Origin of the sequence: Paenibacillus rhizophilus (assembly GCF_003854965.1) — a bacterium.
GTDB classification, from domain to species: Bacteria; Bacillota; Bacilli; order Paenibacillales; family Paenibacillaceae; genus Paenibacillus_AQ; species Paenibacillus_AQ rhizophilus.
The window spans coordinates 56,266-163,859 of sequence record NZ_RQPI01000010.1 but is presented as its reverse complement, the minus strand read 5'-3'; the positions used below and the strand labels follow the sequence as shown (position 1 = coordinate 163,859).

Sequence of the window (107,594 nt, the reverse complement as noted above, 5' to 3'; positions counted from 1 at the left end):
GTCTGGGCCGTGTCTCAGTCCCAGTGTGGCCGTTCACCCTCTCAGGTCGGCTACGCATCGTCGCCTTGGTGAGCCGTTACCCCACCAACTAGCTAATGCGCCGCAGGCCCATCCCCTGGTAGCAGATCGCTCCGCCTTTCCGCCTTCCGGTATGCACCAGAAGGTCTTATCCGGTATTAGCTACCGTTTCCGGTAGTTATCCCAGTCCAAGGGGCAGGTTACCTACGTGTTACTCACCCGTCCGCCGCTAAGTATTTTAAAGAGCAAGCTCTTCAAAATACTCCGCTCGACTTGCATGTATTAGGCACGCCGCCAGCGTTCGTCCTGAGCCAGGATCAAACTCTCCAATAAAGTATTGAAAGAGCGATTCGCTCATTTTGAAACTGACGATTCATTGATATGAATCTTAAAAATTAACGTGTTCCATTTGTTCAGTTTTCAAAGAACTTGTACCTTGCATTTGAATATTTCGTCTCATGCACAGGAATTATAGATTAACATATTCATTTCTGTTCGTCAACTCTTTTTTTCAATCGTGATTTTCAACTTCATCACAACCTCGCGAGCGACAAGAAATAATATATCATGCCTGCAGAAAATGTGCAACCCTTTTTTTAAAAAGCAAATCGTTTCTTTTTCTTGCAGTGGTGTTAAGCGGTCAATCTCTCATCTTTCCTGGAATGTTCATTGCGGTAAAGCAGCAAAAAGAGTTATCTTAATCCATATCGATTGCCCGGTTTAATATGGAAAGGAGCTGTTATGAGAAATCAATCTTCGTCTACATTAGCCCCGTCAAAATTGGCGGCCGGAGAGCAGCGGAATCTTCAGCAGGCCACAATCTACCGAATACTCCTTGCCGTCAGCTTCGTCCACTTGTTCAATGATTCCATTCAGGCGGTGATACCGGCGATTTTTCCGATCCTCAAGAGCAATATGCTGCTTTCGTACGCCCAGGTCGGATGGATATCATTCGCGCTCAACGTCACTTCTTCGGTTATACAACCGGTCATCGGCTACGCCGCGGACCGCCATCCGCGTCCAATCCTTCTTCCGCTCGGGATGGGCAGCACCTTAACAGGTGTTCTGCTGCTGGGTTATGCCAATAATTATGTGCTGGTGCTCCTCTCCGTTATTCTGATCGGCTTCGGCTCCGCCGCTTTCCATCCCGAAGGCATGCGTGTTGCGCATATGGCTGCAGGACTGAAAAAGGGGTTGTCCCAATCTATTTTCCAGGTCGGAGGCAATGCGGGACAGTCTCTGGGTCCGCTGCTGACCAAATGGGTGTTTATCCCGTTCGGACAGATTGGCGCACTGGGCTTTACGGTTATCGCCGCCGCCGGTGTGTTGGTGCAGACCTATGTGGCCCGGTGGTACCGGGAGATGCTGGATGCCGGCTATACGTTCCGCAAAAAAACCGTCTCCCGCGCAATAGACCCGGCCAGGAGTAAAAGTATTCTGAAGGCAACCGTCATTCTGGTCATAATCGTGTTTGTGCGTTCGTGGTACGGTCAAGCCATCGGCAGTTACTATACGTTCTATTTAATGGAGAAATACGGTTTGGTGCTGGACAATGCTCAGAACTATATTTTCATGTACTTGGCTGCCGGCGCCGTCGGCACGCTCTTCGGAGGTCCGCTTGCCGACCGGTTCGGACGGCGGAATCTGATCCTTCTTTCCATGGTCGGAACCGTGCCGTTCGCGCTTGCACTTCCGTTCGCAAGCCAGTTTTGGGCAGGCGTGCTGCTGCTGATCGGCGGATTCGTTCTTTTATCCAGCTTCTCGGTCACGGTTATTTATGCTCAAATGCTGTATCCGGGTAATATCGGCACCGTCTCCGGTCTTATTACCGGACTGGCTTTCGGACTCGGCGGGATCGGCTCGCTGTTCATTGGCCATTTGATTGATGCAATCGGCATCACGCGCGTCTTCATCGCCTGTGGCTTTCTGCCGCTTCTCGGACTTCTTGCCCTGCTTCTTCCGGGAGACGGCAAGCTGGAGGAATGGGCGGCAGAGTAACGTTTGAGGGTGTATTGCTTTTTCGGTAAAGGCTCATCTACCTCCCTTAGAAGAGGACGATGAGTCTTTTTGCTGTCGGCTTGCTGCATTTCAATAGCGTATTATTCAACACTCGCTTTTTGCGTTACAATTAATTAAAACTTGAATTATCGACTGGTCTTTCAGAAAGGGGGAGATGCAATGGCAAACAAGGCGCTTGCTCGCATCCGGAAAGGTTATGGAAAAAAGCTTGTCTCCATTCATGCATGGAACGCCTGGCTAGTGCTGTTCTTGGCTGTTAGCGGTTTGATGCTGCTGGGCGCATTTTGGAGGGAATGGCTTGGGGAAGGCAGAGTCTGGCTGAAATGGGGGCATATTCTTGCCGGGTTGGCCCTGCTCGTTCCGGTTGCCTATTACCTGCTGCTGGCGGCCAAGCATTGGAAACTGCTAAAGGGAAAGACTTCGCAAAAAGCCAATGTCATCACGGTTCTTACGCTGCTGCTCGGCTGGATCATATCGGGAATCATACTTTGGCTGTTCAAAGTCTTCGGCCCGCGGGCGGCCAATGCCGCGCTGCTGGCGCATGATCTCTTCACCTGGATCGGCTTACCGATCATCATTTATCATTCGATTACCCGCACCCGCTGGCTTAAAGAACCGGATAAGCGGTCGATTCGGCCGGAACCAGAAACCAACGACTCAGCAGTTTCTAATAGAGTGGAAAAAGGGCTCCAGCATCCCCAGCCTATTTATACGCGGCGCGGATTTTTAAAAGTCGCCGTCGGCGCAGGGCTGGCGGTCACGCTCGGACCTACTTTTGTCCGCTGGATGGGCCGGTCGCTGCAGCTGCCTTCGACTGGAGAGTCTGCGACGGCCAATGCCAACCGGCTCTTGCCCGACCCCGTTCCGCTGCCGCAGTCTTCCCCGCCTATCGGCGGAGGCGCTGAAGGGCATTTCCGTATCTATACGGTGACGGACATCCCCTCCTTCGATAATTCCAACTGGTCTTTTAAGGTCGACGGTCTGGTGGACAACAAGCTGAACTGGAACTGGGAGCAATTCGTCAAGCTCCAGCGGGAGGTGCAGGTGAGCGATTTCCACTGCATCACAGGCTGGTCGGTCTATAAAAATACATGGGAAGGCATCCCGCTTGCCAAGCTGATGGAGATGGCCGGTGTGCAGAGTACAGCCACTAGCGTCAAATTTTATTCCGGAGACGGTGTTTACACTGATTCGCTAACCCTGGAGCAAGCGCGGATGGACGATGTACTTGTCGCCGTTATGCACGATGGCAAGCCGATTTCCAATGAACTGGGCGGTCCCGTTCGGCTTGTCGTTCCGCAAATGTACGCTTACAAATCGGTGAAATGGCTCAATCGCATTGAACTGATCGAAGGCGACCATGTCGGCTACTGGGAACAGCGGGGCTACGGTATCGATGCATGGCTGCCGGGGAAGGAGAAGATATAATAAAAAGGCTTGTCCGTAAGAAAGATATCTCTCCCCGGATAAGCCTCCAAATTTAAACTAGTGCTACTCCTTAATTTCCTCAAAGGATGCATCGTACAGCCGAAACATCGTCTTGTATCCCGACTCATCGATCTTAATCCCCACCTCAAGCCGTCCCGTCACCTGCAGCGGACCCGATTTATGCCTCAGCTTAACATCGTCCGGCACAAATACAATCATGATCTTGTTCCAGTACGTTTCGTCCCCGTTGTCAAAAGGACATTCGGCTCCAGGCTGAGGGATCAGCAGAAACCAGTGCTTTTCAAAAGAAAGCACTTCGCCCATAAAGCCTTTGATGGTCACTTTACTTTTGCTCTCGCTGAGGTCCCAGAAACGCTCCGACGGCCGGGTCTGGTCGCCCCCGTCAAAAAATTCCGACCAACCGATCGTTTCCGCGCCTGCCCTGTTCCCGTCATTTGAACTCTTAGCCGCCGTCTCTTCTCCGGCATTGCGCGGAGCAGCGGAGGCTGCCGCTTCCTTCTTGCTGCTGTTATCCGCATAAGCGGACGGCGAAGGCGAAGCCGGCTCCCGGGTAGGGGAAGGGGCAGCGGCGGCAGACGCTTTCCGGTTAGAACCGGACGGCTTGGAGGCAGCGCTTGGGGTGGGAAGAGCCGCAGGCTTGGAGCTGGCAATTGCCTTCTGTCCTCCGGAGGAAGGCATTCCTTCGGCCGATTGCTTCTTTGACGCCGAATCTGATGCCTCTGCCTCTGTCTTGTTCACCGGCGTTTGCTTCGCATCCGGCGAAGAAGCCAAGGCTGACGGCACCGGAGAGGGTGCGGCAGAGCCGATAACAGCGGTCGCTGAACCCGGGGATGGTGCGGCGTCCGGTGAAACCTCCGGAGAAGCGGAATTCCCGGCGGCAGCGAAGTCTCCCGCTGCCTTCCTTTCCTCATTCACCTGGGAATTATCTTGTTCTTCAGTGGACACAGAGGTGTTCTGAACCGACGAAAACGAAGACGCCGACGTCTCTTGCCCATCCTTGCCGCATGCGGACAGCAGTAGGGTGAAGCACACAGCCGCGGCGGTCAGAAACTTTTGTCTTGTCTTCATAAGCGTAGCTTACCTCCTAAGATTTAAACAAAGCGAGCGGCTGGAGCCGGTACATTCGGAAAGCGGGAATCAGCGAGGCTAGCATCCCGATCGCAATCGTCCCCGCAGCAATCCAGCCGTGATCGGCGTTCCATAGATAAGGGTTTAGTCTAACTCCCGCTTTGGCATAGAGCATTTCTTTAAAGATCAGTGCGGCCAAGTGTCCCGCAAGGAAGCCAGCGGCGAGCCCGGTTAGCGTCAGAATCAAGCCTTCACTAATAAGCGACATCCATACATAACTCTTCGGCTTGCCCAGCAGCCGCAGCAGACCGGCATCTTTGGTCCGCTCTCCGGCGGCGGCGATCAAGGACAATAGAATCGTGATCGCGGCGAGGAGTACACACAGTCCGGCCAATAAGCTGACAAGACGAGAACCTTGGTCCACCGCATCAACTACATCCGACACCGCCTTGCTTGTGTAGGCTGCCTGGACTCCACCGCTTCCATCAAGCGTCTGCTTCAGATTATGCGCGCCAAGCAGGGTTGACGGCTTCACCAGAACGGCCGTAATCTCCCGGTCCTCCCCTTGAAGCTCATGAACCGCCCAGGCATAATCGACGGTGGTGAATACCGCTCTGTCATCCGGTGTGTTAAGCGTGGGTAGAATACCGGCAACCGTATATGAAAAGCTTTCATGCGAATGCTCTTCCGCATCTCCTTCACCGGCATGATTCTCGGCCCCCTCTTCATCCACAAGTCCATGGGCGCCCGTGAACGTATCACCCACATGCAGACCGAGAGTTTGGGCGACATGCGATCCGACAACCGCTTCTCCCGTCTTGGAATACAGCGCCCCTTCTTTCATCTTTCGGTCGCCGTACCTTGTCAGAAAATACTCCGGATCGATGCCGACTACCGGAAATCCATTGTAATTATCCCCTGTCGTCATAGCATACGCCTTGTCCACGCCCGAATCGCGCTGCGCCTGCTCCAGCACGTTCACCGGAATGTTCCCGGTAGGCGCGCCAATATGATAGAACGTGTTCAGCACTAGCTGCGTTTCGCTGCCTTGTGCGCCAACGACAAGGTCGAATGGACCGTATCCCTTTTCCGCCCCCTGTTCGACGCTGTCCCGGAAAAGCGAGAACAGGACGATAAAAGCGACGGTAGCCCCGATCGCGCAGACGGTAAGAAAAGAGAGAAAAAGCCGATGGCGGATATTCCGCAGCGACAATGAAAAAAGATTCATCCGTTGCTTACCTCCAATGCGCCGCCCCTTCCGGCTTGATGCTCAGTATGCTTCCGAACACGGTTCAGCTCCCTTATATCCAAACATTTCGGAAAGCGCTCCGCCATGTTCAAGTCGTGTGTGACGACAATCAGGTTCTGCTGCCCGGAAGAGCTCAGATCCAGCAAAAGCCGCGAAATTTCATCGGCGGTCTCCCAGTCCAGACTGCCGGTAGGCTCATCCGCTAGCAAGAGCGGCGGATTGTTCACAAGTGCGCGGACAATCGCCACCCGTTGCTGCTGGCCCCGGGATAGCTGGGAAGGCATATGCTTCGCCCGGTCCGGAAGGCCTACCCTCTCAAGCCACTCGGAGATGAGCGTCTTCCTCTGTTTCGCAGGAATGCCGGTGTTTATTGCGATTTCGATATTCTGACTGGCAGTAAGGGATGGAATCAGATGGAAATCCTGCAGCACATAACCGATGTTCTGTGAACGAAGCCGATCCCGCTGCGCCTCCGTCATGGTGTGCAGCGGCTGACCCTCCAAGTGAATCTCACCCTTGTCCGGTACCGCGATTCCGCTGATTAAGTGGAGCAACGTGCTTTTACCGGACCCACTGGGTCCGGTAATCGCCACTTTTTCACCTTTTTCCACCTGCCAAGAGGGAATATCCAGAATCGGCAGACTGCGTCCGTCAATTCGGAAGCTTTTGTTCAGGCCGGAAATTTGAAGCATGTTTGCTCCCCCTTAGCGCAGGACAATCCGTTCGGAGAGCGAATCCCATTTCAGATTTTTGCCGGTCAACTGGCTGAAAGCGGACAGCGGGAGATACACGGTGCCGTTATCGTTATCTACCGTGAAAGACACAGCCTTGCCGTTCAGAGTAGCTGTCAGAGCCGACATGTTGATATTCAGCGTGTTTTTGCCAAAAGCGACCTTCGAGACGGATGATCCGCTGCTGTAGCTTCCTCCAAGGGCCTTAATCAGCGATGCTACAGGATACAGCACTTCATTCTCGCGATTGATTTTGAATTTCGGATACACATATTTCGATTGAAGCTCAGAAGATCTCTTGTCCAGATTGACCCCTACAATGGCTGCCGAAGCTCTGGCGATCTGGGTATTATCCACTTGGCCTTTCACTTTATTGGCGATTGGACCGTATGCCCATATTCCGACATCAACGGCGGAATGTCCGTGTCCGGACCAGCCAACGAGCAGTCTTTTGGAGATAACGGCATTGTAGGCGCCCTCTTGTTTGTAAGAGGAACCATCGCCTGCCAGGATTGCTTGCACCTCTTCGTCGGTCAGATCGGTAAAGCCGGTATTTTCCGCTACAATGCTGCGGATTTCCTCTGGAGTCTTGGCCTCGGCAAGTTTACTTGCGATGGACTCCGAAGAATGTTTCTGCTTATCCCAAAGGTCGATATTGAGCTCATAGATATTGTCGCGCGACAGGGACAAACCGCCAGTTTCATGGTCCGCGGTCACGACTACGGATGTATTGCCGTCTTTCTTGGCGAACTCAATCGCAGTCTTAAAGGCGGCGTCGAAATCAAGCGTCTCCTGCACGAGTGTCGGAAAATCGTTGGCATGTCCGGCATGGTCGATCCGGCCGCCTTCGATCATCATGACAAAACCGTCCTTATCCTTGGACAAAATCTTCAACGCGGACGAAGTCATTGCCGCCAGGCTTGGAATTTCGGCTGTACGGTCCGGGGTATAGGCGACATGGGAGCTGCCGAACAGGCCCAGCGCTTTGGTTGTGGAAGCCGGAAGAGCCTTCAGTGCGCTCGTGCTCTCGACAACGGTATACCCTTTCGCTTTGAAATCGGGCAGAATATTTTTATCCGACCGCTTGCCTTTCTCATCCTTTGTCACAAAAAATTGCTTGCCCCCGCCGAAAAGCACATCCACTCCGCTCTCCAGATACTGGGAGGCAATGGCCGCTTCGTTATCGCGGTTGCGGACATGCGATGCGTATACGGCAGGCGTTGCATGGGTAATCCGCGCGGTGGTTACGAGACCCGTCGCTTTGCCGCTGCTTACCGCCGCTTCAATAACAGAGGCGAAAGGCTTGGACGCATCTTCATTAGATACGCTGATACCCGCATTGTATGTCTTATGGCCTGTGGCAAAAGCCGTTCCCGCGGAAGCGGAGTCCGTTACGACACCCGACACCACTTTGCCGCCGTCTTCGCCGCGATCCGCATAGGTAGTCGCTTGTCCAACATAGTAAGGGTCGAGGTTGAGATGCTTGACTCCTTTTTTATACTGTTCATAATAACGCGTCGCCGAGATTTGCGCGGGTCCCATGCCGTCGCCAATCAGGACGATCAGATTCTTCGACGGGGCTTTTGCAGCCGTTTGTGTCTTGGAAGAACCTTGTGACGCATAGGCAAAGCTTCCTGCAGAAAGTATCAGGCAGGCCAAGCCGCTGATTGCAACTTTTTTCAGACCTTTGTTCATTTTTTATTTACCCTCCCAGTAGTAAGTGATCAAACATAGTCTAAGGGGAGAGTATTTGCTCCATGTAAAGATATGGGCGGACTTGGGTTAAATATTGGCTGAACGCACTCAAAAAAGACCCGTTCGAAGGAATCCCCTTCGAACGGGTCTTTAACTTTCTATAGATCGTTACTGCCAGCACGGCATCGATAACCGCCTTAAGAAACGGTGGTAATCCGCACGGCATGCTACCGAAATATCAGGTAGCGTATCTTTAGTCTTCGCTTGAATCCTGCAGCGCGGGATGGCCCCTGCACTTTAGGACGGCGTTCCGCCCTCCAGCAGCCGGAGCAATTCTTCCTCATCCTCGATGACCGGGATGCCGAGAGTTTGCGCTTTGGCCAGCTTGCTGCCCGCCTTCTCTCCGGCAATCACGAGGTCGGTCTTCTTCGAGACGCTGCCGGTCACTTTGGCGCCCAGCGCTTCCAGCTTCTCCGCCGCTTCCTCGCGGGTCAACCGGTGTAGCGTTCCGGTCAGGACTACCGTTTTGCCGCTGAAGAAGGAATCGCTTGCGACCGGAGCCGGAGCTTCCGGCGCCTTGGCCTGGACGCCCAAATCAAGCAGGCGGCGGATGCCTGTGACCACGAACGGATCGGCAAAAAAGGAAACGATGCTCTCGGCCACAATGCCGCCGATATCGGGCAGCGCCGACAGATCCTCCGCGCTCGCCGTCATAACGGCGTTCAAATTGCGGAAGTGATCGGCCAGCATTTTGGTCGTCGCCTTGCCGGTATTCGGGATGCCCAGCGCGTACAGGAAGGAAGCGAGATCCCGTCCCTTGCTCTCTTCGAGCGCCTGAAGAAGATTGCTTGCCTTCTTCTCGCCGAACCGTTCCAGCTTCACCAGCTGCTCCAGCGTCAACTCATAGAGATCCGCGGGCTCGCGGACCTTCAACTCCTCGTACAGCTGCCCCGCCGTCTTGTCGCTGAAGGTCTCGATGTCCATCGCGTCCCTCGATGCAAAATGGGTAATTCTCGCAACGATCTGCGGCTTGCAGTTCAGCTTGTTGTTGCAGAATAGATGTGCTCCCCGCATTTCAAGTGGAAACCCGCAGGCCGGACAGTGGTCGGGAAAAATGATCTCCCCGCCATCATTCTCTTCCGTCACCTTCCCCAGAATTTCCGGTATGACGTCATTGGATCGGCGGATGAAGACGCGCGTCCCGAGCGCATGTTTCAGGTTCTTCCGCTCAATGTCGCCGACATTGTTAAGCGTGCAGTTCTGTACAGTAACGCCGGCCAGCTCCACCGGCTCGACCCGTGCCAGCGGCGTCACTTTGCCGGTCCGGCCCACATTCCAGATTACCGATTCCAGAACGGTGGTCGTCTCCTCCGCCTCGAATTTGTAGGCGACCGCCCAGCGGGGGAACTTGTCCGTATAACCCAGCACTTCGCGAATACGGAAATCGGTAATTTTGATGACCGCGCCGTCGATCAGGTAATCCAGCTTGGAGCGGCCCTCCTCAATTTCAGCCAACTGCTCCGTCACTTCGTCGAAGTTGTCAAAATAGGTCAAATAAGGATTAACCTTGAACCGGTTGTCGCGTAAAAACTGCATCATTTCCCGATGATCATGGAACTCTATGCCTTCCGAGTAGCCAACATTGTAGAAATAGGCATTCAGCCTCCGCTCCGCCGTCAGCTTCGGATTCAGGTTGCGCAGCGCTCCGGCCGCACCGTTGCGCGCATTCTTCAGCGGCTCCGCCGCCGCCCGGTTATAGTCGGCAAGCACCGACAAATTCATGATGCCCTCGCCCTGAACCTCAATGACGCCTTCCTTGAAGGGAATCGTCAGCGGAACGGATTTGATCGTCTTCACCTGCGCCAAAATGCCTTCACCCGTAACGCCGTTGCCCCGTGTGGAAGCCTGAACCAGCCTACCGTCACGATAGGTCAGGTTCAGCGTCAGACCGTCGAATTTCAACTCCACGGCATAGCAGGGCTCCGAAAGAGGCTGTTCGGGATTCTTGCTGTTATAGTCGTTCACCAGCCGAAGAACCCGGGCGTTCCAGCTGCGGAGCTGTTCAATGTTCTGCGCCTTATCGAGACTCCAGAGCGGAGCAAGATGCCGATGCGGCACAAAGCCCTTCAGCAGCTCGCCGCCGACGCGCTGGGTTGGCGAATCGGGCAGCACAAAGCCGCTCTCGGCCTCAAGGGAGGCGAGCTTGTCGTACAGCGCGTCGTACTCCTTGTCGCTGACGAGCGGCGCATCCAGCGTATAGTAGTGATAATTATATTTATTCAGCTCCGCCACAAGCTCTTCCATCGTATGCATTGCGTCCATGCTTGAGACATCCCTCCGCCATCCCGAATAGTTTCTTTATTGTTCAGCCTAAGCCAAAAACCGGTTCCTTAACCCAAGGCCGATGGCCCGCTCCAGGTCGGAGCTTGCCATCTGCAGCCGAACTCTTACTCCACCTTAGAAATCGGCGCAAATCCGGCCAGCAGCCGTTTCACACCCACCGGCGCCGGGAAGGCGATCTGCAGCTCCATATCGTTGCCGCTGCCTTTCACGGCGACAATGGTGCCTACGCCCCATTTGCCGTGCGAGACCTTGTCGCCCGCCTTGAAATCGGCGGACGCTCCTCCTCCAGCCGGGCGGGGCGCAGCTCCGCCCGAGGTCACGGTCACGCGGCTGCGGCCCGCCGCCGCGGACGCCGAAGCGCCGCCGTAGCCTGCAGCGGCGCCCGGCGATGAAGCCGCGGCCGCTCCGCTCCGGCCGCCGCCGAAATTGCCGCGGCCGCCTGCGCCGAATCCGCGGCCGCCGTAGGCTCCGCCTACATCGCCTCCCCGGCGGAAACGGTCGGCGTTCATGACGGTGTCTTCCTTGAGTTCCTCCGGAATCTCGTCCAGGAAGCGGGACGGCGGGTTGGCCGTCGTCCGCCCGAACAGCGTACGCATCCGCGCGCAGGAGAGGAACAGCTGCTTCTCGGCCCGGGTAATACCCACATACGCCAGCCGCCGCTCTTCTTCCAGCTCATCATTGTCCTGAAAAGCTCGGCTGTGCGGGAACACCCCTTCCTCCATTCCGACGATGAACACGACCGGAAACTCCAGCCCCTTCGCGCTGTGCATTGTCATGAGCACGACGGCGTCGCTGCGGTCTTCATCCGTATCGTTCATACTGTCGATGTCGGCGATCAGAGCCAGATCGGTCAGAAAAGAAACGAGCGACTTATCCTCGTTATTCTTCTCAAATTCCATCGTCACCGATAGGAATTCGTCAATATTCTCCAAGCGGGAACGCGATTCAATCGTGTTCTCCTTCTGCATCTCCAGCTTGTACTGCGACATTTCCAGCACCTTCTCCGTCAGCTCCGTCACCGACAGGAATTCCACCATCCGGTGGAGCGCCAGAATCATGTCGTAGAACTCGACCAGCCCGTTCCGGGTCCGTCCGGCGAAGCCCAGGTCATCCACCGTTTCCAGCACACGGAAGATGGAGATGCCTCGGGATGCCGCCGCGTCGGCAAGCTTACCGACTGTCGTGTCGCCGAGCCCTCTTTTTGGAACATTGATCACCCGGGTCAGGCTGATATCGTCGTCGGGATTGGACAGCAGCCGCAGGTAAGCGAGCAGGTCCTTGATTTCTTTACGATCGTAGAACTTAATGCCCCCGACAATTTGGTAAGGAATATCCGATTTAATGAGAATTTCCTCTATGACCCGTGACTGCGCGTTGGTCCGGTACAGAATTGCATGATCCTGGTACGGCTTTCCTTTTTTCACATTCTTGCTGATTTCTCCGGATACAAAATAGCCCTCGTCATGCTCGGAATCGGCCCGGTATACCTTGATCTTCGGACCTTCCTCCGAATCCGTCCACAGCTTCTTCGGCTTGCGTCCGGTATTCAGCGCGATAACGCCGTTCGCGGCGTTCAGAATATTCGAGGTTGAACGGTAGTTCTGCTCCAGCAAAATGACCTTGGCTTCTGGGTAGTCTTCCTCAAAGTTGAGGATGTTGCTGATGTCGGCGCCGCGCCAGCGGTAGATCGACTGGTCGCTGTCGCCGACGACGCAAATATTGTGATGGCTGTCGGCCAGCATGCGGCAGAGCATGTACTGCGCCCGGTTTGTATCCTGATACTCGTCCACATGGATGTACTTAAATTTCCGCTGGTAGAAATCCAGCACCTCGGGCACGTCCTTGAACAGCTGGATCGTCGTCATGATCAGATCGTCGAAATCGAGCGAGTTGTTGCTTTTGAGTCTTTTTTGGTACATCGTATATATTTTGGCAACGAGGCCTTCAAAATAATCCCCGATCTTCATCTCATACTGCGCAGGCGTCACCAGTTCGTTCTTAGCTGTGCTGATCATCGACTGCACCGCCTTCGGCTCGAACTTCTTCGTGTCGATATTCAGTTCCTTCATGCAGCTGCGGATAACGGAGAGCTGGTCCGTGGAATCCAGAATTGAGAAATTGGACGTAAACCCGATCCGCTCAATATCCTTCCGTAAGATCCGCACGCACATGGAGTGGAACGTCGATACCCAAATATCGCGACCTTCCGGTCCGACGAGCTTGGACACCCGCTCCTGCATTTCTCTTGCCGCCTTGTTCGTGAACGTAATGGCAAGAATCGCCCAAGGCGGAGCCTTGCGGCTTGCAATCAGCCAGGCGATGCGGTGGGTCAGCACCCTTGTCTTGCCGCTTCCTGCTCCGGCCATGATGAGCAGCGGACCATCGGTCGCCTCGACCGCCTGGCGCTGGGGAGGATTGAGCCGGCTTACGGCATCTTGTATGTTAACGGATTGCATGTAGGACATGCCCCTTTCCAAGCTTAAATCGCTTATTTCATAAGTAGTTCTATATAGAACTACTATATCGCTCGCTAGATGGCGGCGTCTGCTTAACCGCGTTGACCGTCGACAGCGCCCGCCCGATATCGCTATAAATAATGTTGCCTACGACAACCGTATCGGCCAGAGAAGCCGCAAGCTTCGCCTCTTCCTGTCCGGTAACTCCTCCGCCGTAGAAAAGACGGGCACGGCCTACGGCTTCGCGCACGGCTTTCATTGTCTCCACATCTCCAAAGCTGCCGCTGTATTCCAGATAGACGATCGGCAGAGTCATAAGTTTGTCCGCAATATGCGCACATGCAGCCGCTCCGTCCGCCGACAGCCCCGTATCCGCACCGGTCAGGCGGGCCACGGCGGAATTTCCATTCAGCACAATATAACCCTCGGTCAACAGCAGCTCCCAGGGGATAAAATCACCGTAGCGCTCGACGGCTCTTCGATGGTGGCCGATAATCCATGCCGAATCGGGAGTATTCAGCACCATGGGAATCATATAGGCGTCAAAGCCGGGCACGACAGCGGATAGATCGGACACTTCCAGCGCACACGTTACACCATAATCCTGTATTCTGGACATAAGGCCGGCGGTATTATCATAGGTGATGCCTGTAGACCCACCCACCAAAATGGCATCCGTACCGGACTGGCAGACCGCCCTCAGCTCTCCTTCACCGATTTCGCGGTCCGGGTCCAGCTTGAACACATGACGCCAGTTCTCAATCATTTGTCGCACCACAGTCATGATCTTCCATCCTTACTCGGTTTAATAAGCATCAAGCTTATACTTCTTATATGTTAAAATAGCCGGCTGGACGTGTCAATTAAATACGAACATTTTTTCGCCTTTTCTGTCAATCGCTTCGGCTTCCCAACGATTACAGTCTTATGCCTATTTCGGCCACAAAGACCGGCGCAGTCCACCCGACGTCTTCACCTCGTTTTCGGAGACAAAATCGGTGTAAAATCCGTCCACCCCCAAACGATGCAGCCTCCGAATTTCCCTCATATCATTGACAGTGTGGACGTACACGCGCGCGCCGGCGTCCTTTAGCCTGCCTACAAATCCGGCATTTGCGCGATCGACAGGCATCGTAATATCGACGTTCGTTTTTTGGATGAATTCGATGACCTCCTCGTCGCTGTCCGGGGAATCATACAACGTATAGATGACATGCGGAAAAGCATAAATCTTGTTCAGCTCCTCGAGCATCGGGCGATTGTAAATCTGCGGCACAATCCGGGTGAGCAGCGCAGGGTCGCGCTCCAGGGTCTTTTCCACCAGCATTTCGAACTCCTTCGCCATCGCCTTGCCGGATTTCTTGATGTCTGTCACGATATAAGCGTCCGGATAATGCTGCAGCAGATCAAGAACAGTATCCCAATCCATCGGAGAGTAGATATCCAGAATCGGCGTATTCATGAAATCTTCGTAGCTGAGAGCCTTCCCCTGCTCATGTGCAGGCAGAGCGTCCAGTTGTCCCAGCTCCTTGCTCATATTCTTCGTCCATTCATGCCTGGCCACCAGCTTGCCGTCGCTCGTAAGCAGCAGATCGGTTTCGAACATCCTCGTGCCAGCTTCATAATTGGCTACAAAAGCTTCGAAGGCATTCGTATACTTATGACCGTTTACACTCCCCATCCCATGGGCGACAATCCGGTATGCGGCAAGCCCCGTTCCAGACTCTTCTTCATCCTTATAAGACAGCGCCAGCAGGAGGAGTAAAGCAAGCGAGAACAGGACGGCAAATGACAAGACTGTTTTTTTCTTCATATGCAGGATTCCTTTGGAAATAGTCTGTAAAAAACAATTCCCCGCCCCGCCTTCAAGCGGCGGAGCGGGGAAACGGATGTATGATGACATCATTAATAAGCGTTCTTATTGATAAAACCGTTGCGGATCGTTTTGAAAATAATCCGGATATCGAACAGAAGCGACCAGTTCTCGATATAGAAAATATCGTGCTTGATCCGGTCCTCAATCGAGGTATCGCCCCGCAGACCGTTGCTCTGCGCCCAGCCGGTAATTCCGGGACGTACATGGTGCTTGACCATGTACTTCGGAATTTCTCCTTTAAACTGCTCCACATAGTAGGGGCGTTCCGGCCGCGGACCGACTACGCTCATGTGGCCCATCAACACGTTGAAGAACTGCGGAAGCTCATCCAGGCTCGTTTTACGGATAAATGTCCCGAACCGGGTGCGCCGCGGATCCTGCTCCGTGCTCCAGCCCGTGTCCTCCTCGCCGTCCCGCTGCATTTTCATCGAGCGGAATTTATACATCGTGAACGTGCGGCGGTTGAGTCCCACCCGTTCCTGCCGAAAAATCACCGGTCCCGGCGAAGTCAGCTTCACTCCAAGCGCCACAATCAGCAAAATCGGACTCATTACCACAATGGCGAACAGCGAAAATATAATATCGAACAGCCTCTTGGCCATCCGGTTAGCCGTCATGTCCAGCGGGATATCGCGCACATTGATCATTGGCAATCCGGCAAAATTATCGAAGTACGGACGCGCAGGCAGATAATCGAAGAAATCCGGAATGATCAGCGTTCGGACCCCTGCCCTTTCGCAGGTCGCGATAATGGTGGGAAACTTGTGGTGCACATCCAGCGGCAGAGCGAGAACCACCTCGTCGATCAGCATCGTCTCCAGCATAGACGGCAGCTCATCGAGCTTGCCGAGAATCGGCTTATAGCGCTGGGAGTCGAGAGTATCCCATGTTTGGTAATCGTCCAGAAAGCCGATAATCTCGTAACCGAGCTCAGGGTACTGGGCAAGATTATCGTAAATTCTTCTGCCCAGCGTGCCCGCTCCGAGAATGAGCACAAACTGGCGGTTGAACCCTTTTTCCCGAAAAGACTTCAGCATCTTCTTCAGTACATACCGGTACAGCATGGTCGAGAGCATAATAATGCCGATATAAATGGACAAGTATTGGCGGGAAATGTCGATTTCTCTCACAAAATACATCAAACCGAGCAGGATGAAGATGCCCATCACATGCACCTGAAAAATCTTCAGGAACTCATCGGCAAACCGCTTCTTCCGTTTCGGCATATACAGCGTGAGCAGAATACCGAGCAACACGGCGATTCCACCATAAATTAAGCTCCAATACGCATACGATTCCACCGTCATATGATTCTCGTAAGGCATCCAGTCGCTCTTGAACTTCAGCCACCAGGAGAGCAGAAAGGCAGCCTGAATGATAATAAAGTCGGCGACCATATAAAGCTGCGTCAAAAACCGCTGATTGCGGCGAATCATAATCTCACCTCGGCATTCGATTCGGAACGCGTGCCGGCGTCACCCGCGGTAGAGAGGCTTGGCACAGGCACTTGCTTCCGCCGTCCAAACGTCAGGGCATTACGCAGAAGAACTGCGGCAAACTTGACGCCTACCCCGGCGTATACGGCCCCATTTACCAGAAAAGGATACTGCCTGCTGTAATGCTTACGGTGAAAGACAACCATGGCGCGGTGAAACTCATAAATGATCTTGAGCGGTCTGCGCCGCGCGCTGCCGCCCTTCAGGTGCACGATGAAAGCTTTTGGATAATAGTAAATCTTCCAGCCGGCTTCCTTGATCCGGTAACACCAATCCAGATCCTCACCGTACATAAAAAAGGTCTCGTCCAGTCCGCCAATCTGCTCAATCGTTTCCCGCCTTACCAGCATGAATGCGCCGACCAGACAATCGACTTCATACTCCTTGTCAGGGTCCAGATATCCCAATTGGTAACCGTTGAATCTCGGATTGTCGGGAAACAGCCTGCTGAACCCGAACGCATAATAGAAGGAAGCCGCAGGGGTCGGAAATCCCCGTTTGCATGCCTTATCCAGACTTCCGTCCGGCAAAATCACCTTGCACCCCGAAGCCCCGAGCTCCGGCCGCCGGTCCATCAAGGCAATCATCGTCTCCAGCGTGTCCCGCTGCACCACCGTATCCGAATTCAGCAGCAGAATGTATCTGCCTTCGGCAATATTCATTCCCTGGTTATTGGCCCGCGCAAATCCGGTGTTCTCCTGATTCTGGGTAAGCTTCACCTGCGGAAATCTCTCCCGGATGACATCTGCCGATCCGTCTGAGGAATGATTGTCTATCACAATAATTTCATAGGCATATTTCGTTTCCGAGTCATACACCGACTGCAGACAATCTACTGTCAGGCGGCACGTATTGTAATTGACAATGATGATGCTGGCATCGATATTCACTTTTGCTTACGCTCCAGACAAAAATAGTAATCTATCGACAATATTATAGCATAAAACCTCCCCAAAATACGGGAGGCTTTCAGTAAGATTCATCCATTCACTCATTTGGTCTCTGTACCGCCAATCAGTCCACCGGTCTGTTCATAATGAAGCCGCAGTTCATGTTTTTTAAAGCTCAATACGATCTCGAAGCGCCACAATCTGCCGGTCCAGCCTGTCTATATTAGCCCTTACCTCTTCGATGCTGCCGCAAGATTTCATCGCACTCATCCTTTCCCGCGCTTCGCCATCTCCTGAACCGATCTTCGCTTCTTTCTTAGTGAATCCCATCCTACAAAAAAACTCCCCCAGGCCTTGAGCACACCCGGCTCCTTCAGCAGCATATATCCGTGGGCGGCGATTTCGTATGGGAGAGACGATAGAACAGTTCTCAGCACGGTCCGAACCGGCTCATTTTTAAAAATCATCTTATAGCGGTTTATGTATGAGACCCGCCGGATAAACAGCGGCTTTCCGCTGCGGCCCGATGCTTTCCAGCCCCGTTCATGGTACCCAATCGCATCCGCGTCGTAATATGCCTTCCAGCCCAGTAGCCGCGCCCGCCACGCCACATCGACATCTTCCTTGTAGGCAAAAAAATCCGCGTCAAAAAACTCGCCGTCCACGCTGATCTCCTCAATCATCCGCCGCGAATACATCGCCGCCGCGCCCGATACCCCGAACACTTCGCCCGAGTCCATCCAATGCTCCGCCGGCTCCCCCGCTCCCCGGTCAAAAGCTCTCCGGGCCTTGTTCATCCGCAGCCCCGTACTGTCCACCTTACCCGGGTCTGCCTTGAACAGCAGTTTTCCGGTGGCGCTGCCGATCCTTGGATCAGCTTCCATTCGGGTCACCAGCCTGGACACATAATCCGGCGCCAGCGCAACGTCAGGGTTAAGCACCAGGACGTAATTGGAACCACTCGCAGCAATCGCCTGGTTGTGGGCGGGAGCGAAGCCGGTGTTGGATTTATTCGGGATAATTGGGCAGCCGTATTCGAGTCCCCCTCTTGCTCCCAGCGTATCGTCTCCTCTTGGGCTTTCGTACCACGCTTCAATACTCCGAACCGTTCCATCCGAAGAAGCGTTATCGACCACAATAATTCGTTCTACAGGATAATCCTGATTCTGTACAGCCTTCAGGCAGTCTATAATATCCGCTTCGCTGTTATACGTTACGATGTGAACACTTACCGTTTTGTTTGTCATGGTCTATTCCTTGTTATTTTAGTCATTGTCTAATTCAATAGTATATCGTAAATTTGTCACTTCCTAAACAAAAAACTCCCGGTCTGCCAGTGCAGACCGGGAGTCTTGAATTTGTTATAAAGTGTCGTTCCAGAATATCTCCTGTTGTAACCTTATTTCGGACACAAATACCTTAACTCTTTTTCTAAATATTTGTTTTTCGTAATCCTCTAGTTTAATAATCGTACTTTAACAGATCTTTATAAAACAACTGAAATATCCTAATAGAAAGGTCAATGTTAAGTTATTCATTTACGCCGATTGAATTCGGAAATGAAGCAATATCGGAATAAGCGTCCAACTTTTGTCCAATTAAGACATGAATGTATGCCCCAGAAATGTTTACTGAAGTAATTGTAACCTTTCTTCCATCTTTAAATACTAATTTATTTCCTACTCTTAATTGCTCTAAATTATTAAATGTAGCATCAAATAATAGTGTAAAGTTATCCTTTCCAATACCGTTAATCCAGTGTTCATCAGATAAATTTGATAATTTCAGCTGTAGATTAGACTCTGGATTTATAGAATAATATTTACCTTTTACATCATTATAATACAACATTTTACTTATTGACACCTTTGATTCAAACAAGAAGGATAAATTATCCACTTTGTTGTTCCACCACTTATAATCTGTACTCAAGCGAATTGCATAGCTATGTTTACCTTTGGATATATTGAATAAAAACTCCCCCAATTTATCCTTATTCTTAGAATTTAATTCGATTGCAGCACGTTGATTTGCTTCACTTTCTATTTCTAATATTATGAATAATGGTTGTTCCATGATTTTCTCTTGTGTATCGACGGAAAATTGATAGAAGTTAATTATTGGATAAATAAGAGATGAGGCCTTTAGAAATGCACCATTCCCATCCCGTTCAGCCCATAATAAAGGAATATCCCCAATGTCCCTCACCCAAACTTCAGGTTGATCTTCTATAACATTAGAAAATAATCCTTTTTCCACTAACTTATCATGATAAATATCTTTTTTTGATTTTAATACATAAAGATCAAAATTGGCCAACCTAATAAAAGGGGTGTAATTCTCGTATATATATTCAGAAAGCATATAGTACTTAAAATCAACAGAAATATTGTCAATACTACTTCCTAGCCTCCCTCCAATCGGCATCAGGACGTATGAGGGATTGTTCAATTTAATTTCTTTCAAAGCTAGTTTTTGTGTTGTATCATCACTAATCATTAGTGGAGATTGATTTGCATAGATAGGATTTTTTCGATTAACTAAAGCATGGAAATAATTAGTTGACGAGAAATCAAAATATGTCTCATCTTTCTTCAATGTAGCGTCTAATATGTCTTTAAGCTGAGTCGCATCCGAAAGTTCTCCTCTAACTCGAGATCCATTAAAGTCAAATGAATTTGTGTATTGTTGATAATAATTGGTTGATGTTATTGCTTTAGTTGTTACAGATATACTTCCTTTCAGCGTAATCATATTTATATTAATCAATGCAATAGTAATAATGGAAGTTATTAAAAAGATGACTATTTTACCTTTATAACCAAATCTAATTATCATGTACGATAAAATGGCTAATGAAAATGTTCCTAACGCATGAGTTATACTACCTTCAACTAGAGAGTGCCGCACAATCCCCCTTGAGATATTTGCCAAATAAAAAAATGAGAAATAGAAAAACATTATTAAATTCTGTTGATTTACTTTAAGTGCCTCATCTTGTAAGACTGTAAATTTCCCAATAGTAATTAATGAGATTACTAATATCAAAATAGGCAATAAGTAATAGACTACTGTATAAGCTATTAAATTATAATCTCCTACACTAATATAAGCCCAGTTTTGATTTGATTGGCATAGTTTTACAAATTCAACAACTCTGTCCGCCGGAGATACTCCCTTTATCAAACATAATACTACAAAGAGAATTATCCCCGAGAAAATAATTATCACACCCGAACCTAAAAATTTAAGTATTTTCGAATAACGTTGCCTGTAAATGAAACAACTAATTATATAGGTAATCACTCCGCTAATAATTGCTCCAACACCCAAGTCAAGTCTATAGATACATAAGAATGTTGCAGCCAGCCAGAACTTAGTATTATTAAAAATAGAACCATCTTTAACGCATCTGTAAATAAAAAAAACTATAATCCCCGAGAATAAGTATAATATGTTAAATAAATTCTCCAATAAAGGAAATGTAAAAATAAAGAAAAATGAATTAATCTCCCCAATAAGATTCTTTAATAAATAATACACAAGGAGTATATATATAACTACCACATACTTATCATACAAAAAGGCCGCCCATGGTTCATACCCATTAACAAAAGAATATAAGTAAGCAAACACTTGATTATAGAGCATATGGGCATCATAATTTTCAATTATAGGGATGCTTCCATATTTAAAGAATTGATCAATCGCTAATCCATGATTAGCCATTTCAAAATACTCTTTGCCTACACCAGCTACTCGACTTGGTTGTGCTATCATAAAAGCAACTGAAGCCAAAATAATCGGGATATAAATCTTGTACAACAATTTCTTTCTATCTATATTTAACCATTTTTCATCATTTCTGAAAAAAAAGAAGATGATCATAAATAAGATCAAACATATAGCGAATAATATACAATACATTAAAAGTGATCTATTCGTTATTATGCCGAATCTTTTATTGAATATATTTAGTACTTCAAGCATTATTGGTTGTAGGATTCCAGTTAACATAACCGGTATACCGGCTATAAACATTATATTTTTCAATCTCTCATCTTCTATATTTGTTTTATCTCTGACATGCTTAAATAACTTCTCACATACAAAAAGCAAGATTGTGCTTGATATGAAGCATACTAACATAACATATAAGACATCGATATTTAATTCTAAATTTTTTACAAGATTTATAATTAGTAAACGATCCAATAAATGAAGCTTTTTTGAAACAACCCATACGAATAAACTAAGTGGGATGGCCATGAATATATACCAAACAAACATACTTAATTCTATATTTCTGTCGTAAAAAAACCTAATATAGATCCACCCTAATAAAATGACTTCTCCAATAAAGAAAAGAGCTAAATCTTGTCCAGCAGATAAAATGCTTGTTACTACACCCACTATTCCTATAAATGAAAGATCAGTTATTAGGCGAATAAAAGGTAATGTACTATCATTACACCTGTTAATAACCATTCTATATATTACAAGGAAAAAGAAGGCTGCAATTAAAATCAAACCGGTTAAAAAGATAATATATGTATTTATGCGGCCAGCTATATCCAGATTAGCAGCCGTAGCAGAAGACATAATATGATCTGAAAAGTTCTTTATATTAGGCTTATATATTAATACGCTTTTCACACATATTAAAGCTAGTAATAATGAGAATAAAAGAGCTGAAGCTGACACGGAAACTAACATTTTTTTTGGAGATTTATATACCATTACCAATTTTTTCCTAAAAATCTCAAACAACAACAACATCCCCTTCAATTCCAGAAATAATTGGCAGTATAATATGCAAATAAAACTCCCGTATCATTATGAATGATGCGGGAGTTGAGCTCCTTACACTTTTAGCTCTAGAAGGAAACTTCTGAGACCTTCCCGCCACGGCCGTATATCCTGAAATCCGTTCGTCCGTATCGACAAATGCTCCATCACCGAATTGCGCGGACGCGGAGCGGGACGCAGAAACTGTTCCGTCGTACACGGCTCCAGCTTGGCGGTAAACTTGAGTCCCAGAATCTCCTCCGCCTCGGCAAAAATCGCCTGGGTAAACTCATACCACGTACAAGCTTCACTATTGGAGGCATGGTAAACCCCATACTTTTCCGTCCCAATCAATTCCAACAGGAAATTCGCCAAATCCACCGTATACGTCGGTGAACCCTTCTGGTCGTCCACGACCTGAAGCATCGGTTTTTCCTGGCCAAGCTTAAGCATCGTTTTCACAAAATTACTCCCGTACTTTCCATACACCCAGGAAGTGCGGACAATGAAATACTTTGAAGACAGAGTTTGCACCATAATTTCTCCGGCTCGTTTGGACTTGCCATAGATACTCTTGGGATCCGTGTTGTCGTATTCATGATACGGCTGGCTTCCTTGTCCGTCGAACACATAATCCGTACTGATATAAACCAGCTTGGCGCCGACTTTCTCCGATGCAAGCGCAACATTGCGCGTGCCCACAGCATTGATCAAGTATGCAGCGTCAATATCCGTCTCTGCGGCGTCCACTGCCGTATGCGCGGCGCAGTGTATAACGGCTTCTGGGCCGAATTCTCCAATAATCTTGCTGCACTGGTCGAGATCGGTAATATCCATCTCCTGCCGGTCGCAAGCCAGCACCTCATACCCCCGTCTCTCCAGCAGCAGCACCACATCCCGGCCGAGTTGTCCCGCCGCCCCCGTCACCAGAATCTTCTTCGCCATTACAGGGCATCTCCCAAGCGGCTGCCGTATTGCTTTTCGGCATACTTCTGGTATTCACCGGACTGGATGCGTGTCCACCATTCTTTATTGTTCAAATACCACTGGATCGTTTCTTTGATCCCCGTTTCAAAGGTATGCTTCGGCTTCCATCCAAGCTCGTTCGTAATCTTCGTTGGGTCAATGCCGTAGCGGCGGTCATGCCCCGGACGGTCCTGCACATACGTAATCAGCGATTCCGGCTTGCCGAGTTCCTGCAAAATCGTCTTGACGATATGCACGTTCGTCCGCTCATTATTTCCGCCAATGTTGTACACCTCACCCAGTACACCCTTGTGAATAACCAGATCAATCGCGCTGCAATGATCTTCCACGTAGAGCCAATCGCGAATGTTCAAGCCGTCGCCGTATACCGGCAGCGCCCCGTCAGCCAGAGCGCGGGAGATCATCAGCGGAATAAGCTTCTCCGGGAACTGGTACGGGCCATAGTTGTTCGAGCAGCGCGTAATATTAACCGGCAGGCCGAACGTTTCATGATAAGCGCGCACCAGCAAATCTCCACCCGCCTTGCTGGCGGAATAAGGACTGTTCGGCGTCAGCGGGGTCTCTTCCGTAAACAGACCGGTCGCCCCAAGCGTACCGTACACCTCATCGGTCGAAACTTGTACAAACTTGGTGACTTTATGCTTTTTGGCCGCGTCAAGCAGCACCTGAGTCCCGAGCACGTTCGTCTTCACAAACACATCCGGCTCCAAAATACTCCGGTCCACATGAGACTCCGCCGCAAAATTCACGACCACATCCACACCCTGGCCGATCAATGCGTCCATCGCTTGAACATCCGTAATATCCGCTTTTACAAACGTGTAGTTCGGATGACTCTCGACCGATTTCAAGTTCTCCAAATTCCCTGCATACGTAAGAGCATCCACATTAACGATTTGATAATCGGGATGCTGCTGCAGCATATACATAACAAAATTGCTTCCGATAAACCCGGCTCCGCCGGTGACGAGGAGTTTCATTTAGTTAACCCACCTTTGTTTCATCAGATATATTTTTTTAATATTTATCTTATACAACACTCATGTGTGATGAAATGAATTTCGTTTACTGCTGTTTATAAATAGGTTGCCACTAAAATGCATATTATGCTATTTATTTAAAGCGATTGTGCCCCTTTTTGATATTCCACATTAGACTCAGGATTATATTTTTTTAGTGCCAAATTAAACAATATTTTCATGAGCAGCATATTACCCCTTAAAGGGCTGATTTTAGTAGGGATCTTCCCTTTGGGGTAAGCTCTGGTCACAGGAATTTCTATCACTCTGAATCTTAATCTGGAACTTCTGACTGACAAATAAGCCAGCAGTTCATAAGTACTAAATATATTTCTAAACGGCTGAACTTTAGGGTCCAATAAAAAACTCCTTGAATGGGCTCTGAACCCATTGGTCGTATCTGTGTAGCGAAAACCTGCAATTAAAGAAATGACTGGTGCATGGATCAGTTTTATGGCAAGCTTCCTGGATAAAGGTGTGTTAATTTCACTGCCCCCAGGAACATATCTCGAACCCTGTACAAAATCGTAGCCTTCATCAAGTTTTTCTATAAATGACGGAATAGATTCGACACTGTCCTTATTATTGCCGTCTACAGTAATGATGCCTTCATACCCTTTTTCAAGGGCATATGCAAACCCCATTCGGAGCTGTGCACTTAATTTTCCTGTATCCTTCTTCACAAGAAGCGCTTTAACTCCTACTTCCTCTAAAAACTGCAGGTTCAACGAATTATCCGTACTTCCGCCATCTAATATAATAATGTCAATATTAGAGGATAAAGCTGCCATTTTCTTTAATTGTTTTTGTATCTTTTCCCCTTCATTAATGACCGGTATACACACACAGTATTTATTCCTCGATCTATCGATCAGCTCATTTTCCACATAATCAGGAACTTGCCAATTTTCCTTATTCATTGTTTGAAGTCCCCCTATCAGAGATACGTTGCTCCCACAAAGTCAACAGCTTTCTTAACGCTCTCAGCATTAGATGACAGTAAGCCGCTCTTCATTTCGATTGAAATAAATTTTTTATAGTGAAGATCCTTAAGCACTTTGGCAATCGATTGATGATGTTCTATAACACTGGATCCTACTAAACCTAAATAAGGTTCACTTACATGAAAATGGGCTAAATAAGGCAAGCTTTTCTCTATGGATTCATAGTAGTTCTCACCATTTAGGTTCATTGCTGCAGCGTCTAAATGTAATTTAAAGCCTGGATGATTAACTGCTTTTACAAGTTCAACACCTTGAGCTGTATCGGTAATAAAATCACACCCATATTGTGATGGATTGGGTTCGATACAAAAAACTACACCATTTTCCATAGCAACTTGCCCTAATTCATAAAAAAAGGAAATAGCAATATCAAGTCTTTTAGTAGGGCTTAAACTGCCTGCCAATCTGTTTTTAGGCGAGCCAAATACCATTGCCTTTGTCCCTAGAACCCCAGCAACTCTAATAATCTTTTTCAAATAGTCCATTAATTGGACTCGGCTATTCTCTTCACCAAATAAAATTAAATCGGGTTGGCCAAACAAAAGAGACTGCATGGCAACTGGTTCAAAACCACGCTCTACCCATTCTACTCGATAATTGTTAAGTTCTTCCTCTGTACACTCAACAGGTGATTGCCACTTTTTTGTTGGAGCAATTTCTATACCTGTAACATTACGGCTTTGTAATACCTTTATAACTTGTTCCTCATCATCTGCTTCCCAAGCTATATTCGAGATAGAAAGCTTCACAGTTTAGCCCTCTCTTTCGATATAAAGGCCGTTATTTCCGATAAGATTTCATTCTTATTTTTAAAATATCCTTCAGATTCATGATTGTTAAAAAGATAGCTATATTTGCTGCGCATATCGTAGTAAACTGGAGGATTCTCTGTAACATTATCAAATGTAATATTTAAGGCTGCCTCAGCTACCTCATGCGCACTGACCGGTTCTATAACAAAATTCACTAACGAGAGGGATTGATTTAAAGCGGTTTTAATGTCATTCCAGAGCGAGTCCATATTATAAAATTGAAATTGACTATCGCGATGAGTTAAATGCAGACAATTGGTATGAATAAGATCATAAATGAAATTTTTCTTCAAACCCTCTCCAAATAATCCGGGAAGTCTTATAACAAGATGGTTCGGAAATTTCTTTTGTATAAATTCTTCCAAATAAAATCTATGTCGCCCATACGGCGTTACTTCTTCAGGAATGATTTCGGTTTCTTCATCTACTTCAATAGGATTCTTGTAGACATCAACAGTTGAGATTAGAACAAATTTCTTTGCCGTTATTGTTTTTAAGTTTCCTATAATCTTTTCAATGTTCTGCAAATCTTCTTCAGGATTTTTATTGGCTTTCCATTTTACTGCCGGGGCGGCAGCGCAAACAACGAGGTCATAGTCTTTCCCCTTTATATCATCCACATTTTTAGAATTATACAAATCGTCAAATGCTGTACTTCTCAGCAGTGTGGATCCTACATAACCCGTATAGCCTATCAGACAACTTGTCAAAGTAAAACCTCTCCTTTAAACGGATAAATTATCTTTGTTGCGTTCTACTAATTGGAGATGCTGTCTTTTCTCTTTATACATCTCAACCGAGCTAGTGCTGTAGAATGGTCGATTTTGAATTTCTGTAAGAATTCTGGAAATATACTCTCCAATTACACCGAATATAAAGAACAAACCGGCAAAACCGAAAGAAATTAGAATCATTAATGTTGTCCAGCCTTCAACAACTGATTGATTAAAGAAATAATTATAGAGCGCGTAGGCCCCCATAAAAATAGAGAATCCAAAGAAAGCAAATGTTAAATAATGGGCGGCCTTTAAGCCAGCATTGGAGAAAGAAACCAGAGCATCAATGGCCAGTGATATATTCTCCCTGTTCAGCTTCTTTCCTTTAGGTTTGGAAAGGGATTGATACGTTACGATACTTTTGGAATATCCAGTAAGTTCATATAGAGCCTTGCGGTATCTTACCTTTTCTTTGAGATTCAGCATGGAATTGAGTGCTCTACGAGTTACGAGTCTGATGGTTTCGGTTTGTAGAGATAATTTCATGTAGGATAGATTATTAAGCATTTTGTAAAAGAGTCTGGACTTCCAACTTGTTGAACCTGCTGTTGCAGCTACAATATCGAATCCCTTTTTGGTTGCTATCTGGAAAAGCTCATAGAGCAGTTCAACAGGATAGTCTATTGTCGCAGTCTCAATCTCGAACACAAAATCTCCCATAGATTTATTTAAACCAGCCATCATCGCATGTTCAATACCATGTTTTCTTGATAAGTTAATTATGGTGGTATCGCCATGGATTTGTTTGATAGCTTCCCTTGCTTTAATAACTGTTTCATCCTGGCTGTAGTCGTTTACTAATATAATTTCATAACTTTTGAAATTTTTATCGAACAGTTGATCAAGCGTAGTCAGTGTATGACCCACCGTTGACTCATTATTATGAGCATAAACAACGACAGAAACAAAAACCTGCTCTTTCATAGCACTTCCTCCAAATCATAAATTGTGTTAAATTTCCCCGAAAATACTGAAATAAAAGACGGTGAATTGGAAAACTCCTTAATTACAGTAGGTCTAGAATCATCCAGCTCTGAAGCGCTTATCAACGCTTTAACGGCGAATAATGAGCTTTCATAGGCTACAGCAATATCTGGCATCAAATATTTCTTAGCTAACTGGTGCATTCTGTTCCACGCTGACTCTGGCTTAACAAAGCAAGTATTGCAGTTCTGGAGCTGATCCTTTGAACAATCCTCCCGATAATTCTGACATGTGAATTCCGGTAATGGATTGAAAGATGATTCATGTGGAGTATGACCTACCGAAGTCAATGAATGGTACCCGCTTACGCCGAATGGCATCAACGAGAAGAATGGACCATCCATAACGGTTATCCCTACATTTTTCATGCTTTGCGATACCTTAGTCATTATAACTTCACATATTTCATATTTTGTAGTAAACAAATCATAATCAAAAATCTTTAATATTTGGTTGATACTTGCATAAGTAGCGTTAAGTATTTTGGGTGTAGTTATAACATCGCCATCTTTAAAAAACAGGCTGAAATCAGTTTCTTCTTTAAAGCTCCGATCTAGATGTTTATTATAATAAATTGTTACATTTTTGAAACTCCCCAGCTCTTCCACATACCAGTTGCGTATAATATTTGCATCATAGCTAAACTCTACAGTTTCATACGTCGCCTCTACCAAGCCGGGATTAAAATAAGGCTTGCTGCTGACTTCATAGGCTGGAATATTGACATACTCACAGAAATTCAAAAATTGTTCCGCGTTTGTCAACGAGTCATTGGCAGATATAGCATAAATCTTTTTAAAACTATCATTGATAGAAAACGAAAAATCCCTGGAAAACCGCTCATAATAGCTTGCCGATTTTGCAGCCGTGGATACACTCCTAGGATAATGATAGCCATTATGCACCCTGGCTTGGTTAATATAACTAGCTCGCTGTAAAGGTTTATCATCGAATTCTATAATAGCCACTTTCAAGTCCTTCTTAGCAAGCAAATGCGCTGCATAAAGCCCATAAATGCCCGCACCAAATATCACATAATCGAACTTCAAAACTTGTCATCCCTTTCAGATCAGTCCATTACTTTTGTAAGCATAAATTCTTTTAATATAAACTTATTATTGAAAGTATATCCATCAACATCCAACCTGATTTTCTTAATATCTTTACTCTCCAGCCAGAAAGTGTTTCTTCCAACCGGTATGAAGTATGAATGTTCGCCTTTCAAGATTGAAAACTTAATGGACCTATTCTCTGAATATCCAGTTCCATCATCCCAAAACAATTGCCCTACCCCATCCTGCTGTACATTGTTTAGGGTTACCATAATCAAGTCCGCGGTTTGTACGGAATGAGCATTGTTTAAGGATACAGCAAGGAAAGGGTCATTGCCAATAATTTTTAACTTATTCGAACTCTCTAAACTAATGTTATTAAACTGATATGTTTCAGGATAAAATATATTTGAATAGCCCAGCTTTACAACGTTATTTTTTTTCAGTAATGAAGGGACCTCCTTCAAATTCTGAGTGTTTAATAGTGGATCGTATATCTTTTGTTGATAATTCGATAATGAAATCCTTCGTTCAAGAACATTTGTTTTGATCAATGTGGCGAAATTCTGCTTTGACTGAGCTATATCAAACATAAAATTAATAGTTAAAAAACAAACTAAAGCAAGTAAAATTAATCCAAATAAATGATGATACTTTTTAACAATTACTTTTTGAGTCAGTATGACTGTCAGTATAATAAATGAAATTGAATTCATATATACATATCTACCAATCATTATATCAACGTCTTGTGAAATAGTCCCATAACACAGAACAATTATATTCAATAAAATACTGGAGGTAAGGAGAGTTATAAGTTGAGATTTACTTTCCTTAAGAATTTTCCAAGACTTTACTGCATACATAGTTGCTATGATAAGTGTCCCTATCAGTACCCATGACAATAGGTTCGTGATCGTGAAGTAAGGCTCCCTTATTGCCGGAAACCCACTCTCTTGTGGATTCCAAAAAGATCCTAGGAAAAGGTTGGTCTTTTGCAAGATATAATAGGGTGATAATTGAATATTATTAGGATTTACTATACCTTTCACAAAAGCTACATGCAGGCTATTAGCGGTCAATTCTTTATAATGGTACATATTAAAGATAAACCATGGTGATATAAGAACCCCAGTGGATATAACATAACTAAAAGCCTGCTTAATCTCTTTATTCAGTAAGTAAAATAGAACAATGATTCCAATAATGTATATGGAGGTGAATTTAGTCAAAATCATTCCTGCGCTTATCAAGGAAAGAAACGTTAAGTGTTTAAAAGAATGTTTTTGACCCAATGTTTTTACAACATAATAAGTTAATACGGTCATTAAAAACACAACTAATTGTTCATTACTAATAGTGGTCATTCTTGTTAGAAAGCCCGGATTTAAAAAAAATAAAAGAGTAAAGGCATAGAACAAGTTATCGCATTTTTGGATTAAATCTTTCCGCCATAATTCCTTATAAGTTTTTTGGACAAAAAAGTAAGTGAGAACAATAAGTAAAACGCCGAATACACGAAGTATTATTACGGATAGTACTAAGTTTTTTTGTAAAAGAGCTACTATTACAGAGGAAATTAAATAATAAAGTGGAGGCTGTACAGCTTCATATTGAGTGTTGCTAGGTACTGACCATTCAGTAATTTTATAAAGCTCATTTGTATTAATTATATCGTAAAGAGTAGGCAGTTTGTGCTGTTGAATAATATGCAATATATAGTCAAAATGGGCTCCCTCATCAATAGGCGAGAAAAAAGGGAGAAATAGTATATAGTATAGGCCCAGCAAAATAAGCATGATATAGGTAAATTCTTTGTGTTTAATCTGCCTAAGAAGCAGTATGACAAGCCCATAAAATAAGACTGAGGCAATTAAATAATGTGGAAAGGCTATTCTTTCGGTATAACTAGTATAATAGTTTATTAAGATCCAACTTACATATCCGAAGAATAAAATTATGACTAACCACAAACTGTATTTGTGTTTTGTATTTCTAAGATTCTCTTCCAACTTCAATTTCCCCCAGCCTCCCAAAGCTGAATATCAGTGAAAAATAACTATAGCACCTGCTACTAATAGGATAGTGCCAATCGTTTTGGATACTGTTATACCTTCATGAAAGAAGACTATGGAAACCAGTACAAGACCTACAATAGTTAGCGCCTGCGCAATGGGCGATAACCTTCCAATTTCTCCTTTTGACAAAGCAAACAAATAAACAAAAAAACTTCCACCATAAAGCAAAGCGCCAAACCATATGTTTGGCGTAGAAATGATTTTGACTATACTCTCAGAATTTATAGTATCCAACTGCAGTTTGTTTAATCCAAACTTTAGAATTGTCTGAGCAGAGACGTTGAGTATAATTGAAACAAATAAGTATATCCACATTTTTCATTCCTCGCTAACTTAAATAGAACTAATATAGCTAATTTCTAAAATACCTGATTTCTAAAATTATAAGTTTAAATATTTACTTTATTTGAATGTACGTTCTCTTTTTTACATCTCATTATATTAAGATTGTTTTCATAAATTTCAGAGGGGATGCCTATTGAAAAATCTTCTCTGTCTTTAGATAGATTAGGATTATAAGCTGGATCATTGTTCAAAATCTTAGACCAACGATTTTTTACCCATTCGATCTCCCCAGCAAATCGAAGTTGTTTTTCCGGGGTGTCTTCATATCCTCTACTTTTTGATTCATAATGATATAATTTCACATGCGGTAGCCATAAATTGTTATATCCTAAGCTCCAAACTTTCAAACAGAAATCAACATCATTAAAAGCAACTTGCAGCTCCTCTTCTAGACCGTTCACTTCAAAAAATATTTCTTTACGTATCATTAAGCATGCAGCTGTTACAGCTGTATAATTTGATACAATTTTTAATCTTCGGTAATACCCAGAACTATCCGAAGCAAAATGTTTATGGCTATGCCCGGCCACTCCTCCAAGACCTAGTACAACTCCTCCATGTTGCAATGTTTTATCAGGGTAATATAAACATGCACCTACAGCTCCTATTTCTGGACGAATTGCTTGTCCAGCCATTTCCTGCAACCAATCTTCGGAGATAACTTCGGTATCGTTATTCAACAATAGTAATAAGTCTCCACTCGCCTTTTCTGCGCCAAAATTATTTAACTTTGAGTAATTAAAAGGAATGTCCAACACATAGACTTTAAATCTCTCTTTTTCATTTTTTTCCCAATATTTATACAATTTAAAAATTTCAGGCTCTGTACTTCCGTTATCAATTATAATAACTTCATAATTAAAATATTTAGTTTTTGTAAAAATGGAATCCAAACATGTTTTTAGTACAGAGGCCATATTTTTCGTTGGAATAATAATAGAAATCTTAGGGTTACTGGTAGGCCTAAACCTAGTTAAGTATATATTTGAATGACCTTCTACTGATACAACAGTTGCAGGCAATTTTCTTCTAGCTAAAGCATCCTCTACCGCTTTCAAACCAGCAATATGTGTATAATCTTTAGACGATCCGCTAGAAGCGGTAGAGTTCTGAATTGCCCTCCAGTGGTAAAGGATTTTGGGAATATGATAAATATTATCGGTTAATTCAGTAACCCTTAACATTAGGTCAAAATCCTGACTTCCCTCATACCCTTCGCGGAACCCTTCAACTTGATCAATCAGGCATTTACGACACACTGTCAGGTGACAAATATACATTTGAGAGAGTAACAAATCAGGAGACCAATCCGGCTTGAAGAAGGGAGAGAATCGCTCCCCTTCGATTGAGATCTTATCTTCATCGCTATAAATAATATCTGCATCACGAAATCTGTTAAGCAGTAAAACATTTTCATAAAGAGCATCTGGAGTTAATTCGTCATCATGATCGAGCAGTGCGATAAATTCACCGGTAGCAATCGCCAAAGCAGAATTTGATGATTTAGAAATATGTCCATTTTCACTTCTATATACTACCTTTATCCTACTATCACGAGCTTTATAATTTTCTAGCACCTTCGCGATATGTAATTTAGTAGAAGCATCATCGGAAATGCATAATTCCCAATTAGAATAATACTGCGCCAATACGGAATCGATGCATTTCCTCAGCCAAACCTCTTCTATATTATAAACAGGAAGAATAATAGATATTAATGGCTTATATTCAAAAGCTTCAATTTCATCATTTATTTGAGAAATTTCTTTTTCCAAAATTATGCTATTCTCAAGCCAACTACTATAATCGTTAACCAAACTATTGCTATTGTACTCCATAATTTGTTTAGCATTAGCCCATAGTGACTTTATACCACTAGTTTTGATAGCGTTCAGAACTTTCCTTATCAAACTGACAATACCTCTGTAGCCATAACCTCTTTGAAAAGAGTAGTTTCTTAAAGCTTTAACAGCAACACAGATTCTGCTAACTTTCTTCACTTTCAAATTGCTAAAACTAAAGTCAAGTTTCTTTTCACCAGGATCCAATCTGATTGCTATTGCATCGTCAGGAATATAAAGATACGTTTTAGTATTGGAATTACCTTTGCTGATTTCTCCGATAATCAGACTGCGGCCTTCGTTAAAATCTTCGCCATTATCCCAGTACATCTTTAAGGGGATACGCTCCTCAGAATTTGAACTCCATGACATTTCATTCCAACCAACACCAAATTCTCCATGTATTAAAAAACTGGGATCCGCCCCATATGAAACCCATCGGTCTCCATCTTTCTTCAAGTCATTCAAAGGAATTAATTCCAGTTTACTTTTCACCCCAAATATTCTAAGAAAGATAAAAAAAATCGATTTTATTCTTAAAAACAAAGAAGCACCTACTCTCTTAATATTATTTCCCTATGAGATTTTTAATTTTTGTTAAATAAATCCATCCTCTAGACTCATATATGGCTTTTAACTCAGCTGCGTTACTGTTATTCACTTGTTGTAATTCAAGAATAGTTTGGTGTAACTCCCCATTTGTTTGGGTTAACTGAGTATTTTTTTGGCTAATTTCATTTATAGTTTCCCTGCAAGTATCATTCGAAAATTTATGATTCTCCACTTCCATAATTAATGATTGATTTGTTTTCATCAGTTCGCTATTCTTTGCCGACAATTCTGATATTTGCTGTTTCAATTCCTCAATACTTTTTGCATGTGAAATTCCCATCAATCTCATCTTTTCACCGATAATTCCCATGTGTTCAGTGAAATAGTCAGCTATAGAAATGGAAGCATCATCTTGGGAAAGCTTAACAATGTCGAAACTCACTTCTTTTATAGCTTCTTCCATTAAAAAATTCAGAATTACATAAGGATCATCTTCAAGGAAAATAAAAGTGTTATTAAATTTCAGATTGAAATTCCCACTAATCGTATATGCTGCTTTTGGAAGGTTGTTTTGATTGTTTATAGTAACTATAATATTTTTTATTTCAAATGAGCCTTTAAAATTAGACGGGTCAATTCTTATTGATTTAAGCTTCTGAGATTCAAGATCAGCATGTATGTGCTGTCTGATACTTTTCAGGTTGAATTTAATACTTTTATCTTCAGTGAATCCTGCCCCTTCATCTTTAAAAATCTGAATAAAGTCTCCAGAAGCATCATCTTTGTTTATTTTCAAAGGCAAGTTAGCTAAGCTATAGAAGATCTTTTCCATACTGTCTAGTTTTAATAGATTTTCTTCTTTTTTAGATAAATTTATTTTTCTTAATGGTAAAGCAGATAAGTTTCTATTTTTTGATCCTACACATATTTTTCTATAAGACTCCTCCACAAAATCATTTCCAAAAAGATGTTGATTGTAAAACCTATCTATTTCATTTCTATAAACCCCCAATCGGGAGTCTTGAGCCGCAATGAAATGTATAGCCATTAGCCTTTCCCAGATACGCACATCTCCATGATTAATAATCTCAAACTGAATGTTTTGCGCTTTAAGATACTCAGACATCTTAGTCAAAACGGGCAGACCGTTCATCATATGTTCTTCTAACCAGATAAAATCTTTGCCAAAGATCGATTTGTATACCGCATTAACCCTTCTTTCAGCTTCAACCACTTCAGGAGAATGAAAAGGGGCTGTAATAACAAAAAAATCAGAACTAACTCTATTAAGTTCATTTAAAAATTTTTCACGATCTTTTTCAAAGATATGTTCGAACACGTCTAATGCAACAACGATATTATATTGATTATCAGAAAAATCCATTGAGGTTGCATCACCTATTATATATTTAGGATTATTCTGTAAATATTCAGGCAATTGTATATCTAGATAGGTTATTTGGTCAACCGGCAAGAACTTCTCTAAGTTCTGATGTTCGTTGGCACCAACCTCAAGAATATTAAAGACTTGCCCAGACATCCTCATCGAATTAATTATATCAGTAACATTTTGATACCGTTGATATTGATCAAAAAGAACATCTATCATTTTAGTACCTCCCAATTGTGCTTTATATAAACTAATCCTTCTGAAAAGTACTTATTGGTTATAGTAAAAGATACTCCGTTCTCCATATAATGTAAATTGACGATTCCCTCATTATTAAAAAGACCCACATCCAAACAAAAGGTTCCACCCAATAGGGGAAGTTGTGGAATACAATAATTCACTTTATGTCTTCCCATGCTATTAGGGATTGATATATTTTCCAAAAAAGTATTTGGACCAAAAATATAATCCCGACTCGGCGTATAAATAGCTGCGCCTAAAAGTAGATCCTCAATGGACTCTTCATATACTTCATATTCTATTTCTACAATTAACTCTTCAAATGTTCGAAATGACGTTTTATTAATTTGAACATTTGTAATAAGAGCTAGCACATCAGGATTGGAAGGGAGAACAAAATCCGGCTCTATAGAAGAAATCTCTTTGCTTGCTCTCGGCTTAGTTCCCTCCGTTAACTGTTCTGTATCGTTTCTCATATAATCCTCGTACAAATCTACGATCTCACTTGATTCTCCCTGCGCTTCTATTTTCCCATTCTTTATCCAAACCGCTTTATTACAGAACCTCTTTACTTGCTCCGAAGCATGAGAGACAAAGAGGATCGTAGTGCCGTTTCTCTTTAATTCCTTCATTTTATCAATACACTTTGTCTGGAACCGTGTATCTCCAACAGCCAGAGCTTCATCAACGATCAAAATATCGGGCTCCACATTTATGGATACAGCAAAGGCAAGTCTGGCAAACATACCGCTAGAGTATACTTTGACAGGTTGATCTATAAACTTACCGATATCGGCAAATTCGATTACGGAGTCAATTTTTTCATCCATCTTTTCTCTGCTATAACCCATCATTAAACCGTTCAAGTAGATATTCTCCCGGCCCGTATATTCAGGATTAAACCCGGCCCCCAGTTCCAAAATAGCAGAAATCTTCCCATTGATTTCAACACTTCCGACGGTTGGCGACAATACTCCCGTGATTATTTTTAGGAGCGTGGATTTGCCGGAGCCGTTCTTCCCAAGTATCCCAACAGCATCTCCCTTCTCTACGGAAAGTGTAATTCCATCCAAGGCGACAAATTCCTTATGATAGATTTTATTGAAGGGATGTACCGCTTCTTTAAAACGATCGGTTGGCTTATTGTATAACTTGTATTTTTTCACCAGATTATTAATTTCTATTATCCCGCTCAATAGTCTCACTCCTATAGTACATCCGAAAAATGCGGTTTAAGTTTTTTAAAGACTTTTATGCTGAATGTGAACAATACAAGACAAAACAACCAAAAATATATCGTTTGGTACGGGCGATTTATAAATAAAATATGATCAATAAACGTATCTCTGTAACCTTGCACTATATAAAACATCGGATTTAATTTGAAAATTCTGCCCCAAAAATCGGATAGCATGCTGACCGTCCAACCAATGGGAGTGAACCAAAATCCGATCTGAAGAATAACTGCGATTATCTGATTTAAGTCTTTAAAGAAAAGAACGATTGACGAAGTGAGGAATGATACCGAAACAGCTAAGACAAACAAACATACAACATAGTAGATCAGTTGAAAGCTATAAACGGTTGGGAAACTCCCATAAAATGCATAAATAATAAATATAAAAATAATAAAAAATAACTGGACAAAAAATGCCGAAAAAATCTTAACTAAAGGAAGCAGTTCAACTTTAAAAACTACCTTTTTTACAAGATAGCTATATTCAAGATAAGCGTTAGTAGCGGTTGAAAGAGCGTCGGAGAAAAAAAACCATGGGATGATACCGGCAATAAACCAAATAATGAATGGAACATTCCCTACATCTCCGCTTCTCAGTCCAACTTGAAACACAAACCAATAGGTACCGATAGTTAGCAAAGGATTTATAAATCCCCACAAAACACCCAAGTATGACGAAGCAAATTTCGTTTTAAAATCATTCTTCGCCAAATTTAGAACAAGTTCCTTATTAGCAGAAAAATCTCTCACAAATTTCATGCTTTCTTTCACATATCTTCCTATAAAATAAAAAGCCGCAGCAGCAAACAGGCTTAAAAACAAAGATATGATTTTCAAACTCCAATTTCCGCCCTGCATAGCTTCAGTAATATATCCGCTGGCATCAAAATAAATGAACGGATCTTTGCCGCTAGCCTTCAAGAGATATTCTTCGGATTCCGTTTTTTCAATCTTTAACTGATTTAGTTTCTTATCAATTTCATTTATATCTAGTTTCACTTTTGAATTTGCGGTGATATACAAATCACGAGCAGTTACTGAGGCATTCCCGTTACCAAAATCGATTCGGATAAAAGAATACTCCGGCAAATTGAATACAAGCTCTTTCCAATCACCCGGATTAGTATAACCTATATGAATAGACTTCTCCTCACTCCACGCATCGGGATCATGCGCATAAAACAGCTGGTAGTCCATTTCTTGTCCCGACTTGACTTTGATGTGTAGAGATACGTCAGTGTTATCTTTCCAATACGAACTAATATAGTAGTAAGATAATCCCAAAACAATTAAAGAGCACATAATTAACAATAAATGCTTTGCCGCTTTCATTGATACTTCCCCTAACTATTCTTCAAGTAAAATATCTGATAGCTTTAGTAAATTTATAAAGTTTAATTACATCTTGCCTTATGCTAAAATATTGTCGTATCTACAGGAAAAGGAGATTAAAAAGTTGGCTAATCCAGTATACGGTAAAAAGGCTGCTCAGTCGAGAAATGCCGAAAAAATACCCGACTCGCTATGGGTGTTGGTAATTGGTTTTATTGTATTTTTAATTTGGGCCCCGTTTCAAGTGGGATTATTTAACGGGCAGCAGACGGATTTTGAGAAACCGATTTATGTCGCGGCTTTGCTCGGCTGTCTGATGCTCTTCTTCTGGGCCGGCCTCTATTACAAAAGGTTTAAATTGGAGGACCAGCGGGATTTGCTGGCGGTAGTCGTACTGCTGCTTCCTCTGACGTACTTTCTGTCGCTGTTTGTCGCCGTTTCGCATTATATGGCGATGAATCTGCTGTTGATTCAGAGCATGTACGCAGCGTTGTTCATTGTAAGTCTCTACCTCCTTCGACAAAAACAAGTTAATGTTATCATACAAACTGCTATTTTGACAGTAGCTTATCTGATCGTCTGGTTCGGTCTGATGAACTGGCTGGGCGCCTGGAACGTGGCCGGAGGGCTGGTCGGCTGGTTCTCGAACACGGTAAAAGGAGGCAAATATCTGGACGCGGTGATGACCGACGCCAACGGTCTGCGTCTGACATCGATTTTCCAGTATGCCAATACATATGCCGCCTTCCTGATGGCGTTCTTGTTTGTGGCGATATTTGCGCTGATTCGCTCGAAAAAAGGGTACGGTACGCTGATCAACGGCTTTATGCTCGTTCCTATCATCGTGTCGCTGCTGCTGACGCTCTCGCGGGGCGGGCTTGTCATGCTGCCGGTAGTATTCGTTCTTCTGCTGCTGTTCCTGAAACCGGCGCGGCAAATATTGTGGATCATCCATCTGATTATCGCAGGTATTGCCTCGCTGGCGGTGACGAGTCCGGTTACAACGATTGGGCAGCGTCTTAGCCTAGTCCCTGATGCGTCGGCGGCCGTTAAAGGCTGGTCCTATCTGCTGATTGCCTCAGCGGTTACGGCGGTTCTGTGCTGGGTGGTACAGCGTTTTGCGGCACCTAGGCTGGAAAAGAGTCTTGAGAGCTGGTCAAACCGGAGATTCACCAATCTGTGGCTTCCGATCGGCGCAACGGTGCTGGTGGCACTGGCCGCGTTCTTGCTGATCGGCACGAGCGTGCGCAGTATTTTGCCGGACAATATTGAAACCCGTCTGGAAAATATCAACTTCCAGCAGCACAGCGTACTGGAACGTTTCACCTTCTATAAGGATGCTCTCAAGGTGGCCAAGGATTATCCTGTACTCGGCGCCGGCGGCGGCGGTTGGGCCGCTCTCTATGAGAAGTATCAGAATAACCCGTACACGAGCCGGCAGGCGCATAACTTCTTCCTGCAGTATTTAATTGAAGTGGGTATACTTGGCTTCGTTGTATTTATGGGCTTTATCCTGTTTGTGTTCTACAAATATATTCGAGGGTTTATGAAGCACAAAGATAAGGACGATTATGAAAACGGCTTTTTCTTCCTCATCCTTGCACTGTCGATTCTGCTTCACAGCGTTCTCGACTTTAATATGAGTTACGCCTTCATGGGCCTGCTAGTGTTCATCGGGCTGGCGGGGATGGCAGCTGTTATGGATGCCAAACCGCTCGCGGTCAAATGGAACTCTTCCGGGCTGCGATTAGGCTACATGGCCCTGGCTTGTATTGGGGCGGCGGCTATTCTGTTTGTATCGCTCCGCTACATCAGTTCAGCCAATGCCGCTGCGGATGCCAAGGCGATCGCGCAGACAAGCCAGTCTTACGAAGAAATCAAGGCTCCGCTGCTTAAGGCGCTTAAGAACCGTCCCAGCCTTCCTGAATCGGTCATTATTCTATCTTCGCTGGACAACCAGGTATACCAGCAGACGAAAAATGAACAATTCGCGACCGAGTCACTCGCCGTGCTGACACGCGGATTAAAGGACGAACCGAATAATAAGCAGATGCTGAAGCAGCTGATCAATCTGTACGATGTGCAAGGGAAGACCGAAGAAGCTTACGCAGTATACCGTGACAATTCGGATAAGTATAACTGGGATATTGAATGGTACGAGCCGCTCATCAGCCGTTCGTTCGATCTTGGCAATCAGGCCTATCTCCAGAAAGACAGCGCAAAAGAACAGCAATACTTCCAAACCGGGCTTGCCGCTTACGAGCATGTGGTCGCGGGCGTCGCACATCTCAAGACGCTGCCGGCAGGACAGATGCAGGGGCGTCCGTTCTCGGTAACGCCTTTAATCGCTCTTAGCGCGGGGAAAATACAGCTCATGACGGGTAAAACGGCCGAAGCGGCCGCCACGCTGAAACAAGGGTTAAGCGACGATTATAAAGATACGACGAATCGCGAAATTGCCCGCTTCTATCTGGCCTCATTGCAGAAAGAAGGACAGCAGGACCAGGCGGTCTATGACAAGCTCATTCAGGCCGATGCTTCGGAAAAAGCGAAGATTGAGGAGGTTGCGGCGGCTCAGTATTGATAGAAAGTTGCTTGGCATAGTTTTTTTCAGTCTTTGCAGTTGAAAGGGAGAAACGGAGCGCATGCGGGAAACCGCGGCGCTCCGTTTTTTGAGTTTAGACGGTATGGACTAAATGATGAACTTGTTCAGCAGTACAGCCAGTAAAAATTGTTTATGAGAACGAACTCTTCGCTCCCAACCGGTCGGCCTCCAGCATAGCCGCCAGGACGTCTTCCGGCTTCACTTCAAAAGGCATATTACTCATCGGCTCCTGGAGGGCACAGCTAGCCTCGGCCACGATCCGCAGCTTTGATTGGTCGGTCGCATCCAAGTTCAGCTGCTGCAAGGTGGTCGGCAAGCTGACACTTTGGCAGAAAGCAAGGGCTTCTGCGATTTCGGACGTATCGGCATTCTCCAGCACAAGCTGTACAATCGTTCCGAAGGCTACTTTTTCACCGTGCAGAACCGGGCGGGTCTCTTCAAGCTGCGTCATGGCGTTATGAATCGCATGGGCGGCAGCAAGCCCGCCGCTCTCGAAGCCGATGCCGCTGAGGTAGATGTTGGCTTCGATGATATTCTCCACCGCCTCGGAGAGAATGCCGTTCTCAACATCCTGTTTGGCCTGCGCTCCATCGGCCAGCAGCGTGTCTCTGCAAGCCTGTGCGAGCGCGTAAGCTCCTATGGCGCTTTTATCCTGACCCCGACTCTCGGCGGATCGCCGGCAAGCCCGCGCCTCATAGAATGTCGACAACGCGTCGCCCATGCCGGCGACCAGCAGGCGGACAGGCGCCCCCGCCACAAGCTCCGTATCGACAACCACTCTGTCCGGATTGCTCCGCAGATACAAATACTTCTCCAGCCGGCCATCTTCAGTATAGAGGACGGACAGAGCGCTGCACGGGGCGTCGGTCGAAGCAACGGTTGGAGCGACGATCAGCGGCAGACGGCTGTAGAAGCCGACCGCTTTTGCTACGTCCAGTGTCTTGCCTCCGCCGATTCCAATGATCACATCCGCTTCCGCCTTTTCGGCCGCTTGGGCGATCTTTTCCACTTCCTTCAGGCTGCATTCTCCCGCAAACGACTGCAGGATAAATGAAGCGGTCCCTTCCTGGAAGCCTCCAGTGATTTCTTTCTCATAATGCGAAAGAACAAACGAATCAGCGATGATATAAGCTTTCCCGGCACCCAGATCGGTGCAATACCGATGAAGACGACGGATTTCTCCTCTGCCTTGAATATACTTGGCCGGTGACATGATACTTCTGTTCAATGCTCCCACTCCTACTCATTAAAGGTTGTAAACAAATAAACGATCAGCCGAAGAACAGCCACAACTTTAGCTATATAACGTTAAAATGGCAGCTCCGAGCCAATTCCCGGACTGCCATTTCTATGCTGTAGTGCGGACGCGCTTAAACAGCACACCGTCATTATTTTGTTATCCGATATTATTTCGACACTGTCTTTGATGCTTCGTTTTCAATCAGACTCTTGAGATAAACGAGCAGATCTTCCTTGAGTTCTTCATGCTGCAGCGCATAATGAATCGTGGTTTGGATAAAGCCCATCTTCTCGCCAACGTCATGCCGGTGTCCCTCGAAGTGGAAGGCCAGAATTCGCTCCACCTCGCTGAGACGGGCAATAGCGTCCGTCAGCTGAATTTCGCCGCCTACTCCCGCCTGCTGCTCGCCCAGCATATCAAAGATGCGCGGAGTCAAAATGTATCGTCCAAGGATGGCCAGATTGGAAGGCGCTTCTTCTTTTTTCGGCTTCTCGACAAGCCGGTTCGCTTTATAGACACGCTCAGCCAGCTCCGTACCGTCGACAACGCCATAACGGGAAACCTCATCCCACGGCACCGGCTGTACGCCTACAATGGATGATTTATATTGGTCATAGACTTCGATCATCTGCTTCAGGCAGGGTTTATCAGACTCGACGATATCGTCGCCGAGCAGTACGGCGAACGGCTCGTTGCCGATAAATTTGCGCGCACACCAGATGGCATGTCCGAGACCTTTGGGCTCTTTTTGCCGGATATAGTGAATATCTGCCATTTCGGACGATTTGCGGACGGAATCCAGTAATTCCCATTTCTGTTTCTCAGCCAGATTGAATTCCAGCTCGAACGAATTGTCGAAATGATCCTCGATCGCCCGCTTGCCCTTGCCTGTCACGATAATAATATCTTCAATGCCGGAAGCGACGGCCTCTTCCACAATGTACTGGATGGTGGGTTTGTCCACAATCGGCAGCATCTCCTTGGGCATCGCCTTGGTGGCGGGCAGGAAGCGGGTTCCGAGGCCGGCGGCCGGAATAATAGCTTTGCGAATTTTAGTCATATTATGGCTCCTTTAGTTAAAGTTAGGTCATGTTATGTAGAACTGCATTCGTTAGAATGAAAGATCGTCTTTTACACTATTATATCAGCTTCAGAGAGATATTGTCAGATTAGTCATACAAAAGAATGGTAAACCATTTGAAAAACACACAAACAAAAACCCCCGCCGGAAGGCGGGAGCTGGAGAGTACTGCTGGGTATCATATGTCATTGGATCATCCGTTACGGTTACTTGACGAGCTGCCCCCGGGTAACGCCGAGCTGGTTGGTCGCTTTGAGCGTCTTCCACACCTGGGTTCCGGAAATTTCGCCGCGCAGCGCCTTGCCGTACAGATTGATAACCTCGGCTACCTGATCGGGCGTTTCTTCCAGAAACTCCACGCGGAAAGTCGATACGCCGAGTTCACGGAAGTTGTTCAGATATTCCGCGCCGGACTGCTCGATCGCGTTGTAAACGGTGTTGCGGCAGCCTTCATCCACACGGACGGGATGGGACATGCCGATCCGGTCCTGCAGGGAAGCCCGATGGCTCTCGCAGGGACGACCGCAGTTTGTAAAGTCGGTCCCTTCGCTCATAAAGGTGCAGTAGACACAGTGCTCCGTATGATACATCGGCAAATGCTGGTGAATGACCACTTCAAGCTGTGAAGTGCGGCTGCGCCCCAGCAGATCGACCATCTGCTGGATATTCAGATCATACGATGGCGTTACCAGATCGCAGCCGGCTTCGAGGAACAGGTCAACCGCTTTGTGGTTGGCGATATTCAACGAGAAATCGCCGATAAGCTGCGGATGCACGGCATCCGGCTCTTCCCGCCGGCGGCGCAGGTAATAATACAGCGCGCCGGTATTGCGCACCAGCACCGCATCCGGCTGGAGGCGCAGGATGTTGGCATGGTAGCCGTTCTCGCCGGGCATATGGATGCGCGGCGTCGCCAGCGCGATTCTCGCGCCCGCAGCCCGAACGGCCTCCACCGCTGCCGGGAACTGCTTGATGAATTCGAAGTCGGCGTAGATGAACGTTACGCCGGCCTTCAAGGCAGCCTGCACCTGCGGCAGGCTGCGGCACAGCGCGGTGAGCTGCGCATCGCCGCCGCTTGTGAAGGCGCCGCCCGCTCCGCGCGGGGCGGACGTTCCCACGCCGTCCGGCCGTGCCGGGACGGCGCTTCCGGCGCCGCGCGAAGCACCGTCGCCGTAGAGCTCTACCGCCCGTTTCACGTATACGGGCGGCTTCGGACGCTCGCCGGCGAGCAGTTCCACCGCGCGGCGGCGGATGCCGTTCAGCTCGCGCATCGGCACGATGACGCCGCCTTCCAGTTCGGCGTCCAGCCGCTCAAGCTGGAAGACGGTTCCGCCGAGGCGTCCGAACTGCTCTTCCAGCAGCGCGGTGTCCATCGGGCGCTTGTTCGCCGTCTCAAGCATAAGCTCGGAGTCGACGCGAACGGTAACGCCCTTCTGCACGTCGGTCCACCAGGTTGCCAGCGGCTCGCCCGCGCGGCCCGCCGCCTTTACATGCACCGGGAACACCCGGTACGGCTTCTCCGTCTCGTACGTCTGGCGCAGCGCCTTATCCAGCGCCGGATCGTTCGTCTTCCAGATCCGGTCGCCGACATGCAGACGGTCAAGGTTGACATCGCTGCGTCCGGGGACAATGTCGACAATCCAGCCTTCCTGCGCTTCGCCTTCCAGCTTCACGCCTTTGCGGCGCAAATCGTAAATGCGGCCGCCTTCCTCTTTTTTCGTGGGATCACCCGCATCGAATACAATCCCGTCGCCGCGTTTCACCGGCGCTTCGATCCGGCAGACGACGCCGTCGCGCAGGATCTGCTCCACGGTGCCAAGGTAGACGCCCCGGCTTTTGGGGAAGGTGCCGTCCACCAGCTTTTTATTATTCGTACCTTCCAGAAAGCCGTGCGTGAAGCCGCGGGAGAAGCTTTGCTGCAGCTCCCGCATTTCTTCCTTGGAAGGCGCCGTCCATTTCCCTTCAAAATAGCGATGGATCGCCTTGCTGTACTTGCCGACCACATTCGCCACATATTCGGGACTCTTCATTCGTCCTTCGATTTTGAAGGAAGTCACGCCCGCTTCAATCAGCTCCGGTATAAGTTCGATGGCCGCCAAATCCTTCGGCGACAGCAGATAGGCGATATCGCCCATCGGCTTCACCTCGCCGTCCACAACCAGATCGTACGGAAGCCGACAGGCCTGCGCGCATTCGCCCCGGTTGGCGGAACGGCCGCCCCACATCTCCGAGGTCAGGCATTGGCCCGAATACGAGACGCACAGCGCGCCGTGCACGAACACCTCCATCGGCAGGCGCGCCTGATCGCCTATCGTGCGGATCTGCTTGAGATTATTTTCCCGGCCCAGCACTACGCGTTCCAGTTCAAACGGCTTGGTGAATTCCACCGCCTCCGGCGAAGTAATCGTCATCTGCGTCGAGCCGTGAATCGGAAAATCCGGCGAAATCTCGCGGATCAGCTTCACCAGCCCGAGATCCTGCACAATGACCGCGTCCACGCCCGCGTCGATACAGGCCTCGATTAATTCCCGGGCATCCTCCAATTCGTTCTCGAACACCAGAATATTGAAGGTCAAAAACCCTTTAACCCCATAGCTGTGCAGAAAAGCCATAATTTCCGGCAGCTCGTCCATCCGAAAATTATTCGCTCTTGCCCGGGCATTGAACTTCTCTACGCCGAAATAGACGGCGTCCGCCCCGTTCGCCACCGCCGCGCGCATACAGTCCCAGTCGCCCGCCGGAGCGAGCAGCTCCACGTCTTCCCTGCGTATATCCCGTTCTTTCATCTATATCCTCCCAAACCGTCCAAGGGGACGGGTCTATTAATATGAAAAAGCCTATGTGATCCGGACTACCATGGATTTAAAACAGATTTATGTCCGGTTAACCTATCTATTGTATCAAATATCACACTTGTATGCTATAGTCCTGAAGCGAAGCAGCAAGGAACTGGAATGGATTTCTTGAAGCAAATGGAAAAGAGAAATAGACAGCAATCTAGCGTTGAGCGTAAAATATACATAGCCATGATTATTTAATTATATGTAGTAGGGAGAGCTGACCCAGAAAATGAAAGGCATTATTCTAGCAGGCGGCAGCGGCACGCGCCTATATCCTTTGACGATGGTTACAAGCAAGCAGCTGCTGCCGGTTTATGACAAACCGATGATTTACTATCCTTTATCCACCCTGATGCTGGCGGGAATCAACGACATTCTGATTATTTCGACTCCCGAGGACACACCGAGATTCGAGAGTCTGCTGGGCGACGGCTCCCAGTTCGGCATTTCGCTGCAGTATAAAGTCCAGCCGAGTCCCGACGGGTTAGCGCAGGCCTTTATCCTTGGCGAAGACTTTATCGGCGGCGAATCGGTCGCCATGGTTCTCGGAGACAATATTTATTATGGAGCCGGTATGCGTCAAATCCTGAAACGCGCTTCGGACAAACCGCAGGGCGCTACGGTATTCGGCTATCACGTTAACGATCCGGAACGCTTTGGGGTTGTGGAATTCAACCAGGACGGCAAAGTCCTTAGCATCGAAGAAAAGCCTGAACAGCCCAAGTCGAACTATGCGGTCACGGGACTGTATTTTTACGATAACCGGGTCGTCTCCATTGCGAAAAATGTAAAGCCTTCGCATCGGGGCGAACTGGAAATCACTTCGGTCAACGAGGAGTATCTGCGGCTTGGCGAACTGGATGTGGAGCTTCTGGGACGCGGCTTTACGTGGCTGGATACCGGCACGCACCAGAGTCTGGTGGACGCGACGAATTTTGTCAGAACGATCGAGGACCATCAGGGCATCAAAATCGCCGCCCCCGAGGAAATTGCATATATTAACGGGTGGATTACGGAAGAGCAGCTGCTGAGCTGCGGCGAGAAGCTGAGCAAAACCGGCTACGGTCAGTATTTGATCAAGGTGGCCACCGGCAAAATCAAATATTAACGCGGAAAGAGTGAAATAGATGAAATTCACGAAAACAAATCTGGAAGGCGTGTTTATCGTAGAGCCCGCCGTCTTCGGCGACCATCGCGGATGGTTCATGGAAACCTACAGCCAGGCGAAATTCCTGGAACAAGGGATCGACCTGGATTTTGTACAGGATAACCAGTCCTACTCGGCGGTTAAAGGGACGCTGCGCGGACTCCATTACCAGTTGAACCCCAAAGCGCAGACGAAGCTCGTCCGGTGCACGCGCGGTGTTATTTATGATGTCGCTGTCGATATCCGGAAAGGAAGCCCTTCTTACGGCCAATGGTTCGGAATCGAACTGAGCGCGGACAACAAGAAGCAGCTGCTTATCCCCAAAGGCTTCGCCCACGGCTTCATGACGCTTACCGAGGACGTGGAGGTTCAGTATAAGTGCGACGAGCTGTACGCGCCGGAATGCGACGGAGGCATTCTGTGGAACGACCCGGACATCGGCGTGAAGTGGCCTATCGATGTGGTGCCGGTGCTGTCGGCCAAAGACGAGAAGGCGCCGCTCCTCAAGGATGCGAATCTCAATTTCGTGTATAACGCTTAAGTCCCTGCCCTGCGGTAGACGGAATGCCAAATCAAGCTTTTCTATTTAAAAATAGAACCTCCATTCCGCTTAAAAAAGAACCTCCATTCCGCCTCAGTGCGGTTTGGAGGTTCTTGCTATTTGGTAGAGCTGGCTTATGTCCGAGACCGCTTGCCCCCGTTATTACTTCCCTCCGTCCGTGAACCAGAACGACTGGAGCGTCCGATCCAGCGCCGCCTGCTGCGCTTCCGTCGCGTTCGCATCGCCCAGCGTGGCCGTTAGGGTATAAACGGCATCCTCGCGGCTGAAGACGATGACACGGATGCGCGAAGGGATGCCATTCTTTTTTTGCTGCACAGTCATTTCCACCGCCGGTTCTCCGGCAAAGGTTATATCCTGCACGCTTTCGACGAACGGCCCCTGCGGATCGCCGCCCGCATTACGGTAGAATTCGTTAAGCTGATTAACTGTATAATCCAAGGAACCATCGGGAAGAACAGCGATCTGGAATCTGCCGCCGGTGAACCGATAATCGACGGCCTGCATTTCGAATCCCCCCTGATACGAAGTCCACAGCCTCGGCATGTCGATGGCATAGCCGTACATTTTCGATGTTTTGGTGACGGTCTTATTTTTCAACGAGGGATAGTCATTCTGCTCCAGGCGGCCGAAGTTCTCTTTGACGGTCTCAAAATCAATCTTCAGCGAGTCGAGAACCGCCGTGAACTTCGCCTTATCCTCGTCCTGTCCCGCCGCAGCGCCATATTCCGCATAATAGCGGTAGCCGTTCTTCAGCAGCAGCGTCTGGTACTCCGTCACCCACCCACCGCCGTAATTATAGCGGACTTCCCGCACCCGCGCCGGAGCACCGGATATCTCCATCGCCGTAACCCCCTGCTCACGGTAAGCCTCCGGCACAAAAAGATCCGCATCCTTGAGGCGAAGCTCCTCTTCCCAGCTATCCAGAGTCGATGCCGGCGGCGCCGAGCTGATATTCAGCTTCAAATAACTGCCGTCTTTGCTCCCATAGACGAGATGCCGGTTGTCAATGCTCCATGCGGCGGGTACCTGCAGAGAAATGCCGAAATCGTCGCTGCCGGCAGAGCGCAGGCCGTTTCGAACGGTCGACAGATCGCGAATCGAGCTGTCCTTATCGTCAAAAAAGGGACGAAATGAATCGAGCAGCACAGCGTACTTGGCAAAGTCTTTATAGTTAACGGCGTTGTCATCCGTCAAATACAGCTGATACAACCGCCCATTGGCATAATATCCGCGGCCTTCCCACAAGGCTCCGGCGGGGTCCTTGCTGACAATGCGTGCATAGGGAACGGCTGCCTGCGGGAAAATTTCCCGGTCCAGCACGACCTCTCCGCTGTCCTCGGAGCTCCTCACGAGCTGCTCCAGCAGTTCGTCGGCGTCCGGGGCAGCACCCTGCGGCGCCACATGAACCTCCAGATAATAACCATTATCGGCGCTCATGAAGCTGGACACGCCCTCTTCTCCGCCGCTGTCACCGATGATGAGCCCGGCCGGGTAAAGCATGCTCCACTCATAATAGCTGTTTCCGACCTTCGTCTTGCCCGCTTCGCTGTCGATGCCGCTCTCCAGCAGGCTGTCACCCCCCGAATTTGCGGCAGACAGCGCCACAACGATGCTCCCGCCGCTGCCAACCGAAATCTCCGCTCCGATGACCCCGGCTACAAAGCGCAGCGGAACCATAAGCACCCCGTTCACCATCCGCGGCGGAGCAGCCAGCTTCACTTTCTGTCCGTCCTTCCAGGCGATCGTTCCGCCGATGGTCATTGCGCCCGTATGAGGACCGTAGGTTACTTTGACAACATCGTCATTTCCCAGCGAGACGCCGCTGCCGAACGCTTTTTTGAACACCCCGAGCGGGACCATGACACTGCCGTTTTCGGAGAAAGGCGCGGCGATGACCATAACTTGTCCATTCGCTTTTGCCTGCTTGCTGCCTAACTTGAGCGTCAGCAGTAGGGTCTCTCTCTCCGCTGCCCCCGCACCGTTCATCGGCAGCATGGCCAGGATAATCAGCGCGGCCAGCGCGACATGCAGGACTCTTAGGCACATCTTGTTCATATCCAGCTCTCCCCGCTTTCGCTTCTTGTTACTCTTCCGGTCCTTCATCTTCGCTGCCGCCATCCCCCTTATTAACCATAGGATCTCCTTCTCCCAGCACCAGCTTGCGCTGAACGATATCTCCTCCGCTCTGCATGAGCAGCTCGACGGTCTGTCCCGGACGATAGCTTTTGAACAGCTCATTGATATCGACCGCAGAGGTTACACGGTGACCGTCGATGCTGTACAGCTCGTCGCCTTCGGCTATACCGGCTTTGCGGGCTTCCGCCGAGACCGCCTTCGTAACGGTTAGAGGATCTTCCGCCGGCAGTCCGACAATAGCGGACCAGCTCTCCTGAAGCTCGAGTCCAAGACTTGGTCGTCTTACTTCACCGTAAGCAAGCAGCTGCTTGATGATATAGCGGACCGTCTCCGCAGGAATCGCAAATCCCGTATTTTCCACGCCGACAGCCGAGTATTTCATGCTGACGATGCCAATAACCTTTCCGCTCATATTAACGAGGGGACCGCCGCTGTTGCCCGGATTGATGGCGGCATCGCTCTGCAGAAGCCGGTACGAGGCATCGACCACCCGTCCCGAGCCGCTGACAACACCGACGGTGGCGGAGTTGCGGAGCGCAAAAGACAAGGGCGAGCCGATGGCAATGACCTTCTCGCCCACTTTCACATTCGATGCTTCGGCGAAGGAGGCAGGCTTTAGATAGGCCGCGTTGATCTTGAGCAGCGCAATATCGCTGACTTCATCCGCATAGTAATCCTTGATGCCGTACGATTTGCCGTCCGATGTCACGACCGTGGCATTTTGCATAGACTCGATGACATGCGCATTGGTGACGATCCAGCCGCCGCTTGTGATGATCACGCCCGAGCCATGCACCAGATTGTAACGGTTGTCCAGACCCGTATTTTTTCCGCCCTGGCCTTTGCCGATAATGCCGACGACCGATGGGGACAGTCTTTTATAAATTTGCGGAATCGGGTCCGCAGCGAATACACCTGCTTCTGTGGAGGAAGGATGCGTGGCAGCCGTTTCTCCTTTCCGCGCCGCTTCGGACACGGGTACGCTCCAGCTTAGAGCCAGTCCCAGTGCAATGCTGCACAGCAGCAAGCGCAGGCCTTTGTTTCGCATCATACCATCTTTTTCCATATGTTGTCCCCTTTATTAAATCTGTATTATCTTTGTGCCGCCCCGCTTGAAAAAAAGAAAAAAAGACACCTTGATTCCCGCAGGCGGCAAAGGTGTCTTCGTCGATAAACAAACGATTCTTCTGTAATCATTCCATGAAAACGCCGGCTCTTCAGCTTAGCCAATATTTGACCATGGCATAGTCGGAAACGAGAAAGACCAGCAGACTGACGATTCCGAAGGCAATCGCAAACTTGTTCTTCTGCGGGGCTCTGAGCAGCCGGACAACCCCGGTCGCTATGAGCACCGTGAACAAAATCATAAACACATCAAAGGTATGAAATCTGGACGCAGTTGCCGTGGCGGCTTCCGCAAGCAGCATAGCCCTACCTCCTCCTAATGGTTGTCGAGCAGACATGCCCATCAGCGGCACCGTCTACTCTCTGCTTATGCATTTTCACTTCTATGTTACCGTTACCAAAGACGGCGCGCAATAGGATTTTTACAAAAAACTATGTACTTGTGACAACCTTCATTGACACCTAATGCGAATATTTAATTTTCAATGTGCCTGAGACGGAAAATCTCTTTTACATCCTACTAATAACTATATTAACGGGATTGTCCCTGTTTGAATCTTACGCGCTGCGGGCCGAGCATATGCCTTGTATTTATCAACGGAACCTGGAGGTTCCATAAACAATTGTTATACGAGCTATACCTTACTTCACATACGGGAGGCCGGATTATTTGATACCATCAAACTAATATCATAGCGACCTCGTCGGATTTATATTAGAAATGAGCGCGAAACCGGCGCAAACCGTCAAGGATTCTGAAGGAGGCAACATCAATGGCATATGAGCCGATTTGGACCAAAGATCCGGACAAGCTGTCTAAATTCGAATTAGTCAAACTGGAAAAAGACGGACTGGACGTTATTCGCACTATTATTGAAAAATATGCGCTGGAGGGTTACGACTCCATTCCGGCCGATGATCTGGACCTCTTCAAATGGGCGGGCGTGTATCAGCAGAAACCGAAGAACGGTCATTTTATGATGCGTGTCCGCATCAACACCGGCATCATGACATCCGCGCAGGCGCGGACCTTAGCCGATATCTCCCGGCTTTACGGTAGAGAACTCGTCGATATTACAACCCGGCAGGCGATCCAGTTCCACTGGCTGACTGTGGACAATTTCCCGGACATTTTCAAACGCCTGGAAGAGGTCGGCCTATATTCGTTCGAGGCGTGCGGCGACTGCCCGCGCACCATTGTCGGAAATCCGCTCGCCGGGATCGACAAGGACGAACTGCTGGATACCAAAGCCCTTGTCGACGAAGTGAATGGCTTCTTCATGCTGAACCGCGATTTCTCCAACCTTCCGCGCAAGCTGAAAATGTCGATTTCCGCCAACCCTTATAACAACGCCCATGCGGAGATCAACGATTTGGCATTTACACCTGCCGTTAAGGAAATTGACGGTCAAGAAACCGTCGGCTTCCATGTCATGGTCGGCGGCGGACTGTCCGCCAAGCCGCACCTGGCGCAGAAGCTCGATATCTTTGTCCGCCCGGACGAGGTATTGAAGGTGGCGACGGGAGTGGCGACGATCTTCCGCGACTATGGATACCGCGAGAAGCGGCACCATGCCCGGCTGAAATTTCTGCTGGCCGATTGGGGCACGGAGAAATTCAAGGACAAGCTGGTTGAAGTGATCGGGGAGCTGCCTGCACGGGGCGAGGACAAAACGGCCGGCTGGCAGGCCGCCTATTTCGACGGCGTGCATCCGCAGCCGCAGCAGGGGCTGAATTATGTCGGCCTGAACGTACCCGTAGGACGGCTTAACGCCGACGAGCTGACGCAGTTGGCCGATCTGGCCGACGCTTATGGCGACGGCAACATCCGCACGACGATGTCGCAGAACGCGATTCTCAGCGGCGTGCCGAACGACAAGGTCGATGAGCTGCTGGCCGCGCCTGTGCTGAAGCGCCTGTCGTCTGCGCCGAAGCACTTTATCAGCCGTACAGTAGCCTGCACCGGCAACGAGTTCTGCAGTCTGGCTCTGGTGGAGACCAAAAAAAGGGCCGTAGCCATTGCCGAATTTCTGGACGAGCGCCTGACGCTTGAAGAGAAGGTGCGCATTCATCTGATCGGCTGCCCGAATGCCTGCGGGCAGAAGCAGATCGCAGACATCGGACTGCAGGGCGCTTTGGTGAAGACCCCCGAAGGCATGGTTGAAGCCTATGATATCGCCATCGGCGGTACGCTTGGCGGCGGAGCTCAGGGCCCGGCCGCAAAGTTTGCGCAGCCGCTTAAAGGGCGCGTCAAGGCGGACGAAGTGGCAGGCGTGGTTGAGCAGCTTCTGCTGTTCTACAAGAGCGAGCGCGCCGCGGGCGAGGGCTTCCATGCATTCGCCGAACGCGTTGGCCTGCCTGCCTTCCAGGAAAAGCTGAGCTCGATCCTGGCCGCGACCGCCTCTTGATTGAAAGATTGAAATATCGGGAAGTTGAATACGAAGGAAGGACCGCGGCAGTTTGCCGCGGTCCTTTGTTATTTTCTCTATAGAAACCTTCGCTTAGAAACCATCGCTTCTTACTTCGCCTCCACAGCCTGAAGCATCAATGCCTCCGTACGGGCCGTATCGCGAAGCAAAATCGGCTTTAAATATTTCCCTGTGTACGATTCGGATACCTCGATAATTTTCTCCGGCGTCCCGGTTGCAATGACTGTTCCGCCGCCGCTTCCGCCTTCCGGTCCCATGTCGATAATATAATCAGCCGTCTTGATAACGTCGAGGTTGTGCTCGATGACAAGCACGGATTCGCCCGATTCGACCAGGCGGTGCAGCACTTCCAGCAGACGGCCGATATCGTCTACATGCAGGCCTGTCGTCGGCTCGTCCAGAATGTACAGCGTCTTGCCCGTGCTCCGGCGGTACAGCTCCGACGCCAGCTTCACACGCTGGGCTTCCCCGCCGGAAAGGGTCGTTCCCGGCTGTCCCAGCTTGATATAGCCTAGGCCCACATCAAGCAGCGTCTGCAGCTTACGGTGAATCTTAGGTATGTTTTGGAAAAATTCCGTTCCGTCCTCTACAGTCATCCCCAGCACATCGGCAATGTTCTTGCCTTTGTACTTGACTTCCAGCGTTTCGCGGTTGTAGCGTTTGCCCTTGCAGACCTCACATGGAACATAGACGTCCGGCAGGAAGTGCATCTCAATCTTGATAATGCCGTCGCCCCGGCAAGCTTCGCAGCGGCCGCCCTTGACGTTAAAGCTGAAGCGGCCTTTCTGAAAGCCTCTGATCTTCGCTTCATTCGTCTTGGAGAACAAGTCGCGGATATCGTCGAACACTCCCGTATAGGTTGCCGGGTTGGATCGCGGCGTACGCCCGATCGGCGATTGGTCGATATCAATAACCTTGTCCAGCTGGTCAAGGCCGCGAATCTCTTTATGTTGACCTGGACGCACTTTAACCGCTTTGTTCAGCTCTCTGGCGAGACTCTTGTACAGAATTTCGTTGACGAGCGACGACTTGCCGGAACCGGACACGCCGGTTACCGCCGTGAAGACGCCGAGCGGAATTTTGACATTCACATTCTTGAGATTGTTTTCCTTGGCTCCCCGGATTTCCAGCCAGCGGTCGTCGGTCGCGCGCCGCTTGGATGTAACCGGGATGAATTTGCGTCCGCTGAGATACTCGCCGGTCAGCGAGTTGGGGTCGTTCATGATTTCCTGCGGCGTTCCCTGGGCGATAACGTTGCCGCCATGGATGCCCGCTCCCGGACCGATGTCGATGATATAATCAGACGCCAGCATCGTATCCTCATCATGCTCGACGACAATCAGGGTGTTGCCAAGATCGCGCATATGCGCGAGCGTCGAGATAAGCCGGTCATTGTCACGTTGGTGCAAGCCGATGCTCGGCTCGTCCAGGATGTACAGCACGCCCATGAGGCTTGAGCCGATCTGTGTCGCAAGCCGAATGCGCTGGGCCTCGCCGCCGGACAGCGAACCGGCCGAACGGCTGAGCGTTAAATAATCGAGACCGACATTGACGAGGAAACCGAGACGGCTGCTGATCTCCTTAAGAATGAGATTGGCGATGGCCATTTCTTTTTCGCTTAAGGAGAGGTCTCCGAAAAAGCGCTGGCCGTCCCCGATCGACAGATCGGTTACGTCGGCGATGTTCTTTCCGCCTACCGTCACGCCCAGGATTTCACGCTTCAGCCGTTTGCCTTTGCATACGGGGCATGGCTTGGCGCTCATAAAGCCTTCGATAAATTCCCGGATGCCCTCGGACGCCGTCTCGCGGTAACGGCGCTGAAGGTTCGGGATAATGCCTTCAAAGGGAACCATCGCTTCCTTGCGCTGCCCGAAGTCGTTCTCATAGCGGAAACGGATTTTCTCGCTCCCCGTGCCGTTCAGCAGCTTATTCATATGCTCCGGCGTCAATTCGCTCACCGGCACATCTTGGGGAATATGAAAATGCTGGCACACCGATTTCAGAAACTGCGGGTAATAGTTGGACGTGCTGCCGGTCCAGGCCAAAAAAGCGCCGTCTTCGATCGATTTCCCGGAGTCCGGAACGAGCAGTTCGGGATCGACCACCATTTGCGCTCCAAGACCGTCGCATTCCGGGCATGCCCCGAACGGACTGTTGAAGGAGAACATGCGCGGAGCCAGCTCTTCCATGCTGAAGCCGCATACGGGGCAGGCAAAGTTGGAGCTGAACAGCAGCTCCTCCTGTCCGATGATGTCGACGAGGATTTTTCCGCCCGACAGCTTCAGGGCCGTCTCGATTGAATCCGTCAACCGGGACTCGACCTCTTCCTTGATGACGATCCGGTCGACCACAACCTCGATCGTATGCTTCTTGTTCTTCTCAAGCTCGATGTCCTCGGATAAATCACGCAGCTCGCCGTCCACACGCACGCGGACAAAGCCCTGCTTCGAAATCTCTGCAAACAGGCTCTTGTGCTCGCCTTTGCGGCCTGAAATGACCGGCGCGAGAATCTGCAATCTCGTCTTCTCCGGGTACTGCATGATTCGGTCGACCATCTGCTCCACCGTCTGAGACGTGATCTCGATGCCGTGATCCGGGCAGTGGGGATGTCCAATCCGCGCGAACAGCAGTCGCAGATAGTCGTAAATCTCCGTCACCGTTCCCACGGTGGAACGCGGGTTGCGGCTCGTCGTCTTCTGGTCAATGGAAATGGCCGGGGACAAGCCGTCGATGGAATCGACATCCGGCTTCTCCATTTGGCCTAGGAACTGGCGTGCGTAAGCCGACAACGACTCCACATACCGACGCTGCCCTTCGGCATAGATGGTATCGAAAGCCAGCGACGACTTGCCGGAGCCGCTTAGTCCCGTCAGCACGACGAATCGGTCACGCGGTATCGTCACGTCGATATTTTTGAGATTATGCGCCCTCGCGCCTTTGATTACTATGTTTTCGTTCGCCAACGGTACATCCTCCTTAAGGTGTTGGTGCTTGCCCTCCCAAACCCTCCCAAGCCTATGCTTCCGAAACGAGTTTTCCTTCGAAAAACTTTTAGGAGGGCCCCAAGGGCTCCGCCCTCTGGACACCCGCAAATTTTGGCGGGGGAGGTAGGTTAGCTCTGTTTAGTTGCTTCCGTGCGGGAAGCCGCTTATCCCTGCGGGACCGCTCGAACGTTTGCGCTCGCGAGATGGGCGCTTAGGTGCCACCGGTCTGCTTAGAGCGCTCTCCCTGCGGGATTCGCTTTACGTTCGATTCGAGCGTTTAATGCCACTAGTCTGCAACGAGCGCTCTCCCTTACAGGATTCGCTTTACGTTCACTCCCCTACGGATTCACTTGGTACCGGTACCTCACACCGCACTCGGCAAAAAGAACGAAGAACGGCCTAAAGACAGCGCCGTTCAAATCAGTGCAAGTGCTATCGTTGATGCTTCTGCGCATGACACGTTTACTCGGCCCGCAGCTCCAGCAGGGCGTCGCGCAGTTCGGCGGCACGTTCAAACTGGAGGTTCTTCGCGGCTTCCTTCATTTCGGCCTCAAGCCGCTGCATGAGGCTTTGGCGTTCTTTCTTGCTCATCTTGCCGCCCGCGCCGGTCAAGTAGTCGGACTTGGATTCGGCGACCTTCGTCGCCTCGATGACGTCGCGAACTCTCTTGCGGATCGTTTGCGGCGTAATGCCATGCTGCTCATTGTAGGCGATCTGGATGGTCCGGCGCCGCTGAGTCTCGGTAATCGCCTTGTCCATGGAATCAGTGATGCGGTCGCCGTACATGATTACCTTGCCTTCCGAGTTGCGCGCGGCGCGGCCGATCGTCTGGATCAGCGAGCGCTCGGAGCGCAGGAAGCCTTCCTTGTCGGCATCGAGTATGGCAACCAGCGAGACTTCCGGCAGATCAAGTCCTTCTCTTAACAAGTTAATACCCACGAGAACGTGAAATGTACCGAGACGCAGGTCGCGCAGTATCGCTATCCGCTCCAGCGTCTTGATGTCGGAATGCAGATAACGCACTTTGATCCCGATTTCCTTCAGGTAATCGGTAAGGTCTTCCGACATTTTCTTTGTCAGCGTCGTAATCAGCACGCGCTCGTCGCGGTCAAGACGCTCGCGGATCTCGCCGATCAGATCGTCGATCTGCCCTTCTGTCGGACGCACTTCGATGATGGGGTCCAACAAGCCTGTCGGCCGGATAATCTGCTCCACCATCGTGTCGCATTTCTCCAGTTCATAAGGACCGGGCGTAGCCGAAACGTAGACGATCTGCTTGACCTTATCCTCGAATTCCTCGAACTTCAGCGGACGGTTGTCGAGGGCGGACGGAAGCCGGAAGCCATGTTCCACCAGCACCGTCTTACGCGCCTGGTCACCGTTATACATCGCCCGGATTTGCGGAAGCGTCACATGCGACTCGTCGATAACGATCAGCATGTCATCCGGGAAATAATCCAGCAGCGTATAAGGAGTGGCCCCGCGCTCGCGGAAGGTCAGCGGTCCGGAATAGTTCTCGATGCCGGAGCAGAAGCCAACCTCCTTCATCATTTCAATGTCGTACCGCGTCCGCTGCTCCAGCCGCTGCGCTTCAAGCAGTTTGCCGGCGCCCCTCAGCTCGGCCAGACGGTCCTCCAGCTCCCGCTCGATGTTGCCCAGAGCAACGCGCATCGTCTCTTCCTGGGTGACAAAGTGGGAAGCCGGAAAAATGGCGACATGCTCCCGCTCCCCGATCAGTTCCCCGGTAAGTACGTCGATCTCGGTAATCCGCTCGATTTCATCGCCGAACAGCTCGACGCGGATCGCATGCTCCCCTTGCGAAGCGGGGAAAATCTCAACCACATCGCCGCGCACCCGAAACGTTCCGCGTACGAAATTGATGTCGTTGCGCTGATATTGGATATCCACCAGCCGGCTCAGAATCTGATTTCGCGGCTTCTCCATTCCCACCCGAAGCGACAGCAGCAGGCTGCCGTATTCCTGCGGCGAACCGAGACCGTAAATGCAGGATACGCTTGCGACGATAATGACATCCCTGCGTTCGAACAGCGAGCTCGTCGCGGAGTGGCGGAGCTTGTCGATCTCCTCATTGATGCTGGAATCCTTCTCTATATAAGTATCCGAAGACGGGATATAGGCCTCCGGCTGGTAGTAGTCATAGTAACTCACGAAATAATCGACCGAGTTATGCGGAAAAAAATCCTTGAATTCGCTCGCCAGCTGAGCGGCCAGCGTCTTATTATGCGCAATGACCAGCGTAGGCCGGTTCACCTTGGCGATCATCTGCGCAACGGTAAACGTCTTGCCCGTACCCGTCGCTCCCAGCAGCGTCTGGTGCTTCTTGCCCCCACGCAGACCTTCCACCAATTCCCCGATGGCGCGGGGCTGATCGCCCTGGGGTGAGTACTCGGACTCCAGCTCGAAGGTCTTCGTACTGACGACAATATCATTCATTTGCCCGTCTCCCCCTTAATCGTCTAAAATATATGAATATATTAACCCATTCTTATCTTAAATGCCGTTCTTCATACGAAAGTGAAAAAAAGGAATATAAGAATACTTGTTCCCGTCAATTATACATGTCCTGCCGCATTCATGCAAACCTAATATATAGAACAATTAAGGAGTACACCCGATGGATATAACCTCAATAATCGGCATCTTTGCCGGGCTCGCCGCCCTGATCGGCGGATTTTTCTGGGAAGGCGGAAGCGTATCCGGTCTGCTGCAATGGAATGCCGCCCTGATTGTGTTCGGAGGCACGGTTGCCGCGGTCCTGATCAGCTTTCCCGCCCGCACGCTGCGCGCCATTCCGGCAGCACTGAAAATGGCCTTCGGCCGGAACCGGACCCATCTGAAGGAGCAGGCCGAAGAACTCGTGGAGATGGCGCTGCTCTCCCGCCGAAGCGGCGTTCTGTCATTGGAACCCCGGGCGGAGGCGCATCCCGATCCCTTTACACGCGAAGGCCTGCAGCTTATCGTCGACGGCACGGACCCCGGGCAGGTGCGTCAAATTCTGGAACTGGAGATGGACGCTGCCGAGCTGAAGCATGAAGGCTATGCCAAAATATTCGAGGCCGCCGGCGGCTACGCGCCCACCATGGGCATTATCGGAACCGTCATGGGACTCATCCGTGTCCTCGGCAACCTTACCGATCCTTCCCATCTCGGCCCTTCGATCGCCGTTGCTTTCACGGCGACGCTGTACGGAGTCGCCAGCGCCAATCTGCTCCTCTTGCCCATTGCCTCCAAGATCAAAGCGCGGAGCCAGCTCCGGCTGCACGGCATGGAGATGCTGCTTGTAGGCATTCTGGCGGTGCAAAACGGTGATCATCCCCAGCTCGTGCGCAAGAAGCTGGCGTCCTTCCTTCAGGACGAGAAGGATGAGAACACCGCGGCAGGAGTCCGGTCATGAGGCAGCGGGGACAGCGGGTCCGCCGGCGGGAAAGCCGCGAGAGCCGCGACCGGTGGATGATAACCTACGCCGATTTGATTACGCTGCTGCTTATCTTTTTTGTCGTTTTGTATGCCATGAGCAGTCTGGATCAGGAGAAATACGGCAATGTGATCGCTTCGCTCCAGCGCTCGTTCCAGACTGGCAGCGGCATCCTTGACGGGAGCAGCGGATTGCTGGACGGCGGAAACGGCCAGCAAAACGGAAGCGGCAAAGACAGCGAAAACGGGCAGAGCAGTTCAACCGGCAGCCCCACGGGTCAGCCGGCAGCGTCAGCGGCGCCGAGCGGCGGGGTATCCGCCGGAACGGACGGCGGGAGCGGGCAAGCCGGAGCGACACCTGGAGCGGCGGCGTCTCCTTCCCCCCGCGAGCTTGCCTTCCGCCAGCAGGAAGCGAAGCTGGCCGATCTGATGAACGTGATAACCAAATACGTGAAGGATAATCGTCTCGGCGACCAGATTTTTGTCGCGGACAAGCCGCAGGGCATCGCCATCACCCTCAGCGACCGTTTCCTCTTCGCCGTCGGCAGGGCGGATCTCAAGCCCGCAGCGCTCCCCGCGCTGCGCCAGCTGTCCGGTCTGTTCCGCGGCATCGGCGCTACGGTCAGCATCGAGGGCCATACGGACAAAACGCCGGTGCTTCCCTCCTCCCGTTATGCGGACAACTGGGAGCTCTCGGGAGCGCGCGCGCTGTCCGTTCTGCGCTTTTTCCTGGACAGAGAAAGCCTGAGCCCCGGCCAGTTCCAGTATGCAGGCTACGCTGATACGCGTCCCGCCGCGGACAATGCCACGGAGAGCGGACGGCAGAAAAACCGCCGGGTGGAGATTATCGTCCTGCGGCAGCTCCAGGAGGAGTGAACGAAGGCGCTTTGAAGTGACTGCGCTCCTCTGCCCGCTGCAAACGCAAGCTGCCGGAGGCATTAGGATTGTACTAAAGCATACCGGAATACAGCAAAACATGAATGAGCATACAAGGCGGATTTTTCGGCGGCATAACAACTTGCTGTCCGTTAAAAATCCGCTTTTTCGCGCTGCCTCCTTACACAATAGGATTTCCTGCTGAACCGGGTAGATGACAATGCCCCATTGGTTTACCCGTCTCTGAAATGCGTTAAGTATCATATAGACTGAGACTAGCCACAATATGCATATAAAATCATTAACGACTTTATTAAAAAGAGGGATTATCTTATGAACGATTCACATTCCGTCCGTCCCGATTTCGCCGACTCTTCTTTTTTGAAACTGCATATTCTGGACACGGTTCGTTTCTATGCCCCCCGCTGTATCGACCGTCTTAACGGCGGTTATATCAACTGCTTTCTGGACGATGGAACCGTATGCGATTACGAGACGAAACAGCTGGTGGGAATGACGCGGTTCGTTTATATTTTCAGCGCGGCTCTGCTGGTTGGAGGGCCTGCGGAGTACCGCGGGGCCGCCGAGCACGGACTTCGCTTTCTTCGCGAGTTTCAGTGGGACCATGAGCACGGAGGGTTCTTTTGGACGCTGAAGTGGCGAAATCCGACCGATAAAAGAAAGCTCGCCTACGGGCATGCTTTTGCCTTATTGGCGGCCTCTACCGCTTTCAAAGCGGGAATCTCCCCGGCAGGGGCGATGATCGGCGAAGTGTACGAGGTGCTCGAGAAGCATTTCTGGAATGAACAGGACGGCCTGTACGCCGATGAGGCGTCCGCCGACTGGTCTGAAGTGTCTCCCTATCGCGGACAAAATGCAAATATGCATCTGACCGAAGCGATGATGGCGGCTTATGAGGCTACCGGCGAAAGACGTTATCTTGACCGCGCAAATACGCTGGCGCATTCCGTCATGTTCAAGCTGCTTCCGCAATCGGGCAAGCTGATTTGGGAGCACTACAAGACCGACTGGGTGATCGACTGGAATTACAACAAGGGCAACACCAAGGACGAATTCCGGCCTTACGGCTATATTTTCGGCCATTCCATCGAATGGACCAAGCTGCTTCTGCTGCTCAACAGGCACTGCCCGCAAGCATGGCTTCCGCCGCAGGCGGAACGTTTGTTTCGGGAGGCTATAGACAAAGGGATGGACCGGCAGCATGGCGGTATTTTCTATGCGATGTCCCCTGAGGACGGACAAATTATCGATTCCGATAAGCGATACTGGGTAATGGCCGAGGCGATTGGCGCTTCCTCCCTGCTCTCCGCTTGTACGGGGCAGGCCGGCTACCGGAAATTTTACGACGATATTTTCAGCTACTGTTGGACCTACTTCGTCGACCATACCTTTGGAGCGTGGTATCAGCTTTTGGACGCCAGCAACCGGAAGTACAACAGCATCAAGAGTCCGCCGCCGAAGACCGACTATCATCCCATTACCAACTGCATTACGGCCCTTTCCGTTTGGGGAGCGCGGCAGGCAAGCCCTTTTGAGAAATAAGAAATGCAGACGGGAGTGGCGCCAGCCGGGATATTAACAGGAAATTAACAGAAATTCACGGGAAGTTCATGTATAACAGGCAGGAAAAAATATACATTGAGCGGAAAGAGTATGCAAAGGAGATGTTTCCCAAAATGGCTTCTCTTGTCCGCGCTTTACGCGATCCGAAGCGATGGCAGACCTTAGCGTATTCGGTAGGCCTGCCGTCGGTCAGCCTTGTTTTCCAAGCCGTTTTCTTAATGTTTCTAATGGGTTTTGGTGGCTTTATGTTGTTTTTCGGGTCCTCTCCCCGGCTGTTTTGGGATATCCCGACAGGTATGCCCACTGGCTGGAAACTGACGACGATAAGGGGCTACTTGCTGGCCTTCGGCGCTCTGTACGCGCTCGTCTGGTGCGGTTATTGGTGGGTGCTGCGCGCGTTGAACAGCAATAAGATCCGGGCGTTCCCGCTTCATGTGCTGGCTGCCTGGCTGCCTCTTCTCGCAGGGTTGTATTTTGCCGATCCGGTCAGTAATCCGAATGCCATGATTCCGACCTCCGCCGCTGAAATCACCTTTACGATGAGCACAGCCTTGATGACGGCGGCCCTGTTCCCTCTGTACTCCATAGCCGTCTACGCATTCGTACTTTCTCCCTCTATCCGGAGGACCCGCAAAATAGGGAGGCTTCTCGGACTGTGGATTCTTTTTGCGGCAGCGAGCTTGTATTTGCAGCCCGTCTTCTGGCATATCGCACCTTCGATCTACGAGGGAATCGCCGGCTTTCCCATACAGTAGCATCCTGCAGAAGGGCCGGAAGCAGCAAGGAGCAAACGTCCTCAATCACCTGCAAAAAAAACAAAAAGGCGGGCCTTGGTCCAGCGGATCAATCCGCTGTCCAAAGCCTGCCCAGTAAGACCGCGTTGATTCGGCGGATCGAACCATTGTCCAGTAGCCAGCCTGCCGAGTTTAGCCGCTTATTCGTCCGTATGCAAAATGGCCCAAAATCCGCCGCCGACAACCTTGGCAGGGCAGCATCCGATCATCTCCCCGCCATAATCAAGCAGCTGGATAGAATGAAGCGGAATTCCTCCCTTTATTTTTCAAAAAAGGAGCCTCTGACAAACTTAAACTGGAAAATCCCCCTCTAAATCGGCGTTTCAGGCAGAAATAAAGAAAAAACAGCAAATAAACAGGAGTTTTTCCCGTTAATTGGGCGAAACAGCTTTTTTTCGAAAAATTAAACGGAGTTTTTCCCGTTCATGCAAAAATCCGCTGCCGGACCAGGCACGAACGGAATCCTCCGTTTAAGCTATGACCGAGAATATTAGATATAATCGCGTTACTCGCCGACCAGTTCACGATAAGCCGCCGCATCCAGCAGTCCGTCCGTCGCAGAGGCGTAGTCGCCCTCGACCTCCACCTCGTAAATCCAGCCCTCGCCGTACGGCTGCTCGTTCAGCAGCTCGGGCTTGTCTTCAAGCGCCGCGTTGACCCGCGTCACCTTTCCCGACACCGGAGAATATAATTCGGATACGGTTTTGACCGATTCGATACTGCCTACGCTGTCGCCGGCGGTGACCGCCGTGCCGATTTCCGGAAACTCCACGAACACGATATCTCCAAGCAGATGCTGGGCATGGTCGGTGATGCCTACGCGCACGATTTGACCTTCGCCCTGCTGCGCCCATTCATGCTCTTCGCTATACCGGAGATTGTCTAGCACTTCACTCATTTTCGATAGCCGCCTCTCTTCGCCATTGGGAGTTTAAAGTTAGTTATAGACTAAGTTATGCCCTTATCCGGTGTCAATATATCTGACAGGAAAATAATTTTTGACCGGTTTTTGAATGAATATGGTTGACACCGGGAGGGGATTCCAGTATTAATGGAGTGAGAAGAATCACATACAAGCAGCGAATGATGGCATAGGGAGAGACCGTCCTCCGAAGACGGCGCCGAAGGAGTAAGCCTTGAACCAAGGGGAATCTCTCAGGCAAAAGGACCTCTGCCGGACGCATCTCTGGAGAGCACCGGGCGTTTAGCAGCGTACGGTCACCAACGGGGAAACCCGCTCAAAGCTAAAGCGCCGGGCCGTCAGGCTATTGCCGCTTATATGCTGGAATACCGGACTTTTGCAGCCCGGAGCGGGGTAACTCTCAGGTACAAGGGACAGAGCGAAAGACGAAAGTGTGCGCATATTTTGCGTAGATTCGTCTTACGCCTGTCCTTTTTTGCGCTTGCCGAAAATAAAAGTGGAATCCACGCAAAGGTTTTGGAATGTGCTGTGGAGGGCAAGCTTCATTTTGTGGAATAAACCAGCCCCGTTCGGGACCCGCTTCCCTGCCCCTTCAAAGTAAAAATCTGGCGGTGAAGCAGACCCGGATACTATAGGAGGACCCCAACAGCTATATGCGGCTTGAAGAAACGCCGGACGGCGTCCCCGCTGGACGCAACCACGTTTCTTTTGGAAATATAAGGATGTCCAAAGTCTTATTATTTAAAAAAATCACGGGGAGTGACGACATGAATGCTTTGAAGAGAACGCCTTTTTTCGCTTTTTACTCCGCTTACCCGGAGTCCAGGAGCATTGATTTCGGCGGCTGGGAGCTACCGGTGCAGTTCACCGGCATCCAGAAGGAGCATGAAGCGGTCCGCAGCCGGGCGGGATTGTTCGACGTCTCGCACATGGGCGAATTCATGGTGACCGGCAGCGGAGCGGAGGCTTACCTGCAGCACATGACGACCAACGATGTTGGCAGGCTCGCGGACGGCCAGGCGCAGTATTCGCTTCTCTGCTACCCGGACGGCGGCACGGTCGACGACCTGCTCGTATACCGCCTGGGCGAAGGGCGCTACATGCTTGTCGTGAACGCCTCCAACATCGATAAGGATTTCCAGTGGCTTCAGGACCATCTGCCGGAGAGCGGCGTGGAGCTTACGGACCGGTCGGAGGAAACGCTGCTGCTGGCGGTTCAAGGGCCGCACGCCCAACAAATCATAAGCGAGGTTTCCTCTGTGGCGCCGGCCGGTCTGAAGCCGTTCCATTTCGCGGAGCGCGCGGTCGTGTGCGGCGTGGAAGTGCTGCTGTCGCGCACAGGCTATACCGGCGAAGACGGCTTTGAGCTGTATGCTCCGGTAGACGCTGCGGAAAAGCTGTGGAACGGGCTGCTCGAAGCGGGCAGCGCCCACGGGCTTACGCCGGCGGGCCTCGGCGCGCGCGACACGCTTCGCTTCGAAGCGAAGCTGCCGCTGTACGGCCAAGAGTTGTCGAAGGACATCTCGCCGCTGGAAGCGGGACTCGGCTTCTTCGTGAAGCTGGATAAGGCCGACTTTATCGGCCGCGAAGCGCTGCTGGCCCAGAAGGAGCAGGGCGTTCCCCGCCGCCTGGTCGGAATCGAAATGATCGACCGCGGCATTCCGCGCTCGCATTATCCCGTATACACGGGGGAACAGCAGATCGGCGAGATTACGACCGGCACGCAGTCGCCGACGCTGAAGCGGAACCTGGGGCTTGCCCTGGTGGATGCCCGGTACGGCGAAATCGGCACGGAGCTGGAAGTTGAAATCCGTGGCAAGCGGCTCAAGGCAGCCGTAGTGAAAGCCCCTTTTTACAAGAAAAGCCGTTAGGGACCTGCCTGTGTAGGACATAACCTATTCATTTAATCAGCTTTATAATTAATCAGCTTCATAATTAATCAGCCAAGGAGTGAATCCGAAAATGAAGCATCGTTATCTGCCAATGACCGAGCAGGACCGCAGCGAAATGCTGGCGGAGATCGGAATTCAGTCCGTGGAGGAACTGTTCGCCGATATTCCCGAGGCCGTGCGCTACAAGGGCCGGCTGCCCATGTCGGAAGCGCTGGACGAATACGCCCTGCTGCGGCATATGAAGCGTCTGGCGGACAAGAACGCCGATTTCGACAGCCACATCAGCTTCCTGGGCGCGGGCCTTTACGATCACCATGTTCCCGTCGTCATTAACCATGTTATTTCCCGTTCGGAATTTTATACGGCTTACACGCCTTACCAGCCGGAGATCAGCCAGGGGGAACTGCAAGCGATCTTCGAATTCCAGTCGTACATCTGCGAGCTGACCGGCATGAAGGTCGCCAACGCCAGCATGTACGACGGCGCGACGGCTTTATCCGAAGCGGCGGTTCTGGCTTCAGGCGCTGCGAAGCGCAAGAAGATCATTGTAAGCACCGCCGTCCACCCCGAAGCGCGGCAGGTGCTGAAGACGTCCGCCGCCGGACTCGGCCTTGAAATCGCCGAGGTTGGCTGCACGGACGGCGTCACCGATCTTGCGCTGCTGGCGCAGGCGGTCGACGGCGAGACGGCAGCGGTGCTCGTGCAGTACCCGAACTTCTTCGGGTGCATCGAGAACCTGGCCGCCATCGAGCAGCTCACGCATGACGCCAAAGCGCTGCTCGTGGTCAGCGCCAACCCCCTTGCCCTCGGCGCACTCGAGACGCCGGGCAAGCTGGGCGCCGACATTGTCGTCGGCGACGCTCAGCCGCTCGGCATCAACGCCTCGCTAGGCGGGCCGACCTGCGGCTACTTCGCGGTCGCCGAGCATCTCATGCGGCGCATCCCCGGCCGCATCGTCGGCCAGACGGTCGACCGCAGCGGCAAACGCGGCTTCGTGCTGACGCTTCAGGCCCGGGAGCAGCATATCCGCCGCGAGAAAGCGACGTCGAACATCTGCTCCAACCAGGCGCTGCTGGCGCTCTGCGCTTCGGTCTACCTGTCCGTCATGGGCAAGGAAGGCATGCGCGAGGTCGGCGGACTGAATATCCGCAAGAGCCATTACGCCGCTGCCCGCCTCGGGGCCGTCCAAGGCGTTAAGATCGCTTTCGACTCCCCGTTCTTCAACGAATTCGTCCTGAAGCTGCCGGAGGGCAGCGATCCGGGCGCAGTTAACGCCAAACTTCTAAGGGAGGGCTTCCTTGGCGGCTACGATCTCGGCAAGGACTATCCCGAGCTTGCCGGCCACATGCTGATTGCCGTAACGGAGAAGCGGAGCAAGAGCGAAATCGACGAATTTGCAAGCGTACTGGAGGGCTGCTTATGAAACCGGAACAAAGCCTTATTTTTGAACTGAGTCGTCCCGGAAGGGCGGCCTACTCCCTGCCGGAATGCGATGTGCCCGCCGAGGAAAGCCTGGAGACGCTGATTCCCGCCGAGCTGTTGCGGAGCGAACCGGCTGCGCTTCCGGAAGTGTCCGAGGTGGATGTCATCCGCCACTACACTTCCCTGTCCCGCCGCAACTTCGGCGTCGACAACGGCTTCTATCCGCTCGGCTCCTGCACGATGAAATATAATCCGAAGATCAACGAGGATGTCGCCCGCTTCCCTGGATTTGCGAAGATTCATCCGTACCAGCCGGAAGAGAGCATCCAGGGCGCGCTGGAGCTGATGCACACGCTGCAGAGCGACCTAGCCGCGCTGACCGGCATGGACGCCGTATCGCTCCAGCCCGCCGCCGGCGCGCACGGCGAATGGACCGGACTGATGATGATCCGCGCCTATCATGAAGCCCGCGGCGAAGTCCGGACCAAGGTCATCGTTCCGGACTCCTCGCACGGCACGAATCCGGCCAGCGCCTCGGCTGCGGGCCTGACGACAGTGACCATTCCTTCCAATGAACACGGAATGGTCGATCTGGAGGCGCTGAAAAACGCAGTCGGCAGCGACACCGCTGCGCTCATGCTGACCAACCCGAGCACGCTCGGCCTGTTCGAGACGCAGATTGTCGAGATCGCCCGGATCGTGCACGAAGCGGGCGGCTTGCTCTACTATGACGGCGCGAATTCGAACGCGATCATGGGCATCACCCGCCCCGGCGACATGGGCTTCGACGTTGTGCATCTCAACCTGCACAAGACGATGAGCACGCCGCACGGCGGCGGCGGTCCGGGCGCTGGCCCGGTCGGCGTCAAGGCAAAGCTGACTCCGTTCCTGCCCGGCCCGACCGTGGCCAAGACGGAAGACGGGGGCTTCACGCTTAAAGAAGGCGGCCCGCAGTCGATCGGCCGGGTGAAGGCTTACTACGGCAACTTTGGCATTCTCGTCCGCGCTTACGCGTACATCCGCACCTACGGTCCGGACGGACTGCGCGAGGTGTCGGAGAATGCCGTGCTGAACGCCAACTATATGCTGCAACGGCTGGCGCCGTATTTTGAGGTGCCTTACCCCGGCATCTGCAAGCATGAGTTCGTTCTGTCCGGCAAAAATCTGAAAGCCTACGGCGTCCGAACACTCGATGTCGCCAAACGCCTGCTCGACTTCGGCTACCATCCGCCGACCGTCTACTTCCCGCTCAACGTGGAGGAGTGCATTATGATTGAGCCGACCGAGACGGAAAGCAAAGAAACGCTCGACGGGTTCATCGACACGATGATCCGGATTGTGCAGGAGGCGAAGGAGACGCCGGAAGTCGTCCTGAACGCGCCGCATACAACGGAAATCAGCCGGCTTGACGAGACGCAGGCGGCGCGGAAGCCCGTGCTGAACTGCTCCTGCGGATAAGCCTGCGGCAACACGGCATTAACACGATACAGTCCCTCTTGAACATCCGGCCCATTTTTTTCGCCGGATGCGTCAAGGGGGATTTTCTATGTTCGCGGAGAGGATGGTTGGTCCTGACCGTCATACTTGGCCAGCAGCTCCTTCAGCTTCGATCTCATGCACTCGATCAGCTCCGGCGGTTCCGTCACCTCGGCGTCGCTGCCAAGGCCGATGAACAGTCTGGCGAAATAAGGTATTTCGCTGTTCGGAATATCCCCGTCAATCCAACCGGTGCCGTCTTCCCGAACCCGCAGCAGCCCCCGCCGTCCCAGCTCCGCTTCGCACACCCTTACCCCCTCCTCGCTCAATTGAACGCGGCAGCGGGTATTCGGGCTTTTGTCCGAAAAAGAATCCTCCCAGTTGTCCAGATGAATGCTGCGCAAATCCAGCGGCTTCGTCACGGGGTCTCCCTCTTTCACGCTTTCGATCCGGTCGCAGCGGAACAGGCGGACGCCGCCGCGCAAAAAGCAGTACGCCGGACAGTACCACAGCCCGCTGCTGGCATAAATCCCGATCGGCTGAATGTTCCGTTCCGATAGCGTGTCCTGCGACTTATATCCGATCCGAACGGTCTGTTGCATCACAGCTGCCTCAAGCAGCACCGACAGATAGGGAGATTCCGCCTGCCTCGCCGGAACGACGAAATCCACCCGGTTCTTCATCTGGTCAATCCGGTCACGCACGTCCCCGGACATGTAATGATAAAATTTGCCCAGCGCCGAAGAAGCTTCCGTCTCAAAGGGGATGTAGGAATAATGACGAAGAGCATGGCATGCGAAAAAAAGGGCAACCGCTTCCTCCTCGGTGAAAGCGATGGGCGGCAGAATTCGTTCGTTCAGCACCTGATAGCCGCCGTGCGGCCCCACCTCCGAATACAAGGGGACACCCAGTTCGCCAAGCTCCTGCAAATCCCTTAATATGGTCCTCGATGACACACCAAACTCCAGCGCAAGCTCCTTGACGGTAAATTTTCGCTTCCGGTTAACGGTCAGCATCAGCTCCAGCAGCCGTTTTGATTTGGACATGGTGTCCCGGCTTTCGTGTTTGGACATGGGCGCTAAGCCTCCTTTCTGCCTGTGGGACGGAATCTTCCAACTATTTTATGACAATACTTGTCACTATTATAAGCTACAATAGGAACCGAATCCCAGAGCGCCGCAGCCTCAAATTGCGCTTCCTCGTTGAACGATCCGAATGCAGAACGATGCGAATGCGGGGCGCTGTCGGCCCAAATCAATGAATTCGAAGGGTGTGAGCTTATGCAAGCCGTAAGTGAAATGAAAGGTCTTCTCCTGCATGAACTGGAACATATCGTCCGAACCTCTTCCAAGCTGATTGCCAAAATCTCTCCCGAGCACTGGGGCTACCTTCCAAGGGACAATATGCGCTCCCTGCTGGAGCTGGCGCAGCATCTCGTCTCCGTTCCCTCGGTCGATCTGCTGATCCTGCAGGAAAAAGGGCAGCCGGACATCCGCCGGACGGAAGAAGAGATTAACGAAGCCGGGACTTCGGAGAATTTGTCGGCGTGGATGGACAAAGGCTTTCAGGATCTGAAAGCGTACATGGAGAACTTAAGCGAAGAGGACTTTCTTCACAAAGCCACTAAGCCCTTTTATTTGGAGCAAGGCTCGGTGCAGGCGAAATGGCTGATTGAAATTGTCACCCATGCCCAGCACCACCGGGCGCAGCTCTTTAATTACATGAAGGAACTGGGCTATGAAGTGAACATGTTCGATCTGTACTGAACCCGGATGAGGGAAGATTCCCCGGGAAGGAGGAAAACAGGATGTTTGATTATAAATCAAACTACGCTTCAGTGAGCTATACCCGGAAGTTCTTTGAAGGTCCGGATACGACCTTGTCATACATCGACTTTGGGGGCAAGGGCTTTCCGATGCTTGCCCTGCACGGCCATATGAACGAAGGCTTGTTAGCACAGGGTCTGGCCGGGGCGCTGGCCGGTGAATACCGTGTTATCACGCTGGACCAGCGGGGGCACGGAGAGTCAGGCCGCCCTTTAAGTTACGATAACGACCGCTACGTCGACGATGTTCTGGCGCTGCTTGATCATCTCGGCATCGATCATGCCGCCCTGCTTGGACACTCTCTCGGCGGCGTCGTCGCTTACCGGCTCGCGGCCGGCCGGAACGGGTGCGTGCGCTGGTTATCGAGGATATCGGCGCGGTCGTGGACGACGATCTGAGCTTTGCGGCCGAATGGCCGCGCCGCATGCCGACCAAGGAGGCGCTGATTACCGCTCTTGGACGCCTGGGTCCGGCCTTCGCCTACTCGATGCGGCAGTATGAGGACGGTTGGGGACTGCCCTTTGTTCCTGAAGATATGATTCAATCCCAGGGACAGCTGAACGGGGACCATTGGAACGACTGGCTCTCGACCGTTTGTCCTGCCCTGCTGCTTCACGGTATGCGAAGCACTTGCCTATCTTACGGGCAGGCGGAAGAAATGGCGCGCAGAAGGCAGAATACGAAGCTCGTACATCTGGACGCTGGCCATGCCATCCATTTTGACGCGCCGAATCGTTACCTTGAGGAGATTCAGCGTTTTCTTAAATCGCTCTGAATGAAGCCCCCCAATTCCGAGAAAACAAATGGAGCGATTCGCCCCGGATCAAGTCCGGAACGTCATCGCTCCATTTAACATTTATAATCGTTTGTTCCAGCGGATTGTGGACTACGCCGCTTGTTTCAGCGCTTTTCTGCGCTGCTTAGCCGACTTGCGGAAGTAGAACAGCTCGTAAATGGCCGGCACCACAATCAGCGTCAACACCGTGGCTGCGGTCAAACCGCCGACGACCACGATGGCCAGACTTTGCGAGACGATACTGCCCTGCTCGGAATGGCCGAACAGCAGCGGCAGCATCGCGCAGATGGTGGCGATGGCCGTCATCAGAATCGGCCGCATCCGCGTTCCGGCCGCTTCGAGGAGCGCTTCGCGAATACTCATATGCTCCTCGTTATGCTTGACACGGTCAATCAGCACAATAGCGTTCGTGACTACAATGCCGATCAGCATCAGCGCCCCGAATACGGCGGTGAAATCGGGGGTCACTCCCGATACCAGCAGACCGACGACGGCGCCGATGGCCGCCAGCGGCAGCGAGAACATAATGGCAAGCGGAGCGCGAAGCGTCTTGAAGGTGATGACCATGATCAGGTAGACGAGGCCGATTGAAATGAGCGCCGTCATGCCCAGGTCCTTGAAATCGCCCGCCTGGTCGGCGGAGGCGCCGCCCGAGATGATGGTTACGCCTTCCGGCAGCTTGATGCTGTCGGTTTCTTTTTTAATGGAGGCCCCGATTTCGGAAACCTTCTTCGGATCGACTTCTGCCGTGATGCGTACATAAGGCTTGCCTTCTTTACGGTACAGCATGGCCGGTTCTTCACGAACCTCCAGGCTGGCAAGCTGCGACAGCGGCTTAGGACCGGTTGAAGTCATCAGCGTAATGCCCTTCAAGTCCGCCTGAGATTTCGGCTCGGCTAAAGGAGACAAAATAACCGACGCCGGAGAGCCATTCAGTTCCATCTCGCCGAGCGGGATCGGATTCAGCATAGCGGCCAGCTGCATCGTTACTTCCTGCGCGTTGGCCTGCGCCGGATTCACGTTGAAGGCAAAGACCGGCTTCGTATCCTCCATATTGCTGGAGATTTTTTGGATGCCGTCAATTGTCTTGACCTTATCCACAACCTGACCCGCCGCCGCAGTAACCTTGGACAGATCTTCGCCGGCGATATCTATGAATTCGCTTGTCGAAGCCGAAGGCATGATGCTGGCTTCATTCGCCGTCAGGGTAGCGCCGGCAAAGGTATTTTGCAGGCCGCGGATGGTATCAATGAACGCCTGGGCGTCGGCATCTTTCTTTATAGTCGCGGTAAAGTTGACCACGGTAGCTGAGGATACATTGCCCCATTTAGCGGAATCGGCGCTGTTCCCGGATTGCATGATTACCGTCTCTGCCTGAGGTTGTTTAATCAATTCCTGTTCCAGCCGTTTCCCCTGTTCAAGAACCTCCGCGACCGGTGTATCATTCGGGTATTTCAGCTCTACCGAGACCATGCTAGCATCGGAAGCGTCAAGCGCGCCCTTAGGCATGTTCATGTACGCTGCAATTGAAGATACCAGAATAATCAGCCCCAGCGACAGCGACACCCACTTATGGTTCAGGTTCCACTTAAGGAACCGCAGGAATCCCTTGGACGGCTCATGCTCCTTCATCGATGTCTTCCGCAGCATCACGGAGCTTAGCAATGGAACGACAGTCAATGCGACCACCAGCGATGTCAGCAGCGAGTACGTTACGGTCAAGGCAAAGGGCAGCAGGAACGCCTGCAGGCTGCCCCGCAGCAGACCCATCGGCAGGAAGACGGCGACGGTCGCAACGGTCGAGGACGTAATCGCCCGGGCAACCTCTTTAGTCGCACTGATCATCATGTCAATGGAAAAGGACTCTTTCTGCAATCTGCGGTAAATGTTCTCGATAACCACGATACTGTCGTCGACCAGACGGCCAACTGCAACCGCTACCCCGCCGAGCGTAATAATGTTCAGGGTAATGCCAGAGATATCGAGCAGGTATAAAGTAACGGCCAGCGACAGCGGAATGGAAACGGCCGTCACGAGCGTCGCCCGCAGGTTGCGCAGGAATATCAAAATGACGATCGTTGCAAACAATGCGCCGAGCAGCACTTCACGCATCATGCTGTTCACGGAATCGACGACCATATCCGAGGTGCTGAATACGACGGCGGCTTCCGCGCCTTTTACGGTCGAATTAATGTTCTCTACGGCATCCTTGACTTTATTGCCGACATCAACCGCGTTGGCATTGGGTTCTTTCGTTACCACCGCGAACAGCACATCCTTGCCGTTCGAGCGGCTGACGCTTTCCTGATCGCTCTTCTCCTGAACAGACGCAATATCCTGAAGCGTTACCCCAGCCGAGACCGGCAGCTTCTTCAAAGTATCGATACTATCGATAGAGGATACGACGCTCACGCTGCCTGTCTGCCCGCCAATCGTCTGCTCCCCGATGGAAGCCGATACGTTACGGCCCTGAAGCAGGCCGGTAATTTGTGCGACGGATACTTTCTTCTCCGCCATAAGACGCGGATCCAGCTTAATCGTCACCTGCGGCGCGGTTTTGCCGTACAGCGCAACGTTCGCAACGCCATCAATCTTTTGAAGCTCGGGAATAATCACCGTCTCCGCTATCTTCAGGTTCTCTTCGGTTATTCCTGTGTCGAACGCGAGAGTAGCCTCGGAAACCGGAATCATCGAGGTATTCAGCTGCAACACGAACGGCTTCATCACCCCTTGCGGGAATTGCAGCGCGTCGACCGCCTTCTGCACCTCCTGCGCGGCATCCTTCATATTCGTCTTGGAGTCGAAACCAATGTCCACTTTAGTGAAGCTGTCTCCCGAAGTGGACGTCATGCTCGTCTTTCCTTTGACCGTGGAAACGGCGGCTTCGATCGGCTTGGTTACCTTCTCCTCCATCGAATGCGCGTCCTGTCCAGGGCCGAGCGCCGTTATCGTCACCTGCGGATTATCCGCCTCCGGCATGAACTCCATCGGCAGTGAGCTATAGCTCATCACTCCCACAACGAGCGCCATCGCAATCAGCAGCCCCGCGGCCGCCTTATTGCTGAACGCCCATTTTGTCAACCATGTCATTATTAATTTCTCCTTCCACTCCCCAGTATTGTTAATGCTCTTGTTGCTTATTTTTTATGTAGAATTGGTTTTCTCTTGATTCAGTTTAGTTTTTTTCAAGCGGGCTTAAAACAGTCGGACGGCGGGTTTGATTCTCAGCCTCTGGTCTGAGACCGTCCCCTACCAAAGGATGGGGACATATTACCCAAATAAGCGCGGCTAACCGCTCTTCATGATGGCAGTCTCCAATCCTCAACCCAAAGCCGCGCCGCCTCGATGAATCGATTGGCCGCCGGTGACGCCTGCTTCCTGGAAGGAACAACGATTCCCAGCGACCTTGAGCAGGGAATTTCCAATTCCAGCATCGAGACACGATGATTGCGGCTCTTCAGGATCATCTCGGAGATAATACTGATTCCAAGCCCGTTCTCTACCATGGCGATGATGGCGTAATCGTCGCCGGCGAGGAATTGGACGCGGGGCTGGTAAGGAAGCTTCTGAAGCACGCGCCTGACGTCCTGATCGCAGCCGGGGGTCGGCATGATAAAAGATTCCTGCTCCATCTGGGCAAACGTTATCCGCTCCATCCCGCTCAAAGGATGCTCCTTCGGCACGATACAGACCATCCGGTCCTCTCTAAGCGGGATAGTCTCGAAATTCCCCAAAGCGGGCAAGGACATGAAGCCGAAATCGATCGTGCCGTTCTTCAACCCGTCTTCGATCTCGTCAAAATCACCGTTAACCAGCTTTATCTCGATCCGGAGATGCTCCTCCCGAAAGCGGCGCATGATGCCCGGCAGCCAATTGATGGAGATGCTGGAAAAGGTGCCGATTCGGACAATCCCGGCTTCAATTCCATTAATGGCCGCAACCTCCTGCTTAAGCTGTTCGTGACAACCCAGCATATTCCGCACATGCTTCAACACGCGCTCGCCATTCGCCGTCAAACGCACCCCCGTCCGGTTCCGAATCATCAGGACACAGCCGAGCTCGTCTTCAAGGCTGCTGAGAGCATGGCTGACCGCAGACTGGGTAAGCCCAAGAGTTTCGGCGGCCCGGGCAAGGCTCCCCAGTTCAACAATGGTTTGAAAGACTTCGTATTTGATCAGGCTCACCTTCGCACCTCCGATAGATGAATATTTTTCAAGAATACCTTCACAAACATTCATTTTATTTAATCTAAATTCAGTTTTATACTAGCTTTAAAACAAGGATGCGTCCAGCGCAGATTTCTGAAGGCCGGATTTCCTTGGCAAAATCAGCTGAACCAAAAGGAGCCGGTTATGATGAAACAAAGAAACGCCGATTTACTGATGATGCTTGTCACCTTAAGTTGGGGCTCCTCCTATCTTTTTATGAAGGATGGATTGAATTCGGTCTCCCCGTTTAATCTGGTCGCCCTTCGGTTCGCCTTGGCGTTCATTCTATGCGGGGCTGTATGGTTTAAACGATTGCGTTCGACGGATAAGAAGACGCTGATCTATTCCTTCGTACTCGGATTTCTTTTGTTCGCCGTCTCCGCATCCGTAATTTTCGGCCTCAGAAGCACTTCAACGTCCCATGCCGGTTTTCTAGCCAGTCTAACGGTCATTTTCGTTCCTGCCTTGTCGGTGATTGTGCTAAAGCAAAAGCCTGCGGCGAAGCTAATAGCCGGCGCCTGCGTGACAATGATCGGCATCGGGCTGCTGACACTCAGCGGTCCGATGACCGTGAAGCCGGGGGATCTATTATGCATCCTTGCCGCGCTGCTGTACGCCGTCCATATTCTGGTGACGGGAGCGGCGGCCAAGGTTGCCGATACGCTGAATCTCGGTATCCTGCAATTGGGATTCGCCGGTGGCCTGGGCTTGTTGTTCTCCCTCTTGTTCGAATCCCCCCGGGTCCCTGCATCCATGGGAGGCTGGATCTCCGTCCTGATGCTCAGCGTTGTGTGCAGCGCGGCAGGCTACATCATTCAATCGATCGCGCAAAAGTATACGACACCGACCCATACGGGACTTATTTTTGCTTTGGAACCCGTTTTTGCCGCCGCTTTCGCCTACGTATTTGCCAACGAGCACCTCTCCGTACGAGGTTATGTTGGAGCGGCACTGATTTTATCAGGGGTATTCATTGCAGAGATGAAGTTCAAGCGCACAAGTTCAAAAAGGATTGAATGCGCTAATTAAAGCAAAGCCGCGGGGCATGACGCTCAAACCGGCAAAGAAATGGACCGGCTTCCCGAATGAACGTTGAATGTTATCCATCCTGCCCCGTCTTCACCTTCTCGCGGAATAGGGCTTTTAGCATGGGCGGCGTTACGAGCGTCGTTATGATCACGACAATAATAACAGAGGTAAAATAGGCCTGAGGCAGCAGTCCGCTCCCAAGTCCCATCGCGGCGATAATCAAGGCTACTTCCCCTCGGGAGACCATCCCGGCGCCGATGGCTATGGAGGAGTGATTGTTGAATCCGGTCAGACGCGCGCCGAGGCCGCCGCCGATCATCTTGCTCAGCACCGCCGCAATCGACAGGACAATGACAAAGCCGATCTGGCTTCCCGCGCCTTTAAGAGAAACGTTCAGCCCGATGCTGACAAAGAACACCGGAACGAACATGGCGTAAGCGATAGGCTCCAGCTTTTCCTGAACGTTGTGCTTATAGGCAGTCTGTGAGACCGCGATCCCGGCAGCGAACGCGCCGATAATGCCGGCCATTCCGGTCCATTCGGCGAACCAGGAAAAAGCAAAGCAGATCACAAGCGCGATGCTGACGGTCGCTTCCGTTACTTTGAGCGGCGCCAGCCATTTGAGCACCCGGGGAACGATCAGCCAGCCGGCAATGAGGGCAACCGCAAAGAAGAGCAGCTTCTTACCGATGAGAAGTCCCAGGGAGACCGATTCTCCCTCGCCGAACAGGCTCATGAGCACCGCAAGCATAATCACGACCAGAATATCGTCAACGACCGCTGCTCCCAGAATCGTCGAGCCCTCCCGGGAATTCAGCTTGTTCATATCCTTGAGCACCTGGGCGGAAATGCTGACGGAGGTCGCGCTTAAGATCGCGCCAAGAAACAGCGAATGCGAATAAGAAAAGCCGAACAGCTCCGCAATGCCCATGCCTCCAAAGAGCGGAAGGATGATTCCGCCCACCGCTACGGCAATGGACGACTTCCAGCTCCGCCGGAGCTGGTCCAGATCCGTTTCGAGTCCTGCGATGAACATCAGCAGAAGTACGCCGATTTCGGACATAAAGTGAATGAATTCTCCCTCCTGAATCCAGCCCAGCACCGCCGGGCCGAGCACGATTCCCACAATCAGCTTGCCGAGAACGGCAGGCTGGCCCAGGCGCACGGCCAAATCCCCGGCCAGCTTGGTGGATAGCAGAATCAGCAGCAAAGTCAAAATAAATTCCATCGATATCCCTCTCCATTTCTCTATAAGATGGGAAAAGCCATAGCACACTTCAGTAAAACACCCTGAAAACGGCAAAAAGGAGCCCTTGGTGACAGGCTCCTCCAATTAATTGCTCATTATTCAATTGCCGCTGCAATTCCTTCATTCTCTAATAGTTTACCCGAATTTAAATGGGTTGTACAGGTTACGCCGATATTCCCGCCTCGGTTGGCCGCAGAATAGCGGAACCGATCGCCAGCAGGATGGCCGCCATTAAGCCTAGAACCGCAAAGGGCAGCCATAGTTCGCTCCAGCCGCTGCCGGTCGCGGCGAGGTCTGCGGCCTGAATTGCCCATTTTTGCGGGACGAAATTCGCGGCCTTCTGCATGTAATCCGGCATGATCGAGATCGGCCAAAAGCAGCCGCCCAGCATGCAGGTCGGGGTGAGGATGAGCGCGTTCAGCATGCCTGCGTTGTTCGGGTTGCGGATGAGTCCGGCAACCGTGCTGGCCAGCCCCATCGATACGAGCATGAACGCGGCAAGCACCAGGAAATAAATATACATCGGCAGCTCATAATTATAGTTCAGCACATAACGGCCCACCAGAAGCACGACGGCAACCTGGATGATTCCAACTGTAAAGCTGCCCAGAAAGTTGCCGACTGCGATTTCATAGGAACGGACCGGCGCGCTGAATATCCGCATCATCGTCCGCTGTCTGCGGTCATCCATAATGACCGAGACGGAGCTTGTAACCATGGCCATCAGAAACATCAGCATAAATCCGGTAACAGTATCCAGACCTTGACGGGGATACAGGTTATAATCGGTCTTCAGACTTCCCACGCGGTGCTGCTCGGCCTGCTGCAGAATGGCGGTCAATTGCGCGTCGGGCGCAGCGGCCGAATTGGCGTCCGGCCCACCAACCGTGCCGCTCGTGCCGCTCATGGCGGAGGCCGTTCCGGAAGCCGAGCTGACCGCCCTGGCACCGGTCGTGCCTTCAGCCGTCCCGGCGGCTGCAATGGTTCCCGCCGAGCCTACCGCCGAGGCCAGCTCGCGCAGCCGGTCGCCGATTTCCCCGGCTTTCATTTTGAGCGTAATCGACGCTTCGGACGTCTTTAGCTCATAGATATGGATTTGCGGCGCCTGGCCGGCGAGCAGCGAAGACGTATAGCCTGCCGGAATATCCAGTCCCGCACGCCCCTCCTCGTTAAGGACTCCGGCGCGCAGCTCGCCCTCGCTCTTTTTTTCAACCAGGGCATAATCTCCTGTCTTCTTCAGTTCGGCTATGACATGCGCTCCTACGGAACCTTTATCGAGATTGCTGTACAGCACGGTCGCCTTATCATTCCCCGCACCCCCGGTCATCCAGATAATAATGGAAACAATGACGCCCGGCATGATAATATAGGCGATCAATCCTCTCCGGCTGCCGATCATCCGCTTTACCAGATTCCAGGCTATCGTCATAATATTATGCATGGTAACCCACCTTTCGGTATGAGAAGAATGCCAAACCCAGAAGAACGAGACAGATCAGCGACAGCATTGCGAGACTGCCGGAAATCTGCGATAGCGGGGACTCCAGCATCATCCGCAGAACACCCCGCAATCCCCAATGATTGATTGAAAAGGCGCCTCCCGTGTTCACCCAGGAATCAGGCAGAGGGGCCATTCCTCCGCTGATAAACGTCATCACCACCGTAAGCCCGCTTGAAATGGACCGCGCCGACGCTGCCGTCTGGGCAAACATGGCTATAGTGACCGACAACGTGAGCGAAGCAAGAATCATCAGCAGACACAACAGCGCCAGAATCCCCGGGCGGTTGCCCCAATACACGCCGAACAGAAAATGTGTGGCAAAAATAATGGCGGCGCACTGCAGGACAGACACTATGCCGATGCCGAGCATTTTCCCCCTAAAAAGTTCCGAGCCTTTCACTGGCATGGAGCCGATCCGAAACAGCGTATGGTTATCCTTTTCGCTGTACAAGCTGGTGATCACCATCTGTCCGCACAGGAGCAGGAACATCATAAGCATTGAGGCGGCGTAAAACTGGGAAGCGGTATACGATTGTCCCCCTTCATTCAACTTGCCGAGCACGACGGACGGACTGGCTTGCCCCGGCTCCAACATAGCGCTAATCGCCTGGGGTCCAAGCGTCAAGGCGGCAGCCTGCGTGTAATTGATTTTGCTCAGGAAATTATCGAACACGGTCGCTGCAACCATATTGTCACTCCGGTCCTTGCCGAGAATATATTCAAGCTTCGCTTGCTGTCCGCTCTGAACGTCCTGGTCGAATCCCGCCGGAACGATGACGGCATAGCCGTATTCTCCCGAACGCACTCCGCTTACCGCCGCTTCCCGGCTGTCTGCGATTTCCGGTGTAATGATCTCCGCGACCCCCGGCGACTTCAGGAAGCTCCCGATCATCTGCGAGCGTTCAGAAGGATTCGCTGCCGCATCGACAATGCCAACCCGGAAGGGATGGATCGTCCGGTCCTTGCCTTCGCCAATAACGCCGGAAAGCGCCGAGCCGAGCAGGAAAATCAGCAGAATCGGCAGCAGGAACAAGTTGATCAGCATCGTGCGGGAGCGGAAGAGCCGCCGCAGCTCATAAGCTGCAATCGTCCAAATATTAGTCATGGTTCTCTCCCTCCTAATCCCTTAAGGTGCGTCCGGTCAGGCTTAGGAATAACGTCTCCAGATCCGGCTCCTCGATTTGCAAAGTCTGAATCACGCCCCCATGCTTGGCGAAAATAAACAGGATATCCTGCAGCTCGCTTTGGGAGGACGGCAGGTACAGCTCCACCGTCTCGCCTTCCGCTTCGACCCGGGTGACCCGGGGATGCCGCTTCAGTTCCGTAATCAGTTCAGGAGTGATACTGCCAGCTTTGATGACGATCTTCTCTTCATGGGCGACCCGTTCCCGCAGCTCTTTTTCCGTCCCGCAGGCAATGATATGCCCCTTATCCATAATGGCCACCCTGTCGCATATGGCTTCGACCTCTTCCATGTAGTGACTCGTATAGATGACGGTGGAACCCAGCTTATTGAGCGCTTTTACCGATTCAAGGATATGATTTCGGGATTGCGGGTCGATTCCCACCGTCGGCTCATCCATAATAATCAGCTTGGGCCGGTGCATAATAGCGCAGGCGATGTTGAGCCGCCGTTTCATCCCTCCGGAAAAAGTGGACGGCTTATCCTTCGCCCGGTCGGCGAGCCCGGTGAATTCCAGCGCCTCCTGCACCCGCTCCTTCAGCAGCCCGCCGCGCAGGCCGTACAGCTTCCCGAAAAAGGATGCATTTTCCCAGGCAGTCAGATCTTCGTACAGCGCCAAGTCCTGAGGGACGAGTCCAATTCTTTTTTTGGCCTCAAGCGGCTGCTTCGCTACGGAGATGCTATCGATGACGATGCTTCCCCCGTCCATCTTCAGTAGACCGCAGAGCATGCTGATCGTCGTGCTCTTGCCCGCGCCGTTCGGGCCGAGCAGGCCGAAAATTTCACCCTCCCGAATGCTCAGATTCACATGATCCACCGTCAATTTGCTGTCATATCTTTTCACCACATCGGTTAGCTGTGCAAGCGCCATTGTTCATCTCTCCTGCCCTCGTATTCTTCATGGCTTCATTGTAGCGCAACCCCGCAGCGGCCGAAGGTACGGAAGGTCATGAAGTGAAGGTGACTTTAGTCATCTCTTCAGGAAAAGGCGGCCGATAAGCACGGCGGGTATGCACTTTTTATGATTGGGGCCCCGTACCGAAGCGCATGGGATATGCTAAGATGGAAGGGCGACCTTCTATTACTATTGAAAAGGATGACGACGTGTGAACAAGGAGCTGAAGCTGCTGAGGTACGGACTGATTGCCGTACCCGCTTTTCTCTCGATGTACGTCCAGGAATATGCCAACAATGGCCGGTTCACCCTGCATCTGCTGATCCTTCTGCTGCTGGCGACGCTTGGAGCACGTCTTCCCGCGCGCTTTACGGCAGCGATTGCCGCGGCTGAAATGCTGTACTCTTCCTGGCTGTGCTTCAGGTACGGAAGCCTCATGGCACTTCCTTCCCTGTCTGCGCTGCTCGTCTATTCCCGTCTTCGCCCCCGGCCGCTGCCTTATCTTTTTGCGGGGATTCATCTCGCCGCCCTAAACGCCGCCGTCATGGAAGCCTCTCCGCTGATCTCCGCCTGGGTTAACCTGACTTTTCTGCTGGCTGCCGTGCTGTGCGCCCAGCTGCATTCGGCGGGACGCGGCAAGGAAGAGACGCTTCATCTGTACGACGAGCTGCGCAAGAAGCATTTCGAGCTGGATGAAGCGCGCAGCCGGATACTGCAGTTCGCCTCTCAGGTGGAAAATGCAGCCCAAGCCGAGGAACGGGTGCGGATTTCCCGCCAGCTGCACGACGATATCGGCCACCGGCTGATCCGCGTCAAAATGATGATGGAGGCCGCGCTTCACACGCTTCCCTCCGCTCCCGAAGCGGGCATGACCATGATGGGGCAGGTGCGCGACCAGCTTGCCGAGTGCATGGACGACCTGCGCTTCGCTGTAAGACGCATCGGCCGGGGGCCGCAGCTTGAAGGCGCCTATGCCCTGGACCGGCTGCTGGAAGAGACGGGCCGGGATACTGGCATCGAGACCTCCTATACGGTGGAAGGCGCGCCTTATCCGCTCTATCCGAGCCTTCAGGTTGTGCTGTACAAAAATGCCCGCGAGGCGATCACCAACGGACTCCGGCACGGACATGCGACATCGGTCGGCATCAAGCTCCGCTACAGCCCGTCCGAAGTCACGATGGAAATCAGCAATAACGGAAAGACGGCAATGGAAGAGGATGGAAGCGAGATAGCGGTGAGTGATGGCGATAACCGGGACGATGGAACCCGCTCGGGACGGTTGACCGGTATGAACGAAGAGTTGCCTCTTGCCGGCGGCATGGGACTGAGAGGAATGGAGGAGCGGACCCGGCTGGTCGGCGGAACGCTCCGGATTCGGACCGCTTATCCCTTTACTGTGATTACGACGCTGCCGGTCTACAAGCAGAGCGAAATTATATAGAGCGGCAGGGAAGATCAGGTTTCTTTTGAGGAGGGGAACAGCAATCGTGATTAACGTAGTAATCGTGGACGACGATTCCTTTATACGGGAAAGTCTGAAGGTGCTCGTCGGCATGGACCCGGAAATTCAGGTATCGGGGGCCGCGGGAGACGGTGGCGAGGCGCTAAAGCTGCTGGAAAACGGGGCGGAAGCCGACGTCGTGCTGATGGATATCCGCATGCCCGGTATTGACGGCGTGGAGGGAACGCGGCTGATCAAGCGGGATTACCCGAAGGTTGCCGTGCTGATGCTGACCACCTTCGATGATGACGAATATATTATCGAGGCGCTCAAAGGGGGAGCCAGCGGCTATCTGCTAAAAAACATCCCCCCCGACCGCATTATCCAGGGCATCAAAACGGTCCATGAGGGCAACATGCTCATTCATCCCGACATTGCCCGCAAGCTGGCGAGCTTTCTTCAGCCCGCAGCCGCAGAAACGGCCCCTCGTCCGCTTGAATCATATGGGCTGACCAAAACGGAGCTGTCGATTGTCTCGGCGATCGCCGAGGGATTTTCGAACAAGGAAATTGCCGCCGAACTCTTCTTAAGCGAGGGCACGGTCAAAAACTACATAACCGAAATTCTAAGCAAGCTGGGACTGCGGGACCGGACACAGATCGCTATTTTTTATTTGAAGAATCAGCGGTGAGTCGTAGCGGTATTCATAGAGGATGCTTAAAAAACAGGTTCATCTCCAAATCAGTACTGCCATGTGATTAGCAAGAGAGGGCGGCTTGAATGGAGTTATAAGGCATACTTTACAATGATCTGAGTTTGCCTGGTGGATAAATTCGGGGCTGCCGCTTGCAGTGGGCAACGAGCGAAACATCCCCTCTAAAGGCTAAGTGGACGGCTGCGGTAGAGGTTGCTGAGAATTCCTGCATAGGCAGAGGTTGCTGAGAATTCCTGCAATTGTACATCTATCCCCCGTCAAAAATCTCTCCCCAACCCATTTCCTGCAAATGCGCAGGCATTTCGCCCCCTTCTCCCCGTTTCGGCGTGCAAGCATCAAAATACCTGCGCCCTTGCAGCTATTTCTTCTTCCCGGGTAAAATTGACCATGAAAACCTGCAGGTTTGCAGTAAAGCGCCGCATATTCCGGCTGAACACAACGGCTCTATTGAACCTTCATCCGCCTCTGCGCAGCGACGGAGGGTATGATAGCCCGCTCGGCGGGTGTTTTAGCAGTGCTCAATACACGCCGGGAGAGGCTGCGTGATGCGGTACGTATGCCGGGCGATACCGCGTTATGCAGCACGCATGCCGGGCGAGACCGGGCTATGCGGCACGCGGCACGCATGCGGGGTGAGGCCGAGCTTGGTAGTCACTGCTGCCCCGCTGCGGCGATCGACTTGATAGTGCAGCAGAGAAGCGAGGTAACAAAAGCCCGGAATTCCGACCGATCATCGGAATTCCGGGCTTGTCCGTTCTTATAGCGCAAAAAGGGCTGTCGCCGTTTTTCTTCCATGCTTATCCCTTCGCCGACTCCGCTCCGCTGGAACCGGGCAGCGCCCCGGAAGGTCCAGGCGCGGCTGCAGGAGAGAGTGGTGCGGCCGTTTCTTGCGCTGCGGCCGTCTCCCGCCCGGTCGGCAGTGCCGAGCCGTTGTCCTGCCTGCGGCGGGCGCCCGTCTTCATGAGGGCGATGCCGAAGATTCCGGCCGGCTTCTCCGGCGCCGTCGTATCTTCATCCGGCTGGGGCGCCAGAATGACGCCCAGCAGATGATGGTCGCCGTCGTATATGGCGCGCTGCAGGTACTTGCTCTCGCCCGCGGCGTTCTGCACCTCCAGCTTGCAGAACGCCGGACTCCGCCGCAGCGCCTCGTGCAGCTGCTGCGCCTTGCCGGTCAACGCTTCGCCGTTGACCTTCAGCAGGATCTCGCCCGGCAGGATGCCCAGCTCCTGCGCGGGGCTGCCGGGGAGCACGGCCAGTACCTTCAGGCCGTGCGGCGGATGCACGAAGAAGGGGCTGCTGCGGCGCTCCTCCAGAGCGCCGTACCACACCAGCCCTTCGTGCAGCAGCAGTGCCGCGAGCGCCGCGGGCAGCGTCAGCGGGCTGTACCAGGCCGCCAGCAGGGCGAGGCCCAGCAGGGCGGCGCCGTACAGCAGCAGCCAGCCCGAAGCGCGGGCGCTTTTACGCTGCGGCAGCATGCCGGTCGTCAGCTGGCTGAAGCCGATGACGACCGGCAGCGAGACGAGGCCGAAGCCGCCGCCGAGCAGCGTCTGCCACGGCAGGTCGCCTGCTCCCGCTCCTGCGGGAACGAGCAGGAAGAGCGGCAGCGGCCAGAACGCCTCCATCCGGTAGCCGCCCACGACCCGGCCGCGCTTGCCTTCCAGAAAGAGCGGCGTCGCAAGAGCCGGGCCCTGCCAGCGGGCCAGCAATGCCTCAGCAAGATGCAGGATGGCGGCCAAAGCCAGCAGCGCCGGAATATCCATTCCTCTTACCGCTGCCGCCGCCTCTCCTCCCAAGCCTCCCGGCCGGAAATCCGAAAAGAAGGAAAGGATGAACTGTACGACGCCGAGCAGGCCGATGGAATAAGCGAAGCAGAAATACCGTACCCGGAAAACGAGCAGAACGGCGCTGACCGCCCAGATGCAGACGACAGCGGCGCCCGTTACCGAGACGCCCAGCAGCACGGCTGCCAGCGAGACAAGAAGACCCGCGGCCAGTCCGCTCCAAATGACGCGCCATACTTCCCGGCCCCAGCTGTGCATTTTTACATGGATAAGCTTCCGCTCCAGCAGCGTCTGCCTGCGGTAATAAAGGGTGATGAACAGCAAAGCGATATAATAAAAGGGCTGCGTCAGCATATGCAGCGCGGCATTCCCCAAGCTTGCCAGCAGTTCCAGCATGTCATTCAAACGGATCGTCACGCTCCTTTGGGCTTCGGCACCTTTAAGTGCGGCTCTTTCTCTATTCTAATGGAATCGAGGGGTCAAAGACAGGCCTAGCGGACAGAAAAATATGGGTTCCGGCTGTCTGCCGGCAAGAAATAACCCCCTCCAAACGGGGATCTCGCTTCAAAAGCTTATAAATGAGAAAAAGAAGGCTGCAGTCAGCCTTCTTTATGATTTCGACGCCTTCGCGCCGATTTCCTTTCGGATCTCTTCAATTCCCCGGTTGCGCTGATTGTCGTTAGCCGGATTCTGGATCGCCTTGATCAAGGCGAGTTCCAGCGCTTCCGCCGTCTTGGCGTCAATAATGCCGGTAACCTTCAGCTTAGCCGCGCTCTGGAATTTCCGCACCGCTTCCCTCGTGCCGGCGTCAAAATAACCGTCTTTGCGCCCCGGCTTGTAGCCAAGGCCATCAAGCATCGTCTGCGCGCTCTTCACGTCCGAACTGTTCGTGTTAAACTGCAGCGGCCGGCTTTTGTCGATCGGCGACACCGCAAAATAATCTGGCTGGGCCACGGCGATATCCGGCTTGATGCCCTTGCCGTGAATCCAGGTGCCATTCGGTGTCAGCCATTTGGCAATCGTAATCTTCAGCAGGCTGCCGTCGCCCAGCTGCTTGTCGAAGCTGGTCTGCACCGTGCCCTTGCCGAAGGAGTTCTCGCCGATCAGCTTGGCTCCGGCGGACTGCTGCAGGGCTCCCGCCAGGATTTCCGAAGCGCTGGCGCTGCCTTTGTTCATCAGCAGGGTAACCGGATAATCCTTGCCGCTGCCCTTGGAGGTCGTCAGCTCGCGCTGCTTCTCCTTGTTCTCCACCTGCACGATCGTCTTGCCGTTCGGGACGAACTGCTCGGCAATATCGATGACAACCGGCAGCACGCCGCCGGGATCGTTGCGGACGTCGATGACAAGGCCTTTCAGTCCCTTTTTCTCCAGCTTGTCCAGTTCTTCCTTGAAGCGGTCCGCGGTGTTCAGCGAGAACTGTGTAATCTCGATAACGCCGACGCCGCCCTGTTCCATGGAGGAGTAAACCGTCTCCAGCTTCACGTCGTCCCGCATGATCTTGAAGGTCAGCGGGTTCGCTGAACCGCTGCGCTGGATGACGAGAACCGCTGTGCTGCCTTTGGGGCCGCGGATTTTGGCGACCGCGTCGTTCAGGTCCATCCCCTCCAGCGATTGTCCGTTCACGGAGACGATAATGTCCTTCGCTTGAACTCCGGCCTTCTCCGCCGGCGAGCCTTTAATTGGCGACACGACGACGACTTTGCCGTTATCCGAAGACACCTCGGCTCCGATGCCGGTGAACGAGCCTTCGATGCTCTCCTCAAATTTCTCCGCCGTTTCCTTGGCCATATAATTGGAATAAGGATCGCCGAGCGCTTCCATCATTCCGTTAACCGCGCCGTCGATCAGCTTGGTTCGGTCCACATTCTGGTAGTAATTGCTCTCGATCAGGCCGAGCGTCGTTCCAAGCTTCTTCGCCTCGCTCTGCTCTAGCCCGCCGATTGACAGGGCCGTTGCCGAGCTTTCCCCGGCAGCCTGTCCGGAAAAGAGCGAGCCTGTCACGGCCAGCGCCAGCAGGCTGCCGCACAGCAGGGCGGCGATTACCATAAAAGCCGCGGTGCTCTTTTTTATCATGAAGCCTTCACCGTCCCTTCTTGTCCATCATGCCGGTCTGTAGAGGTCCGTCCATAAGGATCGGTCTGACTTCCAGTATATGCCGTAATGCCAAATAATATTTATAATTCCGTGAAACTACAGGTAATCCATCGGCTCGACCGGCTTTCCGTCAATCCGAACCTCGAAGTGAAGATGCGGTCCGGTTACCCGACCGGTAGCACCCGATTCCGCAATGGTCTGTCCACGCTCCACCTTGTCTCCTACGCTGACCTTGATTCCGCCTTCGCGGATATGGCCGTACAGCGTCCACATGCCGCCGCCGTGGTCGATGACCACGCAGTAACCGTAGCCGCTCCACCATTCCGCGACAATGACCGTGCCCGCTTCGGCCGCATGAATGTCGGTGCCCTGCGGAACGGCGAAATCAACGCCGGTATGCAGCTTGCGCTCTCCCGTCACCGGATGAATCCGGTAGCCGTAGGGCGAAGAAATCCGCGCGCTGCCCACGGGCAGCAGCAGCGGACCGCTGCCGCTGGCGTAAGTGCTGCTCGAGTCGTCGCCGCCGTGATCGACGTCGGAATCGTCTGAGCTGTCGGCCGCTGCCGCCGCCCTTTTCGCGGCTTCCGCGGCCGCTCTTCTAGCCGCTGCTGCCTTGGCCGCCGCCGCTCTTCTCGCCGCTTCTTCGGCCTTGATCTTGTCCTTCTGGTCTTCGAGCGCGGCCCGCTGGCTCGCCAGCTGTACCAGCTTGGCATTCTGCTCCTGGCTGATATCCTCGGCGTCGTCGATAGCCTTGTCGTAATAGGCGATCAGCTGCTGCTTCTCCGCTTCCTTCTCCTTCAAGACGCTCCGCTGGGATTCCAGATCGGTGTAGAGCTGCCTGGCCTGGGCGTACTGGCCTTCCAGCTCCTTCTTCTTGACGGTCACAATCGCTTCGTCCCGCTTATGCTGATCCAGCAGATCCTGATCCTGGTCTACGATCAGCTTAAGAGAATCCGCGCGGTCCAGAAAATCCGAGAAGCTCTTGGAAGAGAGCAGCACGTCAAGATAAGACACCGCTCCATCCGTATACATGAGACGAACGCGGGATTCAATCAGCTTTTGCCGTGAATCCACCCGTTCCTGCGCGGCGTCCAGCTCGGATGCCGTCGTCTTCAGCGATTTCTCGGTGCTGTCGATTCTGGAAGAAATCCGCGTCATTTCTCCCTTGACCAGTTCGATCTGGCCGAGCACGTATTGCAGATTCTGGTTCGTTTTATTCTTATAATGCTGGGCTTGCTGACCCTGGGCAGAAGCTTTTTCCTGCTGCGTCTTGGCGTTCTTCACATCCTGCTGCAGCTCTTTAAGCTGCTTCTCGATTTCGGCGACGCTTGTCTTCTTGGCATATCCTTCAGAGGGCTGGAACATTACGGCAGACAGCAGCAGTACGGCTAATCCGGCGGCTATTTTTTTCAACTCGCGTTCCCCGTCCTTTGTTTATTAGTGTTCGGATGACCAACTCTTATATTTTCAAAAACTTGCGGATGGAAACGGTGCTTCCCCATATGCCGATCAGTATCCCAAGGCCGACCAGCAGACCGCCCAGCTGCATCCAGATATCATTAAAGGGCAACAGTCTCCACCCCATCAGCGGATCGCCCTGCATAGACGAATTCAGTCCGGTATAACCGGCATACAAAACTCCGACGGTAACCAGCGAGCCGAGCAGTCCGATCAGCGCGCCTTCCACAAAAAACGGCCATCGGATAAAAGCATTCGTCGCCCCCACCAGCTTCATAATTCCGATCTCCTTGCGGCGGGCCAGTATGGTCACCCGAATCGTATTGGAAATCAGGAACATCGACATCAAACCGAGCCCTGCGACAAAAACAAAGCCGATATTGCGGATCGTACGCGTGATCTTAAACAGCGTCTCGATAGCGCCCTGGCCATATTTCACCTTGTAAATCGGCTTCTCTGGATGCGTGTCGTTCAGCGCCTCGATCTTCTTCGCCACAAAAGGTACGGTCGTCGGCTGAATCACTTGCACCCGGAATGCGTCGTTCAGCGGATTGTTATCCTTGTCAAATCCTTCCAGGATACTGTCGGCATCCGGCCCCAAATCCTTGCGCAGCTCAGCGAGCCCCTGCTCCTTGGAGACGAATTCGACCTTGCTGACCTCGGGCATGCTGCCGATTTCGTTCTGGATCGTATCGCGCAGAGCCTCTTTCGTTTCCAGCGTCAAATGAACGGTAATCTGTACCTGGCTGTCCGCTTTGTCTGCCAACGAATTTACATTTAGTACCAATAAAATAAAAACACCCAACACGAGCAATGAGACGACAATGGATGTGATGGAGGCCACCGACATCCAGCCGTTGCGGAATACGTTCTTGAAGCCTTCCCGCACATGCCGCAAGAAGGTTTTAAAACTCATATCCGTATTCTCCTCTCAGCTGGTCTCTGACAATCTGTCCATGCTCGATGGCCAGAACGCGTTTGCGCATTTTGTTCACGATATCCCGGTTATGGGTCGCCATGACAATGGTCGTGCCGCGAAAATTGATCTCATCTAGCAGCTGCATAATGCCCCACGACGTTTCCGGGTCCAGATTGCCGGTAGGCTCGTCCGCCACAATAACCGCTGGATTGTTGACGATGGCCCGGGCGATGGCAATCCGCTGCTGCTCTCCGCCGGAGAGCTGGGAAGGCTCGCGGTTCGCTTTGGAGCGCAGACCCACGAGGTCTAGCACCTCGTTCACCCGTTTCTTGATTTGCTTTTTCGGCGCCTCGATAACCTCCATCGCAAAAGCGACATTCTCAAAAGCCGTCAGCTTTGGAAGCAGGCGAAAATCCTGAAATACCACGCCGATGTTGCGGCGCACGTAAGGAATTTTGCGAGGCTTCAGCTTGCCGATATTAAAACCGCCTACGGAAATCTGACCTTTGGTCGGCGTTTCTTCTCTATAAATCAATTTCATGAACGTGGATTTTCCCGCGCCGGACGGACCGACGATATATACGAATTCGTTGCGGTCGATTTTGACCGACACTCCTTGAAGCGCATGGGTGCCGTTGGGATACGTCTTCCAAATATCCTGCATTTCTATCAAGTTATCACTTCCCGATTCTGACATTATCCGCTCGCGCTCTTCGACAATCCTCCGCGCAAGCTTCCATAAACTGCAATATTACCGCAACGTATCTATTGTAACAAATCCGTAACTGCTTGAGTACCCGAAAGTTTTGAAGGCACCCGGCATATATCTAAAATATCACGCCCGGGCACGCGTCCCTATAACTATATCGGAATAGCGGACCGTGTTTCTAAAGAGACCGAGCGCGGCAGAACCGGCGCCTGACGGCGCAAATATCGTACCAGAGGAGACTTGCGATGAGAAAATTACATGGCGCCCTGATTGCGTTAACCGGCCTGATTTTGGCGGTTTCGCTAGTGTATGGAGGGCTGTATTTATATGCGGGGCAGCGCAGCGTGCCGAAAGGGACGGCGCTCGCGGGCTGGAATGTCGGCGGAATGGACATGGCGCAGGCGCGTGCGGAGCTGGAACGGAAACTGCAATCACTCCATGCGGTTCCGGTCACGCTGACTGCCGGCGGGGGGACAGATATCCGGCTAACCCTGAAGGAAGCGGGGATTACGTATAATGCTGACCTGTTTCTAAACGGCCTGGACCGGCTGACGAACGGAAGCCTGCTGGATCGGGTCAAGGCCCGCCGCGGCTTTAAGAAGGCCTGGGGCCTTCAGGCCGATTGGGACAGCGCTCTATTGAAACGCAGCTTGAGTCCCCAGTGGGAACGCACCGCCTTCGGCGATCCGGTGAACGCCACCCGGAGAATCACGGAAAGCGACGGGATTGTCTACACGCCGGGAAGCACAGCCCAAAGGGTGGACTGGTCCGCACTGGAGGCTTCGCTTAGAGCCGCGCTGCCGGTCAGCTTCGACCGGACGGAGGCTGCACGGGGCGAGGGAATCGTCATCGAGCTGCCCCTGAAGACGGTGCAGCCCGATGTGACGGTCGATTCGCTTCGGGAACAGGGCGTGGCACGGAAGATAGCCGAATTCAGCACCTCGCTGGGCGCAAGCGGTCCGGGAAGAAGCTACAACGTGGAATCCGCCGCGAAAGCGGTGAATGACACGCTCCTTCCCCCGGGCGGAATATTCGACTACGGCAAAGCGGTCGAAAAAGCGGTGAGCACCACCGGCTTCCGCGAAGCCCCGGTTATCGTGAACGGCAAGCTTCAGCCGGGCGTCGGCGGCGGCATCTGCCAAGTGTCCAGCACGCTGTATAATGCGGCGCTGCGCACGGGACTGGAGATCGTGGAGCGGCGCAACCATTCCCTGCCCGTAAGCTACCTGCCCAAGGGTCAGGATGCGACCTTCGCGCAAGGGTCGATCAATTTCCGCTTCCGCAATAACACCGGCAGCTATTTATTGATTCGGTCGGCGGTCCAGGGGCGTACGTTGACCGTCAAGTTCTTCGGCACCTTCCCGCAAAATGTATCGTACACGGTGGAATCGAAAACCGTGGAAATCCTGGCGCCCGGCAGACGAACCGTTCCCGATGCTTCCCTGCCGCGCGGAGCCTCGCGCACGCTCCAGAGAGGCAAAGCGGGGTATATCGTGGAGACCTATCTCGTCCGCAAGGTCGACGGAAAGGCCGTTGACCGGAAACGGCTGTCGCGCGACATTTATCGGCCGCAGCGCACTCTTGTCGCCGTCGGTCCGGGCGGAGCCGGGCTGGCCGTGCCGGAACCCTCCGAACGTCCGCTGGTGGAGGACGGAATACGGAAGGGAAATTGAAGAGGCCTTACCGTTAATGAAATCGGTCGACTGCCCCGCGTCTATCCACTTCGAACCTCCCCCTCACACCCAAAAAGGCCGAAACCGCCAAAGTGCGGTTCCGGCCTTTTTGGAGTCGTCCGTGATTAGGATGTCTTTTTAAGACTTTCTCCCATCTATTTAATCCGCGCTTTACTTAGTGAGACCGCTCTATTTACAATCGGCTGATATACTGATGATATACCGTAGATATGATTAAATTAAACATTCGGGAAAGGATGACTTCATATGATAAACACAAAGGCTGCATCAACCGCCGTCAAGCTGGCGGAAATCATGCGCCCCGTCCCGGTAGTCCTTGACCATCACACATGCCGGCAAGCGCTTCGCACCATGTTTGAGCACCCGGAATCCAAGTGTCTCGTCCTCTGCAATACCGCAGAGAAGCCGGTCGGATTGCTGATGAGCGAGAAGTTCTTTTTAGTAGCAACCGGCAGGCTCGGAACGGATACGTTCTACAGAGAACCCGCAATGAAGCTGGCTCATAAATATCCGCTGATTGTCGACATCGCATCTGAACCCCAAACGGTTCTGGCTATGGCGCTGGACCGCAATCCGATGAGTCGTAACGACTGTATTGTCGTCACTGACTGCGGCAAGCTGGCTGGAGTGGTGTATGTCTCCGATTTGCTCGCCTTCCGGTCATAGACAAACCACACTCATCACCGGCCGCCACGAATCTTTCGCTTTTATTTATCCCCGCTTCCCCTCTGCAATTAGAACAAGGTATCCGGAGACATGTCGATTCTCCAATATCCGTTAACCTTTTTCAGCTTCACCGTCACTCGCTCCGCCTCCTGCGTGTTGTTCGGATAAGGCACTGTCAGCTCGAAGACGGCAGCGGTTGCATTTTTGGAAACCATGCGGGCGGTCGCCTTCTCAAACAGCAGCAGATTCCCCAGATCGGCATTGATCTGAGCCATTCTTCCATTTTGTTCATAAAATTGCGTTTGAGCGTAAAAAGCCGCCGCATTATGCGTGTAGGCCTTTTTGACATAATGCAGCAGCTGCTGCTTGGTGCCGATGTCGGCAGACAGATACCGGTATTCCTGTCCGTTATATTGAAAAGTCTCAAGATTGACGAGATTCCCGCCCCGGTTTGTGTAGAAAAACACCTCTCTGGCATAAACCACGAGCGGGATGATACTGCTTGCCGTCAAGTTGTTGATGGCGGTCGGATTACCTATTGCAGTCTTAACCGCCGCTGCGGCCGCCACCGTCTTCATCCCACTTGAACCTGTTGACGCCGCCATCGCTCCGCTTCCCGCAGATACCAAACCCAAAGACAGCGCAAGCGATCCGATTAACCATTTTTTGTTCATTATTATTCCTCCTTTGGATTGGATTCTAAGCTATCAATACCCTTTTGGCATGAAAACGAAAACGATTTCAACATCATGTGGCGCAAAAAAATCCGGACTCCTTAAAGGAGCCGGATGCAAAGCGAAAAATGGATGGGGATGACCCGGTTATTCGCCGGTAAAGGCTGTTTGATCAGAGCCCGATTTTGTCCAGGAATTCTTGTCCTCTGCTTTATCTTTGTCCGTTTCTTCATAGTAAGCCGTGAAGGATACCGTTGCCGTTAAAATGCTATTCACGCTTTGGGCGGCATTGTTACTGCTTGATCGCTGGAAAACAAAAGAATCCACGTTAATGATGCGCGGCAAAATCTGCAGATCCTTCATCCAGTTGCGGATGCCTGTATAGTCGCCCTCGACCACGGCAGTCATTTTCAGCGCCTTAACGGTTGAATAAGCGACGGTGGAAGCGCCTGTCATTTCCTGAATGGGGTTCGTGTCTCCCACTGTAAAGCTGATGTCCTTCAATCTGGCATTCGTAACCGTACCGATGGCCCGCAGATCGAGAATTAATTGCTCGCTGTTATCTCCGCGCGGAAGCTGCGCCAGCAGCGCTTCCTCTTCCGAGTCTCCGGGTGAGGAGATTTGGAGTTTATCGATTTGGGTCTGCAGCAATTGATTTTGCTCATTGAGCTGCGCGAGCTGCGATTCCTGTTCGCTGACCTTCCGGCTCGCGGACTGCACTCCCAGCAAGTAGAAGGACAACAGCATAAGGAATAAGATCAGCACCCCTAGCACAATCGGAGAACGGTATTTATTGATTTGTTCCACTGCTGTCCACCTCCCCTTGGCTTTCCTGCCCGCTTGTATCTGTACCGCCAGCGTCTTCGTTCGGCTTCTTGGCGGTGAGGTTCACCTTGTACACCGCTGTATACGATTTGGTTAATAAAGTTGAGGCCGGACCCGCGCCGGTATCTCCTTCTGTCAGCTTCTGAATCGAAGCGTCCACGGTAAATGACATTTGCCGAAGATTGGCCAGGTAGATGGAAGCATCCTCCATCCGCGGTACTTTTACGGTCAGATCAATGGATGTGCGGTACGTATAATTAATATTGCGGAGCGCGCTGCCCTGCGGCAACCCGGACGCCAGCTCATTCAGCACGGAAACGATGTTCATCTTGTACTTCAAAATTTCGTCGACCGCCGCTTTACGGTTCAGCTGTCCTCCGCCTCCGTTCAGCTTGGCAAGCTCCACTTGAAGCATCGTCCCCCGGTCCTGCGCTCCTTGTATTTGCTCGTTGTTGTTCGAGATTTTCCCGCGTTCCGCAGCGTAATAAATGCCGGTTCCAATAACGCCAAGCAGCCAAATACCGACAAGAGCCGTGGCAAGGTAAGGGAACAGCATTGCTTCCCTGTCTTCCCGAGGGAGCAGGTCTATCGTCAAGAAGCCGCTGCTGCGAAGAGCAGCCCCAACGGCCACACGGTAATCGTTAAGCCCGGGATCGGGCAAATTGGTAGCAGCAAAAGGATCCAGCCCGATCATGGAAACTTCCAGCTCCGTCAGCGACAGATTTAATTCCTCGAACAGCTGCCGGCGGGTATCGGGCGATCCGGCGATCAGCACATTTTTAATACGGGTGCTGCCGTCATGCAAGCTGTATTGATAGAAGTTGAGCATCCGCGAAATTTCTGCGGTAATCTCCACCATCTGCTCCGGAGAGAGCTGCTTCTGCGACGCCTCTGACGAGGCCGCCGCTTCCGCCATATACTGTTCTCCGCCAGGAGCAAGGTCGGCCGATGGCACGGCCTGGTTCAAGTCGCCCCGGTTAATCGTGCGGATGAACACCGGATTCCCGCTGCGGAACATGTACACGTCCAACATGGACTGCTCCATATTGATGAGCATCGTCTCTTCAAAGCTCTCGCCCTGCCCCAGAGACAGGCTTCGCGCCAGCGCCGTCGCCGCGATCTCCACACTGCTTACCCGCAGACCCGCTTTTTCCAAAATATCGATGTATTCCTGGATCGGCTTGCGTGGAGCGGCAAAAACCAGCAGATGGCTCTGGTCCTCGTCCACTTCGGTGGTCACATAATCGTAAACGGGATTGTCGAACGGCAGATGCAGCCCCGTTTCCACTTCCAGCTTGACGAGCTGCTCCACCTGCTTGTCATTGGTGCTCGGAATGGTCATTTTTCTTACAATGATCTGCGATGGAGGAATGGACAGGGCAATCCGGGTGCCCCGCAGTCCTTCTTTCTTCACCCATTTCTTGACCCGGTCAAGCAGCGCGGCGCCTTCAGCCACCTGGTTCCCCACGATCATGCCCGGAGGGAGCGGGAGAAATCGTTTCTTGCGGACTTCCCATGACTTTTTGTTCTTTAAGCTGATATAGCGGATTCCCGTCTGCTCAATCGCAAGACCAGCCGCCGGTGTTCTGAGTCCAAGCATATGAATCGATATTCCTCCTAACGGATGAGCGAGAGATACCCGCCAATAATCTGTGATCCGTAACCGTACGCGAGCAAACCTCCGACCGCCAGCCACGGACCGAACGGAATCGGCTGTCTGCGCCCCACCACGCCCAGCAGTTGGAGCGTTCCGCCAACAACGGTTCCCAGAAGACACGCGGTAAAGAAGGCGAGCAGAACATTCGGAAACCCAATGACCCATCCCAGCAGCGCGAACAGCTTGACATCTCCCATACCCATTCCTCCGAATAAAGCGAACGGAAGAATGACGCCGCCGCCGATTGCGGCCCCGAGCAGATGCAGCCACAGCGGACCTTCCGGGAACAGCAGGGTCAACAAAAGCAGGACCGGCAGAAAAAACAGCAGCACCTTATCCGGAATCAACATGAACTTCAAATCCGAGACCGTTACAATAACAGCCAGACTGGACAGAACCATCGCTGTGATTCCGCTGCCGTTCAACCCAAACTGGAGATACGACCACAGAAACAGCAGTCCCGTCGCGAGTTCCCCCAGCGGATAGAGCGAAGACACGCGGGTTCCGCAGTATCGGCATGTTCCGCCGGCTGTAAGCCAACTGAGCACCGGAAGCAGGTCCCTTGCTTTCAGCCTTGTCCCGCAGCTTGTGCAGTGCGACGGTGGAGACTTTAGCGATTCCCCCGCCGGCACGCGCAGCGCCACGACATTATAAAAGGAGCCCAGAATCAGTCCGAGCAAGGTGATATAAACGGCTAGAAAAATCGTCATGGCGTGTTCCTATTCGCTTTCTGGATGTTTTAAAAAAGGAATCGGAATGGTCCGATTCCTGATTGAAATTGATATTCTAATAACTTATTACTTCTCTACAGCTTGAATTTTAGCAGCCGTATAAACCTTGGGTGTTGCTGCCGGAAATGATGCAGTAACGATCTCAACAGCATTAGTTGTATCTAATTCACCACTAGCATTGAAGTTAACTTCTCCACCTGTAATGGATTCTTTGTTACTTGGCAATACAATACTAGATTCCAAGTATTTTTTTGTTTTCAGATCAGTTATTAGTACAGTTTCACTAGTAAAATCCCCCTTTAATTCACTAGTAACATACATTCTTGCAGCTTCATAAATTTGACGTGCTGTGGCAACATCAGCATCTTTTTTCGTATTATCAATAATTCCGCCAATCATTGGTATAGCAATAACCGAAATAATCCCCAAAATAACGATAACCGCCAACAGCTCAATCAGCGTAAAACCCTTCTGATTCTCTTCCTTGCTCAATCTTTTCTTAATTGCATTAGCCAACATTTCAATTCTTCCCCCTTGTAATATTAATCCCTTTACCCCATATTGCTGTACAAACTGAACATCGGCAGCATGATCGCCGCTACAATGACTCCTACTACTCCCGCTAAAAAAGCGATCAGCAGCGGTTCCAGCAGCGACTTCAAACGGTCCACGGTGTTCTCGACATCCATCTCATAGAAGTCCGCCACCTTGGAGAGCATCTGGTCGAGGGCGCCGGTCTCTTCGCCGATGGCGATCATCTGCGTAACGAGCGGCGGGAAGACCCACGCTTTTTTGAGCGGATCGGACAGCGGGTTGCCGAGGCGAAGCGAATCGCCCGCACTGCGGATATACTTGCCGATAACCTTGTTCCCGGCGATCTCCTCGACAATGCTCAGCGACTGCAAGATCGGCACCGAGCTGGCATAGAGAGAAGAAAAAGTGCGCGTAAACTGTGCAATCGAACCCTTTTGGTTCAGCTTGCCGAACACCGGAACTTTCAGCTTCGCATAGTCAATGGCGTAAGCCCCTTTTTCCGTCCGCTTCGTAATTTGGAAGGCCGCTACCAGCAGAATGATGCCAAGCAGCCAATAATACCACTGGCCCTGGATGCTTTTGCTTAACGCCAGCACCAGCTTCGTAATCGCCGGAAGATCGGCGTTCATGGATTCGAACATCGTGACAAACTGCGGAACAATGGCCCAGAGCAGATAAATGACAGCCGCAACCGCCATAATGGCTACGGTGATCGGATAAGTCAGCGCGGACTTGATTTTCTCGGTTGTCGTGTGCTGTTTTTCAAAGAACAATGCCAGCCGATCCAGCGTTCCTTCCAAATCGCCAGACTCCTCGCCCGCGCGGACCATGCTGACGAACAGGGAAGGGAAAATCTTCTTGTGCTCCTGAACGGCCTGCGAGAACGCGATCCCGCGCATCAGGCTGGAATTCACGTCCTGCAGCGCTTTTCTCAGCGGCTTGCTGTCGGTCTGCTCAGCCAAAATACGGGTCGCATCGATAATCGAGACGCCTGCGCGGATCAAGGTCGCGAACTGCCGGCAATATATAATAAAATGAATCGTCTTCACCGGATTTCCGATATAAATATCCATCGACAGGATGGAATTCTTCTGCTCGTTCAGCAAAAATACGGTAAGTCCCCGTTTGCGAAGCTCTTCCATCGCCGATGGCTTATCGAGGGCTGTAAGCTTTCCCTTCAACTGTTTGCCGCCGGATGTCCGTACTTGATACTCAAATTGTGGCATCGGCTCTCACCTCCGCCAGATAAGCCTTGGCCGCCTCCGGATGGATCAACCCGTGCGATAAATAATCGCGGATGGCCATGTCAAGGGTATGCATGCCGAGCGAACGTCCGGTTTGCATAATATTTTTGATCTGGTGCGTCTTCTCGGTGCGGATCAGGTTGGAGACCGCCGGTGTGTTCATGAGAATTTCCGTCGCGCACAGACGCCCTTTGCCTTCAGCCCGCGGGAACAGCCGCTGCGAAATGACGGCAAGCAGCACAGAAGCAAGCTGCAGGCGAATCTGATTCTGCTGATGCCCCGGAAAGGCATCGATAATCCGATCAATCGTCTGCGGCGCATCGGTCGTGTGCAGCGTCGCCATGACAAGATGACCCGTCTCCGCGGCGGTAACAGCTGCCGAAATCGTCTCCAGGTCGCGCATTTCCCCGACGAGAATAACGTCCGGGTCCTGGCGCAGCGCCGCCCGCAGGCCGTTCGAGAAGCTGGCCGTATCGCTGCCGACCTCACGCTGATCGATCAGGCACGTGCCGTGGCTGTGCAAAAATTCGATCGGATCTTCCAGCGTGACGATATGCTTGCGCTCATTCCGGTTGATATGGTTTAGCATCGCCGCAAGCGTGGACGATTTCCCGCTGCCCGTCGGCCCTGTTACCAGAATCAGGCCCTGCGGCTTCAGCGCAAGGGCAGACAGCACCGGCGGAAGCGCAAGCTGTTCCAGACTCGGGATTTCAGCCGGAATGCTGCGTGCCGCAATGCTGATCCCTCCCCGCTGCCGGTAGACGTTGACACGGAACCGCACGCCGCCTTCCAGCGGATAAGAGAAGTCGAATTCGCCTGCTTCCCGAAACTCTTTTTCCTGTTCAGGCCCGAGCAGATCGAGCGCCATCTTCTCCGCCTCGGCCGGGCCGACGAGCCCGCCCTCCACGTTGTGCAGCTTGCCGTCAATGCGCAGCACCGGCGGAGCGCCGACCGAAATGTGCAGGTCCGACGCTCTGGAGGAGTACGCCATATGCAGCAGTTGTGTAATCTGTCGTGAATCGGACAGCATCGTTACTCTCCTCCTGTCATTAATGCGAGACCGTTTCCCGCAGCACTTCCTGCAGCGTTGTCAATCCCTGGGATACTTTAAGAAATCCGTCCTCCATCAATTGAACCAATCCCCGCTCCTTCGCCGCTACCCGCAATTCTTCAACCGAGGCCGAATTCGTAATCAATTGGCGGAGATGGTCATCGATCGTCAATACTTCATGAATCGCAATCCGTCCGCGGTATCCCGTCGTGTTGCAGCTTCCGCATCCGCGGCCACGGTGCAAGACTTCACGCTTCAAACCGTACTTGCCCAGCATGATTGATTCCTGCTGGGACGGAACGTAGGTTTCCTTGCAGTCTGTGCAAATCTTGCGCACCAGCCGCTGGGACACGACGCCGATCAGCGACGAAGCGATCAAATACGGCTCGACTCCCATATCGCGCAGGCGTGAAATGGTGCTGATCGCGTCATTCGTGTGCAATGTGGACAGCACCAGGTGTCCTGTAAGCGAAGCTCTGATGGCGATTGCGGCCGTCTCCGTGTCCCGGATTTCCCCGACCATGACAATGTTCGGATCTTGACGAAGAATGGAACGCAGACCCGCCGCAAAGGTTAATCCGATCGCCGGATTGACATGAACTTGGTTGATGCCCTCCAGCTGATACTCCACAGGGTCTTCAACCGTGATGATATTGACGCTCTCTTCATTCAGCTGGTTAAGCGCCGAGTACAACGTCGTCGTCTTGCCGCTGCCCGTCGGCCCCGTTATCAAGAGGATGCCGTAAGGCTTGCCGATCATTTCTTTAAAAGCCTCGACATTGCCGTCGCTAAAACCGAGAAGGTCCACCGATTTGACACCGGTGCTCAGATCGAGCAGCCGCAGAACTATTTTTTCGCCATGCATCGTCGGCAAGGACGATACACGGATATCGACCATCTTGTATTCGAACTGCATCTTGATCCGGCCGTCCTGGGGCAGCCGACGCTCAGCGATGTTCAGGCGGGCCATAATCTTCAGCCGTGCCGTAATGAAGCCCTGCATCTGCTTTGGAATCAGCCGCTCGGTCCGCAGCGTACCATCAATCCGGTAGCGGATGGCGAGATTATTTTCGCCGGGGTCCACATGAATATCCGATGCCCGTAGCTGCACCGCCTGCTGAATCATCTGGTTGACCAGACGGACAATCGGCGAGTCCTCATCGGTAATTTCCGTTTCTTCAATCTCTTCCTGCGACGGAAGCTCCCCCATCATCTGGCTCATTGAATCGCGCATGCCGTAATGCCGGGCGATCGCCCGCTGCAGCTCGTCTCTTGTGGAGATTGCGGGCTCGATCCGGAATCCGGTGCTCATGCGCAAATCTTCAATTGCAAAATAGTCCAAAGGGTCCGCCATGGCCACCATCAGCTTGCCGCCCTCTTTCATAAAAGGCAGAACTTGATAGCGCTTGGCCATGCTTTCGGGAATAATCTGCGTAATCGCAGGGTCGATCTGATATTTAAAAAGGCTTACATGCGGTATGCCTAGCTGAAATTCCAATACTTCGATCAGCTGCTGCTCGGTTATATAACCTTGCGAAATAAGCAGGTCGCCGAGCTTGCGTTTCGATTTGCGCTGTTCGACAAGCGCTTCCTCAAGCTGTTCCTGAGAGATGATCCCATTCTCTACCAGCAAGTCTCCAAGTCTTTTCTTCACAATCGCCAACGCGAACTCATCTCCATGCCGTGTAGTGTTTAATTTTTTATCGGCTGCAAGACTTTAAAATTTTAGCAAAAGGAGTGAGCACTTCCCACTACATTTTCACAAAAAGGAACCGATAAATCTCTTATGTATTCTTTATTTTCGGAGAGCCGGATAATATTGGATTACGCTAACAAAACATAGTTCTAAAGTCTCTGATTACAGGGTAATTTTACATAGTTTTTTATTGCCTATCAATGAAAATTATCCTAGAATGATATATAGCATATAATAGGTAGTTTTACAATTAAAATTGCCTGAAAGTTATCGGTTTTTAGAAAAATTTGAAATAAATTGTCGGAGTTTTGCTCTTATAATGCTCTTATATAGAATCGGGGAGAGATAGCCTTGAAGCTTACCAAATCGAAAATACTTTTAATATTGTCGGGCCTCGCTGTGTTGGGCCTGCTTGTGATGCCTATCAAAAGCCTCGTTCTGAAGGTAAATGCGGAACCCTTTGTTTACAACATCCGCATTTTGGAGGTTACAAACAGTGGGGAAAGCGATCTCAAATCGCTTACGGCGGCTAACATAATCGTTGACACCATGAGCATGAACCGGTTTGTTTCGCTGCGCGATGACTTCGACGGAAAATACGACGCCGTCTATATCGGCAAGGGTACATACAGTAAGTATGATAATTCCGGCAAATCTGATGACTCAAGCGACATCACCTCTCTAAAAGCAAAGGAAATCTCCGACTACTATATTAATAAGGGCCTTACCGTCATTTTCAACAACGCGTCTTTTGAGAGCCAAACCGGCATTCTGTATACTTCGTTCAATAAGTATCGTACAGACTCTCCGAGACAGAACGTCCGTTTTGTCAGCGACAGCGATTTAAGCACGTTCATTAATGACATCAACAGCGACAGTACCGACGTTCTCCGTATGCTGAAGCAGCGCCCGCGTCTCACCATTACCAATAAGAGTGACATTACCGATTACAGTCAAAATCCGGATTACCTTTACAGGCCCGGTGACACCCTGGACTTTAAGTTCAACGCAGCCAATGTGGAAGACTTAAACAATCACCCTATTTTGGTCAAGCTGTATGTTAGTAGGGATAAGTCCGTTCCCATGACGGAGTCGCAGGTCGCTGCCGCCACGACTTTGGATCAAAGCCCCAATGGAGAGATTACGTATACGCTTCCCAAAACGACATCCGGTTTGTTGTACTGGAAATTGGAAATCAGCGATCACTTGAGTGCCACTAAGTTAAAAGATTACGACAGCGGCGTTATCCGTTTCCGGGGGAAGCAGAAGGTTTTGAATATTTTGCAAGTATTGCCCTCCGTAGGCAACAGCGAGCGAACAAGCAGTTTGCTCGATCCAAATAACATGAATCAGAGTTATTTGAATACGGAAGATTACAGATTCAACATTACCGCCAAGCCGGTCTCTGAGTTTAATAATGATATCGCCGCTCAATATGAGCTGGATGGCACCTACGGACTTAACGGCGTATACGACATGCTAATTCTCGGATTCCGGAACAGCGGAAATACTTCCCTCACGGATCGCGCCGCACAAGCTGTTATCGATTACGCCAAGGTAACGAGACAGAGCGTTATTTTGGCAAACGATGCGGTGTATCACGGGAACAGCCCAGCGGCCAGAGCATGGGAACAATACTTTATGGATATCGCCGGACAGATTGATCCGCAGAAGAACTCCAACGTTAATGCGCCTTACGCTGCCGAATCGGTCAAGCCCGTCAACGACGGACTGCTCGCCCATTATCCGTTCTATCTCAGCGCGCTTAATGCCCATAACGAGCAAACGGATATCATTACGCCGGAAATTTCCACAGCCCATAATCCGTCCTATTCGCTAAATCTGGAGGACCCGGAAATTATCCCGTGGTATAACATCATCGGCGCAAACCGGGACAGCGACGACAGTGCGAATCATTACTATACCTATACCAAAGGGAATATAATCTATTCGGCCACCGGTCATATTTTAGGAACGCCCAGCAAGGAGCACTTCCCGGATTGGGAACAAAAGCTGTTCGTCAATATGATGTACCGGGGGTACATCGGTTCCAACCATAAACCGGAAATCACCGTCCATTTACCGCAGCAGAACGATACGGTGCCTACTTATCAGAATGGGATTACCGTCGATTACAAAGTCGAAGATCCGGACCCTGAAGATCAGGAATTATATACGACAATCCGTTTCAAATCGAATGGCGTCTACTTAACCAACACCGGAATGCCGGAAACCTCCATACTTTCGGGAAAAACAGTTCATGCAACCTTCGCCAATCCGCTTCCGGACGGCGGGCCGCTGACCATTGAAATCACTGCCCGGGACAAGCAGGGGGCGCTGACCGTGACAAGCATTGACATCACCGTCCTCAAGGCTTCCGCCAATCTGGAATTGACGCGTACGCTGTCGTCCAATGTCAACGCCAGCGGCGAGGTTGCCATGGATGAGGCGTTTACCATTACGTACTCGGTTAAGCCGAAGTCCATTCCGTTCGATCAGGCGGGGACCGCTAATCAATCCTCAGCAGCGTTGACCATCTCGGACATCAGATTCCTTGAGACGCTGCCCGCTAATCTGGAGCGAAACGGCGACTGGCCTGCGGGGATAAGTGTTTCCGGTGATGGATCAGCCGGATATACATTGAGTAAATCGCTTGGCAGTATCACCTATACGTTAAAGACCGTGGACGGAGTTAAGACTTACGTGCCCGACTCTGCCGGTCCAATCGTCTTCAGCATCAATGTGCGAGCGGCCGTCGCCAATACGTACCATTTTGACACTGCCAAGGTCAGCTTTGTCGATGTTCATCCGGTCTTGGCGGCAACGGAGACGCCTACGGCTGTGGCTACAACCAGTCCGTCGCCTACAGTGACCACGGCCAGTCCGGCTGCAACGGGGACAACCCCTGCTTCATCAAACTTCGACCCGTCGGTCTCCTCGTCCGGCTCGTCGCTGGGAATTGCGGGCGATTATAACGCCTTCGTATTCGGCCCAGCGAATGTGACAGCTTCCTTGAAAGGGAACCTGGCGGCCGGAGGCAACACGACAATCAGCGGTGCAGAAATTAATGAATCCAATGGTAGCCGCGTTCCTTATGCGATCGTCACGGGCGGAGATCTTGATTTTCAAAACGGTACCGTTTACGGCAATATTTTGCATCAAGGAAGCTACACGAAGGTAGACAGCGGCAATATCTTAAACGGAACGTACAAAAAAGGATCACTCATCGATTTCGAGGCGGCGCGCTCCTACTACCAGATTCTTTCGGATAAATTGGCGGATGTTACGCCTAACGGAACTTATGATAAGGATCTCAATTTATCGGGAACTGGCACGGGAACGGATTCCATCGTTGCTTTCAAGATTGAATCTAAAACTTTTGAAAATGCAGGCTGGCCCAATGTATCTCAGATTTCCGGCAAGAATATTATTTATACGATTACCACAAAGGATAAGGATAAAGATAAGGATGTTATTACTTTGAACAAGGCTTTCGGGCTGCCGAGCGGGGTTAGCGGGGATCATGTGATCTATAACTTCCCGGATGCCGAGACGGTCAACATTTCCGGAGTGGAAATCAACGGGTCGGTATTGGCGCCTAGGGGCGTTCTGAACTTCACCAACGGGCAGATTCACGGCAACGTTATCGCGGCAGCGCTCAATGCGTCGTCTCTGATCGACATTAAGTCCTATGCAGGCCCGCTGCCTATTGTGATGCCGACGGCAACGCCTGCTGCAACACCGACGCCAACGTCATCACCGTCGCCGGTACCGACGCCTTCGACAACGCCGTCACCGACTATCCTTTATTTTCCGAAGATGACTGTAACAGCGGTGGAAAGGATAACCAGACTCACGGTATCGGATACCACCTTACTGATCGGGGACCAGCAAAAATTGTCCCGGACGATTGAACCGACGAGCAGAGCGGCAGACCCGTTGAACTGGAGTTCCAGCAACGATTCAATTGTCAGCGTCGACTCGGGCGGCGTCGTCTATGGCAGGTCGGCAGGCACCGCCGTTATCACGGCTTCTACCACCGATGGAAGAAACCTGAACTCTTCGGCTACGGTTACGGTTCTTAATCCGCCGAGTCCGGCACCAAGTCCATCGGTTCAGCCAAGCCCATCGGTTACACCAAGTCCAACAATTTCGTCAAGCCCAACGACTTCCCCAAGTCCAACGAAGCCGGCCGATCGGACATTGAGCCTGAGGGCCGACAAAGATAGGGTAGTCATTAACGAAAGCGTGGCTTTGACCGCGGCTTATTCGAACTCGAACGAGACCGGAGTACAGTATACGTGGAGCGCTGTGGATAACATGGGGAATCCAGTTTCCATTACAAGCAGTCAGGGATCTGCCAACTTCTCCGCAGTGAAATCGGGCGTCTACACGATTACCGTCTCGGTAATCAGCGATCAGTTTAACGAAGCCATTACCCAAACCAAGGAAATTACCGTCGGACTAAACTCCCTGACAATTGGGTACCTTTCAACGGTGTTTGTCAATAATACGATTACTTTGACCGCATTGCCCGATCCAGTTGCCCCTGAGGAGGAGTATGAATGGCATCTTGTCAATAATGGAGACATAAGCTACGGCGGCTTCACCGATGATCAAGGCGTTATCAAAGCTAATGCGGCCGGTAACACTGTTGAGTTTAAAGGTATCCAGCCTAGCGGAGGCATCCAGGTGGTTGTGACAGCAGCCGGAATCACCAGCCCTCCATTCACGATCAAGGTATTATCCGAGCCGAATTTGGAATTCTCACCGGATTACGGCGTAATTAGCATTAATCAGTCACTCAATCTCTATTCGCTCCTGCATACGATCGATCCTTATGGCGATATTCCTGCAAGCCTGGCGGGAAAGCTGGTTTGGAGAATCGAAGGCAATCACGAGGCACCGGCCGTTACGCTCAACGTTACCAATAAATCCACCGTCATCATAACCGGCATTCGGGAGGGGACCGAGAGGATCAAGGTTTCCTATCCAAAAGGAACGGGAGAAACAGCAACCGCCTATTACACGATTAAGGTTGTTGATCCGGATACGGCCGATCATCGTTACTGACAAAGCCGAGCATGAATGCCAAGCCAATAGTATATCTCAATTGAAAAAGAGCAGCCGGTTGAAGCAAATGCTTCTACCGGCTGCTTTAATTCATAGCCGTTCATTCGGCTCTGTCTATGGCTGATTGCCGTCCCCGGTCTGACCGGTCTCCCCCGTTTGGGCAAGAAGCTCAATCGGATTAAGATGAATATTGACCTGGGTCACTCTCGGCAGCCCTACCCGCTGATCGGCAAAGACATCCTCATTATAGCGGATCACGAAACGGGCAGCGGCTTCTCCCTCCTGATTCTGATCCTCAAACCGAAACTCCGGCTGTCCCGGATTCGGATACACTTTGCCGACAACCGCGTTAATCGTCAGATCGCCTTTGGCGAAAAATCCGCCTTCGAGCGAGAAGATGGAGCCCACTCCGTATAACTCAGCCGTACTGTCCGTATAAAAGAAGCCTTTCAAACGAGTCGCCTCATCTCTAAATTCCTCAATACGGTTGATCAGCACGGACCCTTTGGAGATAAGCACGAGTTCCTTATCATTTTTGCCGGAAATGTTGGCGTTCACAACGTCTGTGCTCCCCAGCACGAACATCGTGGAGTCGAGCTTGACCTCTCCCTTGATGTGCAGATTGCCTGTAACCAGAATATTCGCTTGAATCGTTGAATTGTCCACGGTCAAGTCCCCATTGACAATGAGCCAGTGTGATTCTTCGGTGCCCTGCGCCTTGGCCAGATCCTTAATTTCATTATAGGTGGTGCCATCCAGGTTCAGATTCCCATCGATAATTGTGCTGGTTCCGAGACTTATAAGTTTCTGCTTGAACTCTCGAACGGCCGCATCATAAAGTTCCTGCCTCTTCCACTTCAGCTCTTCTGCGGTCAAGGTGTTGTCAACCCATTGGTCATAATCGCTCTTTACAGGCATTTTTAATGTGGTTATGTTTCCAGCAGGCTCCTGAAGCGTATCTACCAATCTTGTTCCTCTTGTCGTTGGAGTTTCTGCGCTGTTTTTACCCCCTGCACCAAAGTAAGTAACGGCGAACTCCGTCTTATTGCCAGCCGATCCCGAAGCTTCGGCGACTTTGTCCAGAAAGGAATCCTCGACGTCAATTTGCACGAAGGTTGACTGCTTCTTGACCTGGGAGTTCTCGTACACCTGCTTAACGCGGTCGTCCAACTTGGAGTATGTCTCTTTATCGGACACCGGTATGTCCTCATAAGCCGTTCCGTCCGTTGAATACCGCATATCCTTGAGCGACTGCACCTGCGCTTCTCCGTCAATCCGGGGATACAAGGTCGTCTTGGTCGATTCGGTAAAATATTTATATTTTGCCACCGGGCTCAGCATTAGCTGGATACCCGCATATAGCTTCCCCTCGATATACGGCGCGCCGTTCAAATAGACGATTCCCTCGGAACCGAGGGAATAATTCAAAAAGTCTGGAAATGTTGAAACTTCCACTTTCTGCTGCAGCGTCCGAACGACGCCGTTGACCGTTGCATTCGCCCGGATCACGATGACATATTTGCTGTTCGTAGAGGCGCCCTTGTCCAGTGTAATGCTTGTAATCCCGTTAGCTGCGCCATTCAGGCTTGTGCTGGAGACGAAGCCGTTTTTCTCATTGTTAAGGGACACCAAAAAGTTTTGAATCGAAAGGTCCAGATCCGCCTGCGG

The 107,594-nt window shown here is 51.4% G+C and carries 77 protein-coding genes, 1 rRNA gene and 1 riboswitch (1 of these 79 running past the window's edge); of the genes, 22 read left to right on the top strand and 56 right to left on the bottom strand.

Annotation, left to right across the window (positions count from 1 at the left end; all coding sequences use genetic code 11):
* Nucleotides 1-351, bottom strand: a 16S ribosomal RNA gene (locus EH198_RS17090); the annotation flags it as partial.
* Between the two features lie 408 nt (nucleotides 352-759).
* Here EH198_RS17090 and EH198_RS17085 point away from each other — a divergent pair.
* Both EH198_RS17085 and EH198_RS17080 read left to right on the top strand, forming a co-directional pair.
* Nucleotides 760-2,016: an MFS transporter gene (locus EH198_RS17085; RefSeq protein WP_124696728.1), complete on the top strand. Its 1,257-nt coding sequence runs from the start codon at nucleotides 760-762 to the stop codon at nucleotides 2,014-2,016.
* A 180-nt stretch (nucleotides 2,017-2,196) separates the two neighbouring features.
* Nucleotides 2,197-3,465: a molybdopterin-dependent oxidoreductase gene (locus tag EH198_RS17080; RefSeq protein WP_124696727.1), complete on the top strand. Its 1,269-nt coding sequence runs from the start codon at nucleotides 2,197-2,199 to the stop codon at nucleotides 3,463-3,465.
* A 63-nt stretch (nucleotides 3,466-3,528) separates the two neighbouring features.
* On the opposite strand, the gene EH198_RS17075 is transcribed toward EH198_RS17080, so the two are convergent.
* The 25 genes from EH198_RS17075 to EH198_RS16955 all read right to left on the bottom strand — a co-directional run bounded on the left by EH198_RS17075 (nucleotide 3,529) and on the right by EH198_RS16955 (nucleotide 37,727).
* Complete coding sequence (locus EH198_RS17075; RefSeq protein WP_246014382.1) at nucleotides 3,529-4,554, bottom strand: hypothetical protein; 1,026 nt, start codon at nucleotides 4,552-4,554, stop codon at nucleotides 3,529-3,531.
* A 16-nt stretch (nucleotides 4,555-4,570) separates the two neighbouring features.
* Nucleotides 4,571-5,782 carry an ABC transporter permease gene (locus tag EH198_RS17070; RefSeq protein ID WP_124696726.1) on the bottom strand — a complete coding sequence of 404 codons (1,212 nt, stop codon included), beginning with the start codon at nucleotides 5,780-5,782 and terminating at the stop codon, nucleotides 4,571-4,573.
* Nucleotides 5,779-6,495: an ABC transporter ATP-binding protein gene (locus tag EH198_RS17065; RefSeq protein ID WP_124696725.1), complete on the bottom strand. Its 717-nt coding sequence runs from the start codon at nucleotides 6,493-6,495 to the stop codon at nucleotides 5,779-5,781. The genes EH198_RS17070 and EH198_RS17065 overlap by 4 nt, the downstream gene beginning before the upstream one ends.
* Nucleotides 6,496-6,507: 12 nt before the next feature.
* Nucleotides 6,508-8,229 (bottom strand): alkaline phosphatase, encoded by a 1,722-nt coding sequence (locus EH198_RS17060; RefSeq protein ID WP_124696724.1) that lies wholly within the window; start codon nucleotides 8,227-8,229, stop codon nucleotides 6,508-6,510.
* 297 nt (nucleotides 8,230-8,526) lie between these two features.
* Complete coding sequence (ligA, locus tag EH198_RS17055) at nucleotides 8,527-10,551, bottom strand: NAD-dependent DNA ligase LigA (RefSeq protein ID WP_124696723.1); 2,025 nt, start codon at nucleotides 10,549-10,551, stop codon at nucleotides 8,527-8,529.
* A 125-nt stretch (nucleotides 10,552-10,676) separates the two neighbouring features.
* Nucleotides 10,677-13,028: a DNA helicase PcrA gene (gene pcrA, locus EH198_RS17050; RefSeq protein ID WP_124696722.1), complete on the bottom strand. Its 2,352-nt coding sequence runs from the start codon at nucleotides 13,026-13,028 to the stop codon at nucleotides 10,677-10,679.
* 49 nt (nucleotides 13,029-13,077) lie between these two features.
* The gene (gene pcrB / locus EH198_RS17045) at nucleotides 13,078-13,803 is read right to left on the bottom strand and encodes a heptaprenylglyceryl phosphate synthase (protein WP_124696737.1); all 726 of its coding nucleotides are present in this window, start codon (nucleotides 13,801-13,803) and stop codon (nucleotides 13,078-13,080) included.
* Between the two features lie 156 nt (nucleotides 13,804-13,959).
* Entirely contained in the window at nucleotides 13,960-14,841 is an 882-nt protein-coding gene (locus tag EH198_RS17040) for a phosphatidylinositol-specific phospholipase C/glycerophosphodiester phosphodiesterase family protein (protein ID WP_185702934.1), read from the bottom strand.
* A gap of 92 nt (nucleotides 14,842-14,933) precedes the next feature.
* Nucleotides 14,934-16,340 carry an undecaprenyl-phosphate glucose phosphotransferase gene (locus tag EH198_RS17035; RefSeq protein ID WP_124696720.1) on the bottom strand — a complete coding sequence of 469 codons (1,407 nt, stop codon included), beginning with the start codon at nucleotides 16,338-16,340 and terminating at the stop codon, nucleotides 14,934-14,936.
* Complete coding sequence (locus EH198_RS17030; protein WP_124696736.1) at nucleotides 16,337-17,284, bottom strand: glycosyltransferase family 2 protein; 948 nt, start codon at nucleotides 17,282-17,284, stop codon at nucleotides 16,337-16,339. The genes EH198_RS17035 and EH198_RS17030 overlap by 4 nt, the downstream gene beginning before the upstream one ends.
* Nucleotides 17,285-17,556: 272 nt before the next feature.
* Nucleotides 17,557-18,537 (bottom strand): glycosyltransferase family 2 protein, encoded by a 981-nt coding sequence (locus tag EH198_RS17025; RefSeq protein WP_124696719.1) that lies wholly within the window; start codon nucleotides 18,535-18,537, stop codon nucleotides 17,557-17,559.
* Nucleotides 18,538-18,820: 283 nt separating this feature from the next.
* Nucleotides 18,821-22,060, bottom strand: a complete 3,240-nt coding sequence (locus EH198_RS17020) for a hypothetical protein (protein ID WP_124696718.1) — start codon at nucleotides 22,058-22,060, stop codon at nucleotides 18,821-18,823.
* 93 nt (nucleotides 22,061-22,153) lie between these two features.
* Nucleotides 22,154-23,023, bottom strand: coding sequence for a dTDP-4-dehydrorhamnose reductase (rfbD, locus tag EH198_RS17015; RefSeq protein WP_124696717.1), 870 nt, complete (start codon nucleotides 23,021-23,023; stop codon nucleotides 22,154-22,156).
* Nucleotides 23,023-24,045: a dTDP-glucose 4,6-dehydratase gene (gene rfbB, locus EH198_RS17010; protein ID WP_124696716.1), complete on the bottom strand. Its 1,023-nt coding sequence runs from the start codon at nucleotides 24,043-24,045 to the stop codon at nucleotides 23,023-23,025. Before rfbB ends, rfbD begins: the two co-directional genes overlap by 1 nt.
* A gap of 137 nt (nucleotides 24,046-24,182) precedes the next feature.
* The gene (locus tag EH198_RS17005; protein WP_124696715.1) at nucleotides 24,183-25,004 is read right to left on the bottom strand and encodes a glycosyltransferase family 2 protein; all 822 of its coding nucleotides are present in this window, start codon (nucleotides 25,002-25,004) and stop codon (nucleotides 24,183-24,185) included.
* 17 nt (nucleotides 25,005-25,021) lie between these two features.
* On the bottom strand, nucleotides 25,022-25,837 hold the full coding sequence (locus EH198_RS17000; RefSeq protein ID WP_124696714.1) for a sugar phosphate isomerase/epimerase family protein: 816 nt from the start codon (nucleotides 25,835-25,837) through the stop codon (nucleotides 25,022-25,024).
* Entirely contained in the window at nucleotides 25,834-26,610 is a 777-nt protein-coding gene (locus EH198_RS16995) for an NAD-dependent epimerase/dehydratase family protein (protein ID WP_124696713.1), read from the bottom strand. The genes EH198_RS17000 and EH198_RS16995 overlap by 4 nt, the downstream gene beginning before the upstream one ends.
* Nucleotides 26,611-26,625: 15 nt before the next feature.
* On the bottom strand, nucleotides 26,626-27,600 hold the full coding sequence (locus EH198_RS16990; RefSeq protein WP_124696712.1) for a glycosyltransferase: 975 nt from the start codon (nucleotides 27,598-27,600) through the stop codon (nucleotides 26,626-26,628).
* A complete protein-coding gene (locus tag EH198_RS16985; protein ID WP_124696711.1) occupies nucleotides 27,597-28,709 on the bottom strand; it encodes an FAD-dependent oxidoreductase in 1,113 nt (370 codons plus the stop codon). Before EH198_RS16985 ends, EH198_RS16990 begins: the two co-directional genes overlap by 4 nt.
* Nucleotides 28,710-28,729: 20 nt before the next feature.
* Nucleotides 28,730-30,730, bottom strand: a complete 2,001-nt coding sequence (locus tag EH198_RS16980; RefSeq protein ID WP_124696710.1) for a glycosyltransferase family protein — start codon at nucleotides 30,728-30,730, stop codon at nucleotides 28,730-28,732.
* A gap of 27 nt (nucleotides 30,731-30,757) precedes the next feature.
* A complete protein-coding gene (locus EH198_RS16975) occupies nucleotides 30,758-31,105 on the bottom strand; it encodes a DMT family transporter (RefSeq protein WP_124696709.1) in 348 nt (115 codons plus the stop codon).
* Nucleotides 31,106-31,179: 74 nt separating this feature from the next.
* Nucleotides 31,180-33,471: a glycosyltransferase family 2 protein gene (locus tag EH198_RS16970; protein WP_246014380.1), complete on the bottom strand. Its 2,292-nt coding sequence runs from the start codon at nucleotides 33,469-33,471 to the stop codon at nucleotides 31,180-31,182.
* Nucleotides 33,472-33,544: 73 nt separating this feature from the next.
* Complete coding sequence (locus EH198_RS16965) at nucleotides 33,545-35,137, bottom strand: class I SAM-dependent methyltransferase (RefSeq protein WP_124696708.1); 1,593 nt, start codon at nucleotides 35,135-35,137, stop codon at nucleotides 33,545-33,547.
* Entirely contained in the window at nucleotides 35,134-36,363 is a 1,230-nt protein-coding gene (locus tag EH198_RS16960) for an ABC transporter ATP-binding protein (RefSeq protein ID WP_246014378.1), read from the bottom strand. The genes EH198_RS16965 and EH198_RS16960 overlap by 4 nt, the downstream gene beginning before the upstream one ends.
* Nucleotides 36,364-36,365: 2 nt before the next feature.
* The gene (locus EH198_RS16955; protein ID WP_124696706.1) at nucleotides 36,366-37,727 is read right to left on the bottom strand and encodes an ABC transporter permease; all 1,362 of its coding nucleotides are present in this window, start codon (nucleotides 37,725-37,727) and stop codon (nucleotides 36,366-36,368) included.
* Nucleotides 37,728-37,851: 124 nt separating this feature from the next.
* On the opposite strand from EH198_RS16955, the gene EH198_RS16950 reads away from it, so the two are divergent.
* On the top strand, nucleotides 37,852-40,311 hold the full coding sequence (locus EH198_RS16950; protein WP_124696705.1) for an O-antigen ligase family protein: 2,460 nt from the start codon (nucleotides 37,852-37,854) through the stop codon (nucleotides 40,309-40,311).
* 151 nt (nucleotides 40,312-40,462) lie between these two features.
* Here EH198_RS16950 and EH198_RS16945 read toward each other — a convergent pair whose 3' ends face one another.
* The 3 genes from EH198_RS16945 to EH198_RS16935 form a co-directional block, all read right to left on the bottom strand.
* A complete protein-coding gene (locus EH198_RS16945) occupies nucleotides 40,463-41,560 on the bottom strand; it encodes a glycerol dehydrogenase (RefSeq protein WP_124696704.1) in 1,098 nt (365 codons plus the stop codon).
* Between the two features lie 178 nt (nucleotides 41,561-41,738).
* Nucleotides 41,739-42,632, bottom strand: coding sequence for a UTP--glucose-1-phosphate uridylyltransferase GalU (galU, locus tag EH198_RS16940; protein WP_124696703.1), 894 nt, complete (start codon nucleotides 42,630-42,632; stop codon nucleotides 41,739-41,741).
* A gap of 227 nt (nucleotides 42,633-42,859) precedes the next feature.
* Nucleotides 42,860-45,439, bottom strand: a complete 2,580-nt coding sequence (locus EH198_RS16935; protein ID WP_124696702.1) for a U32 family peptidase — start codon at nucleotides 45,437-45,439, stop codon at nucleotides 42,860-42,862.
* Between the two features lie 283 nt (nucleotides 45,440-45,722).
* On the opposite strand from EH198_RS16935, the gene rfbA reads away from it, so the two are divergent.
* Nucleotides 45,723-46,601, top strand: a complete 879-nt coding sequence (gene rfbA / locus EH198_RS16930; protein ID WP_124696701.1) for a glucose-1-phosphate thymidylyltransferase RfbA — start codon at nucleotides 45,723-45,725, stop codon at nucleotides 46,599-46,601.
* A gap of 19 nt (nucleotides 46,602-46,620) precedes the next feature.
* Nucleotides 46,621-47,181: a dTDP-4-dehydrorhamnose 3,5-epimerase gene (gene rfbC, locus EH198_RS16925; RefSeq protein WP_124696700.1), complete on the top strand. Its 561-nt coding sequence runs from the start codon at nucleotides 46,621-46,623 to the stop codon at nucleotides 47,179-47,181.
* A gap of 162 nt (nucleotides 47,182-47,343) precedes the next feature.
* Here rfbC and EH198_RS16920 read toward each other — a convergent pair whose 3' ends face one another.
* The 3 genes from EH198_RS16920 to EH198_RS16910 all read right to left on the bottom strand — a co-directional run bounded on the left by EH198_RS16920 (nucleotide 47,344) and on the right by EH198_RS16910 (nucleotide 50,765).
* Nucleotides 47,344-49,320, bottom strand: coding sequence for a stalk domain-containing protein (locus EH198_RS16920; RefSeq protein WP_124696699.1), 1,977 nt, complete (start codon nucleotides 49,318-49,320; stop codon nucleotides 47,344-47,346).
* Nucleotides 49,286-50,404, bottom strand: a complete 1,119-nt coding sequence (locus EH198_RS16915; RefSeq protein ID WP_379310920.1) for a S1C family serine protease — start codon at nucleotides 50,402-50,404, stop codon at nucleotides 49,286-49,288. Before EH198_RS16915 ends, EH198_RS16920 begins: the two co-directional genes overlap by 35 nt.
* A 151-nt stretch (nucleotides 50,405-50,555) precedes the next feature.
* Nucleotides 50,556-50,765 (bottom strand): hypothetical protein, encoded by a 210-nt coding sequence (locus tag EH198_RS16910; RefSeq protein ID WP_124696698.1) that lies wholly within the window; start codon nucleotides 50,763-50,765, stop codon nucleotides 50,556-50,558.
* 471 nt (nucleotides 50,766-51,236) lie between these two features.
* Between EH198_RS16910 and EH198_RS16905 the strand changes: the two genes are divergently transcribed.
* Entirely contained in the window at nucleotides 51,237-52,871 is a 1,635-nt protein-coding gene (locus EH198_RS16905; RefSeq protein ID WP_124696697.1) for a nitrite/sulfite reductase, read from the top strand.
* A 110-nt stretch (nucleotides 52,872-52,981) separates the two neighbouring features.
* Here EH198_RS16905 and uvrA read toward each other — a convergent pair whose 3' ends face one another.
* A complete protein-coding gene (uvrA, locus tag EH198_RS16900) occupies nucleotides 52,982-55,855 on the bottom strand; it encodes an excinuclease ABC subunit UvrA (RefSeq protein WP_124696696.1) in 2,874 nt (957 codons plus the stop codon).
* A gap of 483 nt (nucleotides 55,856-56,338) precedes the next feature.
* A complete protein-coding gene (gene uvrB, locus EH198_RS16895) occupies nucleotides 56,339-58,330 on the bottom strand; it encodes an excinuclease ABC subunit UvrB (protein ID WP_124696695.1) in 1,992 nt (663 codons plus the stop codon).
* A gap of 181 nt (nucleotides 58,331-58,511) precedes the next feature.
* Between uvrB and EH198_RS16890 the strand changes: the two genes are divergently transcribed.
* The 4 genes from EH198_RS16890 to EH198_RS16875 all read left to right on the top strand — a co-directional run bounded on the left by EH198_RS16890 (nucleotide 58,512) and on the right by EH198_RS16875 (nucleotide 62,526).
* Complete coding sequence (locus EH198_RS16890; protein WP_124696694.1) at nucleotides 58,512-59,291, top strand: flagellar motor protein; 780 nt, start codon at nucleotides 58,512-58,514, stop codon at nucleotides 59,289-59,291.
* Nucleotides 59,288-60,187, top strand: coding sequence for a flagellar motor protein MotB (locus EH198_RS16885; protein WP_124696693.1), 900 nt, complete (start codon nucleotides 59,288-59,290; stop codon nucleotides 60,185-60,187). The genes EH198_RS16890 and EH198_RS16885 overlap by 4 nt, the downstream gene beginning before the upstream one ends.
* 333 nt (nucleotides 60,188-60,520) lie before the next feature.
* Entirely contained in the window at nucleotides 60,521-61,750 is a 1,230-nt protein-coding gene (locus EH198_RS16880; protein ID WP_124696692.1) for an AGE family epimerase/isomerase, read from the top strand.
* Between the two features lie 317 nt (nucleotides 61,751-62,067).
* Complete coding sequence (locus EH198_RS16875) at nucleotides 62,068-62,526, top strand: hypothetical protein (RefSeq protein WP_124696691.1); 459 nt, start codon at nucleotides 62,068-62,070, stop codon at nucleotides 62,524-62,526.
* Between the two features lie 544 nt (nucleotides 62,527-63,070).
* On the opposite strand, the gene gcvH is transcribed toward EH198_RS16875, so the two are convergent.
* A complete protein-coding gene (gcvH, locus tag EH198_RS16870) occupies nucleotides 63,071-63,463 on the bottom strand; it encodes a glycine cleavage system protein GcvH (RefSeq protein WP_124696690.1) in 393 nt (130 codons plus the stop codon).
* Nucleotides 63,464-63,648: 185 nt separating this feature from the next.
* Nucleotides 63,649-63,746, top strand: a riboswitch (glycine riboswitch).
* A gap of 508 nt (nucleotides 63,747-64,254) precedes the next feature.
* Between gcvH and gcvT the strand changes: the two genes are divergently transcribed.
* The 3 genes from gcvT (at nucleotide 64,255) to gcvPB (ending at nucleotide 68,259) form a co-directional block, all read left to right on the top strand.
* On the top strand, nucleotides 64,255-65,358 hold the full coding sequence (gene gcvT / locus EH198_RS16865; protein WP_124696689.1) for a glycine cleavage system aminomethyltransferase GcvT: 1,104 nt from the start codon (nucleotides 64,255-64,257) through the stop codon (nucleotides 65,356-65,358).
* Nucleotides 65,359-65,449: 91 nt separating this feature from the next.
* Complete coding sequence (gcvPA, locus tag EH198_RS16860; RefSeq protein WP_124696688.1) at nucleotides 65,450-66,802, top strand: aminomethyl-transferring glycine dehydrogenase subunit GcvPA; 1,353 nt, start codon at nucleotides 65,450-65,452, stop codon at nucleotides 66,800-66,802.
* Nucleotides 66,799-68,259, top strand: coding sequence for an aminomethyl-transferring glycine dehydrogenase subunit GcvPB (gene gcvPB, locus EH198_RS16855; protein ID WP_124696687.1), 1,461 nt, complete (start codon nucleotides 66,799-66,801; stop codon nucleotides 68,257-68,259). The genes gcvPA and gcvPB overlap by 4 nt, the downstream gene beginning before the upstream one ends.
* An 86-nt stretch (nucleotides 68,260-68,345) precedes the next feature.
* On the opposite strand, the gene EH198_RS16850 is transcribed toward gcvPB, so the two are convergent.
* Complete coding sequence (locus tag EH198_RS16850) at nucleotides 68,346-69,323, bottom strand: helix-turn-helix transcriptional regulator (protein ID WP_124696733.1); 978 nt, start codon at nucleotides 69,321-69,323, stop codon at nucleotides 68,346-68,348.
* Between the two features lie 234 nt (nucleotides 69,324-69,557).
* On the opposite strand from EH198_RS16850, the gene EH198_RS16845 reads away from it, so the two are divergent.
* The 3 genes from EH198_RS16845 to EH198_RS24920 are packed head-to-tail and all read left to right on the top strand — an operon-like array spanning nucleotide 69,558 to nucleotide 70,878.
* A complete protein-coding gene (locus EH198_RS16845; RefSeq protein ID WP_124696686.1) occupies nucleotides 69,558-70,043 on the top strand; it encodes a DinB family protein in 486 nt (161 codons plus the stop codon).
* 41 nt (nucleotides 70,044-70,084) lie between these two features.
* Nucleotides 70,085-70,501 carry an alpha/beta fold hydrolase gene (locus tag EH198_RS24925; protein WP_221621536.1) on the top strand — a complete coding sequence of 139 codons (417 nt, stop codon included), beginning with the start codon at nucleotides 70,085-70,087 and terminating at the stop codon, nucleotides 70,499-70,501.
* A complete protein-coding gene (locus EH198_RS24920) occupies nucleotides 70,450-70,878 on the top strand; it encodes an alpha/beta fold hydrolase (protein ID WP_221621535.1) in 429 nt (142 codons plus the stop codon). Before EH198_RS24925 ends, EH198_RS24920 begins: the two co-directional genes overlap by 52 nt.
* A 111-nt stretch (nucleotides 70,879-70,989) precedes the next feature.
* Here the strand turns inward: EH198_RS24920 and EH198_RS16835 are convergent, their stop codons facing one another.
* Together EH198_RS16835 and EH198_RS16830 are read right to left on the bottom strand one after the other, a co-directional pair.
* Nucleotides 70,990-73,989 carry an efflux RND transporter permease subunit gene (locus EH198_RS16835; protein ID WP_124696685.1) on the bottom strand — a complete coding sequence of 1,000 codons (3,000 nt, stop codon included), beginning with the start codon at nucleotides 73,987-73,989 and terminating at the stop codon, nucleotides 70,990-70,992.
* A 209-nt stretch (nucleotides 73,990-74,198) separates the two neighbouring features.
* On the bottom strand, nucleotides 74,199-75,083 hold the full coding sequence (locus tag EH198_RS16830) for a LysR family transcriptional regulator (RefSeq protein ID WP_124696684.1): 885 nt from the start codon (nucleotides 75,081-75,083) through the stop codon (nucleotides 74,199-74,201).
* A gap of 171 nt (nucleotides 75,084-75,254) precedes the next feature.
* Between EH198_RS16830 and EH198_RS16825 the strand changes: the two genes are divergently transcribed.
* Entirely contained in the window at nucleotides 75,255-76,136 is an 882-nt protein-coding gene (locus EH198_RS16825; RefSeq protein ID WP_124696683.1) for a DMT family transporter, read from the top strand.
* A 70-nt stretch (nucleotides 76,137-76,206) separates the two neighbouring features.
* Here EH198_RS16825 and EH198_RS16820 read toward each other — a convergent pair whose 3' ends face one another.
* The 4 genes from EH198_RS16820 to EH198_RS16805 form a co-directional block, all read right to left on the bottom strand.
* The gene (locus tag EH198_RS16820) at nucleotides 76,207-77,364 is read right to left on the bottom strand and encodes a cation:proton antiporter (protein WP_124696682.1); all 1,158 of its coding nucleotides are present in this window, start codon (nucleotides 77,362-77,364) and stop codon (nucleotides 76,207-76,209) included.
* Nucleotides 77,365-77,548: 184 nt separating this feature from the next.
* Nucleotides 77,549-78,826, bottom strand: coding sequence for an ABC transporter permease (locus EH198_RS16815; protein WP_124696681.1), 1,278 nt, complete (start codon nucleotides 78,824-78,826; stop codon nucleotides 77,549-77,551).
* A complete protein-coding gene (locus EH198_RS16810) occupies nucleotides 78,819-79,991 on the bottom strand; it encodes an ABC transporter permease (RefSeq protein ID WP_124696680.1) in 1,173 nt (390 codons plus the stop codon). Before EH198_RS16810 ends, EH198_RS16815 begins: the two co-directional genes overlap by 8 nt.
* Before the next feature lie 13 nt (nucleotides 79,992-80,004).
* Entirely contained in the window at nucleotides 80,005-80,940 is a 936-nt protein-coding gene (locus tag EH198_RS16805) for an ABC transporter ATP-binding protein (RefSeq protein WP_124696679.1), read from the bottom strand.
* A 235-nt stretch (nucleotides 80,941-81,175) separates the two neighbouring features.
* Here EH198_RS16805 and EH198_RS16800 point away from each other — a divergent pair, with 235 nt between their 5' ends.
* Together EH198_RS16800 and EH198_RS16795 are read left to right on the top strand one after the other, a co-directional pair.
* The gene (locus EH198_RS16800) at nucleotides 81,176-82,405 is read left to right on the top strand and encodes a sensor histidine kinase (protein WP_246014376.1); all 1,230 of its coding nucleotides are present in this window, start codon (nucleotides 81,176-81,178) and stop codon (nucleotides 82,403-82,405) included.
* Between the two features lie 46 nt (nucleotides 82,406-82,451).
* Nucleotides 82,452-83,096 (top strand): response regulator transcription factor, encoded by a 645-nt coding sequence (locus tag EH198_RS16795; protein WP_124696678.1) that lies wholly within the window; start codon nucleotides 82,452-82,454, stop codon nucleotides 83,094-83,096.
* A gap of 821 nt (nucleotides 83,097-83,917) precedes the next feature.
* Here the strand turns inward: EH198_RS16795 and EH198_RS16785 are convergent.
* The 5 genes from EH198_RS16785 to ftsE all read right to left on the bottom strand — a co-directional run bounded on the left by EH198_RS16785 (nucleotide 83,918) and on the right by ftsE (nucleotide 90,045).
* Entirely contained in the window at nucleotides 83,918-85,297 is a 1,380-nt protein-coding gene (locus tag EH198_RS16785; RefSeq protein ID WP_185702936.1) for a PDZ domain-containing protein, read from the bottom strand.
* A 213-nt stretch (nucleotides 85,298-85,510) separates the two neighbouring features.
* On the bottom strand, nucleotides 85,511-86,974 hold the full coding sequence (locus EH198_RS16780) for a S41 family peptidase (protein WP_124696676.1): 1,464 nt from the start codon (nucleotides 86,972-86,974) through the stop codon (nucleotides 85,511-85,513).
* Between the two features lie 117 nt (nucleotides 86,975-87,091).
* The gene (locus tag EH198_RS16775) at nucleotides 87,092-88,408 is read right to left on the bottom strand and encodes a murein hydrolase activator EnvC family protein (protein ID WP_124696675.1); all 1,317 of its coding nucleotides are present in this window, start codon (nucleotides 88,406-88,408) and stop codon (nucleotides 87,092-87,094) included.
* A gap of 46 nt (nucleotides 88,409-88,454) precedes the next feature.
* On the bottom strand, nucleotides 88,455-89,369 hold the full coding sequence (gene ftsX / locus EH198_RS16770; RefSeq protein WP_124696674.1) for a permease-like cell division protein FtsX: 915 nt from the start codon (nucleotides 89,367-89,369) through the stop codon (nucleotides 88,455-88,457).
* On the bottom strand, nucleotides 89,359-90,045 hold the full coding sequence (gene ftsE, locus EH198_RS16765) for a cell division ATP-binding protein FtsE (RefSeq protein WP_124696673.1): 687 nt from the start codon (nucleotides 90,043-90,045) through the stop codon (nucleotides 89,359-89,361). Before ftsE ends, ftsX begins: the two co-directional genes overlap by 11 nt.
* Nucleotides 90,046-90,326: 281 nt before the next feature.
* Here ftsE and EH198_RS16760 point away from each other — a divergent pair, with 281 nt between their 5' ends.
* On the top strand, nucleotides 90,327-91,754 hold the full coding sequence (locus tag EH198_RS16760) for a VanW family protein (RefSeq protein WP_124696672.1): 1,428 nt from the start codon (nucleotides 90,327-90,329) through the stop codon (nucleotides 91,752-91,754).
* 267 nt (nucleotides 91,755-92,021) lie between these two features.
* Entirely contained in the window at nucleotides 92,022-92,441 is a 420-nt protein-coding gene (locus tag EH198_RS16755; protein WP_124696671.1) for a CBS domain-containing protein, read from the top strand.
* Between the two features lie 68 nt (nucleotides 92,442-92,509).
* Here the strand turns inward: EH198_RS16755 and EH198_RS16750 are convergent, their stop codons facing one another.
* From EH198_RS16750 to EH198_RS16715, 8 genes are all read right to left on the bottom strand, one after another.
* Nucleotides 92,510-93,115, bottom strand: coding sequence for a DL-endopeptidase inhibitor IseA family protein (locus tag EH198_RS16750; protein WP_124696670.1), 606 nt, complete (start codon nucleotides 93,113-93,115; stop codon nucleotides 92,510-92,512).
* A 147-nt stretch (nucleotides 93,116-93,262) separates the two neighbouring features.
* On the bottom strand, nucleotides 93,263-93,922 hold the full coding sequence (pilO, locus tag EH198_RS16745) for a type 4a pilus biogenesis protein PilO (protein ID WP_124696669.1): 660 nt from the start codon (nucleotides 93,920-93,922) through the stop codon (nucleotides 93,263-93,265).
* Nucleotides 93,906-95,540, bottom strand: coding sequence for a pilus assembly protein PilM (pilM, locus tag EH198_RS16740; protein ID WP_124696668.1), 1,635 nt, complete (start codon nucleotides 95,538-95,540; stop codon nucleotides 93,906-93,908). Before pilM ends, pilO begins: the two co-directional genes overlap by 17 nt.
* Nucleotides 95,541-95,557: 17 nt before the next feature.
* On the bottom strand, nucleotides 95,558-96,307 hold the full coding sequence (locus EH198_RS16735; protein WP_124696667.1) for a prepilin peptidase: 750 nt from the start codon (nucleotides 96,305-96,307) through the stop codon (nucleotides 95,558-95,560).
* Nucleotides 96,308-96,394: 87 nt separating this feature from the next.
* Nucleotides 96,395-96,847, bottom strand: coding sequence for a type II secretion system protein (locus EH198_RS16730; RefSeq protein WP_185702932.1), 453 nt, complete (start codon nucleotides 96,845-96,847; stop codon nucleotides 96,395-96,397).
* Nucleotides 96,848-96,879: 32 nt separating this feature from the next.
* Nucleotides 96,880-98,088, bottom strand: coding sequence for a type II secretion system F family protein (locus EH198_RS16725; RefSeq protein ID WP_124696666.1), 1,209 nt, complete (start codon nucleotides 98,086-98,088; stop codon nucleotides 96,880-96,882).
* Entirely contained in the window at nucleotides 98,075-99,136 is a 1,062-nt protein-coding gene (locus tag EH198_RS16720) for a type IV pilus twitching motility protein PilT (protein ID WP_124696665.1), read from the bottom strand. The genes EH198_RS16725 and EH198_RS16720 overlap by 14 nt, the downstream gene beginning before the upstream one ends.
* Nucleotides 99,137-99,155: 19 nt before the next feature.
* Complete coding sequence (locus EH198_RS16715; RefSeq protein ID WP_124696664.1) at nucleotides 99,156-100,820, bottom strand: GspE/PulE family protein; 1,665 nt, start codon at nucleotides 100,818-100,820, stop codon at nucleotides 99,156-99,158.
* 384 nt (nucleotides 100,821-101,204) lie between these two features.
* Here EH198_RS16715 and EH198_RS16710 point away from each other — a divergent pair, with 384 nt between their 5' ends.
* Nucleotides 101,205-105,926 carry a collagen-binding domain-containing protein gene (locus tag EH198_RS16710; RefSeq protein ID WP_124696663.1) on the top strand — a complete coding sequence of 1,574 codons (4,722 nt, stop codon included), beginning with the start codon at nucleotides 101,205-101,207 and terminating at the stop codon, nucleotides 105,924-105,926.
* Between the two features lie 114 nt (nucleotides 105,927-106,040).
* Here EH198_RS16710 and EH198_RS16705 read toward each other — a convergent pair whose 3' ends face one another.
* Nucleotides 106,041-107,594, bottom strand: the 3' portion of a protein-coding gene (locus EH198_RS16705) for a hypothetical protein (protein ID WP_124696662.1). Its footprint extends 225 nt past the window's final position; 1,554 of the gene's 1,779 nt are visible here — the last part of the coding sequence; the start codon falls outside the window, past its right edge; its stop codon occupies nucleotides 106,041-106,043.

Bases quoted from the DNA above. Each gene is read 5' to 3' on its own strand.
- EH198_RS17085 (WP_124696728.1), top strand. From the start codon at position 760: ATGAGAAATCAATCTTCGTCTACATTAGCCCCGTCAAAATTGGCGGCC.
- EH198_RS17080 (WP_124696727.1), top strand. From the start codon at position 2,197: ATGGCAAACAAGGCGCTTGCTCGCATCCGGAAAGGTTATGGAAAAAAG.
- EH198_RS17075 (WP_246014382.1), bottom strand. From the start codon at position 4,554: ATGAAGACAAGACAAAAGTTTCTGACCGCCGCGGCTGTGTGCTTCACC.
- EH198_RS17070 (WP_124696726.1), bottom strand. From the start codon at position 5,782: ATGAATCTTTTTTCATTGTCGCTGCGGAATATCCGCCATCGGCTTTTT.
- EH198_RS17065 (WP_124696725.1), bottom strand. From the start codon at position 6,495: ATGCTTCAAATTTCCGGCCTGAACAAAAGCTTCCGAATTGACGGACGC.
- EH198_RS17060 (WP_124696724.1), bottom strand. From the start codon at position 8,229: ATGAACAAAGGTCTGAAAAAAGTTGCAATCAGCGGCTTGGCCTGCCTG.
- ligA (WP_124696723.1), bottom strand. From the start codon at position 10,551: ATGGACGCAATGCATACGATGGAAGAGCTTGTGGCGGAGCTGAATAAA.
- pcrA (WP_124696722.1), bottom strand. From the start codon at position 13,028: ATGCAATCCGTTAACATACAAGATGCCGTAAGCCGGCTCAATCCTCCC.
- EH198_RS17040 (WP_185702934.1), bottom strand. From the start codon at position 14,841: ATGAAGAAAAAAACAGTCTTGTCATTTGCCGTCCTGTTCTCGCTTGCT.
- EH198_RS17035 (WP_124696720.1), bottom strand. From the start codon at position 16,340: ATGATTCGCCGCAATCAGCGGTTTTTGACGCAGCTTTATATGGTCGCC.
- EH198_RS17025 (WP_124696719.1), bottom strand. From the start codon at position 18,537: ATGACAAACAAAACGGTAAGTGTTCACATCGTAACGTATAACAGCGAA.
- rfbD (WP_124696717.1), bottom strand. From the start codon at position 23,023: ATGGCGAAGAAGATTCTGGTGACGGGGGCGGCGGGACAACTCGGCCGG.
- rfbB (WP_124696716.1), bottom strand. From the start codon at position 24,045: ATGAAACTCCTCGTCACCGGCGGAGCCGGGTTTATCGGAAGCAATTTT.
- EH198_RS17005 (WP_124696715.1), bottom strand. From the start codon at position 25,004: ATGAATAAGGAAAATTGGCAAGTTCCTGATTATGTGGAAAATGAGCTG.
- EH198_RS16990 (WP_124696712.1), bottom strand. From the start codon at position 27,600: ATGAAAGAGCAGGTTTTTGTTTCTGTCGTTGTTTATGCTCATAATAAT.
- EH198_RS16975 (WP_124696709.1), bottom strand. From the start codon at position 31,105: ATGTGGATATACTTATTTGTTTCAATTATACTCAACGTCTCTGCTCAG.
- EH198_RS16965 (WP_124696708.1), bottom strand. From the start codon at position 35,137: ATGATAGATGTTCTTTTTGATCAATATCAACGGTATCAAAATGTTACT.
- EH198_RS16955 (WP_124696706.1), bottom strand. From the start codon at position 37,727: ATGAAAGCGGCAAAGCATTTATTGTTAATTATGTGCTCTTTAATTGTT.
- galU (WP_124696703.1), bottom strand. From the start codon at position 42,632: ATGACTAAAATTCGCAAAGCTATTATTCCGGCCGCCGGCCTCGGAACC.
- EH198_RS16935 (WP_124696702.1), bottom strand. From the start codon at position 45,439: ATGAAAGAACGGGATATACGCAGGGAAGACGTGGAGCTGCTCGCTCCG.
- rfbA (WP_124696701.1), top strand. From the start codon at position 45,723: ATGAAAGGCATTATTCTAGCAGGCGGCAGCGGCACGCGCCTATATCCT.
- rfbC (WP_124696700.1), top strand. From the start codon at position 46,621: ATGAAATTCACGAAAACAAATCTGGAAGGCGTGTTTATCGTAGAGCCC.
- EH198_RS16920 (WP_124696699.1), bottom strand. From the start codon at position 49,320: ATGGCGGCAGCGAAGATGAAGGACCGGAAGAGTAACAAGAAGCGAAAG.
- EH198_RS16915 (WP_379310920.1), bottom strand. From the start codon at position 50,404: ATGGAAAAAGATGGTATGATGCGAAACAAAGGCCTGCGCTTGCTGCTG.
- EH198_RS16910 (WP_124696698.1), bottom strand. From the start codon at position 50,765: ATGCTGCTTGCGGAAGCCGCCACGGCAACTGCGTCCAGATTTCATACC.
- EH198_RS16905 (WP_124696697.1), top strand. From the start codon at position 51,237: ATGGCATATGAGCCGATTTGGACCAAAGATCCGGACAAGCTGTCTAAA.
- uvrB (WP_124696695.1), bottom strand. From the start codon at position 58,330: ATGAATGATATTGTCGTCAGTACGAAGACCTTCGAGCTGGAGTCCGAG.
- EH198_RS16890 (WP_124696694.1), top strand. From the start codon at position 58,512: ATGGATATAACCTCAATAATCGGCATCTTTGCCGGGCTCGCCGCCCTG.
- EH198_RS16885 (WP_124696693.1), top strand. From the start codon at position 59,288: ATGAGGCAGCGGGGACAGCGGGTCCGCCGGCGGGAAAGCCGCGAGAGC.
- EH198_RS16880 (WP_124696692.1), top strand. From the start codon at position 60,521: ATGAACGATTCACATTCCGTCCGTCCCGATTTCGCCGACTCTTCTTTT.
- EH198_RS16875 (WP_124696691.1), top strand. From the start codon at position 62,068: ATGCCCACTGGCTGGAAACTGACGACGATAAGGGGCTACTTGCTGGCC.
- gcvH (WP_124696690.1), bottom strand. From the start codon at position 63,463: ATGAGTGAAGTGCTAGACAATCTCCGGTATAGCGAAGAGCATGAATGG.
- gcvT (WP_124696689.1), top strand. From the start codon at position 64,255: ATGAATGCTTTGAAGAGAACGCCTTTTTTCGCTTTTTACTCCGCTTAC.
- gcvPA (WP_124696688.1), top strand. From the start codon at position 65,450: ATGAAGCATCGTTATCTGCCAATGACCGAGCAGGACCGCAGCGAAATG.
- gcvPB (WP_124696687.1), top strand. From the start codon at position 66,799: ATGAAACCGGAACAAAGCCTTATTTTTGAACTGAGTCGTCCCGGAAGG.
- EH198_RS16850 (WP_124696733.1), bottom strand. From the start codon at position 69,323: ATGTCCAAATCAAAACGGCTGCTGGAGCTGATGCTGACCGTTAACCGG.
- EH198_RS16845 (WP_124696686.1), top strand. From the start codon at position 69,558: ATGCAAGCCGTAAGTGAAATGAAAGGTCTTCTCCTGCATGAACTGGAA.
- EH198_RS24925 (WP_221621536.1), top strand. From the start codon at position 70,085: ATGTTTGATTATAAATCAAACTACGCTTCAGTGAGCTATACCCGGAAG.
- EH198_RS16835 (WP_124696685.1), bottom strand. From the start codon at position 73,989: ATGACATGGTTGACAAAATGGGCGTTCAGCAATAAGGCGGCCGCGGGG.
- EH198_RS16825 (WP_124696683.1), top strand. From the start codon at position 75,255: ATGAAACAAAGAAACGCCGATTTACTGATGATGCTTGTCACCTTAAGT.
- EH198_RS16820 (WP_124696682.1), bottom strand. From the start codon at position 77,364: ATGGAATTTATTTTGACTTTGCTGCTGATTCTGCTATCCACCAAGCTG.
- EH198_RS16815 (WP_124696681.1), bottom strand. From the start codon at position 78,826: ATGCATAATATTATGACGATAGCCTGGAATCTGGTAAAGCGGATGATC.
- EH198_RS16810 (WP_124696680.1), bottom strand. From the start codon at position 79,991: ATGACTAATATTTGGACGATTGCAGCTTATGAGCTGCGGCGGCTCTTC.
- EH198_RS16805 (WP_124696679.1), bottom strand. From the start codon at position 80,940: ATGGCGCTTGCACAGCTAACCGATGTGGTGAAAAGATATGACAGCAAA.
- EH198_RS16785 (WP_185702936.1), bottom strand. From the start codon at position 85,297: ATGCTGGAACTGCTGGCAAGCTTGGGGAATGCCGCGCTGCATATGCTG.
- EH198_RS16780 (WP_124696676.1), bottom strand. From the start codon at position 86,974: ATGATAAAAAAGAGCACCGCGGCTTTTATGGTAATCGCCGCCCTGCTG.
- ftsX (WP_124696674.1), bottom strand. From the start codon at position 89,369: ATGAGTTTTAAAACCTTCTTGCGGCATGTGCGGGAAGGCTTCAAGAAC.
- EH198_RS16760 (WP_124696672.1), top strand. From the start codon at position 90,327: ATGAGAAAATTACATGGCGCCCTGATTGCGTTAACCGGCCTGATTTTG.
- EH198_RS16755 (WP_124696671.1), top strand. From the start codon at position 92,022: ATGATAAACACAAAGGCTGCATCAACCGCCGTCAAGCTGGCGGAAATC.
- EH198_RS16750 (WP_124696670.1), bottom strand. From the start codon at position 93,115: ATGAACAAAAAATGGTTAATCGGATCGCTTGCGCTGTCTTTGGGTTTG.
- pilM (WP_124696668.1), bottom strand. From the start codon at position 95,540: ATGCTTGGACTCAGAACACCGGCGGCTGGTCTTGCGATTGAGCAGACG.
- EH198_RS16735 (WP_124696667.1), bottom strand. From the start codon at position 96,307: ATGACGATTTTTCTAGCCGTTTATATCACCTTGCTCGGACTGATTCTG.
- EH198_RS16730 (WP_185702932.1), bottom strand. From the start codon at position 96,847: ATGTTGGCTAATGCAATTAAGAAAAGATTGAGCAAGGAAGAGAATCAG.
- EH198_RS16725 (WP_124696666.1), bottom strand. From the start codon at position 98,088: ATGCCACAATTTGAGTATCAAGTACGGACATCCGGCGGCAAACAGTTG.
- EH198_RS16720 (WP_124696665.1), bottom strand. From the start codon at position 99,136: ATGCTGTCCGATTCACGACAGATTACACAACTGCTGCATATGGCGTAC.